The sequence below is a fragment of the Thalassospira sp. CH_XMU1448-2 genome, assembly GCF_037027285.1.
Taxonomy (GTDB): Bacteria; Pseudomonadota; Alphaproteobacteria; order Rhodospirillales; family Thalassospiraceae; genus Thalassospira; species Thalassospira profundimaris_C.
In genome coordinates this window covers 391,374-501,106 of sequence record NZ_JAYMEA010000002.1, presented here as the reverse complement: position 1 = coordinate 501,106, position 109,733 = coordinate 391,374, and the positions used below count along the sequence as shown (strand labels likewise).

The 109,733-nt window shown below is 53.6% G+C and carries 96 protein-coding genes, 3 tRNA genes and 1 riboswitch; of the genes, 53 read left to right on the top strand and 46 right to left on the bottom strand.

Going from position 1 to position 109,733, the window contains the following annotated elements:
• The first annotated feature begins 107 nt into the window (after positions 1–107).
• Entirely contained in the window at positions 108–1,106 is a 999-nt protein-coding gene (locus WA318_RS09650; protein ID WP_336080728.1) for an RluA family pseudouridine synthase, read from the top strand.
• 109 nt (positions 1,107–1,215) lie between these two features.
• Complete coding sequence (gene rpoH / locus WA318_RS09645; RefSeq protein WP_114097657.1) at positions 1,216–2,082, top strand: RNA polymerase sigma factor RpoH; 867 nt, start codon at positions 1,216–1,218, stop codon at positions 2,080–2,082.
• A gap of 115 nt (positions 2,083–2,197) precedes the next feature.
• Here the strand turns inward: rpoH and WA318_RS09640 are convergent, their stop codons facing one another.
• The 10 genes from WA318_RS09640 to WA318_RS09595 all read right to left on the bottom strand — a co-directional run bounded on the left by WA318_RS09640 (position 2,198) and on the right by WA318_RS09595 (position 14,911).
• The gene (locus WA318_RS09640) at positions 2,198–2,674 is read right to left on the bottom strand and encodes a hypothetical protein (protein ID WP_336080727.1); all 477 of its coding nucleotides are present in this window, start codon (positions 2,672–2,674) and stop codon (positions 2,198–2,200) included.
• Between the two features lie 9 nt (positions 2,675–2,683).
• Positions 2,684–4,816 carry a protein kinase family protein gene (locus WA318_RS09635; protein WP_336080726.1) on the bottom strand — a complete coding sequence of 711 codons (2,133 nt, stop codon included), beginning with the start codon at positions 4,814–4,816 and terminating at the stop codon, positions 2,684–2,686.
• Between the two features lie 246 nt (positions 4,817–5,062).
• Positions 5,063–6,358 (bottom strand): adenylosuccinate synthase, encoded by a 1,296-nt coding sequence (locus WA318_RS09630; protein ID WP_336080725.1) that lies wholly within the window; start codon positions 6,356–6,358, stop codon positions 5,063–5,065.
• Between the two features lie 35 nt (positions 6,359–6,393).
• Complete coding sequence (locus WA318_RS09625; protein ID WP_336080724.1) at positions 6,394–7,560, bottom strand: ATP phosphoribosyltransferase regulatory subunit; 1,167 nt, start codon at positions 7,558–7,560, stop codon at positions 6,394–6,396.
• Positions 7,561–7,721: 161 nt separating this feature from the next.
• The gene (locus tag WA318_RS09620; RefSeq protein ID WP_336080723.1) at positions 7,722–8,912 is read right to left on the bottom strand and encodes a phosphoserine transaminase; all 1,191 of its coding nucleotides are present in this window, start codon (positions 8,910–8,912) and stop codon (positions 7,722–7,724) included.
• Positions 8,913–9,087: 175 nt separating this feature from the next.
• Entirely contained in the window at positions 9,088–10,959 is a 1,872-nt protein-coding gene (locus WA318_RS09615; protein WP_114097652.1) for an SLC13 family permease, read from the bottom strand.
• Positions 10,960–11,234: 275 nt separating this feature from the next.
• Positions 11,235–12,062 carry a PhzF family phenazine biosynthesis protein gene (locus tag WA318_RS09610; protein WP_336080722.1) on the bottom strand — a complete coding sequence of 276 codons (828 nt, stop codon included), beginning with the start codon at positions 12,060–12,062 and terminating at the stop codon, positions 11,235–11,237.
• 65 nt (positions 12,063–12,127) lie between these two features.
• Complete coding sequence (locus tag WA318_RS09605) at positions 12,128–13,558, bottom strand: pyridoxal phosphate-dependent decarboxylase family protein (RefSeq protein WP_336080721.1); 1,431 nt, start codon at positions 13,556–13,558, stop codon at positions 12,128–12,130.
• The gene (locus WA318_RS09600; protein ID WP_114097649.1) at positions 13,555–14,517 is read right to left on the bottom strand and encodes a threonine dehydratase; all 963 of its coding nucleotides are present in this window, start codon (positions 14,515–14,517) and stop codon (positions 13,555–13,557) included. Before WA318_RS09600 ends, WA318_RS09605 begins: the two co-directional genes overlap by 4 nt.
• A 109-nt stretch (positions 14,518–14,626) precedes the next feature.
• Positions 14,627–14,911, bottom strand: coding sequence for a DUF1127 domain-containing protein (locus WA318_RS09595; protein WP_114097780.1), 285 nt, complete (start codon positions 14,909–14,911; stop codon positions 14,627–14,629).
• A gap of 79 nt (positions 14,912–14,990) precedes the next feature.
• Here WA318_RS09595 and WA318_RS09590 point away from each other — a divergent pair, with 79 nt between their 5' ends.
• The 3 genes from WA318_RS09590 (at position 14,991) to WA318_RS09580 (ending at position 19,836) form a co-directional block, all read left to right on the top strand.
• Complete coding sequence (locus WA318_RS09590) at positions 14,991–16,448, top strand: aminotransferase-like domain-containing protein (RefSeq protein ID WP_114097648.1); 1,458 nt, start codon at positions 14,991–14,993, stop codon at positions 16,446–16,448.
• Positions 16,449–16,660: 212 nt separating this feature from the next.
• Positions 16,661–19,045, top strand: a complete 2,385-nt coding sequence (locus WA318_RS09585; RefSeq protein ID WP_114097779.1) for a Lon protease family protein — start codon at positions 16,661–16,663, stop codon at positions 19,043–19,045.
• 2 nt (positions 19,046–19,047) lie between these two features.
• On the top strand, positions 19,048–19,836 hold the full coding sequence (locus WA318_RS09580; protein ID WP_336080720.1) for an SPOR domain-containing protein: 789 nt from the start codon (positions 19,048–19,050) through the stop codon (positions 19,834–19,836).
• A 15-nt stretch (positions 19,837–19,851) separates the two neighbouring features.
• Here WA318_RS09580 and WA318_RS09575 read toward each other — a convergent pair whose 3' ends face one another.
• Positions 19,852–20,160, bottom strand: a complete 309-nt coding sequence (locus WA318_RS09575; RefSeq protein WP_114097646.1) for a DUF5818 domain-containing protein — start codon at positions 20,158–20,160, stop codon at positions 19,852–19,854.
• Positions 20,161–20,305: 145 nt separating this feature from the next.
• Between WA318_RS09575 and WA318_RS09570 the strand changes: the two genes are divergently transcribed.
• From WA318_RS09570 to WA318_RS09555, 4 genes are all read left to right on the top strand, one after another.
• On the top strand, positions 20,306–21,001 hold the full coding sequence (locus WA318_RS09570; protein WP_114097645.1) for a GGDEF domain-containing protein: 696 nt from the start codon (positions 20,306–20,308) through the stop codon (positions 20,999–21,001).
• A 218-nt stretch (positions 21,002–21,219) separates the two neighbouring features.
• Complete coding sequence (locus tag WA318_RS09565) at positions 21,220–23,103, top strand: EAL domain-containing protein (protein WP_336080719.1); 1,884 nt, start codon at positions 21,220–21,222, stop codon at positions 23,101–23,103.
• Positions 23,100–24,836, top strand: coding sequence for a sensor domain-containing diguanylate cyclase (locus WA318_RS09560; RefSeq protein WP_336080718.1), 1,737 nt, complete (start codon positions 23,100–23,102; stop codon positions 24,834–24,836). The genes WA318_RS09565 and WA318_RS09560 overlap by 4 nt, the downstream gene beginning before the upstream one ends.
• Positions 24,837–24,848: 12 nt before the next feature.
• A complete protein-coding gene (locus WA318_RS09555) occupies positions 24,849–26,231 on the top strand; it encodes a DUF2336 domain-containing protein (protein WP_336080717.1) in 1,383 nt (460 codons plus the stop codon).
• Positions 26,232–26,281: 50 nt separating this feature from the next.
• Here WA318_RS09555 and WA318_RS09550 read toward each other — a convergent pair whose 3' ends face one another.
• Together WA318_RS09550 and WA318_RS09545 are read right to left on the bottom strand one after the other, a co-directional pair.
• Positions 26,282–26,776: a GNAT family N-acetyltransferase gene (locus WA318_RS09550; RefSeq protein ID WP_336080716.1), complete on the bottom strand. Its 495-nt coding sequence runs from the start codon at positions 26,774–26,776 to the stop codon at positions 26,282–26,284.
• Positions 26,777–26,824: 48 nt separating this feature from the next.
• On the bottom strand, positions 26,825–27,076 hold the full coding sequence (locus tag WA318_RS09545; RefSeq protein ID WP_114097640.1) for a sulfurtransferase TusA family protein: 252 nt from the start codon (positions 27,074–27,076) through the stop codon (positions 26,825–26,827).
• 120 nt (positions 27,077–27,196) lie between these two features.
• Between WA318_RS09545 and WA318_RS09540 the strand changes: the two genes are divergently transcribed.
• The 3 genes from WA318_RS09540 (at position 27,197) to WA318_RS09530 (ending at position 29,625) form a co-directional block, all read left to right on the top strand.
• Positions 27,197–28,117: a sulfite exporter TauE/SafE family protein gene (locus WA318_RS09540; protein WP_114097639.1), complete on the top strand. Its 921-nt coding sequence runs from the start codon at positions 27,197–27,199 to the stop codon at positions 28,115–28,117.
• On the top strand, positions 28,117–28,881 hold the full coding sequence (locus tag WA318_RS09535) for a TIGR02186 family protein (protein WP_336080715.1): 765 nt from the start codon (positions 28,117–28,119) through the stop codon (positions 28,879–28,881). Before WA318_RS09540 ends, WA318_RS09535 begins: the two co-directional genes overlap by 1 nt.
• A gap of 240 nt (positions 28,882–29,121) precedes the next feature.
• A complete protein-coding gene (locus WA318_RS09530) occupies positions 29,122–29,625 on the top strand; it encodes a universal stress protein (RefSeq protein ID WP_114097638.1) in 504 nt (167 codons plus the stop codon).
• Positions 29,626–29,705: 80 nt separating this feature from the next.
• Here WA318_RS09530 and WA318_RS09525 read toward each other — a convergent pair whose 3' ends face one another.
• A complete protein-coding gene (locus WA318_RS09525; protein WP_336080714.1) occupies positions 29,706–32,144 on the bottom strand; it encodes a tetratricopeptide repeat protein in 2,439 nt (812 codons plus the stop codon).
• 252 nt (positions 32,145–32,396) lie between these two features.
• Positions 32,397–33,488 (bottom strand): saccharopine dehydrogenase family protein, encoded by a 1,092-nt coding sequence (locus WA318_RS09520; RefSeq protein WP_336080713.1) that lies wholly within the window; start codon positions 33,486–33,488, stop codon positions 32,397–32,399.
• A gap of 165 nt (positions 33,489–33,653) precedes the next feature.
• Here WA318_RS09520 and WA318_RS09515 point away from each other — a divergent pair, with 165 nt between their 5' ends.
• The 3 genes from WA318_RS09515 to WA318_RS09505 all read left to right on the top strand — a co-directional run bounded on the left by WA318_RS09515 (position 33,654) and on the right by WA318_RS09505 (position 37,995).
• Positions 33,654–34,091 carry an Lrp/AsnC family transcriptional regulator gene (locus tag WA318_RS09515; protein WP_336080712.1) on the top strand — a complete coding sequence of 146 codons (438 nt, stop codon included), beginning with the start codon at positions 33,654–33,656 and terminating at the stop codon, positions 34,089–34,091.
• Between the two features lie 45 nt (positions 34,092–34,136).
• Positions 34,137–35,987, top strand: coding sequence for an adenylate/guanylate cyclase domain-containing protein (locus WA318_RS09510; protein ID WP_336080711.1), 1,851 nt, complete (start codon positions 34,137–34,139; stop codon positions 35,985–35,987).
• Positions 35,988–36,135: 148 nt separating this feature from the next.
• Complete coding sequence (locus tag WA318_RS09505; RefSeq protein ID WP_114097633.1) at positions 36,136–37,995, top strand: adenylate/guanylate cyclase domain-containing protein; 1,860 nt, start codon at positions 36,136–36,138, stop codon at positions 37,993–37,995.
• A gap of 100 nt (positions 37,996–38,095) precedes the next feature.
• Here WA318_RS09505 and ykgO read toward each other — a convergent pair whose 3' ends face one another.
• Together ykgO and WA318_RS09495 are read right to left on the bottom strand one after the other, a co-directional pair.
• Entirely contained in the window at positions 38,096–38,221 is a 126-nt protein-coding gene (ykgO, locus tag WA318_RS09500; RefSeq protein WP_007090004.1) for a type B 50S ribosomal protein L36, read from the bottom strand.
• Positions 38,222–38,369: 148 nt separating this feature from the next.
• Positions 38,370–39,401, bottom strand: a complete 1,032-nt coding sequence (locus tag WA318_RS09495; RefSeq protein ID WP_114097632.1) for a class I SAM-dependent methyltransferase — start codon at positions 39,399–39,401, stop codon at positions 38,370–38,372.
• 184 nt (positions 39,402–39,585) lie between these two features.
• On the opposite strand from WA318_RS09495, the gene WA318_RS09490 reads away from it, so the two are divergent.
• The gene (locus WA318_RS09490) at positions 39,586–40,959 is read left to right on the top strand and encodes a DnaJ domain-containing protein (protein ID WP_336080710.1); all 1,374 of its coding nucleotides are present in this window, start codon (positions 39,586–39,588) and stop codon (positions 40,957–40,959) included.
• A 71-nt stretch (positions 40,960–41,030) separates the two neighbouring features.
• Here WA318_RS09490 and WA318_RS09485 read toward each other — a convergent pair whose 3' ends face one another.
• The 3 genes from WA318_RS09485 to WA318_RS09475 form a co-directional block, all read right to left on the bottom strand.
• On the bottom strand, positions 41,031–42,491 hold the full coding sequence (locus WA318_RS09485; RefSeq protein WP_336080709.1) for an aminoacyl-histidine dipeptidase: 1,461 nt from the start codon (positions 42,489–42,491) through the stop codon (positions 41,031–41,033).
• Positions 42,492–42,704: 213 nt separating this feature from the next.
• Positions 42,705–43,214 (bottom strand): GNAT family N-acetyltransferase, encoded by a 510-nt coding sequence (locus WA318_RS09480; RefSeq protein WP_114097629.1) that lies wholly within the window; start codon positions 43,212–43,214, stop codon positions 42,705–42,707.
• A gap of 97 nt (positions 43,215–43,311) precedes the next feature.
• Entirely contained in the window at positions 43,312–44,943 is a 1,632-nt protein-coding gene (locus WA318_RS09475) for a sensor domain-containing diguanylate cyclase (protein WP_336080708.1), read from the bottom strand.
• Between the two features lie 290 nt (positions 44,944–45,233).
• Here WA318_RS09475 and WA318_RS09470 point away from each other — a divergent pair, with 290 nt between their 5' ends.
• Together WA318_RS09470 and WA318_RS09465 are read left to right on the top strand one after the other, a co-directional pair.
• Positions 45,234–45,854 carry an NUDIX domain-containing protein gene (locus WA318_RS09470; RefSeq protein WP_336080707.1) on the top strand — a complete coding sequence of 207 codons (621 nt, stop codon included), beginning with the start codon at positions 45,234–45,236 and terminating at the stop codon, positions 45,852–45,854.
• Positions 45,855–45,996: 142 nt separating this feature from the next.
• Positions 45,997–46,995: a cysteine synthase A gene (locus WA318_RS09465; protein WP_114097626.1), complete on the top strand. Its 999-nt coding sequence runs from the start codon at positions 45,997–45,999 to the stop codon at positions 46,993–46,995.
• A gap of 81 nt (positions 46,996–47,076) precedes the next feature.
• Here the strand turns inward: WA318_RS09465 and WA318_RS09460 are convergent, their stop codons facing one another.
• On the bottom strand, positions 47,077–48,465 hold the full coding sequence (locus WA318_RS09460; protein WP_336080706.1) for an MFS transporter: 1,389 nt from the start codon (positions 48,463–48,465) through the stop codon (positions 47,077–47,079).
• A gap of 110 nt (positions 48,466–48,575) precedes the next feature.
• Here WA318_RS09460 and WA318_RS09455 point away from each other — a divergent pair, with 110 nt between their 5' ends.
• Positions 48,576–49,481, top strand: a complete 906-nt coding sequence (locus WA318_RS09455; protein ID WP_336080705.1) for a LysR family transcriptional regulator — start codon at positions 48,576–48,578, stop codon at positions 49,479–49,481.
• Positions 49,482–49,500: 19 nt separating this feature from the next.
• On the opposite strand, the gene WA318_RS09450 is transcribed toward WA318_RS09455, so the two are convergent.
• A complete protein-coding gene (locus WA318_RS09450; protein WP_336080704.1) occupies positions 49,501–50,019 on the bottom strand; it encodes an AAA family ATPase in 519 nt (172 codons plus the stop codon).
• A gap of 142 nt (positions 50,020–50,161) precedes the next feature.
• Between WA318_RS09450 and WA318_RS09445 the strand changes: the two genes are divergently transcribed.
• The 4 genes from WA318_RS09445 to WA318_RS09430 all read left to right on the top strand — a co-directional run bounded on the left by WA318_RS09445 (position 50,162) and on the right by WA318_RS09430 (position 54,037).
• Positions 50,162–51,181 (top strand): LLM class flavin-dependent oxidoreductase, encoded by a 1,020-nt coding sequence (locus WA318_RS09445; protein ID WP_336080703.1) that lies wholly within the window; start codon positions 50,162–50,164, stop codon positions 51,179–51,181.
• A gap of 139 nt (positions 51,182–51,320) precedes the next feature.
• The gene (locus WA318_RS09440; protein WP_336080702.1) at positions 51,321–51,848 is read left to right on the top strand and encodes a chloramphenicol phosphotransferase CPT family protein; all 528 of its coding nucleotides are present in this window, start codon (positions 51,321–51,323) and stop codon (positions 51,846–51,848) included.
• Between the two features lie 454 nt (positions 51,849–52,302).
• Positions 52,303–53,877 (top strand): L-lactate permease, encoded by a 1,575-nt coding sequence (locus tag WA318_RS09435; RefSeq protein ID WP_336080701.1) that lies wholly within the window; start codon positions 52,303–52,305, stop codon positions 53,875–53,877.
• A 1-nt stretch (position 53,878) separates the two neighbouring features.
• Positions 53,879–54,037 (top strand): hypothetical protein, encoded by a 159-nt coding sequence (locus tag WA318_RS09430; protein ID WP_336080700.1) that lies wholly within the window; start codon positions 53,879–53,881, stop codon positions 54,035–54,037.
• A gap of 55 nt (positions 54,038–54,092) precedes the next feature.
• Here the strand turns inward: WA318_RS09430 and WA318_RS09425 are convergent, their stop codons facing one another.
• Complete coding sequence (locus WA318_RS09425) at positions 54,093–54,725, bottom strand: LysE family translocator (protein WP_336080699.1); 633 nt, start codon at positions 54,723–54,725, stop codon at positions 54,093–54,095.
• A gap of 362 nt (positions 54,726–55,087) precedes the next feature.
• Between WA318_RS09425 and WA318_RS09420 the strand changes: the two genes are divergently transcribed.
• Together WA318_RS09420 and WA318_RS09415 are read left to right on the top strand one after the other, a co-directional pair.
• Positions 55,088–56,743: an inverse autotransporter beta domain-containing protein gene (locus WA318_RS09420; RefSeq protein WP_336080698.1), complete on the top strand. Its 1,656-nt coding sequence runs from the start codon at positions 55,088–55,090 to the stop codon at positions 56,741–56,743.
• Positions 56,744–56,815: 72 nt separating this feature from the next.
• Complete coding sequence (locus tag WA318_RS09415) at positions 56,816–57,976, top strand: PA0069 family radical SAM protein (protein WP_336080697.1); 1,161 nt, start codon at positions 56,816–56,818, stop codon at positions 57,974–57,976.
• A gap of 33 nt (positions 57,977–58,009) precedes the next feature.
• On the opposite strand, the gene tyrS is transcribed toward WA318_RS09415, so the two are convergent.
• The 3 genes from tyrS to WA318_RS09400 all read right to left on the bottom strand — a co-directional run bounded on the left by tyrS (position 58,010) and on the right by WA318_RS09400 (position 60,947).
• A complete protein-coding gene (gene tyrS / locus WA318_RS09410) occupies positions 58,010–59,329 on the bottom strand; it encodes a tyrosine--tRNA ligase (protein WP_114097618.1) in 1,320 nt (439 codons plus the stop codon).
• A gap of 303 nt (positions 59,330–59,632) precedes the next feature.
• The gene (locus WA318_RS09405) at positions 59,633–60,166 is read right to left on the bottom strand and encodes a hypothetical protein (RefSeq protein ID WP_114097617.1); all 534 of its coding nucleotides are present in this window, start codon (positions 60,164–60,166) and stop codon (positions 59,633–59,635) included.
• 88 nt (positions 60,167–60,254) lie between these two features.
• Positions 60,255–60,947 (bottom strand): hypothetical protein, encoded by a 693-nt coding sequence (locus WA318_RS09400; RefSeq protein WP_336080696.1) that lies wholly within the window; start codon positions 60,945–60,947, stop codon positions 60,255–60,257.
• 269 nt (positions 60,948–61,216) lie between these two features.
• Here WA318_RS09400 and WA318_RS09395 point away from each other — a divergent pair, with 269 nt between their 5' ends.
• From WA318_RS09395 to rpmF, 5 genes are all read left to right on the top strand, one after another.
• On the top strand, positions 61,217–61,927 hold the full coding sequence (locus tag WA318_RS09395) for an alanyl-tRNA editing protein (protein ID WP_114097615.1): 711 nt from the start codon (positions 61,217–61,219) through the stop codon (positions 61,925–61,927).
• A 213-nt stretch (positions 61,928–62,140) separates the two neighbouring features.
• Positions 62,141–62,998 (top strand): sulfurtransferase, encoded by an 858-nt coding sequence (locus tag WA318_RS09390; RefSeq protein WP_336080695.1) that lies wholly within the window; start codon positions 62,141–62,143, stop codon positions 62,996–62,998.
• A 40-nt stretch (positions 62,999–63,038) separates the two neighbouring features.
• Positions 63,039–63,557: a GNAT family N-acetyltransferase gene (locus WA318_RS09385; protein WP_336080694.1), complete on the top strand. Its 519-nt coding sequence runs from the start codon at positions 63,039–63,041 to the stop codon at positions 63,555–63,557.
• Entirely contained in the window at positions 63,554–64,240 is a 687-nt protein-coding gene (locus WA318_RS09380) for a GNAT family N-acetyltransferase (RefSeq protein WP_336080693.1), read from the top strand. Before WA318_RS09385 ends, WA318_RS09380 begins: the two co-directional genes overlap by 4 nt.
• A gap of 41 nt (positions 64,241–64,281) precedes the next feature.
• Entirely contained in the window at positions 64,282–64,461 is a 180-nt protein-coding gene (gene rpmF, locus WA318_RS09375) for a 50S ribosomal protein L32 (RefSeq protein WP_007090029.1), read from the top strand.
• Between the two features lie 198 nt (positions 64,462–64,659).
• Here rpmF and WA318_RS09370 read toward each other — a convergent pair whose 3' ends face one another.
• Entirely contained in the window at positions 64,660–65,616 is a 957-nt protein-coding gene (locus WA318_RS09370; RefSeq protein WP_336080692.1) for a threonine ammonia-lyase, read from the bottom strand.
• A 206-nt stretch (positions 65,617–65,822) separates the two neighbouring features.
• Here WA318_RS09370 and metC point away from each other — a divergent pair, with 206 nt between their 5' ends.
• The gene (metC, locus tag WA318_RS09365) at positions 65,823–67,007 is read left to right on the top strand and encodes a cystathionine beta-lyase (RefSeq protein WP_336080691.1); all 1,185 of its coding nucleotides are present in this window, start codon (positions 65,823–65,825) and stop codon (positions 67,005–67,007) included.
• A 303-nt stretch (positions 67,008–67,310) separates the two neighbouring features.
• Entirely contained in the window at positions 67,311–69,602 is a 2,292-nt protein-coding gene (locus tag WA318_RS09360; protein ID WP_336080690.1) for an SLC26A/SulP transporter family protein, read from the top strand.
• 31 nt (positions 69,603–69,633) lie between these two features.
• Here the strand turns inward: WA318_RS09360 and WA318_RS09355 are convergent, their stop codons facing one another.
• From WA318_RS09355 to WA318_RS09345, 3 genes are read right to left on the bottom strand one after another with little or no spacing between them, the layout of a single operon-like run.
• Positions 69,634–70,431, bottom strand: a complete 798-nt coding sequence (locus WA318_RS09355; RefSeq protein ID WP_181850184.1) for an iron chelate uptake ABC transporter family permease subunit — start codon at positions 70,429–70,431, stop codon at positions 69,634–69,636.
• On the bottom strand, positions 70,428–71,294 hold the full coding sequence (gene znuC / locus WA318_RS09350; protein ID WP_114097609.1) for a zinc ABC transporter ATP-binding protein ZnuC: 867 nt from the start codon (positions 71,292–71,294) through the stop codon (positions 70,428–70,430). Before znuC ends, WA318_RS09355 begins: the two co-directional genes overlap by 4 nt.
• On the bottom strand, positions 71,275–71,751 hold the full coding sequence (locus WA318_RS09345) for a Fur family transcriptional regulator (RefSeq protein WP_114097608.1): 477 nt from the start codon (positions 71,749–71,751) through the stop codon (positions 71,275–71,277). Before WA318_RS09345 ends, znuC begins: the two co-directional genes overlap by 20 nt.
• A 142-nt stretch (positions 71,752–71,893) precedes the next feature.
• Here WA318_RS09345 and hisI point away from each other — a divergent pair, with 142 nt between their 5' ends.
• From hisI to WA318_RS09320, 5 genes are all read left to right on the top strand, one after another.
• Positions 71,894–72,292, top strand: a complete 399-nt coding sequence (gene hisI / locus WA318_RS09340; protein ID WP_114097607.1) for a phosphoribosyl-AMP cyclohydrolase — start codon at positions 71,894–71,896, stop codon at positions 72,290–72,292.
• A 12-nt stretch (positions 72,293–72,304) separates the two neighbouring features.
• A complete protein-coding gene (locus WA318_RS09335; RefSeq protein WP_336080689.1) occupies positions 72,305–73,435 on the top strand; it encodes a CobW family GTP-binding protein in 1,131 nt (376 codons plus the stop codon).
• Positions 73,436–73,769: 334 nt separating this feature from the next.
• Positions 73,770–74,600, top strand: coding sequence for an aldo/keto reductase (locus WA318_RS09330; RefSeq protein WP_336080688.1), 831 nt, complete (start codon positions 73,770–73,772; stop codon positions 74,598–74,600).
• Positions 74,601–74,805: 205 nt separating this feature from the next.
• Positions 74,806–75,498, top strand: coding sequence for a YitT family protein (locus WA318_RS09325; protein WP_336080687.1), 693 nt, complete (start codon positions 74,806–74,808; stop codon positions 75,496–75,498).
• Positions 75,499–75,595: 97 nt separating this feature from the next.
• Entirely contained in the window at positions 75,596–76,423 is an 828-nt protein-coding gene (locus WA318_RS09320) for a hypothetical protein (protein WP_336080686.1), read from the top strand.
• Positions 76,424–76,442: 19 nt separating this feature from the next.
• Here WA318_RS09320 and WA318_RS09315 read toward each other — a convergent pair.
• The 5 genes from WA318_RS09315 to WA318_RS09295 all read right to left on the bottom strand — a co-directional run bounded on the left by WA318_RS09315 (position 76,443) and on the right by WA318_RS09295 (position 78,919).
• A tRNA-Arg gene (locus tag WA318_RS09315) sits at positions 76,443–76,519 on the bottom strand.
• A gap of 147 nt (positions 76,520–76,666) precedes the next feature.
• A complete protein-coding gene (locus WA318_RS09310) occupies positions 76,667–76,960 on the bottom strand; it encodes an ETC complex I subunit (RefSeq protein ID WP_114097603.1) in 294 nt (97 codons plus the stop codon).
• Positions 76,961–77,104: 144 nt separating this feature from the next.
• Positions 77,105–77,181: transfer RNA gene (locus WA318_RS09305), tRNA-Pro, on the bottom strand.
• 158 nt (positions 77,182–77,339) lie between these two features.
• Positions 77,340–77,786 (bottom strand): DUF192 domain-containing protein, encoded by a 447-nt coding sequence (locus WA318_RS09300; protein WP_336080685.1) that lies wholly within the window; start codon positions 77,784–77,786, stop codon positions 77,340–77,342.
• Positions 77,783–78,919, bottom strand: a complete 1,137-nt coding sequence (locus WA318_RS09295) for an acetoin utilization protein AcuC (protein WP_336080684.1) — start codon at positions 78,917–78,919, stop codon at positions 77,783–77,785. Before WA318_RS09295 ends, WA318_RS09300 begins: the two co-directional genes overlap by 4 nt.
• 122 nt (positions 78,920–79,041) lie before the next feature.
• Here WA318_RS09295 and WA318_RS09290 point away from each other — a divergent pair, with 122 nt between their 5' ends.
• The 3 genes from WA318_RS09290 (at position 79,042) to WA318_RS09280 (ending at position 84,560) form a co-directional block, all read left to right on the top strand.
• Complete coding sequence (locus WA318_RS09290; protein WP_336080683.1) at positions 79,042–80,127, top strand: alpha/beta hydrolase family protein; 1,086 nt, start codon at positions 79,042–79,044, stop codon at positions 80,125–80,127.
• Positions 80,128–80,369: 242 nt separating this feature from the next.
• Positions 80,370–81,539, top strand: coding sequence for a GGDEF/EAL domain-containing response regulator (locus WA318_RS09285; RefSeq protein WP_114097600.1), 1,170 nt, complete (start codon positions 80,370–80,372; stop codon positions 81,537–81,539).
• 57 nt (positions 81,540–81,596) lie between these two features.
• Positions 81,597–84,560: a PAS domain S-box protein gene (locus WA318_RS09280; RefSeq protein ID WP_336080682.1), complete on the top strand. Its 2,964-nt coding sequence runs from the start codon at positions 81,597–81,599 to the stop codon at positions 84,558–84,560.
• Positions 84,561–84,586: 26 nt separating this feature from the next.
• Here the strand turns inward: WA318_RS09280 and WA318_RS09275 are convergent, their stop codons facing one another.
• Positions 84,587–85,726 carry a citrate synthase gene (locus WA318_RS09275; RefSeq protein ID WP_336080681.1) on the bottom strand — a complete coding sequence of 380 codons (1,140 nt, stop codon included), beginning with the start codon at positions 85,724–85,726 and terminating at the stop codon, positions 84,587–84,589.
• 90 nt (positions 85,727–85,816) lie between these two features.
• Here WA318_RS09275 and WA318_RS09270 point away from each other — a divergent pair, with 90 nt between their 5' ends.
• The 5 genes from WA318_RS09270 (at position 85,817) to WA318_RS09250 (ending at position 91,241) form a co-directional block, all read left to right on the top strand.
• Positions 85,817–87,172: a CoA transferase gene (locus WA318_RS09270; protein WP_336080680.1), complete on the top strand. Its 1,356-nt coding sequence runs from the start codon at positions 85,817–85,819 to the stop codon at positions 87,170–87,172.
• Between the two features lie 69 nt (positions 87,173–87,241).
• Positions 87,242–87,353, top strand: a riboswitch (TPP riboswitch).
• Positions 87,344–88,117 carry an ABC transporter ATP-binding protein gene (locus WA318_RS09265; RefSeq protein ID WP_336080679.1) on the top strand — a complete coding sequence of 258 codons (774 nt, stop codon included), beginning with the start codon at positions 87,344–87,346 and terminating at the stop codon, positions 88,115–88,117. Its footprint overlaps the riboswitch before it by 10 nt.
• On the top strand, positions 88,114–88,932 hold the full coding sequence (locus WA318_RS09260) for an ABC transporter permease (protein ID WP_336080678.1): 819 nt from the start codon (positions 88,114–88,116) through the stop codon (positions 88,930–88,932). Before WA318_RS09265 ends, WA318_RS09260 begins: the two co-directional genes overlap by 4 nt.
• Positions 88,933–89,010: 78 nt before the next feature.
• A complete protein-coding gene (locus WA318_RS09255; RefSeq protein ID WP_336080677.1) occupies positions 89,011–89,964 on the top strand; it encodes an ABC transporter substrate-binding protein in 954 nt (317 codons plus the stop codon).
• 224 nt (positions 89,965–90,188) lie between these two features.
• The gene (locus tag WA318_RS09250) at positions 90,189–91,241 is read left to right on the top strand and encodes an MBL fold metallo-hydrolase (RefSeq protein ID WP_336080676.1); all 1,053 of its coding nucleotides are present in this window, start codon (positions 90,189–90,191) and stop codon (positions 91,239–91,241) included.
• Between the two features lie 17 nt (positions 91,242–91,258).
• Here WA318_RS09250 and WA318_RS09245 read toward each other — a convergent pair whose 3' ends face one another.
• A complete protein-coding gene (locus tag WA318_RS09245; protein WP_336080675.1) occupies positions 91,259–92,572 on the bottom strand; it encodes an NAD(P)/FAD-dependent oxidoreductase in 1,314 nt (437 codons plus the stop codon).
• 92 nt (positions 92,573–92,664) lie between these two features.
• On the opposite strand from WA318_RS09245, the gene WA318_RS09240 reads away from it, so the two are divergent.
• Positions 92,665–93,819, top strand: coding sequence for a trans-sulfuration enzyme family protein (locus WA318_RS09240; protein ID WP_336080674.1), 1,155 nt, complete (start codon positions 92,665–92,667; stop codon positions 93,817–93,819).
• A gap of 72 nt (positions 93,820–93,891) precedes the next feature.
• Positions 93,892–94,896 carry a ChaN family lipoprotein gene (locus WA318_RS09235; RefSeq protein ID WP_336080673.1) on the top strand — a complete coding sequence of 335 codons (1,005 nt, stop codon included), beginning with the start codon at positions 93,892–93,894 and terminating at the stop codon, positions 94,894–94,896.
• 18 nt (positions 94,897–94,914) lie between these two features.
• On the opposite strand, the gene WA318_RS09230 is transcribed toward WA318_RS09235, so the two are convergent.
• The 5 genes from WA318_RS09230 to WA318_RS09210 all read right to left on the bottom strand — a co-directional run bounded on the left by WA318_RS09230 (position 94,915) and on the right by WA318_RS09210 (position 97,563).
• Positions 94,915–95,457, bottom strand: coding sequence for a Panacea domain-containing protein (locus WA318_RS09230; RefSeq protein WP_114097768.1), 543 nt, complete (start codon positions 95,455–95,457; stop codon positions 94,915–94,917).
• Positions 95,458–95,578: 121 nt separating this feature from the next.
• The gene (locus WA318_RS09225) at positions 95,579–96,025 is read right to left on the bottom strand and encodes a hypothetical protein (protein ID WP_336080672.1); all 447 of its coding nucleotides are present in this window, start codon (positions 96,023–96,025) and stop codon (positions 95,579–95,581) included.
• 114 nt (positions 96,026–96,139) lie between these two features.
• Positions 96,140–96,667, bottom strand: a complete 528-nt coding sequence (locus tag WA318_RS09220) for an adenine phosphoribosyltransferase (RefSeq protein WP_114097590.1) — start codon at positions 96,665–96,667, stop codon at positions 96,140–96,142.
• A 162-nt stretch (positions 96,668–96,829) separates the two neighbouring features.
• Positions 96,830–97,063: a hypothetical protein gene (locus WA318_RS09215; protein WP_336080671.1), complete on the bottom strand. Its 234-nt coding sequence runs from the start codon at positions 97,061–97,063 to the stop codon at positions 96,830–96,832.
• Positions 97,064–97,299: 236 nt separating this feature from the next.
• Positions 97,300–97,563: a hypothetical protein gene (locus WA318_RS09210; protein ID WP_114097589.1), complete on the bottom strand. Its 264-nt coding sequence runs from the start codon at positions 97,561–97,563 to the stop codon at positions 97,300–97,302.
• A gap of 266 nt (positions 97,564–97,829) precedes the next feature.
• Between WA318_RS09210 and WA318_RS09205 the strand changes: the two genes are divergently transcribed.
• The 4 genes from WA318_RS09205 to WA318_RS09190 all read left to right on the top strand — a co-directional run bounded on the left by WA318_RS09205 (position 97,830) and on the right by WA318_RS09190 (position 103,190).
• Positions 97,830–99,542: a methyl-accepting chemotaxis protein gene (locus tag WA318_RS09205; RefSeq protein ID WP_336080670.1), complete on the top strand. Its 1,713-nt coding sequence runs from the start codon at positions 97,830–97,832 to the stop codon at positions 99,540–99,542.
• Positions 99,543–99,943: 401 nt separating this feature from the next.
• A complete protein-coding gene (locus WA318_RS09200; RefSeq protein WP_114097588.1) occupies positions 99,944–100,738 on the top strand; it encodes a motility protein A in 795 nt (264 codons plus the stop codon).
• An 11-nt stretch (positions 100,739–100,749) separates the two neighbouring features.
• Positions 100,750–101,442 (top strand): OmpA/MotB family protein, encoded by a 693-nt coding sequence (locus tag WA318_RS09195; RefSeq protein ID WP_114097587.1) that lies wholly within the window; start codon positions 100,750–100,752, stop codon positions 101,440–101,442.
• A gap of 212 nt (positions 101,443–101,654) precedes the next feature.
• Entirely contained in the window at positions 101,655–103,190 is a 1,536-nt protein-coding gene (locus WA318_RS09190; protein WP_336080669.1) for an arylsulfatase, read from the top strand.
• A 74-nt stretch (positions 103,191–103,264) separates the two neighbouring features.
• Here WA318_RS09190 and WA318_RS09185 read toward each other — a convergent pair whose 3' ends face one another.
• The 3 genes from WA318_RS09185 to WA318_RS09175 form a co-directional block, all read right to left on the bottom strand.
• Positions 103,265–104,089 (bottom strand): MBL fold metallo-hydrolase, encoded by an 825-nt coding sequence (locus WA318_RS09185; RefSeq protein WP_336080668.1) that lies wholly within the window; start codon positions 104,087–104,089, stop codon positions 103,265–103,267.
• A 109-nt stretch (positions 104,090–104,198) separates the two neighbouring features.
• Positions 104,199–104,924 carry an SAM hydrolase/SAM-dependent halogenase family protein gene (locus WA318_RS09180; protein WP_336080667.1) on the bottom strand — a complete coding sequence of 242 codons (726 nt, stop codon included), beginning with the start codon at positions 104,922–104,924 and terminating at the stop codon, positions 104,199–104,201.
• Between the two features lie 112 nt (positions 104,925–105,036).
• A complete protein-coding gene (locus WA318_RS09175; RefSeq protein ID WP_336080666.1) occupies positions 105,037–106,437 on the bottom strand; it encodes an SPOR domain-containing protein in 1,401 nt (466 codons plus the stop codon).
• Positions 106,438–106,780: 343 nt separating this feature from the next.
• Here WA318_RS09175 and WA318_RS09170 point away from each other — a divergent pair, with 343 nt between their 5' ends.
• Positions 106,781–108,043 (top strand): EAL domain-containing protein, encoded by a 1,263-nt coding sequence (locus WA318_RS09170; RefSeq protein WP_114097582.1) that lies wholly within the window; start codon positions 106,781–106,783, stop codon positions 108,041–108,043.
• A 162-nt stretch (positions 108,044–108,205) separates the two neighbouring features.
• Positions 108,206–109,573 (top strand): DNA polymerase IV, encoded by a 1,368-nt coding sequence (locus WA318_RS09165; protein ID WP_336080665.1) that lies wholly within the window; start codon positions 108,206–108,208, stop codon positions 109,571–109,573.
• A gap of 82 nt (positions 109,574–109,655) precedes the next feature.
• Here WA318_RS09165 and WA318_RS09160 read toward each other — a convergent pair.
• A tRNA-Glu gene (locus tag WA318_RS09160) sits at positions 109,656–109,731 on the bottom strand.
• Between the last annotated feature and the right edge of the window lie 2 nt (positions 109,732–109,733).

Here is a 109,733-nt window from a genome sequence, read left to right as displayed (position 1 = left end):
CGATTTCTTGCATTTCGTTGCAATCGCGCACAAAACGGCTACAAGCTGCGCTGAAGACGGCTTAACCAGTTTCAAAGAATGTCCCCCATACAATAACATTCAGACACATGACCGATTGTGACCAGATGCCAGAAGAACTCAGCTATATCGCGACCGCCGATGACGAAGGGGCCCGCCTTGACAAGGTGCTGGCAACCGCATGGCCCGAACAGTCGCGTTCGCGCATCAAGTCATTGATCGAGGATGGCCACCTTAGTCTGAACGGGACTGTCGCACGAAAAATGTCGGCAAAGGTCAAACAGGGTGATGTTTTCAGCCTTGTTATTCCGCCCGCCGAGGCAGCAGAGCCGGTTGCCGAGGATATCAAACTCGACATTCTATATGAGGATGACGACCTTTTGGTGATCAACAAGCCGGCTGGCATGGTTGTACATCCGGCTGCGGGTAATGAAAGCGGAACACTTGTGAACGCGTTGCTGGCCCATTGTGGTGACAGTCTGTCGGGGATTGGGGGCGTGAAGCGGCCGGGTATCGTTCATCGCCTGGACAAGGACACCAGCGGCGCAATGGTCGTTGCCAAAAATGATATGGCCCACAGAGCCCTCTCGACCCTGTTTTCCGAAGACAAGGAGAATATTGATCGAGCATATCTTGCCGTAGTGTGGGGCGTTCCAAAACCACTGGAAGGCGATATAGAAGGCAATATCGGGCGCAGCCCGCGCAACCGTAAGAAGATGGCCGTTCTTGAAAATGCGGGAAAATACGCACTAACTCATTACAAAACCCTCAAGATTCGTGACGACTCGTTAGCATCTCTGGTTGAGTGCCGCCTCGCAACCGGTCGGACGCACCAAATCAGGGTTCATATGACCCATATCGGTCACTCACTTGTTTGTGATCCGGTCTACGGCAGGAATAAAAATTCACAGAAGTGCAACTTCAAGACGCAAGAATTACTGAACGCATTCAACAAACAGGCTCTACACGCCAGAACACTTGGCTTTGTCCACCCCCGTACCGGTAAATATATTTCTACAACCGCCCCCTTGCCAGACGACCTGAAAGACCTCATTGAAAGCCTAAACCTATCCCATGGGGTAGGTTGACCTAACCTTTATGGTCGAAAAGTCATTGACGACATCTAATACCCCCGTATAAGCTTCAGATGGTGCTAGGGGATAACAGCACCATTACGAAGCATAACGGGAGGCTTCAATGAAACAGGGAAATGCTCTTCCAGTAATCTCTCAGGATGGTCTGACAGTATATCTACAGCGTATCCGCCGTTACCCGATGCTTACCCCGGAACAGGAAACGACGTACGCCTGTAATTTCCGTGACAAGGAATGCGACAAGTCGGCGGAAAAACTGATCACCAGCCACCTTCGGCTGGTTGCCAAGATCGCCATGAGCTATCGCGGCTATGGCTTGCCTTTGAATGAACTGATTTCTGAAGGCAATGTCGGCCTGCTTCAATCCGTCAAACGTTTCGACCCTGATAAGGGTTTCCGTCTTGCAACCTACGCCATGTGGTGGATCCGCGCAGCAATTCAGGAATATATCCTTCATTCCTGGTCACTTGTGAAAATGGGCACCACAGCAGCACAGAAGAAGCTGTTCTTTAACCTTCGCAAACTCAAAAGCCAGATGCAGGCCATTGATGAAGGGGATCTGTTGCCTGAACAGGTCGAGCTCATCGCAACCAAGCTGAATGTTTCCGAAGACGACGTGATCATGATGAACCGCCGCCTTGCCGGTCCGGATCATTCGCTTAATGCGCCTGTCCGGATTGACGGTGATGGCGAATGGATGGACTGGATCGAAAGCGAAGATGAAGACCAGGAAACGCTTTTTGGCAAACGCGAAGAATTCCTTCAGCGCATGAATATGCTCAAGAGCGCGATGTCACATCTCAATGACCGCGAACGCGACATCCTGACACAGCGTCGCCTGCTTGAAAGCCCGGTAACACTGGAAAATCTTAGCGTTGCTTACGGCATTTCACGCGAACGCATCCGGCAAATCGAAGTTCGGGCCTTTGAAAAAGTCCGTAAATCGATCCATAGCGATCTGCCACACTAATCAAATTGCAGGAATAGTCTGCTTATATTTCCCCCCTTGCAACAAACTACGGCGGACATAAAGTCCGCCGTTCTTTTGTTCTGTTCAGGAATTTTTGAGACAGAAAGTAGTGGGATCAGTTGCCGGATCGATCCACTTCCTTAATCAAACTGTCCCCCCATGTCTTGATCAGAGTGCGCTGTTTTTTACGCAGCTCCCCTACCCGACGCTGGGCTGAGAGGTTCAGTACATTCGCAACAATTGGCGGCATTGCCAAATACAGCAGCCAGCCGAGCCCGGCGGCGCCATACATAATTGACAGGGCCAATGGCTGAAAGATTTGCTGGGTTGCACCACCAACGGTTTGGGCAGGGACAAGCCAAAGCTCAAGGATATAGGGTGCAACACCCGAAAAATTCAGACCAAAGACACAGCGTGCCATTGTCCGTCCCGGGCTGCGATCAAAAATGAAAGCAACCATCGATGGCAACAACCCGACAACCAGGGTGATAAAGGTCGGGAGTGCGACGATAAATAACAGCACCGCCGAAGCAACAACCGACAATCCGGAAAATGCGCTGCGCCCCTTTTTAGGGCCTCTACCTCTTGCCATGTCGGCCCCCTAAAAGATATGGATCAGAAACAGCGCTGATACCGTCAGCAACGCAATCATGGTCGACGCAAAGGCAGCTGCCTGTTGCCCGACTTTTTCGGCGAGCTCCAGACGTGCCGGGCCAGACGATTCGAGATCAAAGACCTCGCTTTCCGCCTCGGAATATTCGGCAACGGCCTCGACAAACTCGGACTGGTCCTTGCGGCGCTCCTGCTCGTCATTGATCAGATTGTAAAGCTCAACCAGATTACCGCGCTTTGCCAGTTTCGGGATTTCGGTTTCAACCCGTTCACGGCGCGCCTTGCTATGGAAGACCTTGATGGCCGGTTCCATCAAACGTGCAACCCAGTGCGACAGGTTTTGCAGGTTGTCTGGTCCGTGACGCCACTGAACAATAGCCAGCATGCTGATAATTGCCCGGCTATACTCCACCTCGTCAGACGGGTTTTGCATTGCCATCAACTGGCCTTCAATATCATCTTCAAGGCGCGTTGCGATAAAAGCAGCAATGTGACGATCAACCGGCCAGGTATCCTCGGACGCATTTTCTGCGGCCTTTTCCAAAGCAGGTAGAAGTTGCGAAATCTCGACAACATAATCCTGTTCGATCAACGGGCTCAGACAATGCTGATTGCGTACCAGCGTGTAAAGGCAACGCTCATACCCGTAACCGGCACTTTGTTGCTGAATGTAGTAGCGCAGGTTCTTATAGAGCTGCTGGAGCTTCTGAACTTCCGAGCTATAGCCTTCCTGTCGACCGAACCAGTAGGACGGAATATCGCGAACAATCACATCAGCAAAACGTTGCGGTCCGCGACCATGCTGAACATCATAGGACAGCATGTAGCCGACCCCGTCAATCATGGCCGAAAATCCCTTGAACCGGACCGGCCCTTCATGATCCATGATCAAAATGGCACGTGCGACGAGAACATCCTCGGCAGAACGTTTGTCGGCACCGGCCCATTGCAACTGGCGCATTGCATCGGCCAGTGCCTTTGCACGGTCATTGTCGCCAAGACCACGCCTTAGCCAGATTTCAATTGTACCTTCACGCAATGGTGCCAGCGCACTGACCCAGTTTTTTGCCATGCCTTGTGCAAGGGCACGAACGGTATAGTAATCCCGGCCTGAAAGGTTTTGTGAACGCGCCGCACGCTTTTCGGTATTGGACTGAACCGGCTTGGTACGTCGCCCGTCAAGCCATGCATTAAGCTCATTGAAGCCCCAACGCTCTTCTGCATCATCGCACAGCAACCCGCGCACCGGCTCAATCAGGATAAGAGGCAACCTTTCCTGGGAGGCAATCGCTTGGAACGATCCCTTTGAAAGCTTGAGATCCATAATTTCCTGATCGCTCAGCTTGCTCAGCGGTCTGTGGCCAATGCCGAGCTCCGCGAGTGTCACACCAAGCGCATACAGATCATCAGCTGGGGTGCCAGCACCACGCCCTGCAATATCGGCACTCATGCGTGCCGTGGTTTCATATACCAAAGGCTGCGAATAACCTGGTGGAGCCGCACAACAGTCCCCCAGAACAACCTTTTGGCGTAACGGATCACCAAAAAACAGGTTACCCGCCCGGATATTACGATGGGCAAGTCCCTTATCTGCAAATGCCTGCAAGACACCGATGATCGGTTCGACGACAACTGTTGAAATATCGTGTTCGTCAATGATCGGCTTTTTGCCTTCGCCAAGAACAACACGACCACCAGATGGTTTTTCGTAGAACAAAACCATTGTGTTGCGCCCGAACGGCGGCCAGTAGGCGATTTCATGGTCAATCAGATCAATCTGACCTGCCATGTGCATACCGGTCAGAAACTGGATGTGATCATGACGCGTTGGCAAAACCGGATCGGTGACAACCGCAAAGGCACTGCCTTCATCCCGACGCAGGTTATCCGCGGAATAGGCCTTGCAATGTCCCATATCGAATTCAGGCATGCGAAGATCAAGGAATATCCTGAAGTTTCCGATCTCGACACTTTTGCCGCCAGTGGAGATCTCCAGAATGTCTTCCGTGACGTCATCCTGATCAGCGGGCGCAGATGTCCCCCCGCCCGGTGCATCCATCACCGGAGCTTGTGAAGTACCGTCCGAAACTTCCTGTTCCTGGTCTTCTGCTTGCTCTGCCATGATCCCGATATTTCTTTACGAGTTATCATTTATAGGGGCGCGTATATCCTGAATTACGGTCTTCCTGACGCGTCCTTCAGTACGCTACCTTTAAAAGGTTGATAAAACGATACTTCTGATATCGCATAGGGGCAAGTTGTTATGCACCTGCCACGCAAGCCTGTTCACAGCCAAGGCATTCAGACAAAACGAAAAAAGCCACCAGTCGGAACTGGTGGCTTTGCAGTGCAGAGCACAAATTGGCAATCAGGCACTGAACGGGTCGTGAACCAGAATGGTGTCGTCACGCTCAGGACTGGTTGAAAGCAGCGCAACCGGCGCTTCGATCAGTTCTTCGACACGGCGCACATATTTGATCGCAGCGGCCGGAAGATCGGCCCAGCTGCGCGCACCCATGGTCGTTTCAGACCAGCCTTCAATGGTTTCATAAACCGGCTTTGCTTTTGCCTGCAGACGCTGGTTTGCCGGAAGATGATCATAGATCTTGCCATCAATGTCATACCCGGTGCAGATCTTGATTTCATCAAAGCCATCAAGAACGTCAAGCTTGGTCAGTGCAATACCGGTGATACCGTTAACCTTGACCGACTGGCGGACAAGAGCAGCATCGAACCAGCCGCAACGACGCTTGCGACCGGTAACAACACCGAATTCATGACCACGCTCACCAAGGCGGTCGCCATCTGCGTCAAACAGTTCGGACGGGAACGGACCTTCGCCAACGCGGGTGGTATAGGCCTTGGTGATACCAAGAACATAACCGACCCCCGACGGGCCCATGCCAGAACCGGCAGCAGCCTGACCCGATACAGTGTTCGACGAGGTCACGAACGGATACGTGCCGTGGTCGATATCAAGCATCGTGCCCTGCGCACCTTCGAACAGGATGCGCTTGCCAGCTTCTTTGAACTGGTTCAGCGATTTCCAGACGGTGTCAGAGAACGGCAGGATTTTCGGTGCAATTTCCTTGAGCTGCGCGAGCAGTTCTGCGCCATCGACTTCCGGCTGACCAAGACCACGCAGAAGCGCATTATGGTGGGTCAGCAGGTTTTCAACCTTTGCTTCCAGCAGGTCAACATCAGCAAGATCACCAACACGGATTGCACGACGACCAACACGGTCTTCATATGCCGGACCGATACCACGGCCGGTGGTGCCGATCTTGTTGTCACCCGATGCAGCAGCTTCACGTGCGCGATCAAGGTTGCCATGCAGCGGCAGGATCAGGCAGGCATTTTCCGCCAGACGCAGGTTGTCCGGGGTAATGTCGACGCCCTGCTCTTTCAGGCGCGCAATTTCCGCAAGCAGTGCCCAGGGATCAACAACAACACCGTTGCCGATTACCGACAGCTTGTTCTGGCGAACAATACCCGACGGCAACAGGCTCAGCTTGTAGGTAACACCGTCGATCACCAAAGTATGACCGGCGTTATGACCACCCTGAAAACGCACAACGACGTCTGCCCGTTCGGACAGCCAGTCGACGATCTTGCCTTTACCTTCGTCCCCCCACTGGGAACCGATCACGGCAACATTGGTCATCGCAAAACTCCTTGCGCGATAAAAATTTCGTTCGATTAGGCGTTGAGCGGCACGACCTGGCCGCCAAGGTAAATAAAGTCACAGCCCATACGGCGCGCTTCGATCCGCGCGGCATCTTCTGTTTTTGCTTCGGCGGCCCCTTCAAGGGCGGCAACGGTGTAATAACCTTCTGCACGCAGCTGACGCGCTTCACGCTGTGGCGTACCAAGCGGCAGATAAACACGCGAAAGCGGTTCTGCATCAGGAAGACCGCGCAGAATACTGTCCATATAAAGCGACATCCCGGTTGCGGCCTCGCCAGATGCGCCGCCCGCGCGATAACGGCCTCCGCGACCGATCTCACCACGCACATTGCGGGCAAACAGCGTGAAGCTGACACCTGTCTGATATCGGAAACCGGCCATTTCGACCGGATCAATGGTAAGGGCAGCATCAAGGTCAGATGCCAGCACGCGCTCTGCCACATCTATCAGGCGATACAGCTCTTCGGATGCACCCAGTGGCAATTCAAGCTTTTTAAGCTTTGGCAGTGCTGTGATTGCCGGACCGGCTGCTTCGAGCAAGGCGACAAGAACGTCGGTCACCTTGCCATCAAGCGCACGAAGAGCGGCAACATCCCGGCGCTCAAGTGCTTCGGTCAGGGCTTCGCGATCATCACGCGACACACCGAATGCATCAAACAGACGAACAGGAAGTGTCGGAAGATTAAGATCGACCGAAACATCTGCAAGACCGATGCTTTCAAGCGCTTCAAGTGCAAGAAGAACAATCTCGGTATCTGCAGCCGCACTTGAAACACCGATCAGTTCCGCACCAACCTGGGCGAACTGACGTTCCGGGCGCAGATGAGATCCTTTGATCCGCAAGACATCGCCCGAATAGGACAGACGCAGCGGACGTGGTGCATCGCCAAGACGGGTTGCTGCAATTCGACCGACCTGCGGGGTCATGTCGGAACGCACGCCCATCATGCGGCTAGATTCAGGATCCATAAGACGGAAAGTCTGGGTAGCAAGTTCAGGCGCCGCACCTTCAAGCAGGCTTTCCTCAAACTCGACCAGCGGGGTCTTTACCCGGTCATAGCCTGCATGTGCCAGACTGGCCATCAGCTTTTCGCGGATTTCGGCTTCCCGTGCGGCGGTTCCTGGCAGGACATCCTGCAGGCCGGCGGGCAAAAGTGCTTTCCTGGCGAGTTCGGTCATATTGTGTGCTTTCCCGGACGAGGCGCGCAAATTCAATTAGGCTCGATAACGTCCCGAGTTTTACTCAGGGCTCACTATCCGGTAGCGGTTACTACCGCGTTGTGCCGGACAGAGCAACGGGGAAAACCCCAAAAACGCAAATAATACGTACGAAATATCCGTTAGCCAGCGTTAAATTCGGCTTTTACCACCGAATACGCCCAGTCAAGCCAAGGCAAAAGTGCCTTGATATCACTTGGTTCGACCGTCGCGCCGCCCCAAATTCTCAGTCCAGCCGGCGCGTCGCGATAGCCATTGATATCAAGTGCAACATTTTCCGCTTCAAGAAGCTGCGATATCTTTTTGGGCAATGCAGCCTGCTGATCCGCCGAAAGCGAAAGCGCCCAAGGATCGACAATCTTGATGCACATCGACGTGTTCGACGCCGTTGCCGGATCTTCTGCAAGATCAGCGGCCCAGTCACTTGTCGCCAGCCAGGCATCAAGATGCGCACGATTTTCCCGGGTTCGAGCCAAAAGGCCTTCTAGGCCGCCGATGTCTTCGGCCCATTTCAGGGCGTCAATCGCATCTTCGACCACCAGCATCGAGGGTGTATTGATGGTTTCGCCACGGAAAATACCATCAATCAACTTGCCGCCCTTGGTCATGCGGAAGATTTTGGGCATCGGCCATGCAGGCTCATGGCTTTCCAGACGCTCAACCGCACGCGGGCTCAGAATGATCACACCGTGACCGCCCTCGCCGCCCAGGACTTTCTGCCAGCTATAGGTTACAACGTCGAGCTTGTCCCATGGCAGTTCCATCGCAAAGATCGCCGAGGTCGCATCACAGATCGTCAGACCTTTGCGATCATTAGCAATCCAGTCGCCATTGGGCACACGCACGCCTGCCGTCGTACCGTTCCAGGTAAAGACAACGTCTCGGTCAAAATCGACAGCACCAAGATCGGGCAACTTGCCGTAATCCGCTTCAAGGGTGCGAACATCTTCGAGTTTCAGCTGTTTGATAACGTCACTGACCCAGGTCGCACCAAAGCTTTCCCAAGCCAGCATATCAACACCACGCGCACCAAGCATCGACCAAAGCGTCATTTCAACAGCACCGGTATCAGACGCCGGAACCACACCCAAAAGATAATCATCCGGCAGATTCAGGATCGCGCGCGAACGGTCGATAACCTCTTCAAGGCGCTGTTTGCCCAGTTTGGAACGATGGGAACGACCAAGAATTTCCGTTTCGAGTGCAGATGCAGACCAGCCCGGGCGCTTTTTGCACGGACCCGACGAAAAATGCGGGCTTGCTGGACGAAGTGCGGGCTTTGCGAAAGCAGTATTCTCGGCATTCTGGGCCATCGGCATATTCCTGAGCAGCTGGAACAATCCGCGCGGATCATTCCTGATCAAATTAGGGGGCTGATCCTATTGAGACAAAGGCAAAAGTCAAACGCCTTCGACACAAACAAGCCAGCCAATTTTGCATGGCTGGCCCGTGTATGAGGGTCGCTAATGGTTTGGCGCAATGCGGCCCCTAGAACGGGATATCGTAATACCAGGGCGCAAACAGGCTAAAAACAATCCAAAGCACAATGATCAGCGGCGTTCCAGCCTTCAGGAAGTCAACGAACCGATAGTGCCCCGGCCCCATAACAAGCAGGTTGGTCTGGTAGCCAACCGGCGATGCAAACGAACAGTTTGCCGCCATCACCACCGCAATCGCAAAGATATGCGGAGGTACGCCAAGCTGCTGCGCCATTCCGATTCCGATCGGCGTGAACAATACAGCGCAGGCATTGTTTGACAGAACGTTGGTAAAGGCCGCCACGATCAGGAAGAACATCGACAGGATCACAGGTGCTGGCGCCCCGCGCGTCGCAGTCAAAAGCTGATCGGCAACGAATTCCGCACCACCGGTCAGTTGCAGGGCATTACCAAGTGCCAGTGCAGCAGCAACCAGAAGCACAATTTTTCGATCAATTGCACGCGATGCCTGACGCAAGTTAAGCGCACCCGATGCGATCATCAAACCCGCACCGATGAAGCTCGAAACCACAATCGGCACAACACCGGTTGCCGCCAGCGCAATGACGCCAAGGAAAATGGTCGCCGCACGACGGGCATGGAACGGACGGGGCAATGTACGCGTTGACCATTCCAGCAGCACCACATCGCGAATGGTTCGAAGTGCTTCAACATCTTCGGAACGCCCCTGCACCAAAAGCACGTCACCAGCCTCAAGCCGGATTTCGGTCATTTGTGTTCGTATCATGCGCGAACGACGTTGAATGCCCAGAACAAGGCATTTGTACTGATACCGGAAACCGATCTGTTCAAGGTTAAAACCAATCAGACGCGAGCCCGGCGGCAACATAACCTCGGCAAGAAGCTGTGTTGCCTTTTGCGGGGTTTCTTCGCCGTCACTGTTAACCGCCGCAGCATCGGCATGCAAGAGACCGGGGTCTTTTTGAAGTGCCTCGGTCAATGCCTTGCGCGTGGCCGCAACTACCAGAACGTCACCGGCCTGAATTTCCATGTCGCTTTCAAATGGCGGTAATTCAGCATGTTCACGACGAACGATCATCTGAATGGTGATGTTTGGAAGATTCTTGAAAAATCCGGCAACAGGACGGGTTCCGATCATCTGCGATGCCGGTCCCACCGTGATCTGGGCGATGAACTGTTTGCCACTGCTATCGGGATTGGTGAGCTTGCTGCGCATGGATGCAAGGGCAGGCAAAAGTCTTGGAGCGACAAACAGGACATAGATAAAGCCGCTGATCGCAAGCACACTACCAATCGCCGTGAATTCGAAGAACTCAAGCCCCGGCATCCCCAGTTCAATCAGCGAACTCGACACCAGAAGGTTGGTAGAAGAACCAATCAAGGTTGTCATCCCGCCAAGGATCGCCGCATAGGATAGCGGGATCATCAACGCGCTCGGTGAACGCTCAATACGCTCTGCAAGAGCTTGAATAATCGGGATAAAGATAACGACAACCGGGGTATTGTTGAGAAATGCCGACATCAGCATCACAACAAACAGGCCGATGAAAATTGCAACGGACGCGTTTTTCCCGCCATGTTCAGTAATCAGACCGGCGATATAGCTAACACCACCGGTCAGAACCATGCCCTGCCCGACAACAAGTAACGACAGAACAGTCAGCAAAGCCGGATTGGCAAAGCCCGACATGATGGTATCGGCCCCCATCATGTTGTGACCGTCTGCATCCAGAAGCGGGAAGAATTCAAAGAACAGCAACAGGGTTGCAATCAGCGCCATGCTGGTCAGTTCGAGCGAAATGCGCTCAAGCCCATACAGAACCAGCGACCCCGCAACAAGTGCAAGGACCACCCACATCTGCATCGACGTCGCAGAACTGGCGACAACACTTTCGATCACGATAAATCTACCCCTGTAAAACCAGCATCCTTGCGGTTTAAGGCATAGCTTCAACGCCATGTGCCCGGTCCGCATTCATCGTATTTTGCCTTTACTTAGACGAAAGCCCCATAGGCCGGTCAATAAAAAAACGGCATCGGACAGGCGCAATGCGGATTAATCGGTAGACGCATTTCATTGAAAAACAGCAATTTCAGGGGCCTGTTACACAAGAAAAAAACGGGCAACGATCAAGCTGCCCGTTTGTCACGATGAAGATAAAAAGTGCCCTGCCCTCAGGCCGGGATGACGATTTCACCCTTGAGATACAGAACCGCTTCGCCCTTAAGATGGACACGATCACCATCAATCTTGCAGACAACCACGCCACCGCGTGCCGATGCCTGATAACCAACCACTTCCGCCTGACCAAGCCTGCCTGCCCAATATGGTGCAACCACACAATGCATATAACCGGTGACCGGATCTTCGTTAATCCCTATCGCCGGAACGAAGAAGCGCGACACCATATCAAGTCCGGTTTTATCCCCGGGTGCTGTGACAATCACACCACGGCCTGTAAGCCTGCCCAACACCGACATGTCGGGTTTCATGCCACGCACAGCTGCGGCATCGTCATATACTGCAACAATATCTGTATCCCTGCTTGCAACCACATATGCCTCGACCGGCTTTACGCCGCCCAGTGCAGTCAGAACCTCGTCCGAAATTGCCTGTGCAGTGATTGGCTGCCTGGGGAAGTTCAGAACAATTGCGTCCCCGTCCCGTCCCGCGGTCAAAATACCGCTTTGGCTTTGCAACTTCACCAAATCTTTCTGGAAACCCAGATGATTGAAGATGACAAATGCACTGGCAAGGGTCGCATGCCCACATAGCGGCACTTCCACGGTTGGCGTGAACCAGCGAATGTGAAAATCGGCGTCACCATCATTGTCACAGGGAACAAAGAACGCCGTTTCAGACAAATTGTTTTCCATGGCAATTTTTTGCAGCACGTCATCAGGCAACCATTGGGTCAATGGCACAACTGCTGCCGGATTTCCTGCAAACAAAAGATCAGTAAAGGCATCAATCTGATATATCGGCAAAGTCTGGGTCGTCATGTCGGTATCCTGAATAGGAATTCTTTGATTCTTGAAGGCTGGATCGCACCCTGTTGAAAATCGTTTTACAGAGCCATCTCAATCGCGTCCTTGATAATCACCAGATCATGGTCCTGCGTACGCCAGTTGGAAAATGCCGCGCGGAATCCAAAATGCCCGCCATACACCGTTGGCGTGAGGAACACCTTCCCCGTCGCGTTAATGCGATCCAGCAAGGCACGATTATCGTCGTCAGTACCAAGGGCTCTGAACATCGTAACGTTAAGCTTTGGCTCGCGCAGCAGTTCCAGCTTTTCGTGGGTGCGCACCCACGCAGCCAGGTCTGCTGCCTGATCACAGTTGGCACGTACAATGCCCGCCATGCCATCGCGACCATAGGCTTTGATCGCCATCCACAGCGGCAAGGCCCGAAAACGTCGTGAATTTTCCACCCCGCGATTGATATAGCTATTGCCATCCGCCTTGGTGTCAAGATATGGCGCGAACGCCCGACAACACGTTTCCAGAACAGAGACATGCCGGGTCAGGAAAATCCCGCAATCGTATGGCACATTTAACCATTTGTGACCGTCCGAGGTGACTGAGTCCGCCCGTTCAATCCCGGCCAGAAAATGCGCCCTGCGATCATCAAGAGCAGCAAAAAGGCCAAATGCTGCATCAACATGCAACCAAGCGCCATAAGAGGCACACAAATCAGCAATGGCGTTGAGATTATCGAAATCGGTCGCATTCACCGTCCCTGACGATGTAATCACAATCTTGCCACGCGCATCGCTGGCATCAAGCTTTGCCTTCAGATCGACGATATCAGTTTCTTCCGAGCCCGGAAGTGTAGCGACTTTGACAAAGCTGTTGCGACCAATCCCCGTGATCGACAGATCCTTGATCATGCTGGCATGGGGACTTGCTGCAAAGATCGCTAGGTCAGGCAAGACAGATGCGCCATCAGCATCAATATTGACGCCAATCCGTTCGCCACACCATTGACGTGCAGCAACCAGCCCGAGCAAATTTGAAACAGTTGCGCCGGTCGTCAAAACACCATCAAAGCGGTCATGCGGCAATCCGCCCATGTCGCAAAGCCAGCTAATGACTTGCTCTTCGACAGCAGCATTGACCGATCCTTCGGGACCGGTTGCATTCTGATCAATCGCTGAAGCCAGCCAGTCACCGGCAAGGGCAGCCGGCGTCGTGCCCCCCGTCACAAAGCCAAGATACCGGGGTCCGATTGATGCGGCGAGCAGCGGCAGAATTTCTTCCTTGGCTGCCCGCAACGCATCAAGCGTGCCGCTTCCCTGCCCTGATAAGGGGCGCGAGGGGTCAAAAGCAGAGAAATCGCGGCAGGTTACATCCATGTCATCCGCCCCCTGAATGAAGCCATGGGCGACATCCCCTGTTTCCACAAGGATGCGGCCAAGCTTTTCAAGGTCATCAAACATGAGATGACGTGCATCCGCAGTGGGGCTGACAGCTGCACGATTTGAAATGCGGTTCATCTTTTCTCTCCTGAAAGGATGCGGGCGAAATCAGCCCGATCGATATTTGCCCCGGTCAATATAAGGGCAACCTTTTTGCCGATATTGCGGTCGCGGTCTGCAATTGCAGCAGCAAGCGGTAGCGCACCGGCACCTTCGGCAAGGGTATGGCAACAACTGAAATACAGCCGCATGGCATCAGCGATCTGATTGTCATCGACTGCGACAATGTCGGAAGCCCCATTTTTAATGATTTCGATCACTTTCGGATCCGGACTGCGACAGGCAACACCATCGGCAAAGGTTTTTGCTTCTGACGTCTGAATAACCTTCCCGGCCATAAAGGACTGGCGCACTGCATCCGCGCCGGTCGCGACCACACCGACAATCTCGGTATCAATCCCGAGCGCATCGCGCGCGGCAATCAATGAACAGATGCCCGACCCCATACCGACCGGCACATAAACCCGATCAATGCCCTTTACATCTTCAAACAACTCAAGACCGTAGGATGCAACACCACGCACAAGTTCGGCATGGAATGGCGGCACCATCACGACGCCTTCTCGGGTGGCATAGGACTGCGCATATTCAGCCGCGGCCTGAAAATCATCTCCATGTTCGATGACTTCCGCACCCCATGCCCGCATGGCAGCATTCTTTTCAACCGAGTTTCCGTGCGGGACGACAATCGTTGCTGCCATACCAAACCGGCTGGCGGCATGGGCAAGACTTTGTCCGTGATTACCCCGGGTTGCCGACACGATACCGCGATTGCTATGGGCCTGACTGCCGAGATAACGGCAAAAGGTCAGACCGCCCCGAATCTTGAATGCCCCAAGACGGGTATGGTTTTCATGTTTGACATACAGGGACAATCCCGTGCCACGATCCAGCAACGGCCAGTGAATTGTGGGCGTCGGTGCCACATATTGATGCACGAAATCGGCAGCTGCGCGCAGTTCGGTCAAGGAGAACATTCTGATTGTATCCCTGAAATTAACAAATCAAGACAATTAATCAAAACTGGTACAATGTACCGGACGGAGGCACGATGGGAGCACGCACCTCCGTCACACGCAGCAGTGGCTAACTGCGTGGTGGCAACCTGGTCCAGAACGGTTTTGACAGTTCTTCATCTATGTCGGCACGCGAAAGCCCTACATCCTTTAACATATGATCATCAAGCAACTGGATTGCATGACGGTCGCGGGACCGGGCCTGCAGACGTGCAAGATATTCCACCGCAGAGATGACAACATCCATCATCGCCGCGCGCCAGGTCGCAGGCTTTTCACCCTGCTTGCCGTTCATCAATGCGCGATCACTGACATGAATGTCGGGAAGCTGGATTGTATCGTTACAATTTACCATTTCCATCTCCTATCGGTTAATTGTCTCGATATTGTTTTGTCATTGACATTGTCATTGTGTCAATTTAAACATTGTCACCATGACAATATGGCTTCCAAACCTTTCTGACGCCGGCGGTCCTGTTTATCGACAGATCGCGCAGGCCATTCGCGCAGCGGTTAAGGACGGCTCTTTGAAGCCCGGTGATCGACTGCCAACCCACCGTGACCTCGCTTATCATCTGGGCGTGACAGTCGGTACGATTACACGATCATATCGCGAAGCAGAACGATTGGGACTTGTCGCAGGTGAAGTCGGACGAGGGACCTATGTTCTTGATAACATCCAGTCCGAACTGGATATGGCCGCAACCGCGCCGATCCCGCTTGCCTTTACCAACAATCTGGCCCAGTTGGGTCGCAAGCCGCCTTTTGCGCATGGCGCTGAAGACGACAACGAAGATACCGGCCCGATCAATTTCCGCATGAATTGCCCCCTTCCCCCGCAGGAAGGTCATATTCGTCAGACATTGCTTGAAATTGCGGGGTCAATGCCGATTGACGACATGGTGTCATATAAATCCGAATATGGCGTACCCCATCAACGCCAAGCGCTGGCACATGCTGCCGGTCTTGTCGGACTGGATGACAATCCGGAGCGCGTCCTTCCAACGGCCGGTGTTCAGCACGGGATGACTGTATCCCTTCTTGCAACGGTACGACCGGGTGATCTGGTCCTGTGTGAAGAACTGACCTATCCCAATTTGCGAAGCCTTGCCAACTTGCTGCAATTCCGCCTGCGCGGCGTTGCCATGGATGATCAGGGCATCATCCCCGAGGCATTGGAGAATGCCTGCCGCACCCAAAGCCCGCGCGCGATCTATCTGATGCCGACGCTGCACAATCCGCTATGCAGCACCATGGATCAGCAACGCCGCATCGAGATTGCCGAAATCCTGCGCAAATATGACCTGACACTGATTGAAGATGGCATCTATCACTTCCTTGATCCCGATGCCCCACCGCCACTTTCCTGCTTCGCCCCGGAACGCAGCATCTATCTTGATGGCGTTTCCAAAAGCATCGGCGGCGGTTTGCGTGTCGGCTATATCCATGCCCCTGGCGAAATGATCGGCAAACTTGCCAGTGCGATCCGGTCGACCTGCTGGATGGTATCGACCATCAATCTGGAACTGGTCACACGGATGATCATGGATGGCAGCCTTGGCCAGTACGAAGCATGGCACCGTGATGAAGCTGCACAACGCCTTGCTGTCATTTTGGGAACACTCAAGGGATATGACGTCCGCTTCCATCCGACCAACTACCATATCTGGCTTGAACTGCCCGACCATATCGATCCGGGCGAGCTTGTTATGAATGCGGCAAATAGCGGCGTTCTTTTGACGGCAGCTCAACAGTTTTCTGTTGGTCACGTCCCGCGCGGATTGCGACTCTGTTTTGGTGCGGAACGTTCCACCGAACGTCTGCGGCGCGGGGTCCAAATCGTTGATCGATTGCTAAAAAGCAGTGATTTCGGCAATGCCGTTGTCATGTAAAGACTGCTGATTGGTCAGGGATCGCGGCGCGACACGCGCCGACATCCCTGATAAACATTCTGGCCCAAAGCACCCCCGCCCTGATTTCCTGTCGGCATTTCAATTATTTCCGCAAGCAACGCTTGACCACGTGATTGCGTTGCTTCCAAGATATGTTGCGGGGCGCAAAAGCCCCCGATGATTTGTTATCTTGGGCAGCAGAAAGTCAGCAGATGCCAGTTTCCCGCCTTGACGCAGAAGATTGCGGTTTCCCGCATTTCCGTATTCGCAGCCCTCATAAAGACCAACAGCCGAAAATCTTTGATTTCTCATCGCATTATCGTGCAGCAGAAGCCCTTAAATTCGGCTTATCCATGTCCGAACCGGGCTTTAACATCTTTGTTCTGGGTCTGGATCGTGCCGGTCGTATGACCGCGACCCTTGACTATCTGAACAAGGCAATGGAAGAACGTTCAGCCCCGGATGACTGGGTCTATCTGAACAATTTTTCGCGCACCAACCGTCCGCGCCCCTATGCCCTTCCCGCAGGTGAAGGTCGCAAACTTCTATCGGCGATGGAAACCCTGATTTCCCATTTACGCGAAGCGTTCGTTTCGGCCTTTAACGCTCCGGCCCATCTGACCGAAACCCAGACACAGACCGAAGAAGCCCGCACGCAGTTGCGCGAAAAGTTCGACGCCCTTCGCGAATATGCCCGCGAACGCGGTCTGGATGTTCAGGAAAACGAAAAAGGCGTGATGATTGTAGCGCTGAACGAAGAAGGCGAGCCGGTTTCACTTGACGAAATCCCCAAGGAACGTCGCAACGAGGCCGAAGATGCCTTTGAAGAAGTCGCCGAAGAAGCCCGCAAAACCCTGCTTTCGACCCGTGATCTTGAAGAACAGATTGCAGATACACTCGACAGCTTGCGCCGGGGTGCGGCAAAGGTCGTTCTGAAGCCGCGCATCAAGAAACTGCGCGACAAATTTACAAGCCCCGGCCTGAAGGCATGGTTCGAAGCACTTGAAAAGGACATCCTTGATAATATCGATGCGTTCGAAGAAGCCAGTGACCAGCCCGCCATCGAAAGCGGTGATGGCAAGATTCCGGAAACCGTCGATGATCGTTATGCGGTCAATCTTCTGATCGACCATTCCCGTGACAAATGTCCTGATGTTGTTCTTGAACCAAGTCCGAGTTACGACAATCTTTTTGGGCAAATTCAGTACCGCCCGATGGGCGGCGGGATGCATCCGCATTTCAGCCTGATCAAGCCGGGCGCATTGCACCGTGCCAATGGCGGGGTTCTGGTTCTGCGTGCTGAATCACTGCTTGAACATGAAGAATGCTGGGGTTTCCTCAAAGCGGCCCTGCGCGACCGGGAAATCCGCATCGAAGAAACGCACAAGGGCGGTCCACCCACCGCTGGCGCCCCTGAACCGCGCCCGATTCCGCTTGATCTCAAGGTCGTAATCGTTGGTGCACCGAAATTCTACTATACCTTCTTTTCGCTTGATGTGGATTTCCGCAACCATTTCCGCGTGAAAGCCGACATTGATGCCGACATGCCCGCAGCCGGGCGCAATATTTCAATCTATACCGGGCTTCTGCGGGAGTCCGCACTCGCTCGATCGGGTATTCCGGTCGACAACGGTGCCATCCGCCAGCTTTTGGGACAGGCCGCTCGTTGGGCCGGTGAACGCGACAAACTGACCGCCCAGATAGAGCGGGTTGAAGATGTCGGGATTGAGGCCGGTGCCCTTGCCAAATCCGATGGCCGTGAAAGCATCCGGGCTGCCGATGTCAGACGTGCCATCGAAGAACGACGTCACCGCAATTCCCGCCTGGAAGACAGATCACACGAACGCGTTCAACGCCGTGAAATCCTGATCGACAGCTATGGCGCTGTTGTTGGTCAGGTCAACGCCCTGACCGTGCTTGACTACGGTGACCATGCCTTTGGCCTTCCGGCCCGTGTTTCGGCGCGGTCATATGTCGGGAGTCTGGGTGTTTTGAATATCGAACGCATGGTCGACATGTCCGGCCCGCTGCAACAAAAATCTGTCATGACGATTGAAGGTTTCCTGAAATCGCGCTTTGCTCAGGAATTCCCGCTATCGTTTGCCTGTAACGTCACCTTCGAACAGAACTATGGCGGGATCGAAGGGGATTCTGCTTCGATGGCAGAGCTTTGTGCGATCATATCGGCAATCTCAAACGTTCCAATGCGCCAGAATATCGGCATCACCGGTTCGATGAACCAGTTTGGCGAAGCGCAACCGGTTGGCGGAATTTCGCACAAGATCGAAGGTTTCTATCGTATCTGCGCCGATCAGGGTTTCACCGGTGATCAGGGCGTGATCATTCCACAAGCCAATGCCGAAAACGTCGTCCTGCGTGAAGAAGTCGTTCAGGCGATCCGTCAGGGCAAGTTCAATATCTGGACCATTGAACATATCAATGACGCAATTGAACTTTTGGCAGGCATGCCGTCGGGTGACCGCACAGACGGCCAATATCCGACGGACAGTGTCTATGGCAAGGCCATGGAACGGCTGCGCAAGAATGATCTCATATTGCGCGACCGCTATGCCTATCCACCGCGCGCGGAGATGTAACAATGGCAAGACCACCCTGTGATCGCAATCAACATGCAGCACCTGCGTTGCATGGAGTTTGTGCATCCTGGAATCGGGGTGGTCTTTTGCTTTTGATCGGTTTTCTGGCTTTCGGGGCGATTTCTACTGCGTCAACGCCTTTGGCAATAGCACAGACACCGGAAAACCCGACCATGCCGACCGGTGTCGACATGATCCCGACGGATTTGCCCGCACATGCTTCTGAACCGGTGAACCGAAACCGGCCCTTAAGTTTGCTGCCCGGCACCATTCCCGTTGATAACAGTATTGAAGACGACGCAGAAATACCGTCATTGGCAAACCAGTACTACCAGACCCTGACCGGAACCGCACCGGCGCGTCAAAATCGGACAACACCAGCTGCAACCGTCACCAGGACCAAGGTGATTTCGACCCAAACAACCGAAACCGGCACATCCGCACCGGCCCCGACCGGCGCAACGGAAAAGCAAACCCCGATGGTTGCAATCAGGACCGAAACGGCGTCCCGTTCACCAAATATTGTTGGGAACGACACAAGCGGGATTTACCTGATCCAGCTTGGTGCATTTCGCGATACCATTTCAGCCGAAAGCTATTGGGCGAGCTTCCTCGTAAGGTATCCCGACCTTTCCAGAGCACATACCAAACAGATTGTGACGGCCGATCTTGGCACCAAGGGCATTTATCATCGCCTTCAACTTACCGGCTTTGCCAGTTATGAAGGTGCGAAACAACAATGCCGCCAGCTTAAATCTGACGGCACTGATTGTTTTGCTACACATCGCTAGGACGTGGTCGCGTGATCAGTTTCCCGGCGACAGCAACACGATCTTTTCGACGATCAGAGTCGTTGCTTCGGTACAGGTCGTCATAAGGGCATTATGCCCGGTCACACGAACCTTATCCCCCGGACGGAATCGGCTTGCCTTGTTGGCCAGCGCATAAAGCGTTCCATCTTCGGCACGGAAGGTTACACATTCCCTGCCCTGATCGGTAATTTCACCAGCAACGGTGAAGTTTTCTTTCTCCAGAACGGAACAGGCAGACAGCGCAACAGCAACGCCAAACACTGCGACTTTCCTTGCAAACCCAACCATCAACCGGTTTTTCATCGGTCGTTCTCCTGTGCGTGAACGATTCTCTTTGAACACAAACTCTTTCGTGTCGCGTTAAGGTTCTTGTAACGCCATCAACGATACAACGATAGCTACCTTTTAAGGGTTCCACCTTTCATTGTCATTGATTACAAGACAGCCCATGGAAAAGTCGCAGATAGAATTGCTCATGGAACTTGCCGCTGATTTTCAGCAGCAAACGGCAATCAATAATCGCGCCTCGGAACAAACCGAGCAGAGCAACGCCCTGTCGACACTGGTCGATCTTGCCCGTGACATGCAAAACCGCCTTGATCAGCAACAAAATCGCATTCGTCAGCTAGAACTGATGGTCGAGAGTGACGAGCTTACAGGCCTTTATAACCGTCGCGGTTTCATGCGGCGCACGCGCGAGGCACTGGCACGCGCGGCACGCACAGGCGAACGCGGCCTGATGGTTATTGCCGATCTGGACGGTTTCAAGGAAATCAACGACGAACATGGTCATGCTGCGGGTGATGCGGTGCTGCGGCATTTCGGTCAGAACCTGCGCACCCACACCAGATCTGATGACTATGTTGCACGCTTTGGCGGTGACGAATTTGCCATTCTGATGACTGGTAGCAGCCCGGATGCCGCACAAAAACGCATCACCCAGCTTCAACAGGCAACCGCACGTTTTCCGCTGATATGGCAGGGCAAAGCATTACCGATCAAGGCAAGTTTTGGCCATACGGTCTATGACGCAAAAAGCGATATCTCGGAACTGATCCGCATTGCAGATGATGCAATGTATGAACAGAAACACGCTTCGCGCAAAAGCCACAACATCCGCAAAAAAGACACCGACGCGGCATAATCGATTGGATGTTTTTGCCCGCATCACGACAACCCAGCGGACAGACACATTGCCAGAAAGGTCGATTTATCAGGAATTTCTGAATTTGCGCAGAAACAGCTACGTTTTTTGGCTTATCAAGTGCAAATCATTCATATCCTTTGTAAGATCGTCATCTAACAACCGTAGTGAACACTACGATATATAAAGATCAGGCGGCTTTGGATGACGGTTCTCAAATGACAGAAAGCACTGGCTACTCTGCGGAAACAAATGACCAAGACCTTTTGGCCGCCATGGCATTCTGCTGGGCAGACATGTTGCTGGAGGTCGATGAAAACGGCTATATCCTGTTTGTGGCCGGTGCAACCGAAAGCCTTTTGGGCTGCACGCCGGATCGCTTGATCGGCGAAGCTCTTGAAAAGATTGTCGTTAAATCGGAACGCCCGTTGCTAAGGGCCTATCTGCATACCAGTAATGGTTTGAAACGGCTTGAAGAACTCGATCTCGATTTTCAGCTTTGCGAGTCAGATGATCAGCCTGTCAAGGAAGCGGTCCCCTTGTCGCTTAGCGGCTATGTGATTGCCGATCCATCACTGCGTTATTACATCGCAGCACGTCACCGGGCCATTCGCCCGCGCGCGCGATCCGGCATTGACAGGATCATCTTGCAAAACGCGGTCATTCGTCAGAACCAGAATGCCGAAACACGGCAAACCCAGTTGCTCAACACCAAGGAAGCTACCTGCTACCATAGCGAAGCACTGGTTGTACTTGAAAACCTTGCGGCATCCCGTTCGCAGGCAGAAACAGCTGCAACCAGCGAGCTGGCACGCCTGATCGGCATCGGCGCAAAGCGACTCTCGTCGTTAAGCGCGTCAGAAATCATGTCATCGGGACGATCAGCACAGATTCATCCGGTCGATGAACCAATGATCGAGCTCGAACGCCGCATCGTTGCCTATGCCAGCGCACTGCGCGCCGATCTCGAAACACCGATAGCAGATGAAATTCGATCCGAGTCCTTGTCCCCCGGCAATGACGGCCTCGCATCACTGACCAACAGTTCCGGAACGATTGACAAGAAATCAGCGCAAACGGATATCCGCGATCCATTTGGTCGTGATTATGACAGTGCCCGTAACATCCATCATTTTGATATCAACAAAGATAAAAATGACCGCGACACCAACCTGACGCGTGCCGTCGCCTATGCTCTGAACAGGATGCAGCGCAAAGCCCAGAATGAGGTTACAGCAGCACGCCTGTCGGCAAGCCTGCCACATCTGATCAACGAGACTCTGAAATCAGTCCGTGCATTCCGCGAAATTGTCGAAAATGGTTCCTTTGCCGTTGCCTTGCAGCCGATTGTCCATTTGCGCAGCCAGGAAATGCACCATTTCGAGGCGCTGGCGCGCTTTACAATTGGCAACAGCCCGCTTGCTGTGGATCAAATCATCCATTTTGCCGAAGGTACAGGCCTTATCACCGAGTTTGATCTGGCAATGTGCGGCAAGGTTCTTGATCACCTGCGCGACAATGCAAACAAGATTCCCCACCCGGTCGCCGTCAACCTTTCCGGACACTCTCTTGAACAGGCAGGTTTTCTTCCTGCAATTGCAGATTTGCTTGATCAGTATGACATTGCGCCGGATCGCATTTTGTTTGAAATCACCGAAACATCACGTATTCGCGCCTTGGCAGAAGTCAATAACGGATTGCAGGTTCTGCGCGAACGTGGTCATGAGATTTGCCTCGATGATTTCGGGGCCGGTGCTGCGAACTTCGAATATCTGAGCGCGCTTGATGTCGACATCATCAAGTTTGACGGCGGTGCGATGCGTACCGCCCTTGCCAATCCCAAAGGCCGAGCATTCCTCAAGGCGACAGCCCTTCTTTGCAATGATCTGGGTATTCATACCATTGCAGAAATGATCCACGATCAGGCCAGCTATGAAATGGTGCGCGATCTCGGAATTGATTACGGGCAAGGATATCATCTCGGCCCGCCTGTTACCCTTGGCAGTGATGATTCCTTCGAGAAATTGACCAATGATATTGTACATGTTGACGCGACAGAGGACAGCTTAACGGCCTCAAGCGCAACAGGAGGAAACCTATGACGCCCCACCATCCTGTTGGTTCCAGGGAAGATGATCTGGGTACGCCAGACGACCTGACCAGCTATGATGCAGACGTTTTCACTCTTGACCCCAAAGTCATGGCGCAGGCCGAAGCACCGGTCATCGTGATGGATTCCCATGGCGTGCCCCTGTTCGCCAACAAGAATGCTGTTGGCTTTGCCAAGGGTATTCGCGATGGCCTTTTCCCCGAGATTTATCAGCTGATCCGACGCACCCTGACCACACCGGGCGGGGTTGTCGAAATGATGACTTTCGAAGTCCAGCGCGGCACGGCCACGCTTGAGCTCACGGCCCTTCCGACCACCAACAATCAGGTCATGATCCTGCCGCGCGATGTCAGTATGGATCGCAACCTGCGTGAAGCGCTGATTGATTCCCGTCAGCGTTACCGCGACATCGTCGAGGTTTCTTCTGCTTTTGCCTGGGAAACCGATGAAAGCGGCAAGTTCATCTTTGTTTCGCCACGTGGTGCGCTTGGCTACCGGGCAGATGACATTGTCGGGCGGTTCCCGAAGAACTTCCTGCTCGATACCGCCGATCAGGATAGCGAACATGTGTTTCGCAGTCAGAAAGCCGTTCGTGATGTTCCGGTCTGGTTCCGGCGATCAAATGGCAAGGATGCCTGTCTTTCTGTCTCATCAACACCGGTATATTCCCGCGATGGGCGATGGACCGGCACACGCGGCCTTGCCCATGACATCACCGAACAAAGACGCCGTGAAAGTGAAGTTGCTACTGCGCGAAATCGTGACCGTCTGATGACCTATATTGTGCGAACAATGCGAGACGAGATTGATCCGCTTCTTGTTCTCAAAGGCGCATCCGAGGCAAGTACACGTGCGCTTGCCTGCTCAAACTGCATCATCTTCAAGCGCAACGACGAAACCGGTGAACTGGAAGTTGCCGCAGGCGGCGATAGCAAGGACGTCAATGATATCGCCCAGCAGGCTCTGAACCAGTTGCTGGGTGCTGGCGAAACCTTTGATGCCCATGTTGGTGATTTTCGTATCTATGCGTTGCGCTGTCATTACCATCAGCGCAACAATGGTGCCGTCATCTTCATGTTCTCGGCCGATCATCCCGAACCGACCGATGGTGAACGGGCCATCATGACCGAGGTTTCTGATCAGGTCGGTATTGCCATCGAACAGGCAATCCAGCATGAACGTATTCTGACCCTGTCACGAACCGATGGCATGACCGGACTGCTTAACCGCCGCGCCTTCTTTGAAGAACTCAAACGCCGTCACAGTCGTCTACAGCGTGAAAGCGCCCCGGCGGCCCTGATGTATGTCGATATGGACAACTTCAAACTGGTCAATGATATTCACGGCCATCAGGCGGGGGACGAAGCTATTCTTGCCCTTACCCGTGTTCTTCAGGAAAATGTCCGACCAGCTGACTTGATTGCCAGACTGGGCGGTGACGAGTTCGTTTTGTGGCTTGAAGGCGCAGATATTGCCGCCGCATCCGGACGTGCACGGCTTCTGATGAACGAAAGTGCGGTCTTGCGCCAGTATTCCGGTGACAAGGAACATCCGCTGGGCATATCAGTTGGCATCGCTGTCCATGAACCCGATTCAAAAGAAAGTCTTCAACAACTTGTGCAACGTGCAGATCAAACCATGTATCAGGTCAAGAAACGTGGAAAAGGTCGTTTTGGCATCGCTGCCGCACCCGGATCAGATGACCCGGCAAAGATCGAAGATTAGGAGGAATGCCCGATGAAGGGATTTTTGCAGCGGGTATTCACCAAACGCCGGGAAACCCCGATCACATATGACGAAGCCAAGGAAATGGCAGCAAGCCCGGACGCGAATATCCGTGGCAAACTGGCACAGCGTCATGATACCCGACCGGAAATCCTTTATTTCCTGGCGACCGATAATGATTCATCGGTTCGTCGTCATATTGCAGCCAACGAAGCCACACCTGTCCAGGCCGACGTTCTTCTGACCGATGACGTTGATGACGGTGTGCGCGGAAGCCTTGCCGAAAAGATCGCGCATCTGTCTGCCGGACTGACGCCGAACGAGACCGATAAACTGCGCCGGATGACATATGAGGCGCTCGACAAGCTGGCGCGCGATCAGGCGGTTCACGTTCGTCAGGTGATTTCGGAAACGCTTAAGGATATAGCCGAGGCCCCCCAACCGATTATTCAGCAACTGGCACGCGACACCGAAAGTGTCGTTTGTGGACCGGTTCTGCAATATTCGCCTGTCCTTACCGAAGAAGACCTTCTTGAAATCATCCAAGGAAGTTCAGGCCGTGGCGCGCTGAGCTTTGTGTCGCGTCGTCGGAATGTTGGCGAAAAGCTTGCCGATGCCATTGCCGCAAGCAGCGACAAGGATGCAATTTCCCATCTTCTTGGCAACAAGTCGGCGCAAATTCGCGAAGAAACTCTTGACCAGCTTATTGACCGGGCGCCGGATTATCCGGAATGGCACCAGCCACTGGTTGATCGTCCGAAATTGCCACCGACAGCCGCTGGAAAACTTGCGCGCTTTGTTGCCGAGAACCTGATCAGTGTTCTTGAACGTCGCAGGGATCTGAAAAAGGACCAGCTCGACGCGGTCCGTGAAGTTGTTCAGCGTCGCATTGCATCTGGAGAATTTGAAAAGCGGGACGAAGCTGCGGAAAACGCCCCTCAGGTCAAAAAGCAAAAAGCGGACAAGGCAACACCTGCTCAACCAAAGGCCGGCGCGGCAGAAGTCGGAAAGCAGGAAGAAGAGGAAGGTGAATCTGCCTTTGAGACCGCCCTTGCCCTGCATGCCAAGAAAAAGCTGACCGACAAGGAAGTGGCCAAGGCACTGGCGTCAAATGATGTGAAATTTGCCCGTGCGGCCCTTGCCGTTCTTGCCGGTATTCCCCCGGAGGCAGTCACCAAGGTTCTGAATACCCATTCGGCAAAGGGTGTTGTGTCACTTGCCTGGAAAGCAGGACTTCCAGCTGATCTGGCGGTGAAAATTCAGGTCAAACTTGGCCACGTCCCGCCCAGCCAGACCCTTAATCCGCGCGCAGGCAACCAGTACCCGCTTGGCGAGGATGATATGAACTGGCAGCTGGAATTCTTTACCGGGATGGCGACCACGGGCCTGCGTTAAACATACCGGTTTCACGTTTCTCATAATTGATCATGCAGTGACGCCCGGTTTTATGCCGGGCGTTCCATGCAGATATGAGGAATGTCATCTTCAATGTATTCATCACCAAACTGAATAAAACCAAGGCTTTGGTAAAATTCCCTGAGATAAAGCTGCGCATTAAGATAGATCGGCTTTGACACAAATTGCTGGTCGCAAAGCGCAATGGCACGTTCCATCAATTCACGACCGACACCTTGCCCGCGCAAACGTTCACTGGTGACCACGCGTCCGATTGCAGGACGGTCTCCCTGCTCTGTGTGATCCGGGTCGATGCCCGGCGCGACAATCCGGGCCGCAGCCAGAACATCCTTGCCGTTGCTCTTGGCGTCCAAGGCCAAAAGATGGGTGCAAACCGGGTCAAGCCCGTCAATTTCAGGGAAGATACATTGCTGTTCGATGATGAATATTTGTTGGCGCAGCCGCAGAAGACTGTGAACCTGATGAGCCGTCATGGCGTCGAACTGGCAGACGACCCACGCCAGATCGCTAGATGTATCAGACATTGAGATGCACTTTCCGAACAAATCCGTTGATCGCGCCAATAGTTGCGATCAGGAGGCGATCTTTTCTATGAAATAAATAAAGACGTCATCTTCCTGGTGCGAGGCAATCAGGCGGTTTCCTGTCATTTCACAAAATGACTTCATATCGGCGACCGATCCCGGATCCGTTGCCAGAACTTTCAGAATGCCGCCGTTCTGAACATCACGCAGGGATTTCTTCGCTCGCAAGACCGGCATGGGACAGATCAACCCTCTGGCATCGAGGACGATATCAAATTTATCACTTGAAGATGACGTCATGAAAGACCTTATAAAAAATCGGAATTCGGCCTGATATAGCGGTAATTGGCGATTGTTGCATTTACACAATATGTTAGACTGAATAATAACAATCAATCAAACGCTGTTAGCCTGCCCACGATGCAAATCTATCTCCCTATTGCCGAAATATCGGTAAATATTTTTCTGATTTTGGGACTGGGCGGCGGTGTAGGCTTTTTGTCTGGCCTGTTTGGTGTTGGCGGCGGCTTTCTGATTACGCCGCTTTTGATTTTTTATGGCATCCCCCCGGCAGTATCCGTTGCAACCGCTGCAAACCAGATTGTCGCATCATCGGTTTCCGGTGTGTTTGCGCACTGGCGTCGCGGCAATGTCGATCTGAAAATGGGGCTGGTCCTGCTGGCCGGGGGTATTGTCGGCTCGACTGTAGGCGTTTGGGTATTTGCCTGGTTGCGGTCCCTAGGGCAAATTGATCTCGTCATTTCACTTTGCTATGTCATTTTCCTTGGCATCATTGGCGGGATGATGTTGCTTGAAGCAACACGTGCCATCTTCCGAACCCGTCGCAAAGGTGCGATCCGCCGGTCAAAAAAGCATCAGCACAGTTTTATCCATGGTCTGCCGCTTAAGATGCGGTTCTACCGTTCTGGTCTTTATATCAGCGCCCTGTTGCCGCTGGCTGTCGGCTTTTTTGTTGGCATGCTGACCGCCCTGATGGGGGTTGGGGGCGGTTTTGTCATGGTGCCTGCCATGATTTATCTGCTGGGCATGCCGACCGGCGTTGTGATTGGAACGTCTCTTTTCCAGATCATCTTTGTCACGGCGAACGTGACTTTCCTTCAGTCGGTTCAAACCCAAACGGTCGATGTTGCCCTTGCCATCCTGCTTCTGATTGGTGGCGTTATCGGAGCGCAGTTTGGAGCCCAGTTCGGGGCCCGGCTCAAGGCAGAACATCTTCGTGCCCTTTTGGGACTACTGGTGCTCTCGGTGTGTCTCAAGCTTCTGTTTGATCTGGTGATCGAACCAAGCGAGCTTTATTCGATCATGCCGGGGGACCTGTGATGACGTCTCCGGTCCGGATTTTCATGTCGTTCTGCATGACCGTATTGACCTTTGTCGCAGTAGAAAGCCCGATCAAGCGTGCATCTGCCGATCCACTGGTTGTTGATCTGTCCAACCATCTGGTGGCAATCACGACCGGCTTTACCGGAACCGACGTGTTACTGTTCGGCGCAGTTCAGCATGAAGGCGATGTCATTGTCACGGTGCGAGGTCCGGATCAGGACATGGTGGTTCGCCGCAAGGAACGCAAAGTCGGGATCTGGGTGAATGCCGAAAGCGCACGATACAAAAATGTCCCGGCCTACTATGCCAGTGCATCCAATCGTCCGATGGATATCATTGCCCCGCAAAGCATTCTGCAGGATTACCGTATCGGGCTGGAAAATCAGCGTTTTATTGCCACAAGCGACAATCCGGATACCGACCAGGAGGTCTATCGTGCGGCATTGGTCCGCAACATGCAAAATGCCGGTCTGTTCAACCGACGCCCGGCCAAGATCAGCTTCCTGTCCAATCAGTTGTTCCGGACCGACATTCACTTCCCGGCCAACACACCGACAGGGACTTATACGATCAATGTCTATCTGATCCGTGATGGTCGTATCGCAAGTGTGAAAACCACACCACTTGTGGTTTCAAAAACCGGTATAAGTGCCGAAGTTTACGAATTTGCCCATCGCTATTCAGCCCTTTACGGGATCATTGCCGTTATCATCGCGGTGGTTGCAGGCTGGATCGCAAGTGTAGCCTTCCGCAAACGTTAAGCTGTTTGGGGTCAGTTTTGATCCTCGCCATCTAGCTGTATAACAGTCCCCATGCAAGCAGTTACTACGCAAGTGCAGCATATATTTACTCGCACCTGCGAAGCATGAAACTTTCGGTGTGACAGTAAAAACCGCTTGGAAACACAGCCTGATTTACGGCAAACTTCACTGATCCGAGCGATGCCTTGCCCCGTCAACAGAGGCATTCGGTCGGCAGAATGAACAATTCAGAGAGCCCATATGACGTCCTTTGATGCCGATCAGGAACTCCGCGCCTCGACCAACCGAACATTTCTTGTTGTTGTTGATAACAGTGATGAAATGACAAAGGCCCTGCGCTATGCGTGTCGCCGTGCGCAACATACCGGAGGTCGCGTTGCCCTGCTCAGTGTCATCGAGCCTGCAGAGTTTCAGCACTGGATGGCTGTTGGCGACCTGATGAAGGAAGAAGCCCGTGAAGAAGCAGAATCGCGGGTCAATGAACTGGCTGCCTATGTCCATGAACAGACTGGATCAATGCCGCTTCTGTTCATTCGCGAAGGTCGTCTTAAGGATGAATTGCTGAACCTTCTTGATGAAGAAGAACAGATTTCCATTCTGGTTCTTGCAGCGGGCACCACGTCAGAAGGCCCCGGCCCGCTGATTACAGCCCTGACCAAAAGTGACACCGTCGGCCAGCTTAGGCTGCCACTGACGATTGTTCCTGCCGCTCTGTCTGAAGCCGACATTGACGCCTTGAGCTGATCTTATCCTGCAACCATTCCGTCAGCTAAGCCAATATAGAGACTGACAGACTAACCTTCACGCTCACGCTTAGCGGCGTCTTACATCACATTTTCGACGGGAACCGCCATACATTCCTCAAGGAATTGCATATAGGCGTCAAAGGACGATTTCTGCCCGAACAGGATATGCGACCGGCTTTTTATGGCGTGCGATACCACCGAACGACGGCGTTTATCGGTTGCCAGGGTCAATGCAGTATCGACATAGTCTGCCGAGTGATATGCCACACAATCAAAGACCGAAATCTGGCGATAACAGGTATGGCTGCGTCGGGATCGCGCCGCACTTCCGGGCAAGGTCACCAGTGGGACACCAAGCCCCAGACAGTCAAAGGCCAACATTGCGTCATTCCATGCCGGGCTTTCAAGCACGACATCAACCGCACAAAGAAGCGACAGCAAGTCTGCCCGGCTACGCACATTGACAAAGCGCATCCGTCCCGCGACATCGGCATAATTTACGGCAAACCGGCGCCCCCATGCGGCGTCCCAGCTGTCACGTTCCGGTGCGATCAATAACAATTCGGCGGTTTCGTCCAGACGTAAAATCTCGGCAATCAGCGGATCAAAATCGGCGGTCAGAACATCAAGCGGCTGCGGACACAAATAGGTATTTCGGTCCTGTGCCAGACGCCAGAGACGCTGCAATTCTGTTGTCGTCATATCCACGCTTTCAGGCGGCGTGGCATTGACGAACAATCCGGGCAAACGAACAAGCTTTTCACTGAAACGCTTTTCGCCTCCTGCTGTTTCCCAGTCCTCTGCAATCAAATGATAGTCGATGTTTGAAAGGCCGCTGGTCGCCGCAATACCGCCTCCGGAAATCTGAAGCGGAGCCAAACGCCAGCTTGCCAGCAACATTGTATAGGCATCTGCCTGCGGATCGGCATAATGCAGGACATCCAGATCAAGGCCGGAAATCACCCGTGCCGAGTGCAATGGATCAAGTGGCAAAGGTACAACCAGATCGGCATGTTCATCGATCCGCATCGTAATGTCATCTTCACCGGTCGGCGGGCGAATGACGGTTACATCGAACCGGTCCCGGTCAATGGCATCGACAAGACCAAGCACCCAACGCCCGATACCGTTATCACACATATTGGCTGACACAACACCAAGGCGGATCTTGCCACCCTTTCGATCCCGCGAAAGATTGACTTCGGGCACATCATAGCCCGAAACAAGCCGTTCCCAGTAATGACCAACCGCGCGCAACTGCTTGTCACCTTCCGGACGCAATGCCGCACGCCAGACCGGAGGAAAGCGCGTGAGGATCATCGGGTCAATGCGATCAGATCCCACAAACGAAAGGTCTGGTTCAAGCGCATCTTCATCAAGCGTGTCATCAAGAAGATCGCGAATAACTTCGTCATTCTGTGCGGCAAGATTGGTTGGAACCGGCGCAAACAGTAACCGGCGCGCAGTACGAAACAGCGCAGTGTTTTCACCAGCGGCAATTTTGCGATCAATACCGTTCTGCAACACCGATTGCGCCGAGCCGGTATCACCTTCCTCGGCAAGTTCCACAGCCAGACGAAACACGGCATCGTCACCGCCGCCCGCCCCGATTGCAGCGCCGAACCGTTCAACGGCTTCGCTATGACGGCCAACAAGGCTAAGGGCCTCGCCCATCATCAAAAGCAATTGCGGGTCGTGGGGATTGGCCGCAAGTAACGGCTCCAATGCGCCAATGGCCTCCATCCCCTGCCCGACACGCAGATTAAGCAATGCCAGTGTTCGACGTGCCTTGGCGTCATCGGGATCTAGCGCCAGAACCTGTCGCAGGCAATGCTGGGCACCTGCAAACTGTCCAAGACGGAAAAGCGCATCGCCATAAGCGGTCAATGCACGTTGATGTCCCGGTTCCAGTGTAAGTGCCCGGCGCAAAGGTTCGCTTGCCGACACTGTACGCCCCTGATCAAGGCGGATTTGCCCGATCAGAACCAGCGCATTGACGATATCGTCACGCATCCTAAGTGCGGTCATGCACGATGTTTCGGCACCGTTGATATCGCCCATTGCATAAAGGCATGCCGCATAATTGGCATGAATTTCCGCAATATCGGGGGCAAGTTCAAGCGCGTGTTCATAGTTTTCGCGCGCGTCTTTCAACTCATCAAGCTGGCGATAGGTATTGGCGATATTGCAGTAAAGGGCTGGCGCATCCGGACAAAGCCGAATGGCACGCTTGAACGCACCAACCGCGTCGCGCAACTTGCCAATCGCCTTGAGCGCCTGGGCGTGATCGTGCTGGATTTCGGCACTATTGGCATCGGCAATTGCAGCGCGCCCCATTCGTTCCGCAGCCAGAACCTGATTTCCTTGTTTTGCCGCAACCAGGCCCGCCAGATGCATGGCGTCTGCGGCTTGCGGATATGCACGGATCAGCATGCGACAGGCTTCTTCGGCCTCCGCAAACCGGCCTGCTTCATACAGGCCCAGTGCAGATCGGTATGTGGCATCGAAATCAGACAAGGAATACCTGTTTTCATAATGAGTTTGATTAACGGCCACCATAAGGGCCAAGCGTTAACAAACAACGTCTTTGCCACAAATAATCGGCTCTGACCATGCCTTGCCTGCCAAAAGACTGACATGCTTTGGGATACTTCAAAATTTGCTGACATTCGAATGAAGCGAACGCTGATAACAGGCTGATAGCAAAAGAAATCCCCCTGAAGCACTTCAGGGGGATTTCGAGACTTGCCTGCCGGTAATTATCAGATTTTAGACTGCAAGCTGACGATTGGCGTAATAGCGACCAAAACGGTTGGCCAAAAGATCATCCAGTCCGACTTCTTCCTGACGCACATAACCGGTTCCCGGTAGCTTGCCGGTAAGCACCATATCCATCACCGCACACAATCCGGCCGATGTCGTGATCTGGATGGCGGACCAGTTCTTACCGCCAATTTCCGTACCATGGACCTTGCGGATGAAGTTTTCTTCGCAAAGTTCGCCGTTACGGGTCCCGACGGCGTCAGCAAAGATCACAATCACATCCTGCTGCGTGACTGGCAGGGCATTTTCAAAGATTTCCTTCATCATATCCGGGCGTTCGCCCAGACGAAGGTCTTCAATCAGGATTTTCAGAATTTCCTGATGGCCCGGATAACGGACAGTTTTGTAATCAAGATTGTCGACCTTGCCTTCAAGCATGTCACAAAGCGCACCAACCCCGCCCGACGTATTGAAGGCTTCGTATTCGGTGCCATCAATTGTGAAACGCTCATATCCTTCAAGCGGAAGAACCTCGACACGCTTGCCGTTCAGGATCGCCTCACAGGGATTGAGATATTCGTTGATCAAACCGTCCGTCGACCAAGTCAGGTTATATTTCAAACGGTTGGTCGGGTTTTGTGGCAGGGCACCAACCCGGAGACGAAGCTTTTTGACCGTATCAAACCGCTTGAACAGATCGTGCGCAGCGATCGAAATAAAGCCCGGCGCGAGACCACATTGCGGTACAAATGCCCCCGCTGCGCCCTTGGAAATTTCGCGAATGGCACGGGTGGTTTCGACATCTTCCGTCACATCGAAATAGGATGCGCCAACCGCACGGGCAACACGCGCAATCGCGACATTAAGGTAAAACGGACAGGTCGACAGAATGGCATCATGACCGGTGGCGACCTCGGTCAGGGCCACCTCATCGGTGACATCAACCTTGATAAGGGTTGCGGCATCATCCCGGGCACAGAATTCCAGCATATCGCCATTGGCATCTGCCAGGGTCACCGCATAGTCGCCACTTTCCTTAAGCATTACAGCGGCCATACGTCCGATTTTACCGGCACCAAGGATCAAAATCTTTTTCATTGTCTCTAACTCCCGACGGAACAGACACCATCGCGATGGATGCCGTAACTGCCCTGATAACGTTTTGTTGTTTACCCCTTTATGCTCCGCCGCTGGACTAACGCTTGCAACCCGGCAATACTGTCAAAACAATTGAATAACCCGTCATTTTAATGGGTATGACCGATGAAACGCCGACTTGATGAAACCGACCGTCGCCTGATCGCAAGACTGCAGGAAAATGCCCGCATACCGACTGCTGCACTGGCGCGCGATGTCGGACTATCACGCAGTGCTGTACAGGAACGGCTCGAACGCCTTGAAAAATCACAAACCATTACCGGATACACCGTGCAGCTCGGAGACAGCGCGCGACCGGTTCTTCTGGCCGAAGTCATGATCCAGCTAGAACAAAAGCAATCCGCAGGAGTGGTCGGCGCATTGCAGAAAATCCCGCATTGCATTCGCTGTCTGGCAATTTCGGGGGAATATGACCTGATTGCCGAAGTTGCCGCTGATACGCCCGAAGAGCTTGACGGGGTACTGGACCGGATTGGCGAGCTTTCCGGGATAAAACGAACATCAAGTTCAATCATCCTTTCAACCAAGTTCGATCGCCGCTAAGATGCCGCCTGAGGTTGGGGAACCTCCGTTTCAGGAAAAAACCGAGTGATATCCAAACGCAGATATTCTGTCCTTTCTGTCCTTCTTGCCAGTTTCGTTACCACCAGCGTTTTTGGTGTTGGCCTTGCCCTGTATGTCGGTCTTGGTACCGCATATGAAAACACCCGCAATCTCTGGGTCATGCTGGCTGATGTGGACCTGACAGCTGTCCAGCGCACCATGCATGAACGTATGAGCGAAGTTGATGAACGTTCCGACTGGGTCGCAAAGCAGGTCGCCGACGGCACACTTGATCCCAGCTTCCAGTATGGCTGGACCAATGCGATGCGTGCCCTTGCTGCCGCAGACATGGATGTCATGGCCTATGGTCTGATAACAGGGGACCGGCAATTCATCGGTTTCAATCCCGAAGATATGACAGAAATCCGACGTACCCTGCCCCAGGACGATATGCTGTTTTCCGAATTGGCACACATTCGTGGCCCGGTTTCCAACCGCACCGGATTTCCGCGTTGGGATCCGTTTTTCAATCGCACGGTCCTGACCAGTTGGGTTCCGCTTTTTTATGACGGGCATTATCTGGGGACCTTTATTCAGTATCTGTCGCTGTCAAACTTGTCGGACAGCCTGATTCGCGGACGCGAAGACCTTCCCGGCACTCCGTTCATCCTGATTGGCGGCAATCGGGTGATGGCCCATCCTGATTTGCGCGACTGGGGGGAAGACACCGCCAACAAACTGATCAACGGGGCTGATATCGCGCGAAGCCCGCTTCCATTGCCAACCATTCACGATATCGGTGACCGGGTTCTTGCCAATATCGGCAAATCGGAACGGATCAAAACGGATGAAAAAGATGAGCGGCAAAATACCGGCTTGCGCCTTGCCGGACTTGAAGTCGATGGCAAATATCATCTCATTGTCACCCGTCAGGTGATGAATGCCCCCATTTCACCTGTTATCATCGGCATACATTTTACTGAAGAGCTGTTTAATGATGAATGGAATCGCCTTGTTCTGGCGTCCGTTCTGGGTGGTGCTGTGCTGGTCATCGCGGTGATTGTCGCGATTATACTGTCCAAACAGTTCACCAAACCGATCCGGCGCTTTGCCGCCGCTGCCCGCGCCTTTGAGGATGAGGACATTGCCTCTGCCGATGTCCCGCAGCTTTCCGGAAGCCGTATCCGTGAATATGATGACGCAGCGCGCTCCTTTAACCACATGATGATGGCAGTGCATGACCGCGAACGGATCACCAATCTGTTTGGTAAGTTTGTCCCGCAATCCATTGCCAAAAAGCTTCTGGCATCTGGCAATGATTCTGGTGTGTTGCCGCCACAACAATCAGAAGCAACCGTCCTGTTTATCGATATCGCACATTTCACATCAATGTGTGAAAGCCTGCATCCAAATCAGATCATCGCGATGCTCAATGACTATTTCGATTGTGCAACCCAGATCATCGAATCCCATGGTGGCATCGTGACCCAGTTTCAGGGGGATGCGATTCTTGCTGTCTATAACGTGTTTGACGATCTGGAAAACCACGCGGATGCGGCACTTGATAGCGCCATTGCCCTGCAAAACGAGGTTTCCAGCCGTACATTCGAAGGCCTGACATTACAGATCCGCTGCGGGGTCAACACGGGACCGATGGTTGCCGGGAATGTTGGTGCAAAGGCGCGCTTGTCCTTTACCGTTCATGGCGATGCGGTCAATACCGCCTCGCGACTGGAACAGGAAAACAAGGTGCTTGGCACCAATGTTCTGATTTCCGAAACCACCCGGGTATTGCTTTCGGACCCCAAACGCGTTGTCAAAGCCGGTGACGTTCTGTTGCGTGGCCGCCACAGTACGACCGAGCTTTACACGGTGCCGGGCTTCAAGGCCAGTTAACGCGATCGGAACGGGCGGCGGCGGCGAGATGTCGCTCCGCCCTTTCCATGGTCTTCAAAAGCCCATAAGCTATTCAATTCATAGGCTCAGTTGAACTCAGACGACAGGCTGCGCTTCACCGAATCGCTTTAAGTCATTGGAGAGCATATTGGCAAAACGTCACGGGCGACTTTCCATTTTCGCGGTCCTGCTCAGCGGCTTGCTGCTCAGCAGTGTGACCGGCGTCGGGTTGTCGCTTTATTTTGGTCTCCAGACAGCTCTTCAGAATACCCGCGACCTCTGGATCACGATGACCAGTGCGGACATTGCCGATGCAGAACGGATCATCCACGACAGGCTGGCACAGACAGCGCGCCGCAATGTCTGGATCGCCACCAAGGTTGCCGAAGGCGCAATCGATCCTCTTTCACCAGCCTTCTGGTCAAGCCAGGCAGCATCATTGATCGCAACGGAAAAAGCCATTGCCGCCATCGGGATTACAACGCCCGACGGTTCCTTTATCGGTTACGATCAACACAATCAGAAGGTTGTGAAAGAAAAAGCTGATCTCTATGACATGATGATCACCTCACAGCTTCTGAAAATGGGACCGGCCCAAAGTCAGACTCTTTTCCCCTACTGGCAAAGCCTGATTGGTGAAGCTGTCCTTGGTGAAGCAATCCCGCTGTTTCAGGATGGTCAGTATCTTGGTGCACTGATCCAGTATCTCACCCTGCCCGGTTTGTCGCGTGACCTCCCGATGCAGCAAAAAGATGATGGACGCACAGCCTTTATCACAGTTGCAGACCACATTATCGCCCATCCAGGTCTGTCAAACTGGCAAAAGGTCAATATGCGCACCGAGAAATCGGGGTTCATTCCAAAATCGATTGAAGAAGCGACAAGTGTCCTGCCCCGTATGGATCAGATTGGCGATCCGATCTTGTCCCAACGTGCCAGATGGGAGCCGGTTGAGCTCGGCGATAGCCTGAGTTATGCACTTGATCAGCGAATTGATGCATCCCAGGTCGTGATTAACGGTGAATATCAGATCATCGTGACCCGAAACGATTCTGATGGCTCAACGAATCCGATCACATTCGGAATACATTTTGCGCCCTCTGTTTTCGAGGCAGAGGGACAAAGAATAAATCGACTGTTTCTTATCGGAGCCGTTGTTCTGTTGGGTTCCGTGATTATAGCGTGGGTGATCGCACACCTCTTTTCCCGACCACTCAAACGGTTCTCGATGGCAACGCGCCAGTTTGAAGACGGTGACCTCAAGGCATTGCCACAACTACCAGACAGCATCATCAGCGAATTCAACGATGCAGCAACATCCTTCAACCATATGGTCCATACGCTACATGATCGCGCCCGTATTGAACGGATCTTTGGCAAATTTGTGCCACCAGCTATTGCCCAGACACTTTTGACATCTCAAAGCGATACCGGCACCGTTCCGTCACGCAAATGCGTGGCCACAACGCTATTTGTAGATCTTCAGGGCTTTACGACAATGAGTGAAAAGGCCGATCCACAGGATGTGGTTGATATCCTCAATGCCTATTTCGCTGATGCCACCGCCATTATCGAGGCGCGCCACGGGATTATCACCCAGTTTCAGGGGGACGCGATTCTCGCGGTCTATAATGCGGTTGGAGAACAGCCAGATCACGCCGATGCAGCGCTGGAAACAGCGATAGAGCTCCAAAAGCTGGTTCACAGCAAACAGTTCAAAGGTACGACATTGCGGTGCCGTTGCGGCGTCAATACCGGTGAGCTTGTGGCAGGCAGCATTGGCGCACCTGATCGGCTTTCCTTCACGGTCAATGGCGATTCTGTGAATAGTGCGGCGCGACTGGAAGCCATGAACAAGGAACTGGGCACCAGGATTTTGCTTGGGGAAACCACGCGCAATCAGCTTTCTGATCCGTCACGCGTTACCCTTGCCAAGGAAGTTCTGCTCCGCGGCAGAAGCGAAACCACCGCGGTTTACACCATTGCCATTGACGGTATCGACGCCTAGGCACCAGACGCCACCACACATCAGGCAGATAAAACAAAACGCCGCACTGGATAAACCGGTGCGGCGTTTTGTAAAACCTTTGAGAACAAGGTACCGGGAATTAACCCTGGCGCGCCTTGAAACGCGGGTTCTTTTTATTGATCACGTATACGCGGCCACGGCGGCGCACGATACGGCAGCCTTTTTCCCGCAGCTTCGCGGATTTCAATGAGTTCCGGATCTTCATAATCTTAAACCTTAGAAACTTGGCCCCTTCGAGGAAGCCGGAAAATAGAAGTACGACATGCCCCTGTCAATACCTAAAACAGGTTGCGGCGACAGAAATCAGATCAAATCCCGTCAAAGTCGCCAGCAGCAGTCTGAAACCTGAGCGATCAATTGATCGTTGCGTAGAACCGATAAAAGGCCAGCGAGCCATTTTCAAGCATTTTTACGCGATTCATCCACATTTCCATCTCTGGAACGATATAATCCATCACATCCGGGTCCAATCCGGACTTTTGAATGTCTGAAAGCATGGTCATCCATGCTTTTTTGATGTGGACGAGATGGGTTTCCGACTCATCCTTGGCGATGCGGATATCAAATTTCAGTTGCCCGAGCCGGGATTTATATTCCTGTGCGGTCCAGGGATACAGCTCGTCACCTTCAAGTTTGGCCCATTGTGCCAGTGCATTATCGTCAAGATCGCGAGTCAGGACATAATCGGTAAACAGAATCTGCCCCTGTTCACGCAGGGTTTCTGCAACTTCGCCCAGAAATGCCTCCTTGCCCGGCACCTTGAACAGCTCGCCAAACGAATACACAACGTTGAAATAGCCTTTGCGCAATTCCGGTTCAGCCGGATCAAAAGTCTGAACCGGGACTCTTTTTTGCACACCGGCATGAACAGAACGATCCATCCCCAACAGGGCCAACTCGCCATCCTGCTCGAAGGCTGTTACCCAGACCCCGAGGCGATCGGCAAGCAAGCGCGCAACACCACCAAGTCTGGCTCCGATTTCAAGACAGCTGAGCGTTTCGTCAAGGGCCAGTGGCTTTGCGAGTTCCAGCGCATATTCGTGCCCACCCGGAATCATGATCCCGTGATCGAACAATTTGTCATACAGCTTGATTCGCTCTGGCGGCCAGCGCCCGATTTCCTCATCAAGATCAAGCTCGGCGAGCTCCGGCTCGACCGGGCGTGACAGCCAGACACGCATTTTGCGCAGCCATTCGGCATAGACATCTATTTCAAGCTGAAGCAGGTAATATTCGACCGGGTCGTCATACCCTTCCCATTTGGCGCGCAAACGGGTGCCAAAACCCAGATGATGGCCCGGCGGCATTTCGAACTCGGATACGGCAGCGTCATCCGACAGTTCGTCATCTTCGTCGACTTTGCGTTGCCAAAATTTGAGTTTCAAGCCGACTACCTGTTTATTCGAAATCTATGCACAAGTGATTCTTGCAAAATATGACAAATAGGCAAAAGTGACAACGTGTTAAGATTTCCATCATATGATTACGCCACCAGAGGCAAGCAGCAAAAGCTGCCTCGGTCAATCGCATGCGCCGGAAAGTGTGTCAGGACAGGAATCCGCTTTAGATATGAACAACGATCGTCTTGGCATCTATTACAGTATGCTGAACATTGCGCCCGGCGCGAGCGCAAAGGAAATCAAACTCGCCTATCGCAAACTGGCGTTTGAGTATCATCCTGATCGCAACACCGATCCGGACTCCGAAGAAAAATTCAAAGACATCACCGAAGCCTATGAAATCCTGACAGGTGAACGCAAAGCCCCTGCACAGGCATCCAATGGCGGCGCGAACCGCACAAAAGATACCGCCAAGGGCAAATCTGGCCCGTCCGATAAATCAACGACGTCGGGTTATGGTCCGAACGCCACAGGTGCGCAGAACGCCAACCGCACCAAACAGGGTTTTGCCGGTGCAGGACGCAAACAGGAAAAGGCCAAACCGGGCCCTGATGAAAAAGTCGCGCGCGCCAATCAGGCCTATCGCGAACAGCAGGCCAAGGCTGGCGCACGCAAAAGCAACATTCACCCCGGCGCCCGCAGGCATAATCGCAAGAAAACTGACAGCAATGCTCAGGGGTTCATTTCATGTGCAGTAACCGGGGTTGTTTCAGCCCAGCCCAGACAGGTCGAATTCAAGATCGTTCGCGGTTTCCTGCATTCCTGCAAGGTTGAAACCCTTACCGCCAATCTTGCCCCCAAAGGGGCGAGGCGTATGGCTCTTAAGGCAAGCTTGATTACCTGGCTGCGCGGTTTTTGGGGATGGCGAAGCTTCATCCCTGCCTGGAAGGCCATCCTGGGTAATATGCGTGGCGGCAGTTTCCCGCCCGAGGGTAACGCCAAAATGCTGTTTACCCATGCAACCGCCTTTGAGCGCGCCGGAAACAAACAACTGGCGCGGGCGGTGCTGATGCAGGCACTTGATTTCATTGGCACCAACAGGTCGGTTCTTGCCGAACAGGTACGTGCAAGTCTGCGCCGCCTCGAAGATGGCCAGCCGACACGACGCGTGCGTGACGAATGGAAACGTGCTGGCATGGGCGATGCACTTTTGCATCTTAGTCCGCTATTTGTGCTGATTTTTGTGGCTTTGATCGCGTTTGGTCCCGGTCAGGGATTTGTCACGCGCGAGATTCCCGAACTTGTCGCCGAAAAAGGCAGCCAGATCACCAGACAGGTCAAACAATTGATCGGCGAGGACCGCGATCCCTATTACGTTGACCGCGAACTTTTGAACATGCGTGACGGTCCCAGCGTCAATAACAAGATCATTCGCCGTCTGACCCGCTTTGAAACCGTCTATATTTCAGGTGACAGTCAGGGTTTCTGGATCGAGGTCGAAACCACTATCGGCGAAAACGGTTTTGTCAATCTTGACGCACTTGTGCCGGGCAATGGATCGACCGCCCGCGACAAATGGTGCACCACAAACAAATGCGACTGACCGAAGCAATCCGGTCAGTCGCACCAACAGACTTCTAATCTGTGGGTTAAAGCCCCTTTTCAGGAAGCCCCTTACCCTTTGGTCGGGATCGCTTTAAGCGCCGCCAGAAGATAATCCCAGAAACGGGCAACACTTGGTACATGGACGCATTCGTCCGGGCTGTGGGCACGCTTGATGGTCGGGCCAAAGGAAACCATATCCCAGTGCGGATATTTCGCTCCCAGAACACCACATTCAAGACCGGCATGAATCACACGGATTTCCGGGTCCTTGCCAAACATGTCGCGGTGAACCGACTTCATCATGTCGACGACTTCACTGTTTGCGTTCGGTTTCCAGCCCGGATAGGCATCCCCCCACACAACAGTCGCACCGATCAGCTCAAAAACGGCGGTTGCCGCTTCGCGAATGGCATCACGCGCCGAATTGATCGAGCTGCGCGCTGACAGGGTCGCTTTGGCCGTACCATCTGCAAGCTTGATGATCGCAAGGTTGATCGAGGTTTCAACAACACCTTCGACCGAGGTGCTCATGGCCTGAACGCCGTTTGGAGCGCTTACACATGCGTTATTGAAGTTTTTGGAATCGGTTGCGCTCATTGCTGTTGCCGGAAGTGCGGCTTCTTTGGCTGCAATGGCGAAGTTCGGTTCAAGCGCGCCGATTTCGTCGCGCACCTCAGCCGCAAAGACAGAAAGTGCTGCGTCAAACGCACCAACCTTACCTTCTGGCAGAACGATGGTCGCAAAGGATTCACGCGGGATGGCATTGCGCGCCGTACCGGCATTGATCGAAACGATCCGGGCGTCGAAATCACGAATGGCGGTGCGCAGGAAACGCGCCATCAGCTTGTTCGCGTTACCAAGACCGAGAATGATATCAATCCCCGAATGACCGCCCTTTAGACCGGTCAGGGCAATATCGCGAGCAACATAACCGGCAGCAACTGCTTCGGGCGTGTAATCAAAGGTCGCGACCAGATCGCCACCACCGGCACAGCCGACGCAAAGCTCGTACTCGTCTTCAGTATCAAGGTTCAGAAGGATCTCGCCCTTGAGACGACCCGGCTCAAGATTCATCGCACCGGTCAGCCCGCGTTCTTCGTCAACCGTGAACAGAAGTTCAAGTGCACCATGCTCCAGCCCCTCTTCAGTCATGAAGCCCATCATGGCCGCAGCACCAATACCGTTATCCGCGCCAAGCGTGGTGTTGTCTGCGGTGATCCATTCGCCATCAATCAGCATTCGGATCGGATCGGTATCAAAATTGTGGGTCGAACCGGAATTCGCCTGGGTCACCATATCAACATGGGCCTGAAGGATCGTCATTTTACGATCTTCATATCCCGGTGTTGCCGGTATGGAGATCACAAGATTCTGACCACTGTCACGGAAATGCGTCAGACCTTTGTCATCTGCCATTTTTTCAAGAAGCTGAAGAACCGCTTCTTCCTTGGTCGACGGGCGCGGGGTATCGCAAAGTTTCTGAAAGTTTTCCCAAATTGCGACTGGCGCAATTTTGCTGATCTCGTTCACGGTGGCGCTCTCCTGTGTGGTCTGACCAGCCGTTTTCGGCTGAATATCTGGACTATGCGTTTTCGCGGGTTATCCTTGTTGATTACCCTATCGCAGGCCGAATTTAAAGCGCATCTACGTATTTTTGCGCAACCTGCAAATAAAGCGACAAAAAGCCCGCTACACTCGCAGAAAACAGCCTGAATTTAAGGAAACACGCAAATAAATGTCAGCCTAGTCGACCCCGACGGTTGTACTGCGCCGCTGCAAAAGCATCACATCGCGCCATTGTCCCGCCATTGGACCATAACCCATCCGTCCAAGACCACGTCGAAGACCGATTTCTTCAAAGCCAAGCCGCTTATGAAGGGCGATACTTGCAGTGTTTTCGGGAAAGATCCCGGCCTCCAGAGACCAGATACCCAGTGCCTCGCTTTCTGTGATCAGGCTGGAAAGAAGAGCCTTTCCAATCCCCTGCCCCTGTACATCCGGGTCAACATAAACCGATATCTCGGCAACACCACGATAGACGCATCGGCTTGAAACACCCGACAGTCCTGCCCAGCCGGTCACACGGCCGGTATCATCGCAGGCAACCAATCGGCATTCCTTGAGATGTCCGTCATCCCAGTTTTCCCAGGTTCCTGCATTTTCCTGAAATGTTGCATTCCCGGTTGAAATACCGCGCGCATAAATATCAACCACAGAAGCCCCGTCCTCAGGACGCATTGCACGAATGATCATGCTTCATACTCCGGCACAAACACGGTTTTGTCACAGGCAAGATTAAATCGGGAAGAGTGGGAAAAACTCAACCATCAAACGCGAGACTGATCAAGAACTAGCTATCCTGTTCGCGCTCGAACGTCCGGAAGATCAGCTGGTCGCGACCGGCTTCCTTGGCGGCATACATAGCCTCGTCGGCAAGTGCCATTGCTTCGGCCAGCTCAATGAACCTTTGCCGACCTTCACCGCCAACTGTTGCGCCAAAGCTTGCGGTAACTTTGGCAACAGCATCACCATCCTTTTCAACCGGCACTTCGATCGCGCGGATCATATTTGCAAGTCGTTCGCCAATGCGCTTGGTCACGGCTGCGGTTGCAGATGGCAACAGGACTGCGAATTCCTCACCGCCCAGACGTACAACGAGGTCATCATCACGCAATGCCTGACGCAGGGTCTCGGCCACTTTTTCCAGCACCCTGTCGCCAATAGCATGGCCATAGGTATCGTTGATATCCTTGAAGTAATCCAGATCAAGGATGATCAGACCAAAGACCCAGCTTTTGTCTTTCAGATGACGAATTTCACGCAATCGACTGACGGCGATTTCAAAACCACGCCGGTTCAAGGCACGGGTCAGCGGATCGGTCGATGCAAGAGTATCAAGCATCTGTTCCTTGCGCTTGTGATCGGTGATGTCGGTGGCAGATACCATCACCCCGCCACCTTCCATCATATTCATGCGAATATCGGCCAGCCGCCCGGACGGCGTTTGCATTTCATCAAGCGTCGCGTGCCCGTGACCATTTTGCTTCATCTTCGCATAGCATTCACGAAGGGCTGAAATATCAAATGACGGGCTATCATCCTCGGATTTCGGAACGCCAAACAGACGGGAAAATTCGTAATTATGATGAATGACCTTAAGGTCGCTATCAAGCATCGCCACCGCTGATGGCACAAGCCGGATCACTTCGGTTACCGCCTCTTCAAGGCTTGCCTTGGCACGCACCAATTCTTCATTCATTTCAACTTCGTCGCGCACATCATGCGCGGTCGTAAGAATGGCGGGTTTTCCGTCATGCCAAAGAATGCGTTCGTCAGTCAGGTCACGCCAGACCGAACTTCCATCATCAAGGATGTCCCGGACACGGTGTCGTTCACCGCGCAACGCGCCACTAAGAATACCTGCGACATGCTTCAGCGCGCGTGGACGGTTCTGTTCCGGTATAAAGCGCAGAACATTGGGGTTTTCCATGAATTTGCTGGCATTTTCCGCCCCCATAAGATGGGCAAAGGCATCATTGACATACAGCGCGGTCATATTGCGATGGACCATAACCCCGATAAAGGAGCGCCCCAACATGTGATCGACCTGCATGGCGGTCGTGCCATTGTCAATCATCTGAGCCGTGGTCAGAACAGCGTTACCCTGTCCCCATTCAACAGTTTCGTCGCTGATTTCCATCCAGACCGGCGTACCATCCGTACGGATGTTGTAGACTTTCTTCCAGCCGTGAAATCCGTGACCTTCCTGAAAGCCTTCGGACAGTTTGGCAGCCTCGTGGTGGAAACTTGGCGGGATGTATTGCCGCATGTCAGGTTCGCTCATGAAGTCCTTGACATCCCGGCGACCGAGCATCTTCGCATAGGCGTCATTGACATACACGGCTTTCAAATCCTGATGTACGACAACTCCCACGCGTGACCGCCCATACAGACGTGCGATTTCTGTTGGCTCAAACCGCATCAACGTCTTGTTTCCCCCGAAACTCTGAAATGCGAAGCCACATGTTTTCCCGTCACGTGGCTTTAATGATGCCTTAAATAGTACAACAGTTCAGGTATAATTAAAACATAGGGATGCCCTACCTATCCCAACGACGACCTGTTAAACCGGCATGGCCAGCACCACTACAGCCATGCGTTTCATCAAACACATACATAAGAATAAAAGAATATCACTTCCAGTTTAAAATTATTCCATCTTTTCGCGCATTCAAAACATGCCCGTCAACGAACAATCATGGAAAAGAAGCAATGCCTCACAAAACTTTTGACATCATCCAACGCAAACGTGGTTGGGACGGGTATTTCAAACTTGATGTCTATCGTCTGCAACATGACAAGTTTGATGGCGGGAAAAGTGCAATTCTTCAGCGCGAAATCCTGGAACGCGGGCATGCTGTCGCCGTCCTGCCCTATGACCCTGTACGTGATGAAGTCATTCTGATCGAGCAATTCCGCCCGGGCACATTGTCGGTTCAGGAACGCTATCCTGATATGCCCGTATGGCTGATCGAAATTGTCGCGGGCATCATCGAGGATGGCGAGACCGCCGAAAACGTCGCACTCCGTGAAACCATCGAAGAAGCCGGTTGCAAGATCATCGCACCGCTTGAAAAGATATCGCAATATTACGTGACACCGGGGTGTTCGAGCGAAACAGTCACCATGTTCTATGGGCGGGTTGATGCATCAAAGGTCGGCGGCATTCACGGTCTCGACGAAGAAGGCGAAGACATTCGCGTCTTTACCGTGTCCGCAGAAGAATGCTTTGCCATGTTGCAGAATGGACAACTCTGCAATGCAACGACAACCATTGCCATTCAATGGCTGATGCTGAACCGCGACCGCATCCGCAAGGAAGCTGGCATTTAGCATCTGTTTCGCTGCATTTCGACGACTGTGAAATTCAACACAAACTTTTCGTTATAATTTCCAAACTATCTTGACTTTTGTGTAATAAAGTCCCAATCAACAACTAATCAAATTTTGAACCCAACCACGTTTGGAGTCTGTCATGGACATACGCAATGGCACCATCGAAGCCATTGGCCGCACCCCGCTTGTGAAGCTGAAAAAGGTTTCCGAGCTGACGGGTTGCACCATTCTTGGCAAGGCCGAATATGCAAATCCGGGCGGATCGGTCAAAGACCGTGCTGCCCTTGCCATCATTCGTGATGCCGAGGCCCGCGGCCTTCTGAAACCCGGCGGCGTGATTGTCGAAGGTACGGCTGGCAATACCGGCATTGGCCTTGCTGTTGTTGGCAACGCGCTTGGCTATCGCACTGTGATTGTCATTCCGGAAACCCAGAGTCAGGAAAAGAAAGATCTTCTGCGTCTGCTTGGTGCTGATCTGCGCGAAGTTCCGGCTGTACCCTATCGCGATCAGAACAACTATGTGCATGTTTCCCGCCGTCTGGCCGAAGAACTGGCACAAACCGAACCCAATGGCGCCATCTGGGCCAACCAGTTTGACAACGTTGCCAACCGTCAGGGCCATATCGACACCACGGCACCCGAAATCTGGGAACAGACCGACGGGAAGATTGATGGCTTTATCTGTGCAGTCGGCACTGGCGGCACGCTTGCCGGTGTTTCGCTCGCGCTGAAAGAGCGCAACAAAAACATCCAGATCGGCCTTGCCGATCCGATGGGTGCGGCCCTTTACAGCCACTACAAGTTCGGTGAACTGAAATCCGAAGGCAGCTCGATCTCCGAGGGCATTGGTCAAGGCCGTATCACCGCCAACCTTGAAGGCGTTGACATCGATCACCCGTTCCAGATTTCGGATGAAGAAATGCTGCCGATCGTCTTTGACCTGCTTAAGGAAGAAGGTCTGTGCATGGGCGGATCGACCGGCATTAACATTGCCGGTGCAGTGCGCCTTGCCCGCGAACTGGGCCCGGGCAAAACCATTGTCACGATCCTGTGCGACCTTGGCACCCGCTATCAGAGCAAGCTTTGGAATCCCGAATTCCTTAAGGAAAAAGGTCTTCCAAGCCCCGATTGGCTGTAAGTCCCAACGCCTTGTCCAACACAAAACCCCGCCAGTTCGACTGGCGGGGTTTTGTTTTTGTCATCTGCCTTGAACGCAGTTTCAGGTCGCGTCGGCCAGTTCCACTGACAGGGACGAACGCCCTTTCTCCTTGGGAACGGCCTGAGCCGCTTGCGATGCCAACCGCCACAGATAAATGCCGCACAGAAGCGCACCAACCAGCAAGGCACCGGCAAATCCCGCCACCGCATTCCAGCCACCATGTGACCAGAACCAGCCACCGACCGAGCCCATGATGCTTGACCCAAGATAATAGGCCAGCAGATAGAGCGACGATGCATGGCCTTTGGAGGTCTTGGCAAGTCGCCCGACCCAGCCGCTTGCAATCGAATGGGCAACGAAAAATCCACTGGTCAGAACCACAATGCCACCAATGATCCCGCCAAGGCTTTCAAGCATGGTGAGCGCAACACCAAGACCGGCCAACAAAATCCCGACCACAAGAACCGGCCCCCGGCCCAGCTTGTCTGATAAAGCCCCGGCAAGGGATGACATCACCGATCCACACAGATAGACCACAAAGATCAGACCGATCTGACTTTGACTAAGGCCATAGGGCGCATCAGATAGCCGGAACCCGACATAGTTAAACACCGTGACAAAACAGCCCATGGCAAAGGCACCGACCAGAAACACAAAGGGCAATCCGGCATGTTTAAGGTGCCCGCCCCAGGCCCGCATATGGTAGCGTACCTGAAAGCCCGGACGGCGAACAAAGTTGCGCGATGTCGGCAACAAAACGGCAAAGCCAAGGGCTGCAAGCAATCCAAGCGCCCCCATGGCCCCAAGGGCCGCGTGCCAGCCAAACAGGTCAGTCAGAAAACCGATCACGACACGACCACTCAGGCCACCGATTGCCGTGCCACTGATATAGATGCCCATCGCCATGCCCAACCCTTTGGGGTCGATTTCCTCGGCCAGATAGGCCATGGCAACAGCGGGAACACCACCAAGTACAAGTCCCTCAACCGCGCGCAGCGCCAGAAAGGCATGCCAGTCCGACAGAAACGGCGCGATCACATTCAGGATCGATGCCACACACATCGACACCAGCATCAATTGTTTGCGCCCGGTGGCTTCGGACACGGCACCGGCCAACAAAATGGCAAAAGCCAGAAGCCCGGTGGTCAGTGACAGCGCAAGCGAGCTTTCAGCAGGCCCGACGCCAAAATGATCGGCCAGTTCGGGCAACAGTGGCTGCACACAATAGATCAGGGAAAAGGTCGCATATCCGGCAAGGAAAAGCGCAACACTGATCCGGCGAAATGCGGCAGAACCCGGACTGATCCAGACCGGTTCTGCAGGCATATGCGCATTGGCGGACGCGAGCGGGTTATCAGTACGCTGGGGAAGCGCACTTATCGACGATGCCGACATGGCTGTTACTTCTTGCACATGGGACTCAGGTTCCTGTTCCGGAGAAACAGACATTTGCGACCTCGTTTAGAAGGGTTCGTGGGGTATGGTTATGATTGCATTCCTTTCGTCATCCGTCCAATATATGGAACAGTCATTCTTGATATGTTTTGGATATATCGTAAATGGAACTTCGTCATATTCGCTACTTTCTGGCCGTCGCCCGCGAAGGCAATTTCACCCGCGCCGCCGCCCGGATCGGCATCGGTCAACCGCCACTTAGTCAGCAAATCCGCGACCTTGAAACCGAAATTGGTACGGCCCTTTTCCATCGCGTACCCCATGGCGCCGAACTGACAGAAGCCGGATCAGCGTTTTACGATGTGGTTGTCCAATTCCCCGATCTTGCCGAACGTGCCATTCGCGCAGCCCAGCGGGCCGGTCGTGGCGAAGTCGGGTCCATTCGCGTCGGGTTCACCGCCTCTGCCGCATTCAGCCCGTCCGTACCTCGGGTCTTTCGCGACTTTCGCCGTGCCTATCCCGGTGTCGAAATGACGCTTGAAGAAGCCAACTCGGCACAGCTTGTCGCAAGCCTGCGCGAAGAACGCCTTGATGCGGTGTTTCTTCGTCAGGATGCGATTGCAGGAGATGGCATTCGCCTGCATGTGATTTCATCCGAACCGATGGTGGCCGTGCTTCCGGCCGGTCACCCGGCCGCACGGCACGACAAGATATCGCTGGCTGACTTGCGCGATGATGCATTGATCCTGACGCCGCGGGCCGTTGGCCCCACCCATTTCGACAAGGTGGTCACCGCCTGCCGTGACGCCGGGTTTGAACCGCAACTGGGTCAGATCGCCCCGCAGCTGGGATCGGTCATTAACTTTGTTGCTGCCGAACTTGGCTTTTCACTGGTACCCAAACCAATGACACAGCTTCAGGCCAATGGCGTTGCCTATCGCGAGATCGAGGGCAACGTTCCAATTGCCCAGTTGTCACTGGCCTATCGCAGCAACGATATTTCGATCGCGCTTCGAAATTTCGTCAGCCGCACGCTTGCTGCACATCGAAAACCTGACATCGATAAATAGGCAAACAAACATATTCTATTCAGATGGTTGCAATCCGTTCCCGAACAAAACTGACAAGCATATCGGCAGATGCATCAAGGGTCTGCAAAGCCGTATCAATCACAAGATCCGCTTCGGCCCAGGAATGATATTCTCGGTCACAGACCTTTTGCCAGTCGGGCAGTTTCAGGTTGTCGATATCGCTCTTGCGGGTTTCAACCCGATGGCGATGCTGATCACGATCAGAACAAATCAGTTCAATCTGAACAAAGGATTTATCTGCCATCCTTGCAGCTTCTCGCCATTCGGCACGGGAAACTTCAATCGGATTGACCGCATCCCCGATCACCAAGTGCCCAAGACGCAAATTATCCGTGGCAATCCGGTTTGCCACAACATATCCGACCGGCCCCATTTCATCGGATGGAACAACACCACAATCAATAATCGCCTGCTCTATCGTGTCAATTCGCAGATGGATCGCACCGAGTTCCCGGGCAGCCAATCTGGCAATCGACGTTTTACCCACACCGGGCAATCCACCAAGAATGATCAACATTTTCAATGCTCCAAGATAGGGCATCCATATGACCATTCCGGTTTGGGACTGGCAAGACGATGATTTCGGGCTAGATTAAGCCCAACTGTGAAATCTCGCACCCCGCATTGCGGCCTTGTGCGCCAAACCGAAAGTCTGGCTGATGCTACGATATTCCCTTCTTGATCTTTGCCCGGTAAATGCGGGCGAACATCCTTCAGATGCCCTGCGCAATACCCTTGAACTTGCCCGGCATGCCGAAAAACTCGGTTATCACCGCTATTGGCTGGCCGAACATCACAATATGCCCGGCATTGCCAGTGCGGCGACGTCCGTTGTCATGGCACATGTCGCGGCTGGCACCAAAACCATCCGGGTTGGATCGGGTGGCGTGATGCTGCCAAACCACGCGCCGCTTGTGATTGCTGAACAGTTCGGCACCCTTGATGCACTTCATCCCGGCCGTATTGATCTTGGCATTGGACGCGCGCCGGGCACGGATCAACGCACCGCTGCCGCCCTGCGTCGTGACATGCATGGATCCGAAGAACGCTTTATTCAGGATGTCTTGCAAGTGCAGGCCTTCCTTGCCCCCCTTGAAGGCAACCCGCCGATCCGTGCGGTTCCCGGTTACGGATCACAAGTGCCAATGTGGCTTTTGGGAAGCAGCCTGTTTTCTGCCGACCTTGCCGCACGCCTTGGCCTGCCCTTTGCCTTTGCATCGCATTTTGCCCCTGACATGCTGATGGATGCCCTGACCCTTTATCGCCATCGCTTTGAGCCAAGCGAACAGCTTGATAAACCCTATGCGATTGCCGCGATGGGATTCTTTGCCGCCGACACGGACGAGGAAGGCGAATATCTTGCGACATCGATGCAGCAACAATTCCTGAATCTGCGCCGTGGCACGCCAGGTCAGCTGCCCAAACCGGTCAGGGATATGAGCGAAATCTGGAACCGTGTTGAAAAGGCCGGTGTGGATCACGCCATGCGCTATGCCGCGATTGGCGGACGCGACACTGTACGCAAAAAGCTTCGCGAATTTGCCTATATAACCAATGCCGACGAGATCATGGTGACGGCAAATATCTTTGATCAGGCTGCACGCCAGAAATCCTTTGCGATTGCCGCAGAATTGTTTGCCGAAATGAACGCGCAAAGCAGTGACAAGGATTGCGCATAAGCCTTCAAAAGCTCCAAGGCACGAAGTGGCGGCAGATTTCTATTTGCCGCCATTTTTGTATTTGGATGGCTTTACCCCACAAGCGAAGCCACCTATCGTGTTGGCATAAATCACACCACCACTGAATACGGGATTTCAGGTGTTTATCCTTTTGAACGGCACATTGAGTGCAGGCAAAACAAGCATTGCACATACGTTGCGCAAACAACTTGCCGACCCGACCCTGATATTCTCGCGCGATCAGTTTCATCAATCCCTGCCCGCGCAGTTTTGGGAAGATGCAGCGCTTCGTCGTCTAATCGGCCCGCCTCTCTTTCGCCAGTTCCATCAATCACTGCTGCCGTTTTGTACCGAGGAACAGAATGTGATCATTGATCACGTTCTTAATCAGGCGGAATGGGCGCCTGAAATTGCCGGAATATTTGAAGGTGTCGATCTGTATTTCATCGGCGTGAAATGCCCGATTGAAATCACAGAAGAACGCGAAAGATCAAGAGATGATCGCCCGAACGGTTTGGCAAGGTCGCAAATCGATGTCGTGCATGCACATGGCGCTTATGATTTCACAGTTGATACATCCCGCTTGTCTGCACAGCGGTGTGCCGCAGACATTATCAATCATGTCAGAAACAATCGACCGACAGCTTTTCATCGCCTTCTTGCGTGATAGAACCGACACACCTGATCGCATTGGAACGCATAACAGCCAAAGAAACCTACGCCATTCGTCATCAGGTTCTGAGGCCCAATGAGTCAGTTGAATATTGCATGCTTGCTGACGACGGTGGGGCCTTTCATTTCGGCAGATATGTGGATCATCAAGTGGTGTGTCTTGTGTCGCTTTCATAAAGGCTGAAGACAAGGTCCCTTAACAATTGTTCAGCGTTAAAATCATAACAAACGTATCGCCATAGCGGGCACCAACCGTCGGATCACACTAGATACAGCACATGATTGTTCATTGACTTGGCTTGATGTGCTCCAGTTCGTATAGGTCGTTTCATCATACGAAATACCAACTTACGCTACTTGCGCTTGCATCACAGCTCGGACAATATGCGCATCCCGTCGCATCGATCGACGGCAGCCCCATTGTTTCAAAAGGTTATGGTGCGCCACCCATGAGTGACTTTTTACTGGCAGCATTGCCAATCGCAACCATCCTGTTTCTGATGATCAAGGCAAACTGGGGGGCTGCACGTGCAGGTGCTGCCGCGTGGTTTGTCACCGCAATCATCGCCGTCTTTTTCTTTGGCGCACCAACCGAAATGCTGATCATCGCCCAGGCCAAGGGCGTGATGCTTGGCCTTTATATTCTCTACATCGTCTGGGCGGCGCTCATCCTGTATTTCGCTGCCGACGAAGCGGGTGCAATCAAAACCATCGGGCGCGCCATCCGGTCGCTGACCGATGATCGCCCCTTGCAACTTCTGATCCTTGGCTATGTGTTTGCAAGCTTCCTTCAGGGTGTTGCCGGCTTTGGTGTGCCGATTGCAGTTGTCGCCCCGCTGCTTCTGGGCATGGGGTTCTCGCCGGTACTGGCCGTTGCAGCCCCGATGATCGGGCACAGCTGGTCGGTGCTGTTTGGCAATATGGCAACCTCGTTTGAAGCATTGATCGGTGTGACCGGCATTCCGGGCACGGAACTGACCCATTATTCCGCCATCCTTCTGGGACTTTCCGGCTTTAGCTGTGGCGCTGCTGTTCTGTGGCTTGATGGTGGTTTCCGCACCATTCGTCGCCGTGTTGTGCCACTTGTCCTGATTTCCGGCGTCATGGGTGTGGTGCAATATTGCATGGCCAATTACGGCGTTTGGACGCTGGGCGGCCTGACTGCGGGCATCGCCGGTCTTGTGACGTCAATCATCGTCACCCGTTTCTGGAAACCGCATCCCGATGACGTCGCCGAACAGGTCGCCGATGATCATCATAACATGCCATTGCTTGAAGCCCTGACACCCTATCTGGTCTTTATTGGTCTGGTAACACTGGCAACCTTTGTTCCCGGCATGGAAAGCATTCTGGGCAAAGTGCGCTTCACACTTGATTTCCCGGAAACGGCCACTTCTTTGGGCTGGGTCATCAATGCCGAAAGCGCCAAGTCGATTGCCATTTTCGGCCATCCCGGCGCGCTATTGCTTTATACCGCTGCGATCAGCTTTACCTTCTTCAAGCTGCGCGGCCATTATGATGCAGGGATTGGCAAGCGTATCTGGCAACGCACGCTCAAAAGCGGCCTGCCAACCAGCATCGGCATGGTGCCGGTGATCGGTCTTGCCATCATCATGGATCATGCCGGCATGACCTATGCCCTTGCCGAGGGCGGTGCGGCGATTTTCTCGGGTGCTTTTGCTGTTGCCTATCCGGTGATATCGCCTGCCATCGGAGCGCTAGGGGCCTTCATGACCGGCAGCACAAACAATTCCAACGTCGTGTTCGGCATGTTCCAGCGCCATACAGCTGAATTGTCGGGACTTTCAACCTCACTTATTCTTGCCGCACAGGCTACCGGTGCCTCGCTTGGCAGTATGCTGGCACCTTCAAAGATTCTGGTTGGATGTTCGACTGTTGGTCTTTCGGGCAAGGAAGGCCCGGTATTATCCGTGGTTCTGAAAACCGGTGTGATCCTGACAGCCCTTTGCGGCTTCATGGCACTTGGTATCATGTTGATCGCAACGATGAACGGGGGCTCCTGAAATGAAACAGAAACTGTTCAACCCGGTCTTTCTGGTTCTGGCATCAATCATCCTTCCGATTGCCAGTTTTGAGGCCCTTGTGATGGGCAGCATTGCGGCAAGTGACATCCTGCTTGCGCTATTTTGTGCCGTCATGGCGTTGATCATCGTCCGCAAATAAAAACCCGCCGGGGCATGGCCACCGGCGGATTTGCAGATCGGCTGGAATGCAACACCTAGGGTCGGAAGGTTGCAAGCTTCAGCCCAAAGGCAATAAAGACCGCACCGGTGGTTGCCTTGAGCGCGCGCTGGAACCGGCCACTCCCGGCAAAGCGCGTCAAACGCGCCAGCAACAGGATGATCGCCCCGAACCAGATGGCGTTGATTGCAGCATGCACGCAGACCAGCACAAAGGCCGATGATACCGCCCCTTCACCCGCCGGAATGAATTGCGGAAACGCTGCCAGATAAAAGATCGAGACTTTCGGGTTCAGAACATTGGTCAGGAACCCTTCGCCATAGGCCATGACAAGGGTCCGCTTGCGCTTGGCCGGGGTAATTTCCCGAACGGTCTGAACACCGCGCCATGCATCGCGCAATGCCTTGAAACCGATCCAGCATAAATAGGCCGCCCCCAACAACTTGACGACCATAAATGCCTGTGCCGATTGCACAAGGATCACCGATATCCCGAGGATCGATAATGTCCCGTGGATGTAAAAGGCTGTGACAAATCCGGCGACATTGGCAAAACCGGCTGCACGACCGGATGTCGGCACCGTTTTGGCCACCAAAACACCATTCGGCCCGGGCGACATCACCAATAAGGATGTCACAAGCGCAAAGCTCAAAAACTGGGTCCAATCCATGGGGCAGCTCCCTGCTACGTGGTTATGCATGTTGACAGCGCATGACGACTATAGCTCCACACGGTATTCCAACAAGAAAATGATTGTGACCATGACATTTGCCCAGAGGTCACGCCCCTCGCGCTCTTCGCGTTCCTCGCTCCCCCCGCGGAAAATGATAACTTTTCGAAAAATGATAAAGAATAGAAGTGGTTCCGGTACCCGCATCGCATTAGATTTTTAGCGAAAATACAGATGCGGCGCACAGTCGCACATTTACGGGGCACCAATTTCCCCATGAGCCAACAGCCCCCTGCTCCTCGCAAGTGCATCGGCATATCGCTGTTGCGCAATGAACTTTTCTGACCAGATTGATCATGTACATGACCAAAGCCACCCTGCCCGTCTTCCTGTTTGCCATCACTTTTTTTGCAACATCCACGACTCAAGCCGATACCTTGCCAAATACGGATAAATGGGGTGGCCATATTGATCTTGAAGGCAAGGCAGGTACAGATCGCAACCTTGGTGAAACAGATCTGTTCATTCCGCTTTGGCAGGATGAGGACACACTGACATTCACCAGCCTTCGCGCCCGGATGGATGACAATAACAGCCACGAAGGGAACTTCGGTCTTGGCATTCGCCAGATGCTGGATAGCGGATGGAACCTTGGCGGCTATGGCTATTTTGATCGCCGTCACAGCCCGTATGCACACAAATTCAACCAGTTGACCTTCGGCGCAGAGGCCCTGTCGCTTGATTGGGATTTCCGCGCCAATGGTTATATCCCGATCGGAACAACAAGATATCTTGAAGACAGCCTAAGCACTGTCGAGTTCACCGGTTCGTCCATCTTGTATAGACAGGGCGAGGAACGTGCACTTCGCGGATTTGATGCAGAAATCGGCTGGCGCATTCCGTTATTTAAGGCTGATGCCGGACAGCAACTCCGTGCCTATGCCGGTGGTTATCGCTTTACGGAAGACGGTGTTGATACTGTGCAGGGTCCGCGTGGACGACTGGACCTGACCTTTGATGAAGTCCCCTTTTTGTGGGAAGGGTCGCGCTTCTCGCTCGGGGCGGAAATTCAGCATGACAGCCCACGGGGCACGCAGGGCTTTGCCAGCTTCCGCCTTCGTATCCCGTTGCAAGGCTTCGGCGATACTCCGAAACCCCGCCTGAGCGCGATGGAACGGCGCATGACCGATCCCATCATTCGCGACATTGATGTGGTCAGTCAGGCCGGACAGTTTTCTGAAGCAAGTGAAATCACCCAGACTGCGGACGGGAAAACGATCACAGTTCTGAACAGCAACTCGACATCGGCGGCGAACTTTGCCACTGACATTGCCAATGCAGGTGCCAATTCAACCGTAATCCTGAGCGGTAATTACACCGCAATCAATTCCGTCACAACGGTTCAAAGTGGACAAACAATTGTCGGGGGTGGCGCACTCGACATCAAAACCCCGACAGGACGGTCGGTTACGGTCACCATTCCGGATGCATCAATCTCGGGCACCGGCAGTAATGGCGGCGCCGGCGGTGGTGCACGTTTCTTTAACATGGCCGATAACAGCAGCCTGATTGGTGTGACCGCGAACGTTAACACGACCGGGTCAGCATACATCGTCCACATCGAAGGAAAGCAAAATGTTACCATTCGGAACAACAACCTGACAACGCAGAACGACAACTCAACCGCAGGCGCTATCATAATCAGAGACAGCCAGGATGTGACCATCAAGAATAATGTTTCATCCATTACCTCCAATGCAAATGGTGCCCGATTCCTGGCGATTATCGGCAACAATTCCAACATCAGCATCGATGACAACAAGCTTTCCGTGAGCGGAGCAGGCTTCGACAAGCGATTTGTGTTCTTCGCCAATTCATCAACCATAAACAACCTGTCAGGGACAGGTAATACCACCAACAACGTCAACCCATGCGGTGACGGCGGCGGAACCCCTCCCACCGTTACTGGCACAGTCACGGTAGACGGTACCGCGGTAGACGGCAGCGCCTGTCCATAACGTGATGCTATAAAAATCTGGACATATCGGCTTCGGCTTGAATGTTCTTCTTTTGTTCTTTATTGTGAGCGCATGAAGAACAATATCAGCCAACCCCATGCCCACGCCCGCGCTGTCATTTTTGATGATGGATGGTCAAACGCGAAATGTGATCTGAACATCTTGCCCGCCCGCGGTCAAAAAGGGCGCGGGGCTGTTTCGAATATTGACGGTCGATTTGAACGTCACATCCATCAGGCGGTTGATGATGGATGGCTCGGGCAATTAATGGAAGATGCCCCGCCGCGCATCAAAACCACCCTTGGCATTGATGGCGCACGCAGCGTCATCACCAGAAACCAAAGCCCGGATGTTCCCTTTGACCGGTCGATCAATCCCTATCGCGGGTGTGAGCATGGCTGCATCTATTGCTTTGCCAGACCCACCCACGCCTATCTGGGCCTGTCACCGGGGCTTGATTTTGAAACCCGCCTGTTCTGGAAACCGGAAGCCGCATCCCTGTTACGCAAACAACTTTCAAGCAAGGCCTACAACCCTGCTCCGATCGTGATCGGCACCAGCACCGATCCCTATCAACCGGTCGACCGTGACAAGAAACTGACCCGCGACATCATCAAGGTTCTGACAGATTGCCAGCATCCATTTTCGATCATCACCAAAAGTGCGCTGGTGACCCGCGACATTGATCTTATTGCCCCGATGGCGGCGCGCAATCGCGCATCGGTTGCCGTTTCAGTCACGAGCCTTGATCACAGACTTTCCAATCTTCTGGAACCGCGTGCCTCTGCGCCACATCGCAGGCTTGATGCCATCCGCAAGCTTTCAGACGCAGGGATTCCGGTCACTGTGCTTGCCGCCCCGATCATCCCGGGCCTGAATGATATGGAGATTGAAAACATCGTGGCAGCCTGTGCCGATGCCGGGGCCTGCTCGATCAGCCACATTGTCCTGCGCCTGCCGCTCGAAATTGCCGATCTGTTCGAAGAATGGCTGGAGGCACACTATCCCGAGCGCAAGGACAAGGTTATGTCACTCATCCGCCAGATGCGCGGTGGCGAACGCTATCAGTCGGAATTTGGTAACCGTATGCGCGGCACCGGTCCGATTGCCGAAATGATCGCCCATCGTTTCAAACTGGCACGCAAGAAATATAACCTGACCGGCCGGTCAATGGATCTTGATTGCAGCGGCTTCAAGCGGCCCAGCGCGGACGGGCAGATGTCGCTGTTCTGACATCTGCCCGTCAGATATCGAGCTGCCATGCCCTTAGCCGACACGCTTGATCGCGGCATGACGCTTTTTGCCAACTGAAAGCTGCAGCAACTCCCAATCATCAAATGCGTAATGCAGTACATGATGTTCCGGGTCGGTGATTTGCTTGTCATCAATGCGCACCGCGCCCGCTTCGACCAGACGGCGGGCTTCGCTATTGGTTTTGGCAAATCCGGCCATGACAATCAGGGCAAGGATCCCGATCCCGTCTTGTAGCGCATGAGCAGTGAATTCGAGTGTCGGCAAACCACTGAGATCACCGTTGGCACCAAAGATGCCATCGGCGGCTGATTTGGCAGCTTCAAGTTCAAACTCGCCATGGGCAAGCCTTGTGGCTTCATCGGCCAGAACAACCTTGGCGTCATTGATGTCGGCACCGGACAATTGTTCAAGCTGTTCGATATCAAGCAACGGAAGATCGGTGAACAGACGCAGGAAACGCCCAACATCACCATCCTCGCAATTGCGCCAGAACTGCCAGTAATCAAAGGTACTCAGCCGGTCGGCATTCAGCCACACCGCCCCTGCCGCCGTTTTGCCCATCTTCACACCCGATGACGTTGTCAGAAGCGGTGCTGTCATCCCGAACACTTCATTACCATCGACCCGGCGCACAAGATCGACACCATTGATGATGTTGGCCCATTGATCGCCCCCGCCCATCTGCGCGCGGCATCCAAAGCGCCGCGACAGCTCCAGAAAATCAAAGGCCTGCAAGATCATGTAGTTGAATTCAAGGAAGCTGAGGCTTTCCTGACGTTCCAGACGTGATTTCACGGAATCAAATGACAGCATCCGGTTGACCGAAAAGTGTCGCCCGATATCACGCAAAAGATCGACATAGCCCAACTGGTCAAGCCAGTCGGCGTTATTGACCAGAACCGCATCGGTTGGGCCATCGCCAAAACGCAGGAAACGACCAAACACCTTGCGAATGCCATTGATATTGGCGGTGATCTGTTCATCAGTCAGGATCGGACGCGCTTCCGAGCGAAAACTGGGATCCCCGATGCGCGTCGTCCCGCCACCGACCAGAACAATCGGCTTGTGCCCGTGGCGCTGCAACCAGCGCAGTGTCATGATCGGCAACAGATGGCCCACATGCAGGCTATCAGCCGTGGCATCAAATCCGATGTAGACCGGCACGGCTTCTTCACTGGCAAGAATACGATCCAGCCCCGCAAAGGAGGTACATTGATGGATAAAACCGCGTGCATGCAGGGCCAGCAACGCATCGGATTCAAATCCGTTTGCCGTCACTTCACTGGCATTTTGCGGCGTTGTCGGGTGATCAACAGGTTGGGATATTGTCATTTCGGTTTTCCTTGATGGTGGGACCACCTCGGGCAAACCGGTTTATGGAAAAAACAAAGGCCGCCCTGGGGCAGCCGGTCTTGGTTTAATTTACAAACACATCAACAGGCGCCGCACTATGTGTGCAGCGGATAATACGAGTTGAACTGTGCAAATACGTTTTCCATGCCCAAATGCATATGGCGCATTTCATGATCAGTCAAGACTGTTTGCATCACCATCCCTTTACGCGCCCCCTGATCCCAAAACGAAAACACCCGCCAGACGATGGCAGGTGTTTGTCACAAGACCGGTTTCTAATGATCAGCTGACAACGCGATAACGTGCATGCAGGGCCGGATTATTGATCATGGTTGCACTGATCATGGGCTTGCCCGCCGCCTCTTCGGCACTTTCCAGCGCCATAACCGCAGCCTGATCATCCTGACTGATATTCCCCTGCTCGGTCAGGGCAAGATCACGTGCCGTTTCAAAGAAACGCAGGCCTCTCTTTTCCATGACATAAAGGGTTTCGCCGCCCCATTCCCCTGTCCAGACCAGCCCGGAAAGCCCGGCCATTTCCTTTTCGATGCGGCTCGGCGAGATCGGCATGCCAAGACAGGTGGTCAGAAGAAATGAAAGTTCGGCTGCTGTAACCCCGTCTTCGCAACATTCTTCGGCCAGAACCGACATAACGGCCATGGTAACCACGCGAAGCGATACCTTGCTGGTTTCCAGACCCGGAAACCGGTTTTGTTGAAGTTCGACAATGTCATTGGCAATGCGATCCACATCCCCACGGATCACATACCGCCCGCGCCATACACGACAGCTTGTTCTGACTTCCCATTCACGCATTGTTGGTCCCACCCGTTTTTTATTTGTCCCAATGCAAAAACGATACATTACACATACATATAGTCAACATGTTTTTCGACATTATGTATCAATTTCGACATTCGGATTGGAACCACTGATAGCCAAGCTGTGACACGACGTAACCATCTTCATTTTCGACGGCGTCAAGATAGCCGCGTGAGACGGCAACATGAAAATCACGGCTAAAATTGCGCGGCATCCGCAGATGTTCCTGGCGACGCAGAACACGGCGGACGTCATCACGCGTCACGAAGCCCCGTCCATCCCGGTAATGCAGCCAGATCGCCGCAATCAGGATGGTTTCGGCAAAACCGCGCGGCTGTATTCGCGCGACCAGATCACCAAGCGACCCCATGAAACTGGTAATGAAGGCGCCCGGTTCGATGGCAGAAAATGCCGCCTGTGGATAGTCTGTTTGCGGTGAAGTTCCAGCAAGTTCAGCCCCATATGCACCCTCGTCTGCATGAACGGGCACGCCCCCCGGTATATCGTCTGTATGTCGATCTATACTCTGTTGTCTGTTCGGGGTGTGAGGCCGCGCTATCGCGCTGTCGCCTGCTTGTGCGGCGCGGAGTGTCGTCGACCGTGCGGCATTTCCAGTCAAGCCGGATGGTGTTACTTGCGCAACAGGCGCCTGCACTGGCTGTCCGAACAAGGCAGCCATAACCACAGGCAAGCGTGCTGGCGGGATCGCGCATTCGAGATCCACCGGGCCAAAATCCCCCTCGCCGGTCAGTTTGACGTGAATTATTGCTGCCAAGGTTGCTGCTTCTCCTGATTTGCACAACCCAATACCATACATATTGTACGATATTCAACATCATTTTCCGATTCACGTATACAAACATACATTCATAGTATTGTCGCCCGACAATTTTACCCTCGACAATCAGGACGCGACCACCACACCATGAACAAAACACCCGTGAAGATGACAGATGTTCATTTCCGGTGAAGAACATGCGCAGCCGCCCCGCCTATCACAGGTCGCGCAAATCTGAAGCCACCATCAGGGAAGGATAAACAATCATGACACGCCTTTTGTTTCGCGAAGACGCCTATGCCCAAAGCTGCGATGCGACCGTGAAAAGCGTTTCAGAACGCGGTATCGAGCTTGATCAGACTGTCTTCTACGCCACCGCTGGCGGTCAGACCGGGGATATTGGCATCCTCAAAACCGCGTCCGGCACTGTTCTTCCTGTTGCCACCACCGTCAAGGATCGCGAAACCGGCCGAATTCTTCATATTATCGCCGATGACCACCCTCTTCCGGCGGTTGGCGATGCAATCACAGCCGAACTTGACTGGGACAACCGGCACAAACTGATGCGCTTTCACACCTGCCTGCATCTTCTTTGCGCGGTCATCGAGGGCGACGTGACCGGCGGCAACATTGCCGCACACAAGGCGCGCCTTGATTTCAACCTGCCTGATATCGCTTTGGACAAGGACGAGATCACTGAAAAACTCAATGAACTGATTGCACGTGACGCCGATGTTTATGATGGCGAAATCAGCATCGCCGAACTTAAAGCCAATCCGGAACTTGTGCGCACCATGTCAGTACAGCCACCCATGGATGGCAATTCGATCCGGACCGTGACGATCGAGGGGATCGATTTCCAACCCTGCGGCGGTACCCATGTACGCAAAACAGGTGAAATCGGCCCGGTGAGCGTTGCCAAGATCGAGAAAAAAGGCCGTCAGAACCGACGGATCAATATCGTATTCGCCCAATAGGATTGGTACACCAGACGGCCAAAGCACTGCATTCCGGCATCAAAACACCGGAAATCAGGGCTGCCGACATGACTGCCGGTTGCCAGTTTCCGCAAGTACCATTACAAATTTGAACAACAAGAAGTCATATAAGACCATCAGGACCACACAATATAATGATCCCGGGATCAACCGGGGTCGTGCAATACCCACATTGCTAATCGGAGCTTGTCCATGACTGACCCACTTTCCGATGCCCTGGTCACAACCCAGTGGCTGGCGGATCACCTCGACGCACCGGATGTCCGCGTCGTGGATGCAAGCTGGTACATGCCAGCTGACAATAAAAATGCCCGCGAGATCTACGATGCGCAGCACATTCCCGGCGCGGTGTTTTTTGACATTGATGAAATTGCCGCTGACGACAGCGCCCCGCTGCCGCACATGATGCCCGACGCGATCAAGTTTTCGGCCAAGGTACGCAAACTTGGCCTTGGGGATGGCGTACGCATTGTTGTTTATGGTCAGACGGGATCGGCTCTTGCCGCCTGCCGCGCATGGTGGATGCTGCGTCACTTCGGTCATAATGACGTGGTTGTGCTTGATGGCGGCTTGCCCAAATGGCTTGCCGAAAACCGCCCGGTTACCGACACACCGACCCCGCCACGCGAACGCCATTTCACTGCGCGCGCCAACAGCTTCCTGCTGCGCGAGATTGATCAGGTGATGTCAAACGTCAAGACCAAGCGCGAACAACTTGTCGATGCCCGTGCTGGCGAACGTTTCCGTGGCGAAGTTGCCGATCCATGGGGTAAATCGGGCCACGTTCCGAGTTCCTACAACCTGCCTTTCAATGTGCTGTTGAATGCCGATGGCACCTTCAAGGGGCCAGAGGAAATCAAGGGCGCGTTTGAACAGGCTGGCGTCAATCTGGACAAGCCGGTTGTTGCAACCTGCGGGTCGGGTGTTACGGCCTGCGTGCTCGCCATGGGCGCCTATATCGCCGGCCACAAACAGGTTGCCGTCTTTGACGGGTCCTGGGCGCAGTGGGCCACAACCGAAGACAGCCCGGTTGATACTGGTCCTGCCTGATCAGGACCGCCCGACATCTCGAAAAGTTCAAGAGTTTCACATGCCTGCACCGTCGCAATCTGGTCTGAATATTCCTGAAACAGCCCGCGACGGAGCAGGCATTATTCTTGAACAGCTTAAATCCCCGACCAGTGACGATATTGCGGCCATCACCACCCTTTGGATTGCAACCGGATTGATCCCGGCAATTCGCGATGCCAGGCAGGATATCGAAAACTGTGTTAATTCCGCCCATGGCAGCCTGATTATTGCCCGCCATCCCCAAAACCATCAGATCATCGCCACCATGATGACCGGCCATGACAATTTTCATGGCTGGATTCATTATCTGGCGATTGCCCCGGACATACAGAATTCGGGACTGGGTCGTGAACTGGTCACGCTGGCCGAAGATATCCTGCGCGCCATCGGCCTATCCGAAATCCGGGTCACGATTGAAAATGCCACAGCGGGTGATTTTTACGCCAAACTCGGCTATGACTTGATTGACGGTGCCCCCACACAGCCAACACCTGTCTGCCGTCAAAATACAATCATGCGCAAGAGTTTAGACCAATGAGCCCATCCAATCCGCGCAAGCTGGAAGTTGTTGTCAGCTTTCTGGAAATGCAAAGCCCGCCCGACCGTGCACCGGCAATCATTCCGCCGGGCAAGGTCGCTATCATCCGTGCCGAAGACCCCACCCTGTCTTTTTATCGCTACTTATATAATACCGTCGGGGAGCCATGGCTTTGGTGGCAACGCCGCCTGATGAGCGACGAAGAACTTGCTCCGCTGATTTCCACCCCCGAAACACATGTCTATGTGCTTTATGTCGCGGGTGTCCCTGCGGGCTATTGCGAACTTGATCTGACCGGACTTGAAAAAGACCGCACCATTGACCTGCATTATATGGGGCTGATCCCGGAATTCATCGGCAAGGGATATGGCAAATATCTGCTGAACTGGGCGATTGATACCGCCTGGAGCCTAAAGCCCGCGCGGGTTACGGTAAATACCTGCACTTTGGACCATCCAAGTGCATTGGGGGCTTACCAAAAGGCAGGCTTTGTTGTATACGACCAGCGAACGGACATTATCGACGATCCGCGCGATGTTGGGCTGATCCCGCATATTGATCATCATGTTGATCGTGGTGGACAATCTGGTGGTGACGCGCCTGATGCCGAAAGTAGGCCGGAAAATGCAAATAATGCAGATTCTGGCACTTTGGTCGTTGACTTTCCCGACCGCGCAAGGTAACAAGCGCGCCTGAGTTTACCCAAGCCAGAGGATGATGACCCATGGCAGTGCCAAAGAAAAAAGTGACCAAGTCCCGTCAGGGCATGCGTCGCTCGCATGACAAGCTCGCCAAGGGCTCGTACCGCGAAGACAAAGAGACCGGCGAACTGCATCGCCCGCACCACATTGACCCGAACACCGGTATGTACCGTGGTCGTCAGGTGGTCGAGCCGAAGATGTAATTCCGTCCCGGAGAGCTTTGGCTCTTTGGCGGTTTGCGACGCTACAAAATTCCACGCTATCTGATTTCAGATGGCGTCTGGTTTAAAAAGGGATGGAGCCCAATGGTTCCATCCCTTTTTATTTGCCCAAAGCCCGAACAAAACGGGCTACAAACAGAAACGGACAAGGAAACTCCCTGCCCGTCTGTCCTTTGGGCTTTACTTGATCCCGTCGGTCCCGGTGCCGCAAATGATCACACCAACCCGGCCCGGATCATTCACACCCAGACGATCTGTCATGATTGCAGCAATCCCGGCTGCAGCAGAAAGTTCGACAGCAATGCCAAGATCCTTCCAAAGCCAGTTTGCGGCTTTTTGCATTTCCTCGTCACTGACCAATGCGATGCGATCAACATTCTTGCCGATCAGATCGACATTAAGGGCCGATGACTGACGCGGGGCCAGACTGGTCGCGGCCGTATTCACACTTGGCAGGGTCACGACTTCATTTGCCTTTAGGCTTTCAAACAGGGTCGCAGCCCCGGTCGGTTCAACCCCTATCACCCGAATGGACGGGCGCAACAACCGGGCCGCGGTCGCGACACCGGAAATCAGACCGCCACCACCAATCGCCACCACAAGCGTATCAAGATCGGGCTGCTGTTCCAGAAGCTCCAGCGCAATGGTGCCCTGGCCTGCAATCACCCTGGGATCGGCAAAAGGATGGATATAGGCCATGCCGCTTTCCCGTGCATGATCCATGGCCGCACGGTTGGCGTCATCCCACACAGCCCCGATCAGGGCTACATCAACACCTTGCGCGCGCAGCTTTTCGATTTTGGGCTTGGGCGTATTGGTCGGCAAAAAGATTTTAACCGGCACACCAAGGGTGCGCGCGGCATGGATAACCCCCATGCCATGATTGCCACCCGATGCGGTGCACAGCCCCATGGATCGTTTTGCGTCATCAAGGGCAAGGGCTGCATTCATCGCCCCGCGTGCCTTGAACGATCCGGTGACCTGCATGTTTTCAAGTTTCAGGAAAAGTTCCGGAATGCGCTTCGCACTGCCAAAGGCCATGTTATCGGCAAAGTTGCTTGCGGCATAAACTGGCGTCAGACGCATATGGTCGGAAATGGCACGACGCGCAGCGCGGAAATCCTGAATTTCGATCACGGGGCCTCCTTGGGAACTGGATGTTCTTTTTATCGGGTTTGTGGTGGCGACCAATTGGTCAGACATCCAGAAATAACCCGGATCACTGATTTCACAATGACTTTTGCGCAAAAATCCTTGATGGCAGCCGCCCAAGATGGTTTGACTTAGTCATAACAAAAATGACGCCACGCCCCGAATTCGCCCATCAAGGAGAAGCACCACCAATGTCTGCCAACAGCCCCAAAAAGACGGCAACCCAACTGGTTCATGCCGGTCGCCGGTCGAGCCAGTATCATGGTGTGGTCAATCCACCGGTTTTGCACGCATCGACCATCCTGTTTGACAGTCTTGCCGAACTTGAAAAGGCTGGTGCATCTGCACCGGGCAAGGTCACCTATGGGCGTCATGGCACCCCGACCCGCTTCCTGCTGGAAGAAGCCGTGGCTGAACTTGAAGGCGGCTTTGGCACGCTTTGCGTATCATCGGGCGTTGCGGCAATCACCAACACGATCCTGGCTTTTGTAAAGCCGGGCGATCATATTCTGGTCACCGACAGCACCTATTACCCGACTCGCAATCTGTGCAACAGCTTCCTTAGGAAGTTTGGTGTTGAAACCGAATATTACGATCCGGCCATCGGTGGTGATATTGCCGGTCTTATCCGCGACAATACCGTTCTTGTCTGGTGTGAAAGCCCCGGTTCCCTGACGTTTGAGATGCAGGATATCCCCGCAATTGCCGCAGCAGCTCATGCGCGTGACGTCAAGGTTCTGCTCGATAACACCTGGGCATCCCCGATCCTGTGCCGTCCGTTTGAACTTGGTGTTGATGTCTCGGTTCAGGCTGGCACCAAATATATCGTCGGTCATTCCGACGTCATGATGGGCACGATCACGACCGCGACCGAAGAAGACCTTCTGACTATCAAGAAACAGATCATCATTTCGGGCGATGCGATTGGTCCTGATGATTGCTATCTCGCACAACGTGGTCTTCGCACTCTTGGCGTGCGCCTGAAACAGCATCATGAAAGCGGCCTTAAGGTCGCCAACTGGCTGCAAACGCGCAGCGAAGTCAAACGTGTGCTGCACCCGGCCCTGCCCGATGATCCGGGCCATGCGATCTGGAAACGTGATTTCACCGGTGCCTGCGGCCTGTTTTCCTTTGTGATGGAGCCGGTCGAAAAGGCTCAGCTCGCCAATATGGTCGACAACATGGAACTGTTTGGCATGGGCTTTAGCTGGGGCGGGTTCGAAAGCTTGATCCTGCCATCAGATCCGAAAGGCATCCGCACGGCGACGAAATGGGACGAGGAAGGCCAACTTATCCGTCTTCATATCGGTCTTGAAGACCCGGATGATTTGATTGCCGATCTTGATGCCGGGTTCGCACGATTAAAAGCCGTCTGATCTCGACAATTGAAAACCAGTTTCAAAAGCGATGCCGATTATTCCGCATCGCTTTTGTTGTTTTGGTACATTCGCCAAGTCGCGACTGGATTAATTCGTGTAAAAGTGGCACATCTGAAAACGTAATTGCGTGTTTATCGCATAAACAATCAAATCAAACAGATAATCAGGGAATGGCAGCCAATAGCTGCCACGCTTTTCACAGGCCCGCAACATGGGTGATCTGCAACATGCTTTGTATCGCATCAACTTGATGCAGATACATCTTTGCATGATGGTGAAGGCATTCCACCGGGGTATTTTATGACTAAATCCAAGCGGCAAAACCGTTTAAGCACGGCCCATTTTGATATCGGGGCCGCCTGTGTCGGAATGCTCGCAACCCTTCCGCAAGCCGTTGCTTATGGCCTTGTCGCATTTTACCCGCTTGGTCCGGAATGGGCATCTTTTGGCATCAGCGCCAGCATCGGAAGTGCCATTCTGTTCGGTCTTGTGAGCGGATTATTTGGCGTTAATCCGTTTCTGGTGTCAGGCCCGCGGGCAGTAACCGCCCTTGTTCTTGCCTCGGCGATCCAGATCGCGATTACCCGTGGCAGCACCGAAAGCGATGCCATCCTGATTGCGTTTGTCGCCGTTCTGGGGGCCGGTGTTTTTCAGTTGATCGCCGGATTGTTTCGGTTGGGAAATGCCGCATCCTATATTCCCGATCCGGTTTTATCGGGATTTGTAAATGCCTCGGCACTTCTGGTAATGATCAGCTCCATCCCGACCGCCCTTGGCAGCCTTACCCCCGATATCGCAACCATCGGTGCCGACAGCATTCTTTACTTTGCCCTTGCCGTCAGCCTGACGACCATTGCCATTCAGTTCATTGCCGCACGGACCATCCGGTTTGTCCCCGCCGCCATTGTCGGATTGGTCGGCGGCACGGCAGTCTATTACATCGGCATATCGCTGCTTCCGCTGGCAAATGCGCCTTTGATCGGCGCGATTGAGTTTTCCGAGATATGGCATATGCCGATCCTGATCGAAACACCTCCAATCTGGGATGATCTTGGTGCCAATATCGATATCGCCATTACCAGTGCCCTGACAATCGGCCTGCTTTCATCATTTGATACGGTGATTTCAAGCCGGGCTATTGATGCCCGAACCACCCAGCATAATGACGTGAACGCCGAACTGCGCCTGCATGGCATCTTGAATATCGTAATGGGCTTTTTCGGTTTTTTGCCGGGATCGGGCACCATGAGCAGATCGGTCGCCATCCTTGATGCCGGGGCAAAATCCCGTATTGCCAACTGGGCAAGCAGCCTTGCCCTGGCCATAAGCCTTTTGATTTTTGCACCGCTGGTCGCAGCCCTTCCGATCTGGGCAACGGCGGGCATGGTGATCGCCATCGCCATCCAGGCGGTTGATCAACCAACCATTGGCAAGATAGCGAAACTTGTCACCGGCAAACTTCCCTATCCACGGGTCGTGATCGGCGACGTTTTGATCAGCCTGTTCGTTGTTGCCATTGCCGTTCTGTTTGATCTGGCAACTGCGGTTTGCGTTGGCGTTCTGGTTTCGGTGATTTTGTTCGTTCTGGGCATGAGCAAGAACCCGGTCCGGCGCACATATCTTGGTTCTCGCGTCCATGCCCACCGTCAACGCAAGGTCGCCCTGATTGAATGCCTTGAAAAAGAAGGCCATCGCATTGCCGTGATCGAGCTTCAGGGAGCTCTGTTTTTCGGGTCTTGTTCGCGTTTGCGCAATATGGTCAGCCATATGCTTGAAACCGGGATTGATTATCTGATCCTTGATTTCCGCCATGTCACATCGATCGACAGCACCGGCGCGGCAACTCTTCGCGCCATTAACCAACAATGCAATGAAGGCGGAAAACAGCTTTATCTAAGCTATGTTCAACCTGAACGCCGACAGCCCGCCAAAAAACGGAAACCCGCACAAGGCGAACCTTCGCCTGAGATATCCAGAAGGAAACTTGAACGCACACCGACACCACGCTGGATCTGGTTAAACCTGGACGCCAACGGTGTTGTCGGTGCCATCGGGAAAAAGAACTTCTATGCCGAAACCGATGCTGCCCTTGGACATTGCGAAGACCTTTTGCTGCAACGTTTTGGCGACGTGCCGCAAAAAGGCGTTCGCAACGTATTCGCCAACAGCCTGCTTCTTAAGGGCATGACGCGTGACCAGATCACCATCCTTGGCCACAAGGCCCAAAGACAACGTTTCAAGAAAGGCGATATCGTCTTTGATCAGGGGGATACATCCCGTCAGGCCTATTTTCTGGTATTCGGGCACATGGATGTCGTGATCAATGTTCCTGACACTGGTCGTCAGAAACGCATCAACACCATTACCGAAGGTACACTTTTTGGTGAGGTTGCCCTTTTGGATGGTGCCCCCAGATCGGCCACGATCGTTGCGGCAAGCGATGCCCTTTGCCTGTCACTTGACCGCACAGACTTCGCAACCTTGCAGAAGGAGGATCAGGATATCGCCACCCGATTGCTGCTGAACCTCAACCGGATTTTCGCAAGTCGCCTGCGTCAGGCCAATATCATGATCTCCGAACTTGAACGTTAATTGGGTTGGCCGTTACCCGATATTGATCAGATCAGCGCCGACGCAATCCCATCATCACGATTGAACTGATCACAAACAATCCCGCTGCCGAGATCACGATGCTTGGCCCGGCTGGCGTATCGACATGCCATGACAGGGCAATGCCTGTCAGAACCGATGCTGCCCCGAACAATGCGGCCCCGATGGCCATCTGTTCCGGCGTTTTGGCAAAGAACCGTGCACTGGCGGCCGGCACGATCAAAAGTGCCGTGATCAGAAGAACACCGACAATCTTGATCGCAAGACCGATCACAAGCGCCATCAGCAACATGAAAATCAGACGCAGACGTTCGACCGGGATACTTTCGGCAGCGGCAATTTCCGGACTGACCGTCAGGGCAAGCAGCGGTCGCCACATCCAGATCAGGCCACCAATTGCAACGACACCCCCACCCAGCATCAGCCAGATATCGCCCATGGTGATGGCAAGAATATCACCAAACAGATAGGCCATGATATCAACCGCGACACCCTGTACGAAGGCAAGAGCAACCATGCCAAGTGCCAGGGTCGAATGGGCCAGCATGCCCAGAACCGTGTCACTGCCGATCTTTGATTGCCGCTGCCCAAAGGCCAGGATCAAGGCACTGGCAAGACAGGTCGCAATCATGCCCAACCGCACGTCCACCCCGATCAGAAGACCAAGAGCAACGCCAAGCAAGGCGGAATGGGCCAGCATATCGCCAAAAAACGCCATCCGCCGCCAGACGATAAAAGCCCCGAACGGACCGCAGATGCAGGCCAGCAACACGCCACCAACAATGGCGCGCACAAGAAAATCATCGATCATTTTGCTGTGTCTGCCTCTTGTCGGATGGGTGCATCTGCATGGTTATGAGGGGCATGAGAATGCCCGTGCCCATGGTTATGGCCGTGATTATGGTTGTGATGATCATGGGAATGGTCATGACCGCATCCGCCAACCACATGGCCCGAAAGATCATGTTCATGATCATGTTCGTGGGTATAGATGCCAATCGCATCCGCCTCGCGCACGCCAAACAGCGAACGGTATTCCGGATGCTGACGCACGGTTTCGGGGATACCCGAACAACAGACATGACGATTGAAACACACCACCTGATCGGTCTTGGCCATCACCAGATGCAAATCATGCGAGATCATCAGAACCGCGCAATCAAGCTCATGGCGGATTTCATCAATCAACCGGTAAAGTTCGGCCTGCCCGCTGACATCCACGCCCTGTGTCGGTTCATCAAGGACGAGCAACTCGGGGCGCAGCAACAATGTCCGCGCAAGCATCACGCGCTGTGCCTCGCCACCCGAAAGGCTGCTCATCTGGGCATCAATAACGTGCGACGCCCCGACCTGTGTCAGGACCTTTTCGCAATGGTTGCGTGTTGCTGATCGCGTCAGGGTCAGAAACCGCTTCACGGTCAGCGGCAACACCTGATCAATCGCAAGCTTTTGCGGAACATAGCCAACCCGAAGACCCGGCTTGCGGATTACTTCGCCGCTATCAGGCTTTTGCAAACCCAACAGGGTTTTGACCAGCGTTGACTTACCCGCACCGTTCGGCCCGATCAGGGTAATGATTTCACCAGCCCGGATCGAAAGCGATACCTGATCCAGAACCCGTTCACTGCCAAATGACAGGGTAAGTCCCCGCCCCTCAATGAGTGGCGCAGTCATGGCACAGCCCCTTGATCTCGACCGTGGTCGCCTGAATGGTAAAGCCGACACCGATTGCGGCCTTGCGCACTGCGTTGCTCATTTCCTCGTTCACGGCTTCGGCAACCCTGCCGCAATCGGTACAGATAAAATATTGTCCCAGATGTTCGCAGTCAGGCCGGTCACAGCCGAAATAGGCATTCAGCGATTCAATACGATGCACCAGACCAAGCTCGGTCAGAAATTCCAGTGCGCGATAAACCGTTGGCGGTTGCACGCGCTGCCCTTCGGCAGTCAGCGCGTCAAGCAGTTCATAGGCTGTCACCGCCTTGTGCGATTGCCAGATCAGGGTAAAGACCTTGCGGCGCATATCGGTAAAGCGCGCATTTTCCGCGTCACAGACTTTCTCTGCCTGCGCAAGTGCGCTATGCACACATCTATCGTGATCGTGGCCCTTTTTCGGGAAAAGATCGCTCATATCTGGATAACTCGTCTCGATGGCTTTTTGACTATGATCCCAATCATTCCCAAAAAGCCATGGCATCTGATGAAATGTTATAATATATCATTTTCTGACGTGCCGAACGTAAAAAGTCAACCATCATCGACCGGAGCACCCCATGACGGCTGCCAATCAACAGATTGCCGACAAGCTTAAATTCAACGAAAACGGCCTGATCCCGGCAATCGCCCAGCAGCATGACAGTGGCGAGGTTCTGATGATGGCCTGGATGAACCGTGACGCGGTGCTTGAAACGCTTGAAACCGGTCGGGTCTGCTATTTCTCGCGCTCACGCGGGAAACTCTGGCGCAAGGGTGAAAGCTCCGGCCAGGTACAGAAACTTGTCGATTTCCGCTATGACTGCGATCAGGACACCATTCTGGTGCAGGTTGATCAGCTTGGCGTTGCCTGCCACACCGGACGGCGCAACTGTTTCTATTTCGCCGCCCGCGATGGACAGGAAGTCGTGATTTCCGAACCGGAAGTCTCCGTCGATGAACTCTACGGCAAGAAGTAAGATACAAACGACATGGCCATTTCCGACGAACAGTTTGAACGCATCGCAACCACGGTCATTACCGGCTTTCTGGGCAGTGGCAAGACCACGCTTCTTAACGGCCTTCTGACTCAGGACGGCATGGAAAGCACGGCTGTCCTGATCAATGAATTTGGCGAAATCGGGCTGGATCATCTTCTGGTGCGCGAAGTGTCCGAAGATGTGGTGTTGCTGAATTCAGGCTGCATTTGCTGTTCGGTACGCGGCGATCTGATTTCAGGTCTGCGCGATCTGTTTGTCAAACGCACGCGCGGCGAAATCCCCGCCTTTGACCGGGTGATCATTGAAACCACCGGCCTTGCCGACCCGGCACCGATCCTTCATACCCTGATGACCGATCCGTTGCTCACCACCAAGTTTCGCCTTGATAGCGTGGTCACCACGGTCGATGCCATCCATGGATCAGGGCAGCTTGACCAGCATCCTGAAAGTGTCAAACAGGCTGCTGTTGCTGACCGCATCCTGATGACCAAGTCCGATCTGGCCAATGAGGCTACCCGAGATGCTCTTTCTGACCGCCTGCGCGCCCTTAATCCCGCCGCCCCGATCTATCCGGTGGTGAATGGCGATATCGCGGTATCAAAGCTGTTCAATGCCGGGCTGTATGATCCGGCGACCAAAAGCATGGATGTCCGGAAATGGCTGCGTGACGAGGCCTATGACCATCATGGCGATGATCCGCATGAGCATGCACACAGTCATGATCATGACCACGATCATCACAATGAACACCACCATCACGGCCACGCCCATGACGTAAACCGCCATGACGATCATATCCGGTCATTCTGCATCACCTTTGACGAACCGCTGCATTGGGATGCCTTTGTCACCTGGGCCGAGATTTTTACCCAGATGCGCGGTGAAAGCCTTTTGCGCGTCAAAGGCATTCTCAACCTTGTTGGCGAAGACGCCCCGGTCGCCATTCACGCGGTTCAGCACATTTTCCATCCGCCGGCATCGCTTCCGGCATGGCCAAGTGACGATCATCGCTCAAAGATCGTCTTCATCACCAAGGATCTTGGCCCGCAGGTCATCCGGGATTCCCTCTATCACCTTAATGCTGCGGTCAGTGAAACCGGAGAAGATGGAAAACCGGCCTAATTTTCGACGGCTTGAGGCAAATCAAGGATATCGTCTGCGATCTGGTGCAAGTTTGTTCTTGGCTTGATACAGCCTCACTCTAAGTCCTGAACTTCGGGCGACCCGACATACCCGGTCGCCCTTTTTCTTTGGCAAAAGCTCTTTTGACACAAAGACATTGCCCGGGCGTCCTTCCCCATTGAACAGCACATCTCATCCAACCGTACAGGTTGCGAATTTGTGGCACTGCACTAAATCTGGCGCATATCGGCCACATTGACACCTGATCGTCATTTGCACATGGCAGTGACAGCAGCCAAAATCACAACAAACTACACAGAGGGGGTAAAACATCATGATCTACCGGAACTGGCAGGGTATTGAAATTCCGGCCCTCGGGTTTGGGACCTACGAGCTTAATAATGATGATGCGGCCAAAATGGTAACCGAGGCCGCCAAGATCGGCTATCGCCACTTCGATACAGCCCAGATGTATCACAACGAAGAAGGCGTTGGTCACGGCCTTAAGGCTTCGGGACTGGCACGTGACGACTATTTCCTGACCACCAAGGTCTGGTACGACAAGTTCCAGAGCGGTGATTTGCAGACCTCGGTTGTCGAAAGCCTTCGCAAGCTTGATCTTGACCATGTTGACCTTCTGCTTTTGCACTGGCCGACCGATGAAGTGCCGCTTGCCGAAACGCTGGCCGCTCTGAACGAGGTCAAGAACCTTGGCATGACGCGCCTGATCGGGATTTCAAACTTCCCGACTGCCCTTATTGAAAAGGCCGTCGCGCAAAGCGCCATACCGCTCACCGTCAATCAGGTCGAATATCACCCCTATCTTGACCAGTCGAAGGTGCTTGAAAGCCTGCGCGGCCATGACATGCTTCTGACCGCCTATTGCCCGATTGCGCGCGGCACTGTTCTGCATGATCCGGTCCTTAAGGAAATCGGTGCCAAATACGGCAAGTCCGGCATTCAGGTCACGCTGCGCTGGTTGATGCAGCAAGACAGCGTGATGGCTATCCCGAAATCGGGTTCGCCGAAAAATGCGGCGGCCAATTTCAACATCTTTGATTTTGAATTGTCAGATGCCGATATGGCAGCAATCAATGAACTATCCAAACCCGATGGCCGCCTGATTGACCCGTCCTTTGCCCCGAAATGGGACGAAGCCGCCTGATTTCTGCCCCATCGCGACCACCGCAACTTATATTTTCACGCATGATTTTACCAAGACCGGCCTTTATCAGGCCGGTCTTTTGCGTGCAGGAACCCGGCCCTGTCAAAAACGGGCGAATTAGGCCTGCCCTTTTCCACCAACTTGTTTCGCACGTGCGAAAGGCGTAATCTGGTCCTATTCATCAGACAAAAGACTGTTGTCCGAAATGGCCGAAACCAACGCATCCACAACTGTATCCGCCGACGCCTCCGCACCTGACAGCGGCACGACTGATACCGCACAGGCACCGTCAAAAAAAGACGATATTTCCCATCGCCTTTACGAAGACGTGCTGGCTTTGCTGCTGGGTACAATGGTGGTGTCGCTTGGGGTGACGCTTTATAGTGAAAGCGTTCTGGTCACCGGCAGCACGGCCGGTGCGGCGCTTTTGATTGAACATGCCACGGGGCTTTCATTTGGTCTGATCTTCTTTGTGATCAACCTGCCCTTCTACTGGCTGGCCTTCAAGCGCATGGGTGTGGCATTTACAGTCAAAACCTTTATCGCGGTCGGTCTGGTATCAGGCTTTTCAAAGCTCACCCCGATGATGGTTGATTTCCAGATGCTTAATCCGGTCTATGCCGCGATTGCTGGCGGCGCGCTGATGGGCATCGGCTTGCTCATGCTGTTTCGCCACCGTGCAGGCCTTGGCGGGATCAATATCCTCGCACTTTATCTTCAGGAACATTTCGGCATTCGGGCTGGTTACTTCCAGCTTGCCGTTGATATGGTGATCCTCGTCATCGCCTTCCTGACCCTGCCCTTTGACAAGGTCCTGCTCTCGATCCTGGGCGCTGTCATTCTCAACCTTATCATCGCACTGAATCATCGTCCGGGTCGGTATTTCTCAGCGCGATAACCCGGCTAGCACTCGAGCATATTCCCCTCACCAAGCAATAGTTCCTAGAAATCACCTACCCTCCTATTTCTTTTGACCAACCCGCAATCCACGGGGCATGATCAATGCCATTTTTCAACTTGGCAGAAATACAGTGACTTGGACTAGGGAAAACTGGCCTAAATGGCCAATCGCAGTTGCAGCGATTATCGGTCTACCAGCTATGTTTATGAGCATTGACAATGCATGTAGCCCAATATCCAACGGTTTTTGCCGTCAATGGCTGAGCTTTCAGTGGGAAACTATTGTAGCCGGACTACTTGGCCTTGGCGGTGGTTATCTTGCGCTGACGGCGGTCAAATGGCAGGACACAAATCAGCAACGTCGAACAATCGATACCTGCCGGAAGGAGCTTGTCGAACTTCGCACTCTGATCCACGGTGCCAAAAACAAACACAAGGCAATATCGAAAGAACTGGGAGACGCCCTCGAAATTTGTCGATTAATTGAGCAGGGTGACGACATTTCACCGGTGCAAGAGCATTATGTCGCGCTTGCCCAACAAAACAAACCACAGGAAATCGACGAACTGGTTAACGACATGCTGACCATTCAAGATACCGTTAAACAAATTACGCTCGATTTCCGCACTGTCATCTCGCTAATCAACCGTGTTGGTCTTAACCGTCATGTCAGTGGATTACCATTGAAGGCCTACCAGTCCGCAAGCACGGAAATCTCCAATTTCGAAAACATCTATTTTGCGGAAAATGGTATGGTGCGGGGCATCGATGAAAGGCGGGCTATGATCACCAGCCAATTATCGTTTATGCATCTCACCGTTCACGGCCACCTAATCGGGAGCACAAACCCAACCATATGGCACATAGACAAGGTTATTAGAGACCTTGACGGACAGATTAGAAAACTCGCCCGCCTATTGTGATGATGTGAGAATATAAAAATGGCGATCCCTGCAGGACTCGAACCTGCAACCTACAGATTAGAAGTCTGTTGCTCTATCCAGTTGAGCTAAGGGACCGCTGGGTGGGGTGGTTTGCTGACCCCGAGGCATGGCATTGGTCGCCTGCCCGATATGTGTTCAGGATTTAACGTCCCCTGTCAGACGAAACGGGGCGGATGCCCGCCCCGATGGTATCGGTCAAAAGCGGCTGACAGCCAGCCTGTGTCAGACAACGCGCTTGAAAGCGAAGTTATCGGCATAGGACTTGATCTGGACCTTGCGCGGCTTGGGCTGCTCGATATCGGCGATCAGCTTGTGCTTCACAGCAAAGGCCTGGGCTTCTTCAAGGGTTTCGAAATACATGCGAACCTGGCCACGGGTATCGGTCGAACCGATCCAGCCCATCAGCTGATCAGCAACCTTTTTCGCACCCGGTTCAAATTCCATGACCCAGTGCTTGGTCGCAGCCTGACCGGACTGCATGGCGTTTTTGGCAGGTTTGTAAACACGGACCTTCATCGGGACCCTCGTCTTGACCGTCGGGATAAGATGGTGATGGCAGTTTGACGGGTCTCTCTAACCCCTGCCAATACTTCATCTTTTACACCTTTTATCGCGAATTGGAAATCCTGATGGATCACCGTCGAACAACAAAAGGGGAAATGGTCGGGAAGGCGAGATTCGAACTCGCGACCCCCTGCTCCCAAAGCAGGTACGCTACCAGACTGCGCTACTCCCCGACGCGGATGTGGATTTAGCACCATCCTGCCGGGTGGGCAAGACCGCATTGTGCTTTTTTGCCGAAAAAGTTGCACAAAAACCAAAGGCCGCAGATATCGTCCGCGGCCTTGCTATTGCTGATTGTTCTTTAATCTCGGAAAGCACCGGAAAACCGGACCTAGCGCGGCAGGCCCTCGACCTTTTCACCGACCTCAAAGCCCATCCTGTCGGCTGTACCACCATTGAGCTCAAGCACGAAGCGCACCGGCTTGGGCGACGGGATGATGGTTTCCGATTGCGGCACTGTGCGTTTTTCAATGCCGACAATCGTGCCGCTGCCATCGATGAACAGCATATCAAGCGAGATAAAGGTGTTTTTCATCCACATTGAAATGTCGCGCGCGCCACCGAAATCAAACAGCATGCCTGCATCATTTGCCATTTCGGTGCGGAACATCAAACCGCGTGATCGTTCTTCGGGTGTGACGGCCATTTCAACATTATAAACTTCGCCATCGACCAGAATGCGCGATCGTTCAAATCCTGTCGCCTTGGCATTAAGCCCGGCAACCACCGCTGCGCTGATAAAGCACACCACCAAAGTCATCTGAATGAACGACTTCATACCCCATACCCTCTTAGTCTTTTGACGCGTTCCCGGACCTCGCCCCGGATTGCGCCACCCCGCCATGGATCAGCCAAGGTTGTAAACAACTCATCGGCCGGCTGTCTGCCACGGCTATGCGACCATTTTATGACACGCAGGATATTTTCCGCTGTGATGGGTAGCACAGGTGGTATTTCGATCTCGTTAACGGTCGCCCAGACCCCGGACCAACAGCGTGCAACCCCGTATGGACTATATCCTCCGCCTCCAAGAACAAGACTTCTTGGGGCCAGTCTGGTCATCGCCGCCACGACTTCCCAGATCGACTGATTGCCCAAAAGCTGCCTTGAGAGTGGATCTTCGGCAAGAGTATCACATCCGCATTGCAAAACAATAGCTTGTGGCGCAAAACTTAATGCAAGAGGAATCAAATATTCGTGCAGCACAAAGCGCATCTCGTCATCATGCATGCCACCGGGCATCGGAAGATTGCGCGCCATGCCCCCGGCGATATCATCAATCGGCCCGGTCTTTGGCCATAAATCTTCCTGATGCATCGAGACGGTCAGGACCCGGTCATCATCAGCAAAGGCATATTGCACTCCGTCGCCGTGATGGGCGTCAATATCGACATAAAGGACCCGATCAAGCCCCGAATCGAGAAGCGCATAAATCCCCAGAACCGGGTCGTTGAAGTAACAAAATCCCGATGCCCGGTCGCGCAATCCGTGATGGGTTCCGCCTGCCGGATGATGGATGATGCCACCATCAGCAATCAGCTGGGCAGCCATGATCGATGATCCGGCGGCAGTTGCCGGACGCCGGAAAATTTCCGGATAGATCGGATTGCCATTCTTGCCCAGGCCAAAGCGCACCATCATCTCTTCGGGAAGGGATTGATCGCGTTCAGCCTGCATCACGGCATCAACATATTCGCGGTCATGAAAGCGCGATAACTGATCGGCGGTTGCGACCGGACCGGTCAGATAGGTGTCTTCATCCACCCAGCCCAGCGCATGTACCATATCCACCACCAGCGAAACACGCGGGATCGCCAATGGATGTTTGGGACCATAACTTGAACCACGGTAGATCTCGGCCGCGATCATGCGCGGTGTTTTGTCGGGATGTCGTAAATCAGGCGAGGTCACAATATGCATTCATCTGGTGTTTGAAGTATCGGCATAGCGCAAAGAATTGACGCGTCCCCCCTGTTCACGCAAGCTCTGTTTCACAAGCCTCGCATCCTGACGCTCAACCAAAAGGTTCCGACGTGCCATCGCCCCGCCAAAGCCGCCCTGCCAACAAGTTCAATACAACGACCCTTCTGATTGCAGCACTGATCATTTTACCCGCCGTCTATTTCATGAACGGGATGATGGATTTTGATCTTTCGGAACGGTCCGTTACCGAGATCGGCTTTGATCACGGCCCAGACCACCTGTCCGGGTCGCTTATCCTTCCAAACCAAAATCATGACGGACCAATTGCCCTGATCATTCATGGCGACGGCCCACAGGATCGCTTTTCGGGTGATGGATATTTGCCGCTGTTCAGTGCCCTGCTGGATCAGAATATCGGTATCTATAGCTGGGACAAGGCCGGTATCGGCGAAAGCACAGGCAACTGGCTGGATCAATCCATGAATGATCGTGCGACTGAGGCAGTGGCCGCATTCAAGATGATCACATTACAGCGCCCCGGGAATGCCGGAAAGATCGGTTTTCTTGGTTTCTCGCAGGCCGGTTGGGTCATCCCCAAGGCCGCACAGATTACCCCTGATAACGCATTTGGCGTTATTATCGGCGGGGCTGTTAGCTGGCAGGATCAGGGGGCGTACTACACCCGTCAACGCCTTCTGGCCGAAGGCAAAACCGACCGCGAAATCACCGATGCAATCACCCGACGCAAGACACGTGATGCCGTGGTTTTTGCCCCTGATGCTGATTACAATTCATATCTTGAAACCGTTGGACAAGATACCCCTGCCCCGATGTCAGAAGACCGGTTCAACTTCGTCAAACGCAACATCTCTGCAGATGCCAAAGACGACCTTGCGCGCGTCGCATCGCCAATACTGGCACTGTTCGGGGCGGATGATCTGAATGTCGATGCCAGAACCGATTTCGAAACCTATCAAACCATTCTTGCAGGCGGGAACGCGCATAACCAAACCATCCTGTTTGCCGATGCGACCCACGGGCTTTTGCGCAGCGGTCTGTTTAACTATCAGCTGGCCTCCGACATGCCGGCCACCACACAACTGCTGTTTACCGTTATGGGCCGGGATGCTTATGCCCCGGGCGTGTTGAACAGGCTTTCCACATGGATCGGGAACGTTACGGACCGATCAGATTAAATCATCCTGTCTCTGGTCCGGTGACGGTTTCCCGTTTTGCTTCTGCCAAACCGGCGAACTGCGTGGCCCCTCTTTACCTGTGTCGATTTCTGAGCGCGCACTCGATCCCGATGTCATTCGCGGGATGACACCGGGCAACGCATCCCCATATGGGGATATCAGAACCTATACAAACAACTAGTATGATTCTCATACAAAGTGCCCCGCGCCGGGCCCCGCCACCGATATGAAGAGAAGCGCCTGTGATCACCTCAAAAGCACGTCCGTTAAATGTCCTGATCATCGATGACGAAGCCGATATGGGTGAATTCGTTGCCGATGCCATAAGCGCGCTTGGCAACAATGCCGTGGCCGTTTCCGACACGGACGATTTTGTTCGAACCTATTCCACGGCCTTTGACGTCATTATTCTTGATCTGTTCATGCCCAAGCTCGACGGGATCGAAATCATCCGTTTCCTGCATGAAAACAGATCAGACGCATCCCTGATCCTGATGAGCGGCAAGGACAAATCGATCCTTCATGCCGCCTCCGAACTGGCAACCGAACGCAATATCGAAGTTCTCGGCGTTCTGGAAAAACCCTTTACGATTGATCAGCTGGAAGAACTGCTGGGCAAATTCAACATGCCACAGCCCAAGACCGACGAACCGCCAAGCATTGCACCAACCGAAAGCAGCCTTCGGCGCGGTATTGCCAGTCAGGAATTCTTTCTGGTCTATCAGCCGCAATTCAGCATTGCGACCGGCAAGATCGTTGGTGTCGAGGCTCTTCTACGCTGGCAGCACCCGACCCTTGGCCTGCTTCATCCCGGACTTTTTATCCCGCTTGCTGAACAATCGGGGTTGATTAACCAGCTGACCGAGCAGGTTCTCGAACAGGCCCTTGCACAGATGGCGAAATGGGATCACGCCGACATCACAATGTCGATCAATGTCTCGCCGACCACGGTTGTTGATCTTAATATGCCCGAAAAACTTGATGCGATGACAACTGCGCTTGAAATCGATCCGGAAAAGATCGTGATCGAACTGACAGAAACAGCGCTGATGGAAAATGCCAGTCTTTACATGGACATCCTGACACGGCTGCGGATGAAACGGTTCAACCTGTCGATTGACGACTTTGGTACCGGTTACTCGTCCATGCAACATCTCGTACGGATTCCCTTTAACGAACTCAAGATCGACCAATCCTTTGTCCGCCAGATGCTTAAGGATACGGAATGCCGCACGGTCGCACAAATGTCCATTTCCCTTGCGCATGGCCTGAATATGCATGTTGTCGCCGAAGGCATTGAAGATCAGGAAACATTCGATTTGCTCCGGGAACTCGGTTGCGAAATCGGTCAGGGATTTCACATGTCCCACCCGGTCTCGGCCTGGGAAATCGAACATCTTTATCTGTCCTGAGCAGCCCGGCTTCAGACGTTACACCCAACGCCTTGTCACAATATTGGTGATCCCGACATGAAACGCCCCGTCCTTCTTGCCAAGATACTCGCGCCCTTGATTGCGGTGGCCTTTGTCATTGGCGGCGGCGCGCTTTTTGTGTTGTACAAGGAAATCCTTGAAGATCAGCGTCATGCTTTCCTGCGTCTTGCGGTTATCAATGCAGAACTGATCAATGCGGTTGCCGCCGACAACAGGCCTGATGAACCGGGAAATGACAAGGACCCGGCATTCAACGCCATCCTTTCGCAAATACATTCTGCCTTTAACAACCTTTCATCACTGGATGCATCCGGGGAACTGTTCATTGTCCGGCGTGAAGGCGATCAAATTCGAATTCTGGTGCATCAGGAACGCAAGGTCGAAAAAGATGACCACCCTGCCCTGATCAGCATCACCGATCCATATGCCGAGCCGATGCTTGCGGCACTGTCGGGATATGCCGGTACAAGCTGGGTCACCGACAGCCATGATCATGACGTTCTGACTGCCTATGCCCCGGCACAAAATCTGGGTGTTGCTGTGGTGGTTGGCATCCCCAAAGACAAGCTGCTTGAACCCTTTGTTTCAACCAGTATTGCGCTGATTATCATTGGCATCGCCGCCATTGGTCTCGCCACTGCCTTTACCCATTCCCAGGTGACCTATGTCATCAACCGGTTCCTTCATACGCAAAAACATTTGCAAAAGGCTCTGGAGGAAACGCACAGGGCGCAAGACATGCTTGAACAGGCGCTGAACTCAATCAGCGAGGGTTTTGCCCTGTTTGATGCCCAGGATCGGCTGGTGATTTGCAATGATGTCTATCGCCAGATTTATCGAAACCACGCAGATGCGCTCAAACCCGGTGCCACATTTGAAGAAATTCTGCGTACCGGACTGGCACGCGGGACATTTCCAGATGCATTTGATGTCGAGGAAATCTGGCTTGCCGATCGTATGGCAGAGCATCACAAAGACAACAGCAAGCTGGAAGAACAGGTTGGAGATCGCTGGATCCTGATCTCGGAACGTCGCACTCAGGATGGTGGCATCGTTGGCGTCCGCACCGATATCACCGAGCTGAAACGCAAAGAGCGTGAACTGCGCGATAGCGAGAAAAAATTCCGCGACTTTACCGTTACTGCGTCTGACTGGGTCTGGGAAACCGATCCGCAACATCGCATAAGTCAAACCAGTATACAGCACATTGGAAACGTCAATATTGACCTTGACGCACTGATCGGCAAGCGGCGTGACGAATTCACAGCGGAACCGGCAAATACGCCCAAATGGCACGACCACTATCAAGCACTTGATGAACGCCGTCCTTTCAAGGACTTTCAATATCGCATCACCATGGCCGATGATGCGATCAGGACCATCTCGATTTCCGGCATCCCGGTGTTTGACGATTACGGCATTTTTCGGGGCTATCGCGGCACGGGTCGCGACATCACTGATCTGATCGAAAGCCGCGAACGGTTTCGCGTGGCATTTGAAAGTGTCACGGTTGGCATCGTCTTTGCCGATGAAAAAGGCATGATCGAAGGGTTCAATCCCGAAGCCGAGAAGATCTTTGGCTATGCCGCCGAAGAAGTACTGGGACAGAATGTCTCAATCCTGATGCCCAACCCGGACCATGCAAGTCATGACAACTATATCAAAAATTACCTTGGTACGGGTGATGCCCAGATCATCGGCATCGGCCGCGAGGTCAAGGGCAAGCGCAAAAATGAGACGATCTTCCCGATGAATCTCGGTATTGCCGAGATGAATGTTCAGGGCCGCCGCCACTTCATCGCATCCATCACGGACCTGACCGTTGAACACGCACTTGAACGACAATTGCGCCGATCACAAAAGATGGAGGCCATCGGCCAGCTTACCGGTGGTGTCGCCCATGACTTCAACAATTTGCTCGGTATCATCATCGGCAATCTTGATCTTGCCCGCCGTCAGATTGACGAGACATCACCCGTCACCAAGTTTATCGGAAAGGCACTGACCGCGGCTGATCGCGGCGCGACCCTGACGCGCAGATTGCTGAATTTTTCCCGTCAGGCCCCCGAGGAAAACGCCGCAGTCATCCTCAATGACGTTCTGGGCGACCTTAAAGAACTTGTTGGAAAATCAATAACATCAAGCATCGCCTTTACGCTCAGCCTGACGGAAAACATTCCCCCGGTTCGCATTAACCAGGGGGATTTCGAAGATGCCATTATCAATCTTGCCGTCAATGCACGCGATGCCATGCCAGATGGGGGGCGACTGACCATCAAGACCAAACTGACCCGGATTGATGCACTGAGCAGCAACATCGTTCAGCGCATTCCCCCCGGCACATATGTAGAACTTGACGTCAGTGACAATGGCGCTGGCATGCCCCCCGAGATCGGCGATCAGATTTTTCAACCCTTCTTTACCACCAAGGAACGCGGCAAAGGTACCGGGCTTGGTCTTGCAATGGTGTATGGCTTTGTCAAACGTTCGGGCGGATATATTTCGGTCTATTCCGAACTTGGCATCGGAACCACATTCCGCATCTATCTGCCCGTCGCCGACGAGGCAAGCCAAACCGAGACTGGCAATCAGCGCAGGGACGACACCGAACCTGTGCATGGTACGGAAACGATTCTGATCGTTGATGACGAACAGGAACTGGCCGAAATCGCATCCATAGTCCTGAACAAATATGGTTACAGGACCATTTTGGCTCATAGCGGCAAAGAGGCCCTTGAACAGATCGAGAAACATCCCGAAATCGACATCCTGTTTACCGATGTGATCATGCCTGGCGGGATGAACGGCATTGAACTTAGTGACAGGGCCTGTGAAATGCGCCCGGGCCTTGCGGTATTGACCTGCTCGGGCTTTACCGCCGATGTATTACAGGAACGCCCCGACGACAAACCGATCTATCCCCTGATCAGCAAACCCTATACGAATATCGAGCTTGCCCACGCGGTCCGCAAAACGCTTGATATTACAGAACCGGCGTAATGAATGGGCAAGAGCTGATTGTGTGTTCAGGAAGTACTCGCGCGCGGACGGATGATCTTGCCGCTTTTGCGTTGTTCAAACAGATGTGCAATCCAGCCTGCCATGCGCCCGACAGCAAAGATGCCAAGTCCAGCCCCCTTCGGCAGATCAAGTTCACGCTCAATCAGGGCCAAACCGAAATCCAGACTGGGATACTGGCCTGTTCTGTCAGCAACTTCGCGTGCAATCCGTGCCCAAAATGCGTCGCCTGTTTGCCCGCAAGCTTCCATGATCGCACGTGTGCGCGGATCACCATCGGGATATAGGGGATGCCCAAATCCCGGTGGCACCTGCCTGATTTCATAATGCCCCTTGATCCCCGTTTCCTTTTCGACCTGATCCATCCATGCCCGGCATCTGGGTGTCAGGCCGCCATGTCGCGCCCCTGAAAGGGTTGAAAGACCTGCCATCAATGACGCGGGCAACGTCGCCCCTGCCGACGCAGCCACCCGCACGGCATAGGCTGACGCATTAAGTTCATGATCGGCACACAAAACCAGAGACAGTCGCAACAGTTCTGCGGCGTCATCACGTTTCGACCATGCCTTGGCCAGCACCAAATGGATCGGGCTTTGACCATCGTCGGGCTGTCCGGCGGCAGCCAATGCAGCGAGACGCATGATCTTTGCAGCGGCCGGTCGCCCGTCACCTTGCCCTGTACCTGTCATCAGACCCGCCATCATTGCCACCATGCGCTGGAACGGCAATGCGTGGTCAGCGGGAATGAAATCCGCCGCCGAATTCAGGGCCGGGTCGCATCGTAGACCGGCAAGAAGGTTCGCGGCCTCTTCAAGTGTCATGGCTTGCGCAAGCGTCACTGCATTCCGTCCGCGATAATAAAACTGCCCGTCAGCAATGCGGGTGATGTCCGACACAAGGATCGGCTCCCCCCAATCGATGGTCGATGCCGCGACGGATTGCCGTGAACGGCCACGTCTTTTGCGGTCGTGAAGCTTGGCAACGTCACGCCGGTCATACAGGCTTTTGCGGGCATCGCCGGGATGGGCAATGGCACGAACGATCCCGCGACTGACATAGGCATAAAGCGTATCGCGCGATATCCCGACCTGCGCACAGACTTCATGTGCCGCAAGGGTACAAAATGATCCGTCATAAGAATTTTTCATATTGATTATCTTGATCAATATTGACGATTTGTCCAGTCCCGCATGATGCTTTCCTGACGCGCTGTTTTGTTTGCAAAAAGGAACTGCCCCATGCTTGACCACTTCAATGACCAGATTGCCGATGCGCTTGGACTGGCAACCACGCCGAATTTCGAAGTCACCGGGACTGAAAGCCTGCCATCCTTCTTTGCTGTGACCGATCTTGCCTGTGCGTCCATCGGGATGGCAACCGCAATGATTGCACACTGGTGCGGGCTTCATCACGGATCGGATGCACCGGTTCAGATTGATCGCAGATTGGCATCCAGGTGGTTTGACATGACCATCCGCCCGCAAGGCTGGACCTTGCCCGGCAAATGGGATCCGCTGGCGGGCGACTATGAAACCAGCGATGGCTGGATCCGGCTGCACACCAATGCCCCGCATCACCGCAAGGCGGCCTTGTCTGTTTTGGGGCACCATGAAACGCGCGACAGCCTTTCGCCAGCCGTTCGCGGGTGGTCGACAGATGATCTTGAAACTGAAATTGTTGCGGCAAATGGCTGTGCTGCAACCATGCGCGGTATTGCGGATTGGGAGAACCACCCGCAAGGTCACGCTGTTCGCGCCGAACCACTGATCGACTGGCTCGACCATGGCAATGTTTCGATACCTGCCAAATCAGTTGATCCGGCACGTCCGCTTGCTGGTGTTCGTGTCCTTGACCTGACTCGTGTCCTCGCCGGGCCGGTTGCCGGCCGTTTTCTTGCGGCGTTCGGTGCAGATGTTCTGCGCATTGATCCGCCGGGCTGGAACGAAGGTGCCGTCATTCCCGAAGTCACCCTTGGCAAACGCTGCGCAGGACTTGATCTGCATGCACCTGAAGACCGCAAACGGTTTGAAGACCTTATCTCGGATGCCGATATCCTGTTGCATGGCTATCGCCCCGATGCCCTGTCCGGACTTGGCTATGACGGCAAGACCCTTCGTTCGATCAACCCGGCATTGATTGACGTTACGCTCTGCGCTTATGGCTGGACCGGACCCTGGGCGCAGCGTCGCGGTTTTGACAGCCTTGTCCAGATGAGCTGCGGTATTGCCGACTGGGGCATGAAGCACGCAAAGGCATCCAAACCTTTACCGCTTCCGGTTCAGGCCCTTGATCACGCCACAGGGTATCTGATGGCTGCCAGTGCGGTGCGCGCCCTGTTCAAACGCCAGAGTAGTGGTTCAATCACGACTGCCCGCCATTCACTGGCGCAAACAGCGCATCTGCTGTGCCAATCTGCGCGCACCACCCTTGACGGTATCATCCGGGATGAACAACCCGATGATCTTGACAAAACCATTGAAAACACCAGCTGGGGACCGGCTCATCGCATTGCCTTTCCTGCAAATATCAAGGGCGTTAGGCATCATTGGGCGCACCCGGCCGGATCACTGCGTCGCGATGCCCCGAACTGGTGAATTATGATCGGGATTAAAGACACAAATTGTCACAAACCTTGACGGGAGCAATTTGTCTGCGCATAGTCCCGTCATCTCCGGGGGGGCCGATCGTGAATTGGCTGAGAGGTTCGGTGTTGCCGAACGACCCTTTGAACCTGAACCGGTTAAGACCGGCGTAGGAAGGATCGAATGCGCAACACAGAACAAACGTCCGTCGGGACGCAAAATCCAACCAGATTTGATGTTCACCTGTCCGGCGCCCGTGTGGCCTTTGGCAGCGCGGATATTTTCCATGACCTTGACCTGACCCTTAAGGCCGGAAGCTTTACCTGTTTGCTTGGCCCAAGCGGTGTTGGCAAAAGCACGCTTTTGCGCTACCTCGCCGGTCTGGTCGAAGGCGATGTTAGCGGCAATATCACCTGTTCGGACGGCGAAATCCTTAAGAACCGCGTTGCCTATATGGCGCAGCAGGACCTGCTTTTGCCCTGGCGCACCGTGCGCGAGAATGTCGAACTGGGCGCGGTCCTTCGTGGCGAGCGGCCAGATCATAAGCGCGCCGAACAACTCATTGGACAAGTTGGCCTGACGGATGCCGCACATCTGCGTCCGGCAAAACTTTCGGGCGGGATGAAACAGCGCGCAGCCCTTGCCCGTACCCTGATGGAAGACCGTCCGGTTGTCCTGATGGATGAACCGTTTTCCGCCCTTGATCCGGTCAACCGCCTGCGTTTGCAGGAACTGGCCGCACGGGTACTGCGCGGCAAGACGGTTCTGCTTGTGACCCATGATCCGCTCGAAGCGTTGCGGCTTGGCGATAATGTTCACGTCCTTTCAGGTACCCCGGCCACCCTTCAGGACGCCATCACGCCAAGCGGCCAAAGCCCGCGCGAGATTGCTGATCCCGACATTTTGGCAAAGCAGGCCGAATTGCTGCGTCAACTGGGTGCGGAGATCGCATCATGAGCAGTCAAAACAATCCTCATATCAATGCAAAATCAATCCCGCTGTCAGAACGTCGCTGGCTCAAACTTGCGCGACCGGTGATTATTGTTGTTGCCCTGATTGCCACATGGCAGGCGCTGGTCATTATGACCGGTGCGCCGAAATACATGCTGCCGCCCCCGGCAGATGTCTGGAACACCCTGATTTCCCGGCATGACGTTCTATTTGATCACGCGCGCTATACGATTGCGGAAACCGTGATCGGCCTGTTTGCCGGGGCAGTTCTTGGCACGCTGGCGGCCATTCCAATGGCATTATTTTCACCGGTACGGTTCTGGTTGATGCCAATCCTTCTGGTGTCCCAGGCCATTCCGTTCTTTGCGCTTGCGCCACTTCTCGTCCTTTGGCTTGGCTTTGGCCTGGCATCCAAAATCGCCATGGCCGCGTTGATCATTTTCTTCCCGGTCACCGTGGCCTTCTTTGACGGGCTGGCACGCACCGAAACCGGATGGCTTGATCTGGCACGCACCATGGGGGCAAGTCGCTGGCGGCTTTTGACCCATATCCGTTTGCCTGCAGCCCTTCCGGCCTTTGCGTCGGGGTTCCGGGTGGCCACCGCCGTCGCCCCGATTGGCGCGGTGATTGGTGAATGGGTGGGTTCAAGCCACGGGCTTGGCTATCTGATGCTACATGCCAATGCCCGGGTGCAGATTGATATGGTTTTTGCCTGTCTTCTGATCCTGTGTGCTTTTTCGATCACGCAATATTTCATTGTTGATCGCATCCTGCGCGCCGCCCTGCCTTGGCAGCCCGACAGCCTGAAACCGGCCCGGTAATACAATTCCCCGCCGCCAGATTGGCTGCGGTTTAAATCCTCATACTTATAATCTGGCGCATATTACGGAGGTTCATCCATGTCACGCCTTAAATCCATGATCACCGCGACCGCACTGGGCGCAATTGTTCTTGGAACGTCTTCAACCGCCTTTGCCTCAGACAAGCTGGTCATTCTTCTTGACTGGTTCGTGAACCCCGATCACGCACCGCTGATCGTCGCGAAGGAAAAGGGCTTCTTTGCCAAGCATGACCTTGATGTTGAGCTGATCGAACCAAGCGACCCGTCAGCCCCGCCGCGCCTTGTCGCTGCCGGTCAGGGCGATGTTGCCGTTAACTATCAGCCCCAGCTTCATGTTCAGGCCGCCGAAGGATTGCCGTTAACGCGTATCGGCACGCTGGTCGCCACCCCGCTTAACAGCCTGATCGTCCTGAAAGACGGTCCGATCAAGGAGATTGCCGATCTTAAGGGCAAGAAAATCGGCTATTCTCTGGCCGGGTTTGAAGATGCGTTGCTTGGCACCATGCTGGGCAATCATGGAGTATCGATGGATGATGTCGAGCTGATCAATGTGAACTTCTCGCTGTCGCCTTCGCTTTATTCCGGTCAGGTCGATGCCATTATTGGCGGCTATCGCAATTTCGAACTCAACCAGATGGAAATCGAAGGTAAACCGGGCAAGGCATTTTATGTCGAGGAAGAAGGCGTTCCGCCCTATGACGAGCTGATCCTGACCGTGCGAAACGACAAGATCGATGATCCGCGCTTTGCCCGGATGCTGGCCGCCCTCGAAGAAGGCGTGCAATATCTGATCAACCATCCCGATGACAGCTGGAAGGCTTTTATCGCGGCCTATCCGAACCTTGATGATGAACTCAATATCAAGGCATGGGCAGATACCCTGCCGCGTTTTGCCCTGCGTCCGGCGGCATTGGACAAGGCACGCTATGCCCGTTTTGCCGATTACATGGTCAAACAGGGCCTGATCAAGGAAAGCCCGGCGCTTGAAACCTACGCCACCGTGATCGAATAACCAACAAGCCCCCTGCTTCCGCAGCGCTTTCCCGGTGGATGCGGAAGCATTGGTCTGTATATCCGCATGTGCAGACCAAACAGGAAGGCCGGAACGTGCGCCCCTCGTTCCGGCCTTTCACTTGCAATGGTCTGTTTGACGTTTACCTTATGGTCACCTGCACATGCCGCAAAGATCATGTGTCTTCCGTTTTTCGTCAGGCCATTTTGCGTCAGGACAGCCAAGTGCAAATCAGAACCAAGCCCGATCACCATACCGAAACCGGTTTTGAAAACCGTCATCCCCTGCCTGATCCGGTCAAACGATCTTTCTGGCGGTTCTTGCGGCGGCGGTTCCTTGGCAATGATAATTGGCCAAAGGCAAAGCACCAGATCGGTAAAATCCCGACCGAAGCCCCCGACCACGACGCCATTCAAAATCCCGACCCGGCGCGTCTGCAGGTCACATGGGTCGGTCATGCCACGGTTCTGGTCCAGTATGGCGGGCTTAATATTCTAACCGATCCGGTCTTTTCAGATCGGGCATCGCCTTTTAAACGGGTTGGTCCAAAACGATACAGCCAGCCGGGTTTAAGCATTGATCAGCTGCCTGAACTTGATCTGGTATTGCTGTCACACAATCACTATGACCATTTCGATGTCGCCAGCCTGACCGCACTTGGCAATGCGCCACGCTATATCCTGCCGCTTAAAAACGGTGCCTTGCTTGAAAAGGCGGGCGTTACGCCTGATCGTTATAGCGAGATGGATTGGGATGACACGATCCTGCATGGGAATGTCAAAATCACCCATGTCCCGTCCAACCACTGGTCAAGCCGCACAACCAAGGACCGCAAGGAAATGCTGTGGGGTGGTTACATCCTTGAATTCGGGGATGGCTACCGGTTCTATTTCGTCGGGGATACCGGCTGGAACGAAGCCCTTTATACCGAGATGGGCGAAATCCATGGCGGTATTGACTTTGGCCTGATCCCGATCGGGGCCTATGACCCGCGCGATTTCATGCGCAATTCCCACTGCAATCCCGAAGAAGCGGTTCAGATCATGCAAGTCATGGGCGTCAAGAAGGCCCTTGCCATTCACTGGGGCACATTTGTTCTGACCGCTGAACCGGTTGATGAGCCGCCCGTCCGACTGGCATCCGCGCTTAAACGTGCCGGACTTGGGGACGATGATTTCATCGCCCCGCCGATTGGCGCGACCCGGTTTTTTGAGGGCAGAATGGCAAAAGACCACACAACCACACCACAAGCCACCAAAACAGTGGCCCCGGCATAACCATCTGGTCCTGAAAATCAAACGCGTGTGCGCGGACGACGGACCGAACCATCTTCAAAGCGCGACAGTTCCATACCGGCAAGGGTGATGGATGGCTGACCGGTGGTGATCCAGTCGGCCAAGACCTTGCCAACGACCGGCCCCATGGCAAATCCGTGGCCAGAGAAACCGGTGGCGACAAAGAAGTGTTTCGGGTTGTCGAACTGATCAATCACCGGTACCGCATCCGGCGTGACATCAATGTCACCGGCCCATTTATCGACAATGCCGACCTGCTTGATCTGCGGAAAGACCTTTTGCAGATTGGCCATCGCGTTGCTGACGCGGACCTTATAGGGCTCCGCCTGATTGGTGCGGCGTCCGATCATCGGTTGTTTCGATGCCTCTGATCCCGGCATCCGGTCGACAAGATCGTCAAAGAACCGCTTGTTAAAGTGGAACTTGAAGGTCGCCCAGTTATCAAAAAGCCCCGGCGCAAACGCCTTGGCATATTTGAAGCGCCCCAGTGTCAGATCAATATCAGTCATGAATTCGTCGGCAATATTCATAGAACCGTCGGTGCGCTGACGAAATGCCAGACCGGCGGCAAGCGTTCCAGCCGCCGAGATATCGGGAACCGGCGTTGTTCTGATCACCGTACCACGCGTGGTTTGCTGCGGAAGCCTGCGGCCAAATTTGGCAACGAATTTATGGGTGGCGGCACCTGCGGCACAGATCACATATTTGCATTTGATCTCACCCTTTTCCGACACGACCGAACTGATCGCACCAGCCGTTGTTTCAATCAAAAGCGCACCGCATCCTTCGGCAATCACGGCCCCCATTTCACTGGCGCGCTTGGCAATTGCCGGTGCGGCCTTTTTGGGTTCGGCCTGCCCGTCGGATGGGGTGTAAATGCCCCCAACTCCCGGAGTGGTGATGCCGGGCGTGATTTTCTCGACCCCTTTGGGGGACAGCACCTGGGTTTCGATTTCAAATCCCTTGGCATCTTCAATCCACTGTTCGTAGTCCGCCATTTCCGCGTCATCGCGCGCGACAAACAGAACCCCGCCCTGACGCCATTCAAGATCGGTATCCAGTTCCTTTTCAAGCCCCTGCCAGATGCGGTTGCATTCGATCATCAATGGCAGTTCAACCGGATCGCGTCCCTGTTGACGCACAAATCCCCATGCCCGGCCCGACTGATGGGATGCAATCGTATCCTTTTCCAGAAGGACGACTTTCATGCCCGCCTTGGTCAGGTAATAGGCACTGGATGCGCCATGAATTCCGCCGCCAATAACAACGACGTCACATTCCTTGGGCAGTTCGATTTCGGGGTATTTCGTCATGTGGGGACCCTAAACAGGATTACAGTTTGGTGTGTGGCGCGAACCAAGTTATGTTGCGCGCCAATAAATCTCAACCAAATCAGGTAGCCACCATGTCTGATCATGCAAAAAAACAGAAACCAGCCACCATCACCGCCCAGGCACTGGGCTGGGTTGATGCCGCAACCAAATCTGTAACCCCGCCGCTTTATCCATCGACCACGTTCGAGCGCAATACCGATCTGAGCTATCATGACGGGCGTTGCTATACGCGCGCGGATAACCCGACCTATGATCAGGCCTGCGAGGTATTGGATACCCTTGAAGGTGGCGTTGAAACCCGTCTGTTTGCATCGGGGATGGCTGCAGCAGTTGCGGTCATTCATGCGCTGAGCCCCGGCGATCATGTTGTCGCCCCCAAGGTCATGTATTGGGCGCTGCGCAGCTTCATGCTTGAAAGTGGTGTGCGTGCGGGTCTGTCGTTTGACTTTGTCGATAATGCCGACATTGCCGAGTGGGACAAACATATCGTTGCCGGCAAGACCAAGATTGTCTGGCTTGAAACCCCGGCAAACCCGGATTGGCAGATTACCGATATCGCCGCCGTTGCCGAACTGGCCCATAAGGCCGGTGCACAGGTTGTCGTCGACAATACGGTTGCCACGCCGCTTCTGACCCGCCCGATTGATTTTGGTGCTGATATCGTCATGCATTCGGCCACCAAATACCTTAACGGTCATAGTGACGTTCTGGCCGGGTCATTGACCACCGCATCAAACAATGAATTCTGGCAGCGCGTCTGCAAACAGCATGCATCGGGTGGTGCGGTTCTGGGCGTATTTGAAACGTGGCTTCTGTTGCGCGGGATGCGCACCCTTGCGATCCGTGTCGAACGGGCATCGGCCAATGCCATGACCATTGCCAAGCATTTCGAAAACCACCCGGAAATCGAGCAGGTCCAGTATCCCGGCCTTGAAAGCCATGCCGGTCATGAAGTTGCGAAAAGACAGATGACCGGCGGATTTGGCGGGATGCTTTCGCTGCGTGTTAAAGGCGGTGAAAAGCGTGCGGTCGATTTCCATAACCAGTGCAAACTGTTCAAGCGTGCAACATCGCTTGGCGGTGTTGAAAGCCTGATCGAGCATCGTTCATCTGTCGAAGGTCCGACCAGCCCGGTTCCGGTTGATTTGCTGCGTTTGTCGGTCGGGATTGAAGATGCAGAAGATCTTGTTAACGACCTGGAAACGGCCTTGCGGTTAAGCAAGTAAGCCATAACGTTTTCAAACTGGAATACCTGCCCGATGTCACAACAACCTGTTCAAAGGTTTTACACAGCAACAATGCGACGCAATGTGTGTGTGTTGGCGGTGGCATCGGGTTTGTTTACGGTTATCGCGCCCGGCCAGCTTGCCGCCCACGATACAAATGGCAAACCACATCAGCACGAAACAGATATCAATGCCCTGCCCCCGGCACCCGGTCTGATATTTGATCTTCTGGCTGGTGAATACATCATGTTTGACGAACTGGTGCGTCGGCTGTCAGATCGGAAATATGTTCTGATCGGCGAGAAACATGACAATCCGGTTCATCACCATCATCAGTCCCACCTGATTGATGCACTGAGCAAATCCGATCAGCGCCACCGAGCTGTGGTCTGGGAAATGTTTACCCGCGATCAACAGGCTTCTCTTGATCAGAAGTGGCAGGACGTGCCGGTTCTTGATCTGGGGCAGGAACTCGATTGGGAAGAGCGCGGCTGGCCGTCATGGCATGACTATGCCCCGATTGCCCAGGTCGCCCGCGATAATGATCTGAAAATGATCGCAGGCAATCTGCCGGACGATCTTTTGCGGCCACTCATTTCGAATGGCGTCTCAGCCCTGCCCGATCAGTTGGCGACAAAGTTTGATCTGCCTGAAATGCCCGGGGATATCCTGACCCGGTTTCGCGTCGAGATGGCAGAAAGTCATTGCAATGCGCTGCCCGAAAGCATGCTCGACGGGTTCGCAACAGCACAGTTTGCGCGTGACGCGTCACTTGCCCGCGCAATGGTCGATGCAGCTGCCTTACAGGGATCTGACGGCGCGTTTTTGATTGCCGGTGCCATGCATGTGCGTAACACGATTGCCGTTCCCTGGCACCTTGCCAGGTTTGAACCTGATCTGCCCCCGAATGAAATTGCCGTCGTCAGCCTGATCGAAGCGGATGATCCAAGTGACAATCCGCCAAAACCGCAAGACTATGCTGAGCGTTTCGGGCATCCCAACGATATTGATTTCCTGTGGTTTACTAACGACATCCTGCGCAAGGATCCCTGTGCTGATATGACAGCCGGGCAATAAACCAGACAGAATTCCAAGTTATTTGATGCGGCGTGGAAGCCAGTCGGTGGTCGCAACCGGTTTGCCCTTGTGCGAGCGCATGACACGCGGGCGCACGACTTCCTTTGCCTCCGGGGTCGTCGCCGTTTTGCGAACAGAGGCATAGAACTCAACCAGTTCATCAAAGGGAATGATCGTTCCGATCCCTTCCTTATAGGCCTTGGTAAAGGGCGGATGGTTGCGCACGGTCATGCTAAGATGTTCGACCGTGTGATGGCCAAATTGCGACCAGATGCTTTCAAGGAAATGGGACGTTTTGGGATCAATGGCCTTTAGACGCACGTCAGGACGGCTTTCTTCCATCACCGCATAAAGGTTAGGTTCGACCGGTCCGAATTCCTCGGCAACGAAGATGGCGGGCATCAGCATATTGCCGTGATAATTCGCCCCGTAATAGGCCTGCGCCAGATACAGAAGGCGATGCAATTTCTGTGGCTGCAAATATTCATTATCGTTCAGCGCGAGATCGATAAATCTGAAAGCAGCTTCGAAAACTGTACTGAGAACCGGCTTGTTCTTCATGCTTGGCCCGATGGTCTGACGGAGATATCAGCCATCATAAGGCCATTGGCATATGCCAACAAGCATCCGCACAGAGATTTGGGAAATTTCGAAAAGATCGGCACAAAGTCAAACGATCAGCCTAGACCGATGCATCAAGCCGGGTTCCACGCATGCCATAACCATGGGCCACCGCATTGACCAATGCATAGAACGATGTGCCGCTATTGGCGGAAAGATCAAAGGGAATTGACGGGTCCAGCATGGACGCAAAGTCCTGATCGGTGGCGGCATCAACGGCCCCTTCGCGGTCACTGGAACGCCTTGCTGCTGAAAGATGACGCTGTTCGGCGCGCTGGTCCTTTTGTTCACCCGGATTGCCCTGCCCCGGCTGACGCTTGTTCTTGCCGTCCACATAGGCGTTGAACAAAATCCCGTCATCATCAGGGTTATAGGCATAATGCTGCGAGGATTCTTCGACCTGCGTACTGCGGTCAACTGTCGATACACCGCGCGCACCGGCCGCCGCAAGTCGGCCATACTGGCTGACCTGTGAGACTGTCTGTGCTGTCTGAACCGGTGTAAGCATTTCCTTTTCCTGCCATATCACGGCAATGAGTGAAACCTAATTCAACTCATGCATTATACATCAAGATAATGGGAAAAGGCAGGAATTTCGAAAATCCGTCACAAAGGCGTGTGTTTAGTCGCCTTCAAATTCGACAAGATGGAATTCCTCGACGCCGCGATCACGGATTTTCTTTGCGCCGCCAAGGTCAGGCAGATCAATGATAAAGGCACAGGCAGCAACTTCTGCCCCGACCTTTTCAATCAGTTCAATCGCTGCCAGTGCAGTGCCGCCCGTCGCAATCAGATCATCCATGACCAGAACACGGCTGCCCGGCTTGATTGCATCCTTGTGGATTTCAATCACGTCAGAGCCATATTCAAGTTCGTATTCAACACCAATGGTTTCCGCAGGCAATTTGCCCTTTTTGCGGATGGTGACAAATCCGACACCCAGTGCAAGTGCGACAGCCGGACCAATGACAAAACCGCGTGCCTCGATCCCGGCGATCATGTCGATTTTTTTGTCCTGAAATTCGGCGGCAAAGCTGTCAATGACATCGCGCAGGCCGTCAGCATCCTCGAACAGTGTCGTGATGTCGCGGAACATGATCCCTTTTTTCGGGTAATCAGGAATGGTACGGATCAACGACTTAATCGACATGGAATACTCCGGCCAGCTTTCAGGTGGTTTTCGCAACAATCAACGAGGTCCCTGAATATCAGAATCCCGTTGTACATACGGCGACACTTGATGCCTGAAAGCTGCCGGATTGGCAAGTCTCATCGGGTCATATGCCCGGAAACCCTGAACGCGCGAATGCGTTCAGGCAGCGTGCGGTGCTGACGCCCGAAGATGGGTGCGGTGATTTGAATTACCCAGTGCGATAAAATCATTTGCAAGTTTCTTGCTGATTTCAGCACGCGTGCCACGCGGCAAACCGGTCTGGGCGGCCTGACGATTGCCCCAGACAGCACGGTAAAGGCGGAAATCATGGTCATTGATCTGACCGAATACTTTTTCGACTTCCATCAGAGTTTGGACATAACTCTTTTTCATGTCAGCCATCCTGTTGCTCGTTGGACTTTCGCGGGTTGTGTCTTGCGAAAGAAACACACCTTTTTCGGTGCATCTTTTACAGCAGCCATATAGTCCGAACTTCATGGCCACTCAACTGCACGACGGTGACAAGATCAGGAAGATTTTGTGACAGGGTGCCCGAATTGAAAAACGGCTCGTCTTCATGTTTGAAAACGAACCGTTATTTCATCTCACGCAGGCGACAAGTGGCAAACCTAGTTCAGCGGTTTGGCCTGTTGTGCCTTGGCTTCTTCGTCGATCTGCTTTTGCAGGGCATCACCATATTCACCATAAATCCGCCCTTCAAGCGACAGCTCAAGGAAACGGATATAGTCGTTCTGATCAGAGATCTTGGTGCGCGCAACCTCGATCACATCAAACGGACTGGCAGCATCAAGATCATATTTGCGGATCAGCCCCAACATTTCGGCTGTGATCTGATCAAGCTTTTTGCGGGTTTCACTATATGAAAGCGCCATGAGGCAATCCTGTTTCATTCAAATGTCATCATTGGCGTGGTTATGCCCGTTCCACCGGCCAGAAACAAGCCCGCTACTGTCTGTTTTGTTGCAAGATAATCCCCGATACAATGTAAACTAGATCAGACACACGACCCGATATGAAGATCGACTTGAGTCATATCAAGGCGCAACTTTCACGATCATGCATTGTTTTACCGATTCAGGACAACGCGAAACCGGCTGATGCAAAAAGCTGCTTTCCGTCACCGCACCGGGGAAGAAACATGAAAATTCTGTCTGCCTTCAACGCCATGGGTATTCGCAAGCGCTTTATGTGGGCATCCGCATTCGGTGTTACGTCGACTGTCATTATTTCTCTGTTGATGATGACCATCGTTGAAGAAAAAGCGATGGATAGCAAATTGCGACAGCTGAGCGAGAATGAATTGACCTCGCTTCATGCTCTGATTGTCAATGTTATGGCCGCCCGTCCCGATGATGCCGACGACATCGGCATTCAGGTTTTCAACAACTGGTTTGACAGCCGTAATGGTGATTATCCTGGGGAACTATGGTCCGCCTGGGGTCCCACCACGCAAGCCTATATGAAGGAATATGGCGACAAACCGATCAAGGCCCCGCGTGACGAGATCGACATCGAAGCAATTGAAACCGGCCAACTTATCGGGCGCTATACGGAAAATGGCACCTATCGTATGTCGATGCCGATTATCCTTGGTGAAACCAAGGGCGCGGAACGTGAAGTCTGCTTTAGTTGCCATGGCGCAATGGATGCACAAAAAGGTGACGTCATTGCCGTCCTGTCATCGAGCCTGTCGGTTGCCCCGGAACGAGAGAAAACCAACAATATCCTGATTGGTATCGTGATTGGCGGTCTGGCCATTGCCCTTGCGACCATCATCGGCATGCGCGTATTGCTTACGCGCATTGTGACAGCCCCCCTGTCTGACCTTGGGCGGGACATGACCGCCCTTGCCGAAGGCAATACCGATTTCGAAATCAATGCCCTGACCCGTCACGACGAAATCGGGCGCATGGCACAATCGGTGGATATTTTCCGCACCAACGCCATCGCCAAAAAGCAGATGGAAGCAGAACAACAGGCAGAATCGCATCGCCGGGACGAACGGATGAAGAGCCTGGAACGTCACATCGGCAACTTCGAGGGCGTGATCGCCAAGATCGTCAGTGCCGTTTCAAGTTCAGCCCAAAAGATGCAGTCAACCGCAAGCGGGCTGGTTGAATCCGCTGACCGGGCAAGCAAAAGCGCAACCACGGTTGCCGCCGCATCCGAACAGGCGACGGTCAATGTCCGCACCGTTGCCGATGCCGCCGATCATTTGTCTGAATCGATTTCGCGCATTGGCGAACAAGCGCAGCAGTCCACCCAGGTTGCCGCCGAAGCATCACGAGAAGCCGAGCAATCGTCGGAAACCGTTCAGGGCCTGTCCGAAGTTGCAAACCGGATTGGCGAAATCGTCGCCCTGATCAGCGATATCGCCGGACAAACCAACCTTTTGGCTCTGAACGCGACAATTGAAGCCGCCCGTGCAGGTGAAGCCGGCAAAGGGTTTGCCGTGGTCGCAGCCGAGGTCAAAAACCTTGCCAACCAGACCGCACGCGCCACAAACGAGATTGCCGAACAGATCACCGCAATTCAGGAAGAAACAGGTAAAACCGTCACATCTATTGGCGATATCTCTGCGGTGATTTCACGCATCACCGAGATGGCCAACACCATTTCCACTGCTGTTGGCGAACAGGCCGAAGCCACTGATGAAATTGCCCAGAATGTCGAACAGGCGGCAATTGGCACCCAGGAAGTCAGCAGCAACATCGAACGTGTCAGCAACACGGTTGCCGATACGGATGAGGCGGCCCATCTGGTTCTTGATGTAGCCCGCGAACTTGGGACCTTGTCGGATAATCTGCGTTCTGAAGTTGACCGGTTCCTTGTCGATATCCGAACGACGTGATTTGCAGTTTCCATTTGAAACAGCTACCCAAAAAAGCCTGCTACTGCTTGTAGCAGGCTTTTTTCATTTGAATGCCCGCCTTGCTTGTTTCGGGGCCGACAAATTGCCAACTTCATTTTATGGGTAATGCCCCTCAGGGAGACTATTTGTCCGAACGAGCATGGTAGTAGACAAGCGTTATCGACAAGATCAGCGTTCCCTGCATCCAGATGAAATCCGGACATCAGCCCGCATCAACCACCGGTATAACCCCTGCTTTTTTGCTTTACCGGGCGTAGCATTAACCAGACTTCAAGCTTTTGGGGTCCTATTCTTACGTAAAAACTAATAGATTAATTATAAAGCTGGGTGATTTCATGTAAAAAGCCCGACCATGACGACACCGGGGGATTGTGGGAACAATGTCGTTTACGACGATATTAGGCATTATGGTTGGTTTGGGATTGTTTGTCGGGTCGATCTTTATTTCGACCGATAACTATCTTGTATTCTTGAGCCTTTCGAGCGCACTGATGGTGGTTGGCGGCACGCTTGCCGCGACCTTTATTGCCTATGAGGCGCGCTATGTACTGCTTGCATTAAAACTGATTTTCAAGATTTTCCGTGCCCCGCAAATGGGCCGCGGACAATTGACCGGCGAAGTCGGCCGCGTCGTCAAATGGGGCTATCTGCTGCAGAAAAAGGGCATCAATGCCCTGGAACAGGAAGCAGAGCGTGTCGGCAAGGACGAGCCGTTTCTTGGCTGGGCGATGGAAGTGATCATTACCGGTTATAATGGTGATGAAGTGGCCGAAATGCTTCACAACGCCATCGATAATGCCTTTAACCGCAACCTTGTGCCGGTTTCGATCCTCAAAAGCATGGCGGCGGCGGCCCCGGCATTCGGGATGATCGGAACGCTGGTTGGTCTGGTGATCATGCTCGACAAGATGGCCGATGATCCGACATCGCTCGGGGCCGGTCTTGCGATTGCACTGATCACGACCCTTTATGGTATTGTTGCGGCCCGGTTCTTTTTCATGCCTGCCGCAAGCAAGATCCAGCAACGTGAAGAAATCATGCGGTTTCGCAATTACCTGATAGCCGAAGGCCTGATCATGCTGGCTGATCGCAAGGGACCCCGCGCCATTCAGGACCGGATGAATTCATTCCTCGATCCAGCGATCCACTTCAATATCGACAAATCTGCGAAGTAGGGAACACCATCATGGCACGGCGCGGACGGGAAATCCCCAAGGTCGAAGAAGAAGAAGTCAACGAAGACTGGCTTGCCACATACGCCGATGCCATCACCCTTCTGATGGCCTTCTTTGTCATGCTGGTCAGCTTTTCCAAGGTTGAGTTGCCGGTCTTTGAAAAGGTGCAAGCCGGTATTGCTGAGCAAATCGGCAAACGCGATATTGTCCGCCCGACACAGGTTCTGGAAACCGATCTCAAAGACGTCGTCTTCAACATGGCGATGGATAGTGCGGTCAATGTTTCGACGGATGATGAAGGCATTCTGATGGAAATGGGCAGCGGCTCGTTCTTTCAGCCGGGTTCAGCCAACCTGACCAAGGATGCTGTCCTGTTTCTCAAGGATGTTGCCGACTTGCTCAAGGAACCGCGCTATCTGGGTTTCCAGATTGAAGTGACCGGGCATACTGATGATACCCCGATCAGTTCCCCGCGTTTTCCGTCAAACTGGGAATTGGCGGCGGGACGTTCAATTGCAGTGGTTCGGTTCTTTTCTGCCCTTGGCGTTGATCCCGATCAGAAACGGATGCGCGCCATTTCCTATGGCGACACCAAACCCAAACTGCCAAACCGCGATGATTCCGGCAACCCTATCGCAGAAAATCGTGAGGCAAACCGCCGCATCGAGATCCGTGTTTTCCCGAAATACTCACGCGTGTTCTGAAACCAAACTTCGGGTTTATAATAATTAAACTTGCCCATCCGGTGGTCGAGCAATACACTTTTGAGGTGTATTAGTTTCATCGCGGGATCCGTGCTCGGGCAAAATCGCTCCCTACCTATAAGCTCGTCACATCGCCACAGCATACGTTCTGGGCTGTAACCAGGCAGTTGTGAGGCCGCGAATGCGCAACCAACGAATGGACAGGTGATCTCATGAGCAAACGCCTAGTACTCTGGACAGCCCTTGCGCTGATCGCACCGTTATGCGCTCAGGCCCAGGATGCGCCAAAATCAGAAAAGCCGAACATTCTGGTCATCTGGGGCGATGATGTCGGCATGTGGAATATCAGCGCCTATCACCGTGGCATGATGGGTGGCAGCACCCCCAATATCGACCGGATAGCCAATGATGGCATGTTGTTCATGGACCACTATGCCCAGGCTTCCTGTACCGCGGGACGTGCAGCCTTTCTTACAGGTCAGTACCCGATGCGCGTTGGCCTAAGTACCGTTGGCATCCCCGGCTCTGACATCGGTTTGCAATCCGAAGATCCGACCCTTGCCGAAATGTTGCGTGCGCAGGGCTATCGAAACGGGCAGTTTGGGAAAAACCATCTTGGCGACCGTGACGAACATCTGCCAACCAACCACGGCTTCGACGAATTCTATGGCATTCTTTATCATCTGAATGCTGGTGAATATGTCGAACAATATGATTACCCGACAGGCACCAAAGTTGCCGAACAGATTGCCCAGCGCGGTATCATCCATTCTCTTCATCAGGAAGACGGATCCCAGACCATTGAAGATTTGGGAAATTTCGGAAGCGAACGGCAGCGTACGCTTGATCAGGAAGTTCTTGAAGAATCCAAGCGGTTCATTCGCGACGCAGTTGCCGAAGACAAGCCGTTTTTCGTCTGGCACAACACAACACGCATGCATTACCGCACCAATCTCAGCAAGGATTATGATGGCGTCACCGGATATGGCCTTTATGCCGATGGCATGAAGGAATTGGATGACGATGTCGGAGAACTCCTTGACCTTCTTGATGAACTTGGCGTTGCAGACAACACGATGGTTATGTTCTCGACCGATAATGGTGCGGCATCAAACAGCTGGCCGGATGGCGGCAACCAGCCGTTCCGCGGTGAAAAAGGTGTTGGCGGTTACGAAGGTGGCTTCCGCGTGCCGATGGCGGTCAAATGGCCAGGTACAATTCCGGCCGGTACCACCACTGGCGAATTCATGACAATGGAAGACTGGGTGCCGACGATCATGTCGCAACTTGGCGACAAGGATCTGAAGGAAAAGCTTCTCGACGGATACAAGATTGGCGATCAGAAATACCGGGTTCATCTTGACGGTTACGATCAGACTGACCTGATCACCCAAGCCGGCCCAACCAAGCGCAAGGAATTTTTCTATTTCACCGAAACCAAATTCCACGGTCTGCGCTATGGCGACTGGAAGTTCCTGTTTACAGATCAGGACAAATGGTTCAACGGCGTTGCCAACAATCTGACAAGCCCGCTGATCACCAACCTGAAACTTGATCCGTTCGAGAGATTCCACGAAGCACGCGGCTTTGATGAATGGCAGGAAAACCGGTCATGGACCCTTGCCCCGGCAATCGGAGTGGTCAACCAGTTCTTTGCATCCTTCAAAGATTACCCGCCACGACAGGCAAGCTTCTCGGTCGATGTTGACCAGATTGTCAACGACATGCAGCAAGGCAGTAAACGTTAAGCCGTCGACACAAAAACACCGCGCTTTATGCGCGGTGTTTTTTTTCATCCTGTTCATTCCCGTCACAATGTCGCCTATTCGATCCGCAACACCATCTCGTCACGGGCGGCGAATGCGCCTGACCACATTGCTTTTGCCTGCTGCTCAATGACAGTCATATCGGCATCATTGTGGTCCGGGTCATGGTGGAATAGCGCCAGACGCTTGGCATTTGCCGCACGACACAACCGTATTCCTTCCTGCCAGGTCGAATGCCCCCACCCGACCTTTTGCGGGAATTCCTCGTCGGTGTAGGTGCTGTCATAAATCACAAGATCGGCATCCCGAATGAAATCCAGAATGATCTCGTCGGGTTTTCCCGGTTCATGTTCGGTATCGGTTACGAAGCACACAGCCTGCCCGCCATATTCGACACGAAAGGCTGTCGCCCCGTTGGGATGACGCAGCGGGGCGGTTTTAATCACGATCCCCTCGCCCGGATGCAATTCATCACCAACGGCGAAATCCTCGAATGTCAATTTAGACTGCATGGCGGAAAGCGGCACAGGAAAAGTCGGGTTTGCCATCTGGGCCGAGAAAACGCGTTCAACGCCGCCCTGATCGGTCAAATGCCCGGCCATCACCCTGAAGGACGCCTTCGGGTTATAGGCCGGCACAAAAAACGGGAACCCGTTAATGTGGTCCCAATGGGTATGGGTCAGATAAATCGTGGCTTCGGTCACCTTGCGGCGAATCAGATCCTTGCCAAGGTTGCGAATGCCGGTTCCTGCATCGAAGATCAGAACCTTTCCCGCGATCCGCATTTCAAGGCAGCTCGTATTGCCGCCATACACCACATGATCGGGTGACGGACAGGCAATGCTTCCACGAACTCCCCAGAACTTAACCTCAATCGACATTCAATAGACCCCGTCCATCCGTTGACAGTTCGATACGGATCACTTCTGTAACATCCTTGAAAGATAGCATTTTATTCCCACAAACCAATCAAGGATTGTGGAAACATGACTATTGCACGCTGACCGGCATCCCGATCCGTGCTTCAAAAACCTGATCGGCCCGTCCGCAATTGACTGCGATTTCACAAAGACCGATCGAATTAGAGTAATGAAATGGTTCCCCCAAGGGCACATCGGAAAATGTACGCGCGGCCGTAACCATGCGATCACCAATGCGCAGTTTAATCTCACTATTTTGCGCCGGAAGACCGGTCATCAGATTGCCGTATGTGTCGATATAAATGACCTCGGCCAGCGCATCGGGCCAGTCTTGTGCGTCGTCATATCGCTGATCTGATGGCAAGACATGGCTGGCAAAATCCTGCCCGGTTGCAACCATTGCCGCCACCGGGCCAAAAATATCCCTGCCATGAAAACTTGCTGAAAGTGTTTCCGGTTCCCAGTCAATGCATCGCACTGTGACGTCATCCGCCCGGCGAATGATCATTTCAAACAAACCGTTATCCGGTCCGACATAGGTCACCCCGTCTGCCGTGACCACAAGCCCCTTGCGCGTACTGCCAACCCCAGGATCAACAACCGCCAGAACCACATCACCGGGTTTGAATTCTCGACCAAGTGCGGCAAGAAGATAACTTGATGCCCTGGGATTTCGGTCCGGCGCATCAAGCATCAGATCACATATGGCAATATCAGGTGCGTTGCGCATTACAACCGAGCGCATGGTTCCGCTATAGGGACCGTTCACACCAAAATCACTAAAGACAAAGATCATCTTTCTGGAAATTTCCCTGTCAGAATGACACCGAAAACGATAACGCCGGTGGTCATTCTTCATCCCCACCGGCGTTATTCTGATCTTTATATAGGGCTTAAAACCCTGACTGCTACTTGACCTCGCAGAACTGGCCGCGACGCTTCAAATCCGCACAAAGCGATTTTGCCGCACTGTCGCTTAGCCCCGTTGCCATCAGTCGGTAATAGGTACCCTTGCCCGGAATGTTGGCCCTGGTCACACCATGCTGCAGGGGGGCGAGCTGTCCATAGCGGCTCGCAAGTATCTGCCAGCCGCGCTCTGCCTGCCCTTCATTCCGGTAGGATGCCAGATGAACCGATTTACTGCCGCTTGCCATCGCCGGTTGCGCAGCATCCGATACCATTTCTTCACCTGCCTGCACCGGGCGGCTTTCGCCGGTTGCGACCTTGCGGACCGGTTCCCCGGCATTCAGCGTCATTGCCGTTCCCTTGGCCGGTTCGACAATCGCGGCTTCAATCGCATCGCGTTCACGCTTGAACTCATCTGGCGTCACCAGCTTCATGCCTTGCAAATCTTCAAGACGCGCAATCTGACGGGCAGCATCCATAAGGCCCTGTGGCGCCGGTGGTGGCACCGCGCGCTGGCGCGGCTGTGCGGGCAGCAATGCATCAAGAATTGCAGTCCGTTCGGCCACATGTTCCTGCACCGTGATCGCCCCGATCTGCAAGGCACGGTTCAACTGATTAAGGCGTTGCTCGACCTGTGAACCATCTGGCGGCGGGTTATTCAGGAACGCCGAGGGTGCCGGCTGGCTCATTGGCAGAAGCGCACCAAGGTTGGCGGAACGACGTGCCGAATATTCTTCCGGCGTGATCAAGCCGGTAGATTGCAGGTCTCGCAGGATTGAAAAGCGTTTCGCAACTGCCTCGTCCCCGCCAGACAAAGCCGCCCCTGCGGGAATATCCATGGCCTTGATTGGTGCGCCGGTCATTGCAGACTGGGTATTGGTCATCATGGGGGTAGCGATTGCAGAACCACTTCCGGTTCCGAGCCCTGATGGACCGGTTGCAATCTGATCATTAATGCTAAGTGATCCCGGAAGACCGCGTTGCAAACGGTTCAGGTTGAATTCAGCAGCATCACGCAGCGGACGGGGCTGGGTTCCGGATGCCGTCGACATCAGAACCGTGCCCGGCGGGTTCATGGCAATCAGCGTATCATATCCATCGCGGGCACGATCAGGCCGATTGGTATTTTGATACAGGACCGAGCGCCAAAGCATCGCATGGCCATCTTGTGGATTTTTACGCAATGCTTCGTTAAAAAGCTTCTCGGCTGAGGCATAATCCCCCGTGGCAAGCTGCTGCAAGCCAAGTGCTGTGTAATTGTCATCGGCAAATGACGTTGCCTCGTCCCAGAAGTCCTGATCCAGCAGCGGCGCACAGGCCGACACCCATGAAACCATACCGATCACAGCAATCCCCTTGCTGATTTTCAGCCAGTTTCCGGTCCGCTTTGCGGATACCTGCATGGCGCCAATCCCCTATTATCTAAAACCTGTTCCCGGAAATCATGCTGCATGGCTTTGCATTCAACCAGTAAAAAGCAGCACCCCTTTCCCTATATCGCATTGATTTTGCATCCTGCTTGCCAAGAATTCGTTAAAGCCGCAATCAGGCATAAATTACAGGAATTAAATCATGCAGGGCGGGCAAGGTCCCCTTGTCCCTTCCATATGTATAGTTCATATAAAGGGTATTGGTTTAGAACCATTAACCAGTGCTTCAGAACATTATGATTTGATCAGACTTCGGTCTTCGGTGTATGGAACGAGGCCGTAACGATAAAAACAGATTCTCTTTCAGGGGTCCCGCGTGATTGAACCGCAGCAATATGGCCAACAGGCCCTACAGGAATACCTGTTGCTGGATTATGTCCAACGGCTTGAAACCCGCAAATACGGGCACCGTGCTGTGCATATTCATCTATCGCGCATGAAACCGTTCCATCGCCGCGACTATCACATTCGTGTGGCGACCAATACCTTTGAAAGCTATGTGAAGCTGTATGTCGGGCGTATCTTTGTTCTGACCAACAATGATCTGATCTTTGTCTGGAAAGACAAATCGATCGCCGATGTCGAACCGGCTGTTGATACCCTGCGCTATCTGTTCCGCGATGATCCCCTGTCACAGGATGACAGCGAAGAAACCGGTTTCTGCACATGGTACAACCTCAATACCGAGTTTCAGGAATTCCTTCTTCTGTGCCAGCACCTTGACGAGCGTGCCAAGAAGCTGCAGCAAAGCAGCAACATGCGCACCGCCCTTCAACGTGAAAAGGATCAGGCGCTTAGCCCGATCAACGCTGAAAATCTGGCCCAGCTTGAAGAAACCATCCATACAGCCGATTTGTCCGAGCATATCCGCCAGCAACCGGTTTGCGTCTTTGCCCATGGCGGATCCAAGGAACTGCATCCGGTCTTTGACGAATTCTTTGTATCGATTACCGATTTGCGCAATGCGCTGATGCCCAATATCGATCTGGCGTCGAACCGCTGGCTGTTCCAGCACATGACCGAAGTTCTGGACAAACGCATGCTCAATTACCTGTGCAAGCGGACGTTCAAGACCCATGCCAGCTCGTTCTCGATCAACCTTAATCTTGGAACCCTGACCTCCAAGGATTTTGACAAGTTCGATGAAACCGTGCGCAGCAAATGGCCGGGCAATGTGATTATCGAGCTTAATCAGGTTGATCTGTTTTCGAACCTTGAAACCTATCTCAGTGTGCGCGATGACTTCCACAAGCGCGGCTATCGCATTCTGATCGATAACCTGACGGTGGAATCGCTTTCATTTGTTGATCGCAACAGGCTGAAGGCCGACTTCATCAAGGTCGCCTGGCGCGAAGAAATGACCGATAATGTCATTCGCAAGAAATATTCCGAGATGGACAACCTTGTGAAAAATTCCGGGCGTGAACGCGTTATTCTGTGCCGGTGCGATACGCCGACCGCGATCAAATTCGGCCAGTCGCTTGGCATTACCCTGTTCCAGGGACGCTATATCGACAACATGATTGCCCGTCAGCGCCGTGCAAAGCGTGCCCAGAAGGCTGCGCAAAAGCAAAAGTGATCTGACGCCATGCGTGATCAACACCTAACAGGCCGGGGATTTCCCCGGCTTTTTCTGTTCAGAACCACCTCCTGACAAATACTGACAGGAACCTTTGATCATCAGGTGGATTTGCACATTTCACCCCTTGGCACCAAAGGAACAAAAGAAGTACAAATAGATATGTTGTACGCGCTTTGCCCAGACTGCCATCATAAATGGCGACTGCATCTTGACAAGACACTGCCCAAAAGCGGTGCGGGTTCCTATGTGTCCTGCCCGGCCTGTGGCGGCAAACGCGCGATTGCCCATGCCGAACTGCCCGAACTTTGCATCGGACATCTTGATTGCGACGCGTTTTATGCATCCATTGAAAAACGCGACCGGCCGGAATTGATTGATGCCCCTGTCATCATCGGCGGCGGCCATCGCGGGGTTGTGTCGACCTGCTGCTATGTCGCGCGCAAATATGGCGTACGTTCAGCCATGCCGGCCTTCAAGGCGCGGGAATTGTGCCCGGACGGTGTTTTTCTGAAACCTGACATGGCCAAGTATCAGCGCGAAGGATATCGCATTCGCGACATGATGCGGGTGCTTACCCCGGATATCGAACCACTATCGATTGACGAGGCCTTTATGGACCTTTCCGGTGCACAGGAAACCCATGGAAAATCAGCCGCCGAATGTCTGGTAGAGCTGCAATCAACCATCCGCAAGGAAGTCGGCATCACCGTTTCCATCGGTCTTTCCTATAACAAGTTTTTGGCCAAGATCGCCTCAGACCTGAACAAGCCGTTCGGATTTTCCATGATCGGTGCGGCCGAGGCCGTTGATTTTCTCGCCGACAAGCCTGTGCGCATGATGTGGGGCGTTGGCCCGGCCATGGAGCGCAAGCTCCATGACGATGGCATCACCAGCATCGGACAGCTTCAGGAGCTTGATATCCATGCCCTGCAGGGGCGCTATGGCAGCATCGGCAAGCGGTTCTACTATTTCTCGCGCGGGCAGGATAATCGCCGGGTTGAACAAAGCAGCGAACGCAAAAGCCTGTCATCGGAAACCACATTCAATGACGATATCGCGGGTCTCGATGAACTAACCGCCATCGCCACCCGTCTGACCGCGCGCGTTGCCAGCGATCTGGCGCGCAAGGAAATCGCCGGACATACCGTGGTCCTGAAATTGAAATCATCGGATTTCAAACTCCGCACCCGCAATATGCGCCTGACCTATCCGTCGCTGCGTGAAGACGTAATCCTCGAAGCCGCACTGACATTGCTGAAAAAGGAAATCGACGGCACAAAATACCGGCTTCTCGGCGTCGGGGTCACCGATCTGTTTGCCGCCGATCAGGCCGACCCGGTCGATCTGTTTGCCGATACAGCATCCGAAAACGATTTGACCGATGATGACGCCAATCCGGGCACGACTGCCCCGCGCGCGCCCATCGAACTGCCGCGCCCGACGGCAGAACAGCTGCGTGAAAGCCTCACACGGCGGTATCGTCAGCACAAAAAGAAAATCGTGCGACAGCAGCGCTTCAGATTTTAGGGAACAAGCCAGAAATGAAAAATGCCCGTCAGCTGATCGCTGCGAGCATTTACCACTTGGCCAAATCTTTCTTAAAGAAAGATGGCGTCCCCTAGGGGATTCGAACCCCTGTTGCCGCCGTGAAAGGGCAGTGTCCTAGGCCTCTAGACGAAGGGGACAC

Coding starts and splice junctions, on each gene's coding strand:
- WA318_RS09590 (WP_114097648.1), top strand. CDS start 14,991: ATGACAATATGGCTTCCAAACCTTTCTGACGCCGGCGGTCCTGTTTAT.
- WA318_RS09515 (WP_336080712.1), top strand. CDS start 33,654: ATGAAACGCCGACTTGATGAAACCGACCGTCGCCTGATCGCAAGACTG.
- WA318_RS09265 (WP_336080679.1), top strand. CDS start 87,344: ATGCGCAACACAGAACAAACGTCCGTCGGGACGCAAAATCCAACCAGA.
- WA318_RS09205 (WP_336080670.1), top strand. CDS start 97,830: ATGAAAATTCTGTCTGCCTTCAACGCCATGGGTATTCGCAAGCGCTTT.
- WA318_RS09275 (WP_336080681.1), bottom strand. CDS start 85,726: ATGAAAAATTCTTATGACGGATCATTTTGTACCCTTGCGGCACATGAA.
- WA318_RS09520 (WP_336080713.1), bottom strand. CDS start 33,488: ATGAAAAAGATTTTGATCCTTGGTGCCGGTAAAATCGGACGTATGGCC.
- WA318_RS09560 (WP_336080718.1), top strand. CDS start 23,100: ATGACGCCCCACCATCCTGTTGGTTCCAGGGAAGATGATCTGGGTACG.
- WA318_RS09325 (WP_336080687.1), top strand. CDS start 74,806: ATGGCCGAAACCAACGCATCCACAACTGTATCCGCCGACGCCTCCGCA.
- WA318_RS09385 (WP_336080694.1), top strand. CDS start 63,039: ATGCCTGCACCGTCGCAATCTGGTCTGAATATTCCTGAAACAGCCCGC.
- WA318_RS09640 (WP_336080727.1), bottom strand. CDS start 2,674: ATGGCAAGAGGTAGAGGCCCTAAAAAGGGGCGCAGCGCATTTTCCGGA.
- WA318_RS09620 (WP_336080723.1), bottom strand. CDS start 8,912: ATGGCCCAGAATGCCGAGAATACTGCTTTCGCAAAGCCCGCACTTCGT.
- WA318_RS09555 (WP_336080717.1), top strand. CDS start 24,849: ATGAAGGGATTTTTGCAGCGGGTATTCACCAAACGCCGGGAAACCCCG.
- WA318_RS09625 (WP_336080724.1), bottom strand. CDS start 7,560: ATGACCGAACTCGCCAGGAAAGCACTTTTGCCCGCCGGCCTGCAGGAT.
- WA318_RS09195 (WP_114097587.1), top strand. CDS start 100,750: ATGGCACGGCGCGGACGGGAAATCCCCAAGGTCGAAGAAGAAGAAGTC.
- WA318_RS09570 (WP_114097645.1), top strand. CDS start 20,306: ATGGAAAAGTCGCAGATAGAATTGCTCATGGAACTTGCCGCTGATTTT.
- WA318_RS09330 (WP_336080688.1), top strand. CDS start 73,770: ATGATCTACCGGAACTGGCAGGGTATTGAAATTCCGGCCCTCGGGTTT.
- WA318_RS09550 (WP_336080716.1), bottom strand. CDS start 26,776: ATGTCTGATACATCTAGCGATCTGGCGTGGGTCGTCTGCCAGTTCGAC.
- WA318_RS09165 (WP_336080665.1), top strand. CDS start 108,206: ATGTTGTACGCGCTTTGCCCAGACTGCCATCATAAATGGCGACTGCAT.
- tyrS (WP_114097618.1), bottom strand. CDS start 59,329: ATGACAATATCCCAACCTGTTGATCACCCGACAACGCCGCAAAATGCC.
- WA318_RS09230 (WP_114097768.1), bottom strand. CDS start 95,457: ATGAAGAACAAGCCGGTTCTCAGTACAGTTTTCGAAGCTGCTTTCAGA.
- WA318_RS09245 (WP_336080675.1), bottom strand. CDS start 92,572: ATGACGAAATACCCCGAAATCGAACTGCCCAAGGAATGTGACGTCGTT.
- WA318_RS09565 (WP_336080719.1), top strand. CDS start 21,220: ATGACAGAAAGCACTGGCTACTCTGCGGAAACAAATGACCAAGACCTT.
- WA318_RS09595 (WP_114097780.1), bottom strand. CDS start 14,911: ATGGTAAATTGTAACGATACAATCCAGCTTCCCGACATTCATGTCAGT.
- WA318_RS09420 (WP_336080698.1), top strand. CDS start 55,088: ATGACCAAAGCCACCCTGCCCGTCTTCCTGTTTGCCATCACTTTTTTT.
- znuC (WP_114097609.1), bottom strand. CDS start 71,294: ATGACTGCGCCACTCATTGAGGGGCGGGGACTTACCCTGTCATTTGGC.
- WA318_RS09580 (WP_336080720.1), top strand. CDS start 19,048: ATGGCAAGACCACCCTGTGATCGCAATCAACATGCAGCACCTGCGTTG.
- WA318_RS09380 (WP_336080693.1), top strand. CDS start 63,554: ATGAGCCCATCCAATCCGCGCAAGCTGGAAGTTGTTGTCAGCTTTCTG.
- WA318_RS09360 (WP_336080690.1), top strand. CDS start 67,311: ATGACTAAATCCAAGCGGCAAAACCGTTTAAGCACGGCCCATTTTGAT.
- WA318_RS09260 (WP_336080678.1), top strand. CDS start 88,114: ATGAGCAGTCAAAACAATCCTCATATCAATGCAAAATCAATCCCGCTG.
- WA318_RS09180 (WP_336080667.1), bottom strand. CDS start 104,924: ATGATCTTTGTCTTTAGTGATTTTGGTGTGAACGGTCCCTATAGCGGA.
- WA318_RS09300 (WP_336080685.1), bottom strand. CDS start 77,786: ATGAAGTCGTTCATTCAGATGACTTTGGTGGTGTGCTTTATCAGCGCA.
- WA318_RS09225 (WP_336080672.1), bottom strand. CDS start 96,025: ATGCTTACACCGGTTCAGACAGCACAGACAGTCTCACAGGTCAGCCAG.
- metC (WP_336080691.1), top strand. CDS start 65,823: ATGTCTGCCAACAGCCCCAAAAAGACGGCAACCCAACTGGTTCATGCC.
- WA318_RS09425 (WP_336080699.1), bottom strand. CDS start 54,725: ATGGATTGGACCCAGTTTTTGAGCTTTGCGCTTGTGACATCCTTATTG.
- WA318_RS09215 (WP_336080671.1), bottom strand. CDS start 97,063: ATGAAAAAGAGTTATGTCCAAACTCTGATGGAAGTCGAAAAAGTATTC.
- WA318_RS09270 (WP_336080680.1), top strand. CDS start 85,817: ATGCTTGACCACTTCAATGACCAGATTGCCGATGCGCTTGGACTGGCA.
- rpoH (WP_114097657.1), top strand. CDS start 1,216: ATGAAACAGGGAAATGCTCTTCCAGTAATCTCTCAGGATGGTCTGACA.
- WA318_RS09470 (WP_336080707.1), top strand. CDS start 45,234: ATGCCTCACAAAACTTTTGACATCATCCAACGCAAACGTGGTTGGGAC.
- WA318_RS09530 (WP_114097638.1), top strand. CDS start 29,122: ATGACGTCCTTTGATGCCGATCAGGAACTCCGCGCCTCGACCAACCGA.
- WA318_RS09335 (WP_336080689.1), top strand. CDS start 72,305: ATGGCCATTTCCGACGAACAGTTTGAACGCATCGCAACCACGGTCATT.
- WA318_RS09220 (WP_114097590.1), bottom strand. CDS start 96,667: ATGTCGATTAAGTCGTTGATCCGTACCATTCCTGATTACCCGAAAAAA.
- WA318_RS09450 (WP_336080704.1), bottom strand. CDS start 50,019: ATGTTGATCATTCTTGGTGGATTGCCCGGTGTGGGTAAAACGTCGATT.
- WA318_RS09345 (WP_114097608.1), bottom strand. CDS start 71,751: ATGAGCGATCTTTTCCCGAAAAAGGGCCACGATCACGATAGATGTGTG.
- WA318_RS09465 (WP_114097626.1), top strand. CDS start 45,997: ATGGACATACGCAATGGCACCATCGAAGCCATTGGCCGCACCCCGCTT.
- WA318_RS09480 (WP_114097629.1), bottom strand. CDS start 43,214: ATGATCATTCGTGCAATGCGTCCTGAGGACGGGGCTTCTGTGGTTGAT.
- WA318_RS09575 (WP_114097646.1), bottom strand. CDS start 20,160: ATGAAAAACCGGTTGATGGTTGGGTTTGCAAGGAAAGTCGCAGTGTTT.
- WA318_RS09540 (WP_114097639.1), top strand. CDS start 27,197: ATGCAAATCTATCTCCCTATTGCCGAAATATCGGTAAATATTTTTCTG.
- WA318_RS09395 (WP_114097615.1), top strand. CDS start 61,217: ATGACACGCCTTTTGTTTCGCGAAGACGCCTATGCCCAAAGCTGCGAT.
- WA318_RS09650 (WP_336080728.1), top strand. CDS start 108: ATGACCGATTGTGACCAGATGCCAGAAGAACTCAGCTATATCGCGACC.
- hisI (WP_114097607.1), top strand. CDS start 71,894: ATGACGGCTGCCAATCAACAGATTGCCGACAAGCTTAAATTCAACGAA.
- WA318_RS09610 (WP_336080722.1), bottom strand. CDS start 12,062: ATGACGACCCAGACTTTGCCGATATATCAGATTGATGCCTTTACTGAT.
- WA318_RS09535 (WP_336080715.1), top strand. CDS start 28,117: ATGACGTCTCCGGTCCGGATTTTCATGTCGTTCTGCATGACCGTATTG.
- ykgO (WP_007090004.1), bottom strand. CDS start 38,221: ATGAAGATCCGGAACTCATTGAAATCCGCGAAGCTGCGGGAAAAAGGC.
- WA318_RS09390 (WP_336080695.1), top strand. CDS start 62,141: ATGACTGACCCACTTTCCGATGCCCTGGTCACAACCCAGTGGCTGGCG.
- WA318_RS09435 (WP_336080701.1), top strand. CDS start 52,303: ATGAGTGACTTTTTACTGGCAGCATTGCCAATCGCAACCATCCTGTTT.
- WA318_RS09355 (WP_181850184.1), bottom strand. CDS start 70,431: ATGATCGATGATTTTCTTGTGCGCGCCATTGTTGGTGGCGTGTTGCTG.
- WA318_RS09445 (WP_336080703.1), top strand. CDS start 50,162: ATGCTACGATATTCCCTTCTTGATCTTTGCCCGGTAAATGCGGGCGAA.
- WA318_RS09255 (WP_336080677.1), top strand. CDS start 89,011: ATGTCACGCCTTAAATCCATGATCACCGCGACCGCACTGGGCGCAATT.
- WA318_RS09405 (WP_114097617.1), bottom strand. CDS start 60,166: ATGCGTGAATGGGAAGTCAGAACAAGCTGTCGTGTATGGCGCGGGCGG.
- WA318_RS09175 (WP_336080666.1), bottom strand. CDS start 106,437: ATGCAGGTATCCGCAAAGCGGACCGGAAACTGGCTGAAAATCAGCAAG.
- WA318_RS09415 (WP_336080697.1), top strand. CDS start 56,816: ATGAAGAACAATATCAGCCAACCCCATGCCCACGCCCGCGCTGTCATT.
- rpmF (WP_007090029.1), top strand. CDS start 64,282: ATGGCAGTGCCAAAGAAAAAAGTGACCAAGTCCCGTCAGGGCATGCGT.
- WA318_RS09630 (WP_336080725.1), bottom strand. CDS start 6,358: ATGACCAATGTTGCCGTGATCGGTTCCCAGTGGGGGGACGAAGGTAAA.
- WA318_RS09185 (WP_336080668.1), bottom strand. CDS start 104,089: ATGTCGATTGAGGTTAAGTTCTGGGGAGTTCGTGGAAGCATTGCCTGT.
- WA318_RS09320 (WP_336080686.1), top strand. CDS start 75,596: ATGATCAATGCCATTTTTCAACTTGGCAGAAATACAGTGACTTGGACT.
- WA318_RS09190 (WP_336080669.1), top strand. CDS start 101,655: ATGAGCAAACGCCTAGTACTCTGGACAGCCCTTGCGCTGATCGCACCG.
- WA318_RS09430 (WP_336080700.1), top strand. CDS start 53,879: ATGAAACAGAAACTGTTCAACCCGGTCTTTCTGGTTCTGGCATCAATC.
- WA318_RS09240 (WP_336080674.1), top strand. CDS start 92,665: ATGTCTGATCATGCAAAAAAACAGAAACCAGCCACCATCACCGCCCAG.
- WA318_RS09200 (WP_114097588.1), top strand. CDS start 99,944: ATGTCGTTTACGACGATATTAGGCATTATGGTTGGTTTGGGATTGTTT.
- WA318_RS09460 (WP_336080706.1), bottom strand. CDS start 48,465: ATGTCTGTTTCTCCGGAACAGGAACCTGAGTCCCATGTGCAAGAAGTA.
- WA318_RS09635 (WP_336080726.1), bottom strand. CDS start 4,816: ATGGCAGAGCAAGCAGAAGACCAGGAACAGGAAGTTTCGGACGGTACT.
- WA318_RS09455 (WP_336080705.1), top strand. CDS start 48,576: ATGGAACTTCGTCATATTCGCTACTTTCTGGCCGTCGCCCGCGAAGGC.
- WA318_RS09600 (WP_114097649.1), bottom strand. CDS start 14,517: ATGTTCTCCTTGACCGAACTGCGCGCAGCTGCCGATTTCGTGCATCAA.
- WA318_RS09210 (WP_114097589.1), bottom strand. CDS start 97,563: ATGGCGCTTTCATATAGTGAAACCCGCAAAAAGCTTGATCAGATCACA.
- WA318_RS09235 (WP_336080673.1), top strand. CDS start 93,892: ATGCGACGCAATGTGTGTGTGTTGGCGGTGGCATCGGGTTTGTTTACG.
- WA318_RS09545 (WP_114097640.1), bottom strand. CDS start 27,076: ATGACGTCATCTTCAAGTGATAAATTTGATATCGTCCTCGATGCCAGA.
- WA318_RS09585 (WP_114097779.1), top strand. CDS start 16,661: ATGCCAGTTTCCCGCCTTGACGCAGAAGATTGCGGTTTCCCGCATTTC.
- WA318_RS09490 (WP_336080710.1), top strand. CDS start 39,586: ATGAACAACGATCGTCTTGGCATCTATTACAGTATGCTGAACATTGCG.
- WA318_RS09310 (WP_114097603.1), bottom strand. CDS start 76,960: ATGAAGGTCCGTGTTTACAAACCTGCCAAAAACGCCATGCAGTCCGGT.
- WA318_RS09280 (WP_336080682.1), top strand. CDS start 81,597: ATGAAACGCCCCGTCCTTCTTGCCAAGATACTCGCGCCCTTGATTGCG.
- WA318_RS09605 (WP_336080721.1), bottom strand. CDS start 13,558: ATGAACCGCATTTCAAATCGTGCAGCTGTCAGCCCCACTGCGGATGCA.
- WA318_RS09475 (WP_336080708.1), bottom strand. CDS start 44,943: ATGCGGTTTGAGCCAACAGAAATCGCACGTCTGTATGGGCGGTCACGC.